Source organism: Streptomyces sp. NPDC001904 (assembly GCF_040297005.1).
Classification (GTDB): Bacteria; Actinomycetota; Actinomycetes; order Streptomycetales; family Streptomycetaceae; genus Streptomyces.
In genome coordinates this window covers 1-114,266 of record NZ_JBEOYI010000014.1, presented here as the reverse complement: position 1 = coordinate 114,266, position 114,266 = coordinate 1, and the positions used below count along the sequence as shown (strand labels likewise).

The 114,266-nt window shown below is 72.6% G+C and carries 100 protein-coding genes, 1 pseudogene and 1 riboswitch (1 of these 102 running past the window's edge); of the genes and pseudogenes, 66 read left to right on the top strand and 35 right to left on the bottom strand.

Annotated features, from left to right (window positions below; translation table 11 throughout):
* The 5 genes from ABT127_RS22825 to ABT127_RS22805 form a co-directional block, all read left to right on the top strand.
* Positions 1-1,026, top strand: the 3' portion of a protein-coding gene (locus ABT127_RS22825; RefSeq protein WP_351453007.1) for a DEAD/DEAH box helicase. 468 nt of this gene lie to the left of the window's left edge; only the last 1,026 of its 1,494 coding nucleotides appear in the window; its start codon lies off the left edge, out of view; the stop codon is at positions 1,024-1,026.
* 46 nt (positions 1,027-1,072) lie between these two features.
* Positions 1,073-1,396: a CBS domain-containing protein gene (locus ABT127_RS22820; protein ID WP_502971761.1), complete on the top strand. Its 324-nt coding sequence runs from the start codon at positions 1,073-1,075 to the stop codon at positions 1,394-1,396.
* 127 nt (positions 1,397-1,523) lie between these two features.
* Positions 1,524-1,829, top strand: coding sequence for an SCO5918 family protein (locus ABT127_RS22815; RefSeq protein ID WP_351453005.1), 306 nt, complete (start codon positions 1,524-1,526; stop codon positions 1,827-1,829).
* Positions 1,830-2,494: 665 nt separating this feature from the next.
* Positions 2,495-2,833: a MerR family transcriptional regulator gene (locus tag ABT127_RS22810; RefSeq protein ID WP_351453002.1), complete on the top strand. Its 339-nt coding sequence runs from the start codon at positions 2,495-2,497 to the stop codon at positions 2,831-2,833.
* 265 nt (positions 2,834-3,098) lie between these two features.
* Entirely contained in the window at positions 3,099-3,551 is a 453-nt protein-coding gene (locus ABT127_RS22805) for a hypothetical protein (RefSeq protein WP_351453000.1), read from the top strand.
* A gap of 32 nt (positions 3,552-3,583) precedes the next feature.
* On the opposite strand, the gene ABT127_RS22800 is transcribed toward ABT127_RS22805, so the two are convergent.
* Together ABT127_RS22800 and ABT127_RS22795 are read right to left on the bottom strand one after the other, a co-directional pair.
* On the bottom strand, positions 3,584-4,522 hold the full coding sequence (locus tag ABT127_RS22800; protein ID WP_351452998.1) for a zinc-binding dehydrogenase: 939 nt from the start codon (positions 4,520-4,522) through the stop codon (positions 3,584-3,586).
* Between the two features lie 32 nt (positions 4,523-4,554).
* Complete coding sequence (locus tag ABT127_RS22795; RefSeq protein WP_351452996.1) at positions 4,555-4,968, bottom strand: nuclear transport factor 2 family protein; 414 nt, start codon at positions 4,966-4,968, stop codon at positions 4,555-4,557.
* A gap of 142 nt (positions 4,969-5,110) precedes the next feature.
* Here ABT127_RS22795 and ABT127_RS22790 point away from each other — a divergent pair, with 142 nt between their 5' ends.
* From ABT127_RS22790 to ABT127_RS22775, 4 genes are all read left to right on the top strand, one after another.
* Entirely contained in the window at positions 5,111-6,019 is a 909-nt protein-coding gene (locus ABT127_RS22790; RefSeq protein ID WP_351452993.1) for a LysR family transcriptional regulator, read from the top strand.
* Between the two features lie 244 nt (positions 6,020-6,263).
* On the top strand, positions 6,264-6,701 hold the full coding sequence (locus ABT127_RS22785) for an STAS domain-containing protein (protein ID WP_351452990.1): 438 nt from the start codon (positions 6,264-6,266) through the stop codon (positions 6,699-6,701).
* A 67-nt stretch (positions 6,702-6,768) separates the two neighbouring features.
* On the top strand, positions 6,769-7,524 hold the full coding sequence (locus tag ABT127_RS22780; RefSeq protein WP_351452987.1) for a GAF and ANTAR domain-containing protein: 756 nt from the start codon (positions 6,769-6,771) through the stop codon (positions 7,522-7,524).
* Positions 7,521-8,270: an ANTAR domain-containing protein gene (locus tag ABT127_RS22775; RefSeq protein ID WP_351452985.1), complete on the top strand. Its 750-nt coding sequence runs from the start codon at positions 7,521-7,523 to the stop codon at positions 8,268-8,270. The genes ABT127_RS22780 and ABT127_RS22775 overlap by 4 nt, the downstream gene beginning before the upstream one ends.
* A gap of 24 nt (positions 8,271-8,294) precedes the next feature.
* Here ABT127_RS22775 and ABT127_RS22770 read toward each other — a convergent pair whose 3' ends face one another.
* From ABT127_RS22770 to ABT127_RS22760, 3 genes are all read right to left on the bottom strand, one after another.
* Positions 8,295-9,368 (bottom strand): fatty acid desaturase family protein, encoded by a 1,074-nt coding sequence (locus ABT127_RS22770; protein ID WP_351452982.1) that lies wholly within the window; start codon positions 9,366-9,368, stop codon positions 8,295-8,297.
* A gap of 37 nt (positions 9,369-9,405) precedes the next feature.
* Positions 9,406-10,491 (bottom strand): ferredoxin reductase, encoded by a 1,086-nt coding sequence (locus ABT127_RS22765; protein ID WP_351452979.1) that lies wholly within the window; start codon positions 10,489-10,491, stop codon positions 9,406-9,408.
* A 398-nt stretch (positions 10,492-10,889) separates the two neighbouring features.
* A complete protein-coding gene (locus ABT127_RS22760; RefSeq protein ID WP_351452976.1) occupies positions 10,890-11,498 on the bottom strand; it encodes a TetR/AcrR family transcriptional regulator in 609 nt (202 codons plus the stop codon).
* Positions 11,499-11,635: 137 nt separating this feature from the next.
* Between ABT127_RS22760 and ABT127_RS22755 the strand changes: the two genes are divergently transcribed.
* The gene (locus ABT127_RS22755; protein WP_351452973.1) at positions 11,636-12,286 is read left to right on the top strand and encodes a CatB-related O-acetyltransferase; all 651 of its coding nucleotides are present in this window, start codon (positions 11,636-11,638) and stop codon (positions 12,284-12,286) included.
* Between the two features lie 29 nt (positions 12,287-12,315).
* Here ABT127_RS22755 and ABT127_RS22750 read toward each other — a convergent pair whose 3' ends face one another.
* Positions 12,316-13,221: a S41 family peptidase gene (locus ABT127_RS22750; protein ID WP_351452970.1), complete on the bottom strand. Its 906-nt coding sequence runs from the start codon at positions 13,219-13,221 to the stop codon at positions 12,316-12,318.
* A 57-nt stretch (positions 13,222-13,278) separates the two neighbouring features.
* Between ABT127_RS22750 and ABT127_RS22745 the strand changes: the two genes are divergently transcribed.
* Positions 13,279-13,821 carry an ArsR/SmtB family transcription factor gene (locus ABT127_RS22745; RefSeq protein ID WP_351452967.1) on the top strand — a complete coding sequence of 181 codons (543 nt, stop codon included), beginning with the start codon at positions 13,279-13,281 and terminating at the stop codon, positions 13,819-13,821.
* Between the two features lie 28 nt (positions 13,822-13,849).
* Here the strand turns inward: ABT127_RS22745 and ABT127_RS22740 are convergent, their stop codons facing one another.
* The 3 genes from ABT127_RS22740 to rpmB form a co-directional block, all read right to left on the bottom strand.
* Positions 13,850-15,025 (bottom strand): barstar family protein, encoded by a 1,176-nt coding sequence (locus ABT127_RS22740; RefSeq protein ID WP_351452964.1) that lies wholly within the window; start codon positions 15,023-15,025, stop codon positions 13,850-13,852.
* A gap of 138 nt (positions 15,026-15,163) precedes the next feature.
* Positions 15,164-15,469, bottom strand: a complete 306-nt coding sequence (rpsN, locus tag ABT127_RS22735) for a 30S ribosomal protein S14 (RefSeq protein WP_351452961.1) — start codon at positions 15,467-15,469, stop codon at positions 15,164-15,166.
* Positions 15,469-15,705 carry a 50S ribosomal protein L28 gene (gene rpmB / locus ABT127_RS22730; RefSeq protein WP_351452959.1) on the bottom strand — a complete coding sequence of 79 codons (237 nt, stop codon included), beginning with the start codon at positions 15,703-15,705 and terminating at the stop codon, positions 15,469-15,471. The genes rpsN and rpmB overlap by 1 nt, the downstream gene beginning before the upstream one ends.
* A gap of 76 nt (positions 15,706-15,781) precedes the next feature.
* On the opposite strand from rpmB, the gene ABT127_RS22725 reads away from it, so the two are divergent.
* Together ABT127_RS22725 and rpsR are read left to right on the top strand one after the other, a co-directional pair.
* Positions 15,782-16,930, top strand: coding sequence for a CobW family GTP-binding protein (locus ABT127_RS22725; protein WP_351453190.1), 1,149 nt, complete (start codon positions 15,782-15,784; stop codon positions 16,928-16,930).
* A 49-nt stretch (positions 16,931-16,979) separates the two neighbouring features.
* The gene (gene rpsR, locus ABT127_RS22720) at positions 16,980-17,261 is read left to right on the top strand and encodes a 30S ribosomal protein S18 (RefSeq protein ID WP_351453187.1); all 282 of its coding nucleotides are present in this window, start codon (positions 16,980-16,982) and stop codon (positions 17,259-17,261) included.
* A 2,232-nt stretch (positions 17,262-19,493) separates the two neighbouring features.
* Here the strand turns inward: rpsR and ABT127_RS22710 are convergent.
* Positions 19,494-19,979, bottom strand: a pseudogene (locus tag ABT127_RS22710) (ATP-binding protein); the annotation flags it as partial.
* Between the two features lie 148 nt (positions 19,980-20,127).
* Here ABT127_RS22710 and ABT127_RS22705 point away from each other — a divergent pair.
* Both ABT127_RS22705 and ABT127_RS22700 read left to right on the top strand, forming a co-directional pair.
* On the top strand, positions 20,128-20,877 hold the full coding sequence (locus ABT127_RS22705; RefSeq protein ID WP_351452956.1) for an ABC transporter ATP-binding protein: 750 nt from the start codon (positions 20,128-20,130) through the stop codon (positions 20,875-20,877).
* On the top strand, positions 20,871-23,330 hold the full coding sequence (locus ABT127_RS22700; protein ID WP_351452954.1) for an ABC transporter permease: 2,460 nt from the start codon (positions 20,871-20,873) through the stop codon (positions 23,328-23,330). Before ABT127_RS22705 ends, ABT127_RS22700 begins: the two co-directional genes overlap by 7 nt.
* Before the next feature lie 15 nt (positions 23,331-23,345).
* On the opposite strand, the gene ABT127_RS22695 is transcribed toward ABT127_RS22700, so the two are convergent.
* Positions 23,346-24,926: a DUF2207 family protein gene (locus tag ABT127_RS22695; RefSeq protein WP_351452951.1), complete on the bottom strand. Its 1,581-nt coding sequence runs from the start codon at positions 24,924-24,926 to the stop codon at positions 23,346-23,348.
* Positions 24,926-25,489 (bottom strand): LemA family protein, encoded by a 564-nt coding sequence (locus tag ABT127_RS22690; protein WP_351452949.1) that lies wholly within the window; start codon positions 25,487-25,489, stop codon positions 24,926-24,928. The genes ABT127_RS22695 and ABT127_RS22690 overlap by 1 nt, the downstream gene beginning before the upstream one ends.
* 139 nt (positions 25,490-25,628) lie before the next feature.
* Between ABT127_RS22690 and ABT127_RS22685 the strand changes: the two genes are divergently transcribed.
* The 5 genes from ABT127_RS22685 to ABT127_RS22665 all read left to right on the top strand — a co-directional run bounded on the left by ABT127_RS22685 (position 25,629) and on the right by ABT127_RS22665 (position 30,015).
* A complete protein-coding gene (locus tag ABT127_RS22685; RefSeq protein WP_351452946.1) occupies positions 25,629-25,985 on the top strand; it encodes a VOC family protein in 357 nt (118 codons plus the stop codon).
* 253 nt (positions 25,986-26,238) lie between these two features.
* Positions 26,239-26,823 carry a TMEM165/GDT1 family protein gene (locus ABT127_RS22680; protein ID WP_351452944.1) on the top strand — a complete coding sequence of 195 codons (585 nt, stop codon included), beginning with the start codon at positions 26,239-26,241 and terminating at the stop codon, positions 26,821-26,823.
* A 122-nt stretch (positions 26,824-26,945) separates the two neighbouring features.
* Positions 26,946-27,554 (top strand): TetR/AcrR family transcriptional regulator, encoded by a 609-nt coding sequence (locus tag ABT127_RS22675; RefSeq protein WP_351452941.1) that lies wholly within the window; start codon positions 26,946-26,948, stop codon positions 27,552-27,554.
* A complete protein-coding gene (locus tag ABT127_RS22670) occupies positions 27,551-29,224 on the top strand; it encodes an FAD-binding dehydrogenase (RefSeq protein ID WP_351452938.1) in 1,674 nt (557 codons plus the stop codon). The genes ABT127_RS22675 and ABT127_RS22670 overlap by 4 nt, the downstream gene beginning before the upstream one ends.
* Positions 29,221-30,015 (top strand): SDR family NAD(P)-dependent oxidoreductase, encoded by a 795-nt coding sequence (locus ABT127_RS22665; RefSeq protein ID WP_351452935.1) that lies wholly within the window; start codon positions 29,221-29,223, stop codon positions 30,013-30,015. Before ABT127_RS22670 ends, ABT127_RS22665 begins: the two co-directional genes overlap by 4 nt.
* A gap of 102 nt (positions 30,016-30,117) precedes the next feature.
* On the opposite strand, the gene ABT127_RS22660 is transcribed toward ABT127_RS22665, so the two are convergent.
* Together ABT127_RS22660 and ABT127_RS22655 are read right to left on the bottom strand one after the other, a co-directional pair.
* Positions 30,118-30,360 carry a hypothetical protein gene (locus tag ABT127_RS22660; RefSeq protein ID WP_351452932.1) on the bottom strand — a complete coding sequence of 81 codons (243 nt, stop codon included), beginning with the start codon at positions 30,358-30,360 and terminating at the stop codon, positions 30,118-30,120.
* Complete coding sequence (locus ABT127_RS22655) at positions 30,350-30,901, bottom strand: RNA polymerase sigma factor (RefSeq protein ID WP_351452929.1); 552 nt, start codon at positions 30,899-30,901, stop codon at positions 30,350-30,352. The genes ABT127_RS22660 and ABT127_RS22655 overlap by 11 nt, the downstream gene beginning before the upstream one ends.
* A gap of 134 nt (positions 30,902-31,035) precedes the next feature.
* On the opposite strand from ABT127_RS22655, the gene ctaD reads away from it, so the two are divergent.
* Positions 31,036-32,664, top strand: a complete 1,629-nt coding sequence (ctaD, locus tag ABT127_RS22650; RefSeq protein ID WP_351452926.1) for an aa3-type cytochrome oxidase subunit I — start codon at positions 31,036-31,038, stop codon at positions 32,662-32,664.
* 23 nt (positions 32,665-32,687) lie between these two features.
* Entirely contained in the window at positions 32,688-32,984 is a 297-nt protein-coding gene (locus tag ABT127_RS22645; protein WP_351452923.1) for a hypothetical protein, read from the top strand.
* A gap of 114 nt (positions 32,985-33,098) precedes the next feature.
* Here ABT127_RS22645 and ABT127_RS22640 read toward each other — a convergent pair whose 3' ends face one another.
* A complete protein-coding gene (locus ABT127_RS22640; RefSeq protein WP_351452920.1) occupies positions 33,099-33,872 on the bottom strand; it encodes an SDR family NAD(P)-dependent oxidoreductase in 774 nt (257 codons plus the stop codon).
* Positions 33,873-33,920: 48 nt separating this feature from the next.
* Positions 33,921-34,589 carry an MOSC domain-containing protein gene (locus ABT127_RS22635; protein ID WP_351452918.1) on the bottom strand — a complete coding sequence of 223 codons (669 nt, stop codon included), beginning with the start codon at positions 34,587-34,589 and terminating at the stop codon, positions 33,921-33,923.
* Between the two features lie 81 nt (positions 34,590-34,670).
* On the opposite strand from ABT127_RS22635, the gene ABT127_RS22630 reads away from it, so the two are divergent.
* Positions 34,671-35,579 carry a LysR family transcriptional regulator gene (locus tag ABT127_RS22630; protein ID WP_351452916.1) on the top strand — a complete coding sequence of 303 codons (909 nt, stop codon included), beginning with the start codon at positions 34,671-34,673 and terminating at the stop codon, positions 35,577-35,579.
* Between the two features lie 70 nt (positions 35,580-35,649).
* Here the strand turns inward: ABT127_RS22630 and ABT127_RS22625 are convergent, their stop codons facing one another.
* Entirely contained in the window at positions 35,650-35,991 is a 342-nt protein-coding gene (locus tag ABT127_RS22625) for a WhiB family transcriptional regulator (RefSeq protein ID WP_351452913.1), read from the bottom strand.
* A 400-nt stretch (positions 35,992-36,391) separates the two neighbouring features.
* Here ABT127_RS22625 and ABT127_RS22620 point away from each other — a divergent pair, with 400 nt between their 5' ends.
* The 4 genes from ABT127_RS22620 to ABT127_RS22605 all read left to right on the top strand — a co-directional run bounded on the left by ABT127_RS22620 (position 36,392) and on the right by ABT127_RS22605 (position 40,836).
* On the top strand, positions 36,392-37,003 hold the full coding sequence (locus ABT127_RS22620) for a response regulator transcription factor (RefSeq protein ID WP_003948568.1): 612 nt from the start codon (positions 36,392-36,394) through the stop codon (positions 37,001-37,003).
* A gap of 372 nt (positions 37,004-37,375) precedes the next feature.
* The gene (locus ABT127_RS22615; RefSeq protein ID WP_351452910.1) at positions 37,376-37,963 is read left to right on the top strand and encodes a sigma-70 family RNA polymerase sigma factor; all 588 of its coding nucleotides are present in this window, start codon (positions 37,376-37,378) and stop codon (positions 37,961-37,963) included.
* 127 nt (positions 37,964-38,090) lie between these two features.
* Positions 38,091-39,593 carry an IMP dehydrogenase gene (guaB, locus tag ABT127_RS22610; protein ID WP_351452909.1) on the top strand — a complete coding sequence of 501 codons (1,503 nt, stop codon included), beginning with the start codon at positions 38,091-38,093 and terminating at the stop codon, positions 39,591-39,593.
* Between the two features lie 118 nt (positions 39,594-39,711).
* Positions 39,712-40,836 carry a GuaB3 family IMP dehydrogenase-related protein gene (locus ABT127_RS22605; RefSeq protein WP_351452906.1) on the top strand — a complete coding sequence of 375 codons (1,125 nt, stop codon included), beginning with the start codon at positions 39,712-39,714 and terminating at the stop codon, positions 40,834-40,836.
* 73 nt (positions 40,837-40,909) lie between these two features.
* On the opposite strand, the gene ABT127_RS22600 is transcribed toward ABT127_RS22605, so the two are convergent.
* On the bottom strand, positions 40,910-41,503 hold the full coding sequence (locus ABT127_RS22600) for a hypothetical protein (protein WP_351452903.1): 594 nt from the start codon (positions 41,501-41,503) through the stop codon (positions 40,910-40,912).
* 61 nt (positions 41,504-41,564) lie between these two features.
* Positions 41,565-42,818 carry a nucleotide sugar dehydrogenase gene (locus tag ABT127_RS22595; protein WP_351452901.1) on the bottom strand — a complete coding sequence of 418 codons (1,254 nt, stop codon included), beginning with the start codon at positions 42,816-42,818 and terminating at the stop codon, positions 41,565-41,567.
* A gap of 300 nt (positions 42,819-43,118) precedes the next feature.
* On the opposite strand from ABT127_RS22595, the gene ABT127_RS22590 reads away from it, so the two are divergent.
* The 9 genes from ABT127_RS22590 (at position 43,119) to ABT127_RS22550 (ending at position 60,140) form a co-directional block, all read left to right on the top strand.
* A complete protein-coding gene (locus ABT127_RS22590) occupies positions 43,119-44,828 on the top strand; it encodes a glycerol-3-phosphate dehydrogenase/oxidase (RefSeq protein WP_351452899.1) in 1,710 nt (569 codons plus the stop codon).
* Between the two features lie 359 nt (positions 44,829-45,187).
* Entirely contained in the window at positions 45,188-47,140 is a 1,953-nt protein-coding gene (locus ABT127_RS22585) for a serine/threonine-protein kinase (protein WP_351452896.1), read from the top strand.
* 164 nt (positions 47,141-47,304) lie between these two features.
* Positions 47,305-49,665: a serine/threonine kinase C-terminal domain-containing protein gene (locus ABT127_RS22580; RefSeq protein ID WP_351452893.1), complete on the top strand. Its 2,361-nt coding sequence runs from the start codon at positions 47,305-47,307 to the stop codon at positions 49,663-49,665.
* 169 nt (positions 49,666-49,834) lie between these two features.
* Entirely contained in the window at positions 49,835-51,478 is a 1,644-nt protein-coding gene (locus ABT127_RS22575; RefSeq protein WP_351452891.1) for a serine/threonine-protein kinase, read from the top strand.
* A gap of 65 nt (positions 51,479-51,543) precedes the next feature.
* Positions 51,544-53,154 carry a serine/threonine-protein kinase gene (locus ABT127_RS22570; RefSeq protein ID WP_351452888.1) on the top strand — a complete coding sequence of 537 codons (1,611 nt, stop codon included), beginning with the start codon at positions 51,544-51,546 and terminating at the stop codon, positions 53,152-53,154.
* Positions 53,155-53,233: 79 nt separating this feature from the next.
* Complete coding sequence (locus tag ABT127_RS22565) at positions 53,234-54,892, top strand: serine/threonine-protein kinase (RefSeq protein WP_351452885.1); 1,659 nt, start codon at positions 53,234-53,236, stop codon at positions 54,890-54,892.
* Between the two features lie 82 nt (positions 54,893-54,974).
* Positions 54,975-56,552, top strand: a complete 1,578-nt coding sequence (locus ABT127_RS22560; RefSeq protein ID WP_502971764.1) for a serine/threonine-protein kinase — start codon at positions 54,975-54,977, stop codon at positions 56,550-56,552.
* A gap of 136 nt (positions 56,553-56,688) precedes the next feature.
* Positions 56,689-58,323: a succinic semialdehyde dehydrogenase gene (locus ABT127_RS22555; protein ID WP_351452879.1), complete on the top strand. Its 1,635-nt coding sequence runs from the start codon at positions 56,689-56,691 to the stop codon at positions 58,321-58,323.
* Positions 58,324-58,352: 29 nt separating this feature from the next.
* A complete protein-coding gene (locus tag ABT127_RS22550) occupies positions 58,353-60,140 on the top strand; it encodes a GMC oxidoreductase (protein WP_351452876.1) in 1,788 nt (595 codons plus the stop codon).
* Positions 60,141-60,222: 82 nt separating this feature from the next.
* On the opposite strand, the gene ABT127_RS22545 is transcribed toward ABT127_RS22550, so the two are convergent.
* Complete coding sequence (locus tag ABT127_RS22545; protein WP_351452873.1) at positions 60,223-61,215, bottom strand: LPXTG cell wall anchor domain-containing protein; 993 nt, start codon at positions 61,213-61,215, stop codon at positions 60,223-60,225.
* 264 nt (positions 61,216-61,479) lie between these two features.
* On the opposite strand from ABT127_RS22545, the gene ABT127_RS22540 reads away from it, so the two are divergent.
* A complete protein-coding gene (locus tag ABT127_RS22540; protein WP_351452871.1) occupies positions 61,480-62,190 on the top strand; it encodes a hypothetical protein in 711 nt (236 codons plus the stop codon).
* Positions 62,191-62,716: 526 nt separating this feature from the next.
* On the opposite strand, the gene ABT127_RS22535 is transcribed toward ABT127_RS22540, so the two are convergent.
* Positions 62,717-62,980 (bottom strand): chorismate mutase, encoded by a 264-nt coding sequence (locus ABT127_RS22535; RefSeq protein WP_351452868.1) that lies wholly within the window; start codon positions 62,978-62,980, stop codon positions 62,717-62,719.
* A 340-nt stretch (positions 62,981-63,320) separates the two neighbouring features.
* Between ABT127_RS22535 and guaA the strand changes: the two genes are divergently transcribed.
* Positions 63,321-64,901, top strand: coding sequence for a glutamine-hydrolyzing GMP synthase (gene guaA / locus ABT127_RS22530; protein WP_351452865.1), 1,581 nt, complete (start codon positions 63,321-63,323; stop codon positions 64,899-64,901).
* Between the two features lie 50 nt (positions 64,902-64,951).
* Here the strand turns inward: guaA and ABT127_RS22525 are convergent, their stop codons facing one another.
* Complete coding sequence (locus ABT127_RS22525; protein WP_351452862.1) at positions 64,952-65,431, bottom strand: pyridoxamine 5'-phosphate oxidase family protein; 480 nt, start codon at positions 65,429-65,431, stop codon at positions 64,952-64,954.
* Between the two features lie 117 nt (positions 65,432-65,548).
* Between ABT127_RS22525 and ABT127_RS22520 the strand changes: the two genes are divergently transcribed.
* Positions 65,549-66,358: a class II aldolase/adducin family protein gene (locus ABT127_RS22520; RefSeq protein WP_351452859.1), complete on the top strand. Its 810-nt coding sequence runs from the start codon at positions 65,549-65,551 to the stop codon at positions 66,356-66,358.
* Between the two features lie 45 nt (positions 66,359-66,403).
* Here the strand turns inward: ABT127_RS22520 and ABT127_RS22515 are convergent, their stop codons facing one another.
* On the bottom strand, positions 66,404-67,282 hold the full coding sequence (locus tag ABT127_RS22515) for a DUF4429 domain-containing protein (RefSeq protein ID WP_351452856.1): 879 nt from the start codon (positions 67,280-67,282) through the stop codon (positions 66,404-66,406).
* A gap of 145 nt (positions 67,283-67,427) precedes the next feature.
* Between ABT127_RS22515 and ABT127_RS22510 the strand changes: the two genes are divergently transcribed.
* The gene (locus ABT127_RS22510) at positions 67,428-68,699 is read left to right on the top strand and encodes a hypothetical protein (RefSeq protein ID WP_351452853.1); all 1,272 of its coding nucleotides are present in this window, start codon (positions 67,428-67,430) and stop codon (positions 68,697-68,699) included.
* A gap of 97 nt (positions 68,700-68,796) precedes the next feature.
* Positions 68,797-69,315, top strand: a complete 519-nt coding sequence (locus tag ABT127_RS22505) for a DoxX family protein (protein WP_351452850.1) — start codon at positions 68,797-68,799, stop codon at positions 69,313-69,315.
* A gap of 100 nt (positions 69,316-69,415) precedes the next feature.
* Here the strand turns inward: ABT127_RS22505 and ABT127_RS22500 are convergent, their stop codons facing one another.
* Together ABT127_RS22500 and ABT127_RS22495 are read right to left on the bottom strand one after the other, a co-directional pair.
* Entirely contained in the window at positions 69,416-69,628 is a 213-nt protein-coding gene (locus tag ABT127_RS22500) for a hypothetical protein (RefSeq protein ID WP_351452847.1), read from the bottom strand.
* The gene (locus tag ABT127_RS22495; RefSeq protein ID WP_351452844.1) at positions 69,618-70,922 is read right to left on the bottom strand and encodes a PspC domain-containing protein; all 1,305 of its coding nucleotides are present in this window, start codon (positions 70,920-70,922) and stop codon (positions 69,618-69,620) included. The genes ABT127_RS22500 and ABT127_RS22495 overlap by 11 nt, the downstream gene beginning before the upstream one ends.
* 164 nt (positions 70,923-71,086) lie before the next feature.
* Here ABT127_RS22495 and ABT127_RS22490 point away from each other — a divergent pair, with 164 nt between their 5' ends.
* From ABT127_RS22490 to ABT127_RS22475, 4 genes are all read left to right on the top strand, one after another.
* Positions 71,087-72,394 (top strand): ATP-binding protein, encoded by a 1,308-nt coding sequence (locus ABT127_RS22490; RefSeq protein ID WP_351452841.1) that lies wholly within the window; start codon positions 71,087-71,089, stop codon positions 72,392-72,394.
* The gene (locus ABT127_RS22485) at positions 72,391-73,083 is read left to right on the top strand and encodes a LuxR C-terminal-related transcriptional regulator (protein WP_351452838.1); all 693 of its coding nucleotides are present in this window, start codon (positions 72,391-72,393) and stop codon (positions 73,081-73,083) included. The genes ABT127_RS22490 and ABT127_RS22485 overlap by 4 nt, the downstream gene beginning before the upstream one ends.
* A 59-nt stretch (positions 73,084-73,142) precedes the next feature.
* The gene (locus ABT127_RS22480) at positions 73,143-73,784 is read left to right on the top strand and encodes a LysE family translocator (protein ID WP_351452835.1); all 642 of its coding nucleotides are present in this window, start codon (positions 73,143-73,145) and stop codon (positions 73,782-73,784) included.
* Positions 73,785-73,883: 99 nt separating this feature from the next.
* Positions 73,884-75,359, top strand: coding sequence for an FG-GAP and VCBS repeat-containing protein (locus ABT127_RS22475; protein WP_351452832.1), 1,476 nt, complete (start codon positions 73,884-73,886; stop codon positions 75,357-75,359).
* Here the strand turns inward: ABT127_RS22475 and ABT127_RS22470 are convergent.
* The gene (locus ABT127_RS22470; RefSeq protein WP_351452829.1) at positions 75,340-76,419 is read right to left on the bottom strand and encodes a serine hydrolase domain-containing protein; all 1,080 of its coding nucleotides are present in this window, start codon (positions 76,417-76,419) and stop codon (positions 75,340-75,342) included. The two genes, ABT127_RS22475 and ABT127_RS22470, sit on opposite strands and share 20 nt — an antisense overlap.
* Positions 76,420-76,671: 252 nt before the next feature.
* Between ABT127_RS22470 and ABT127_RS22465 the strand changes: the two genes are divergently transcribed.
* A complete protein-coding gene (locus ABT127_RS22465) occupies positions 76,672-77,427 on the top strand; it encodes a class I SAM-dependent methyltransferase (protein ID WP_351452827.1) in 756 nt (251 codons plus the stop codon).
* Positions 77,428-77,440: 13 nt separating this feature from the next.
* Here the strand turns inward: ABT127_RS22465 and ABT127_RS22460 are convergent, their stop codons facing one another.
* A complete protein-coding gene (locus tag ABT127_RS22460) occupies positions 77,441-78,496 on the bottom strand; it encodes a C40 family peptidase (protein ID WP_351452825.1) in 1,056 nt (351 codons plus the stop codon).
* A gap of 313 nt (positions 78,497-78,809) precedes the next feature.
* Here ABT127_RS22460 and ABT127_RS22455 point away from each other — a divergent pair, with 313 nt between their 5' ends.
* Positions 78,810-79,163: a hypothetical protein gene (locus ABT127_RS22455; RefSeq protein ID WP_351452823.1), complete on the top strand. Its 354-nt coding sequence runs from the start codon at positions 78,810-78,812 to the stop codon at positions 79,161-79,163.
* Between the two features lie 4 nt (positions 79,164-79,167).
* Here the strand turns inward: ABT127_RS22455 and ABT127_RS22450 are convergent, their stop codons facing one another.
* Positions 79,168-80,361 (bottom strand): C40 family peptidase, encoded by a 1,194-nt coding sequence (locus ABT127_RS22450; protein WP_351452821.1) that lies wholly within the window; start codon positions 80,359-80,361, stop codon positions 79,168-79,170.
* Between the two features lie 8 nt (positions 80,362-80,369).
* Positions 80,370-80,537: riboswitch (cyclic di-AMP (ydaO/yuaA leader) on the bottom strand.
* Between the two features lie 332 nt (positions 80,538-80,869).
* Between ABT127_RS22450 and pcrA the strand changes: the two genes are divergently transcribed.
* A complete protein-coding gene (pcrA, locus tag ABT127_RS22445; RefSeq protein WP_351452818.1) occupies positions 80,870-83,368 on the top strand; it encodes a DNA helicase PcrA in 2,499 nt (832 codons plus the stop codon).
* A gap of 21 nt (positions 83,369-83,389) precedes the next feature.
* Here the strand turns inward: pcrA and ABT127_RS22440 are convergent, their stop codons facing one another.
* Together ABT127_RS22440 and ABT127_RS22435 are read right to left on the bottom strand one after the other, a co-directional pair.
* Positions 83,390-84,919, bottom strand: a complete 1,530-nt coding sequence (locus ABT127_RS22440; protein ID WP_351452816.1) for a M23 family metallopeptidase — start codon at positions 84,917-84,919, stop codon at positions 83,390-83,392.
* A gap of 209 nt (positions 84,920-85,128) precedes the next feature.
* Complete coding sequence (locus ABT127_RS22435) at positions 85,129-86,061, bottom strand: esterase/lipase family protein (protein ID WP_351452813.1); 933 nt, start codon at positions 86,059-86,061, stop codon at positions 85,129-85,131.
* A gap of 395 nt (positions 86,062-86,456) precedes the next feature.
* Here ABT127_RS22435 and icmB point away from each other — a divergent pair, with 395 nt between their 5' ends.
* Complete coding sequence (gene icmB / locus ABT127_RS22430) at positions 86,457-86,873, top strand: coenzyme B12-dependent isobutyryl CoA mutase small subunit (protein ID WP_351452810.1); 417 nt, start codon at positions 86,457-86,459, stop codon at positions 86,871-86,873.
* A 165-nt stretch (positions 86,874-87,038) separates the two neighbouring features.
* Here the strand turns inward: icmB and ABT127_RS22425 are convergent, their stop codons facing one another.
* A complete protein-coding gene (locus tag ABT127_RS22425; protein WP_351452807.1) occupies positions 87,039-88,613 on the bottom strand; it encodes a DUF5691 domain-containing protein in 1,575 nt (524 codons plus the stop codon).
* A gap of 43 nt (positions 88,614-88,656) precedes the next feature.
* Positions 88,657-90,027, bottom strand: coding sequence for an SWIM zinc finger family protein (locus ABT127_RS22420; protein WP_351452804.1), 1,371 nt, complete (start codon positions 90,025-90,027; stop codon positions 88,657-88,659).
* Between the two features lie 210 nt (positions 90,028-90,237).
* Here ABT127_RS22420 and ABT127_RS22415 point away from each other — a divergent pair, with 210 nt between their 5' ends.
* From ABT127_RS22415 to sucD, 7 genes are all read left to right on the top strand, one after another.
* Positions 90,238-91,359: an ATP-binding protein gene (locus ABT127_RS22415; RefSeq protein WP_351452801.1), complete on the top strand. Its 1,122-nt coding sequence runs from the start codon at positions 90,238-90,240 to the stop codon at positions 91,357-91,359.
* Positions 91,356-93,644 carry a DUF5682 family protein gene (locus ABT127_RS22410; RefSeq protein WP_351452798.1) on the top strand — a complete coding sequence of 763 codons (2,289 nt, stop codon included), beginning with the start codon at positions 91,356-91,358 and terminating at the stop codon, positions 93,642-93,644. Before ABT127_RS22415 ends, ABT127_RS22410 begins: the two co-directional genes overlap by 4 nt.
* Before the next feature lie 95 nt (positions 93,645-93,739).
* The gene (locus ABT127_RS22405) at positions 93,740-94,921 is read left to right on the top strand and encodes a vWA domain-containing protein (RefSeq protein WP_351452796.1); all 1,182 of its coding nucleotides are present in this window, start codon (positions 93,740-93,742) and stop codon (positions 94,919-94,921) included.
* Positions 94,922-94,993: 72 nt separating this feature from the next.
* Entirely contained in the window at positions 94,994-95,977 is a 984-nt protein-coding gene (locus tag ABT127_RS22400; RefSeq protein ID WP_351452793.1) for a hypothetical protein, read from the top strand.
* 95 nt (positions 95,978-96,072) lie between these two features.
* A complete protein-coding gene (locus ABT127_RS22395) occupies positions 96,073-97,113 on the top strand; it encodes a hypothetical protein (RefSeq protein ID WP_351452791.1) in 1,041 nt (346 codons plus the stop codon).
* A 648-nt stretch (positions 97,114-97,761) separates the two neighbouring features.
* Positions 97,762-98,940 (top strand): ADP-forming succinate--CoA ligase subunit beta, encoded by a 1,179-nt coding sequence (gene sucC, locus ABT127_RS22390; RefSeq protein WP_351452788.1) that lies wholly within the window; start codon positions 97,762-97,764, stop codon positions 98,938-98,940.
* Between the two features lie 21 nt (positions 98,941-98,961).
* On the top strand, positions 98,962-99,843 hold the full coding sequence (gene sucD, locus ABT127_RS22385; protein WP_351452785.1) for a succinate--CoA ligase subunit alpha: 882 nt from the start codon (positions 98,962-98,964) through the stop codon (positions 99,841-99,843).
* A gap of 63 nt (positions 99,844-99,906) precedes the next feature.
* Here sucD and ABT127_RS22380 read toward each other — a convergent pair whose 3' ends face one another.
* Positions 99,907-101,127, bottom strand: coding sequence for a sigma factor-like helix-turn-helix DNA-binding protein (locus ABT127_RS22380; RefSeq protein WP_351452783.1), 1,221 nt, complete (start codon positions 101,125-101,127; stop codon positions 99,907-99,909).
* Between the two features lie 122 nt (positions 101,128-101,249).
* Between ABT127_RS22380 and ABT127_RS22375 the strand changes: the two genes are divergently transcribed.
* Positions 101,250-102,791 carry a cell division protein PerM gene (locus tag ABT127_RS22375; RefSeq protein ID WP_351453182.1) on the top strand — a complete coding sequence of 514 codons (1,542 nt, stop codon included), beginning with the start codon at positions 101,250-101,252 and terminating at the stop codon, positions 102,789-102,791.
* Between the two features lie 8 nt (positions 102,792-102,799).
* Here ABT127_RS22375 and ABT127_RS22370 read toward each other — a convergent pair whose 3' ends face one another.
* A complete protein-coding gene (locus ABT127_RS22370; protein ID WP_351452780.1) occupies positions 102,800-103,597 on the bottom strand; it encodes a hypothetical protein in 798 nt (265 codons plus the stop codon).
* A gap of 266 nt (positions 103,598-103,863) precedes the next feature.
* Here ABT127_RS22370 and purN point away from each other — a divergent pair, with 266 nt between their 5' ends.
* Positions 103,864-104,484: a phosphoribosylglycinamide formyltransferase gene (gene purN / locus ABT127_RS22365; RefSeq protein ID WP_351452777.1), complete on the top strand. Its 621-nt coding sequence runs from the start codon at positions 103,864-103,866 to the stop codon at positions 104,482-104,484.
* The gene (purH, locus tag ABT127_RS22360; protein ID WP_351452775.1) at positions 104,481-106,043 is read left to right on the top strand and encodes a bifunctional phosphoribosylaminoimidazolecarboxamide formyltransferase/IMP cyclohydrolase; all 1,563 of its coding nucleotides are present in this window, start codon (positions 104,481-104,483) and stop codon (positions 106,041-106,043) included. The genes purN and purH overlap by 4 nt, the downstream gene beginning before the upstream one ends.
* A gap of 100 nt (positions 106,044-106,143) precedes the next feature.
* Here the strand turns inward: purH and ABT127_RS22355 are convergent, their stop codons facing one another.
* A complete protein-coding gene (locus tag ABT127_RS22355; protein WP_351452773.1) occupies positions 106,144-106,785 on the bottom strand; it encodes an RDD family protein in 642 nt (213 codons plus the stop codon).
* 224 nt (positions 106,786-107,009) lie between these two features.
* Here ABT127_RS22355 and ABT127_RS22350 point away from each other — a divergent pair, with 224 nt between their 5' ends.
* From ABT127_RS22350 to ABT127_RS22320, 7 genes are all read left to right on the top strand, one after another.
* Complete coding sequence (locus ABT127_RS22350) at positions 107,010-107,873, top strand: bifunctional methylenetetrahydrofolate dehydrogenase/methenyltetrahydrofolate cyclohydrolase (protein WP_351452771.1); 864 nt, start codon at positions 107,010-107,012, stop codon at positions 107,871-107,873.
* Positions 107,863-108,336, top strand: coding sequence for a DUF3017 domain-containing protein (locus tag ABT127_RS22345; RefSeq protein WP_502971760.1), 474 nt, complete (start codon positions 107,863-107,865; stop codon positions 108,334-108,336). The genes ABT127_RS22350 and ABT127_RS22345 overlap by 11 nt, the downstream gene beginning before the upstream one ends.
* A 319-nt stretch (positions 108,337-108,655) precedes the next feature.
* A complete protein-coding gene (locus ABT127_RS22340; RefSeq protein WP_351452769.1) occupies positions 108,656-109,693 on the top strand; it encodes an XRE family transcriptional regulator in 1,038 nt (345 codons plus the stop codon).
* A 289-nt stretch (positions 109,694-109,982) separates the two neighbouring features.
* The gene (locus ABT127_RS22335; RefSeq protein WP_351452766.1) at positions 109,983-110,975 is read left to right on the top strand and encodes a malate dehydrogenase; all 993 of its coding nucleotides are present in this window, start codon (positions 109,983-109,985) and stop codon (positions 110,973-110,975) included.
* 234 nt (positions 110,976-111,209) lie between these two features.
* Positions 111,210-112,961, top strand: coding sequence for an AbeC-like domain-containing protein (locus tag ABT127_RS22330; protein WP_351452764.1), 1,752 nt, complete (start codon positions 111,210-111,212; stop codon positions 112,959-112,961).
* A complete protein-coding gene (locus tag ABT127_RS22325) occupies positions 112,948-113,310 on the top strand; it encodes a hypothetical protein (protein ID WP_351452762.1) in 363 nt (120 codons plus the stop codon). The genes ABT127_RS22330 and ABT127_RS22325 overlap by 14 nt, the downstream gene beginning before the upstream one ends.
* A complete protein-coding gene (locus ABT127_RS22320) occupies positions 113,307-114,149 on the top strand; it encodes a serine/threonine kinase C-terminal domain-containing protein (protein ID WP_351452760.1) in 843 nt (280 codons plus the stop codon). Before ABT127_RS22325 ends, ABT127_RS22320 begins: the two co-directional genes overlap by 4 nt.
* Positions 114,150-114,266: the final 117 nt, after the last annotated feature.

Here is a 114,266-nt window from a genome sequence, read left to right as displayed (position 1 = left end):
ACCGACGCACTCACCCCGTACGCCCGCTCCGTCAGGCTCCGCCTGGCCACGGTCGTCGGCGGGGTGTCGATCGGCCGGCAGGCGGGCGCGCTGCGCGGAGGAGCCGAGATCGTGGTGGCGACCCCGGGCCGTCTCAAGGACCTCATCGCCCGTGGTGCGTGCCGGCTGGACCAGGTCGGCGTCATCGTGCTGGACGAAGCCGACCAGATGGCGGACATGGGCTTCATGCCACAGGTCACGGCGCTGCTGGACCAGGTGCACCCCGAGGGTCAGCGGATGCTGTTCTCCGCCACGCTGGACCGCAATGTCGACCTCTTGGTGCGCCGCTACCTGACCGACCCCGTCGTCCACTCGGTCGACCCGTCGGCCGACACGGTCACGACGATGGAACACCACGTTCTGCATGTCCAAAGCGCCGACAAGCACACCGCCACCACCGAGATCGCTGCCCGCGACGGCCGCGTGATCATGTTTCTGGACACCAAGCACGCCGTCGACCGGCTGACCCGGGACCTGCTCAACAGCGGCGTACGCGCCGCGGCGCTGCACGGCGGGAAGACACAGCCCCAGCGCACCCGCACGCTGGAGCAGTTCAGGACCGGGCACGTCACGGTGCTGGTCGCCACGAACGTCGCCGCCCGCGGCATCCACGTCGACAACCTCGACCTCGTCGTCAACGTCGACCCGCCGACCGACCACAAGGACTACCTCCACCGCGGCGGCCGCACGGCCCGCGCCGGCGAGTCCGGCAGCGTCGTCACGCTCGTGACGCCGAACCAGCGCCGCGGCGTGGTCCGGCTCATGTCGGACGCCGGGATCCGTCCGCACGTCACCCAGGTCCGCTCCGGCGAGCCGGAACTGCATCGCATCACCGGCGCCCGGACTCCTTCCGGCATTCCGGTCGTCGTCACCGCGCCGGTGGCCGAACGGCCCAAGCGCGGCGCCGCCTCCCGTGGCCGTCGCCGTGCCGCGTCGGCGAACCGGCGTGCGCCCGTTCAGCAGCGCCCAGCCGAGAAGGCGGCCTAGCACCTCCGTGATCAGGAAACCGATCCCTCTCTGCAGGAGACATCTTTTGACGCTCGTTCAGACGCAGCTCCGCCCGACGGACGCCGACGCCCCGCGCACGGCGGGGGTGGATACCCCGAAAGAAGCCGGACCACGGGTCTGGGGCGACATGACGGTCGAGGTGGCACTGTCCGTCATGGCCGGCGCCCGAGTCGGACACCTGCTCGTCTGCGACGAGGACGGCATGCGCACCGGCCTGATCACCCTGGCCCGGCTCACCGCCGTCCGTGACAGCACCGGATACACGGACCGGATCCGCCTGCGTGACATCAGCGGGGGCAGCGGACATTTTCCCTCGCCGCGGAGGACGCCCGAAGCCCAGCGCGGGTAGCGCTGCGACCCGTCCGGCGCACCGCCCGTGTGCGACGCACACGGCAGTGCCCCGGCCGCCCCATGCCCCACCCGCCGAATCAGCTCTCCACGATCGGTCCCCCCTCCCCCGCTCCTTGTGAGGTCCCATGCGCTGTGTCATCGCCCGCTTCCCGTTCGACCTGACCAGGGCCGGTGTGCTCGAGACGATGAAGGGCGTCAAGCCCGAGGCGGTCACCGAAGACTCGGTGACCATCGGGCGGCGGCAGTACCCCGTCAAGCAGGTCGGCCAGTTGATCACCCGCCAGGACCGCCGCGACTTCAGCGCGGGCGAGGTCGTCCGGGCCATGACCCGACTCGGGTTCACCTGCCGAACGATGCCGACGCCCGCGCCCGCGCCCGATCTCAGCCCGCTCCAGCGGGCCTCCGCCATGCTGGGTACCAGCGTGGCCTGAGGAGGCAGGGGCAGTCGCGAGACGACACCAGGACAGCAGCAGTGAGGGCCCGACCGGCACGACCGGTCGGGCCCTCACTGCGTGTCGAACCGTGGTCGTGCCGCTTGTCGCCGCAGCTCGGTCTCCCGAGCCGTCCCTACGCGAGCGACGAGGGTTACCTCATCGATGGACACCCGAAAATCTATCGTCGCTGGAGTAGACATTAGATCTGCACGCAGTTAAGGTTTCTCTTGTAGCCGAGATCGAGCAAGGCCGGGCAGATACGAACTGCCGGGCAGTAGTGCACGTATCACGGTGTGGTGGCGGAGTTTCGAAGCCAGGGCTGTTGCAGACGGCGACGGGACTGGCCACCGGACCGGGTGGCCCGCGGTGATCAGGGGCCGCCACAGCGAGAGAGTGAATGATCCAGAGGGAAGAACGGAGGAATCGATCGCCATCAGGATCGCCCGGGAGCACCACTGAGCCCGGGTACCGCAGGACATCGATAGGCAGGTGGTCTCCGGTCACGCATCCGCGATCCCCGCAACCCCGTCGGCAGTATGGGCGGTCGTGCGGAAACAGAAGGCCGACGCAGCATCGAGGTCGGCAGATGGTGTAGTAGTTCCTTCGGGGCCCTGGTGCCGTACGGCATCAGGGCCCCTCGACGCGTTCCACAGAGAGGTGAAATGACAGCAGACAATTCGCTGGGCCGTCTCGACGACGACGACTACCCCGCCTACACCATGGGCCGAGCCGCCGAGATGATCGGCGCGACTCCCGGCTTCCTGCGCGCCATCGGCGAGGCACGGCTGATCACGCCCCTGCGCTCCGACGGCGGGCACCGCCGCTACTCCCGCTACCAACTGCGGATCGCGGCCCGCGCGCGCGAGCTCGTCGACCAGGGCACCCCGATCGAGGCCGCCTGCCGGATCGTCATCCTCGAGGACCAGCTCGAAGAGGCCCAACGCATCAACGCCGAGTACCGGCGCGCCGCCGAGTCCTCCGATCCGACGACCACGGCCTGAGGCGAGCGCCGGTTCAGCCCGGTGGAACCGGCCCCGCCCTCCACGAGCAGCTGACCGGCCGGCGGACGCCCCCGCCGCCGAGGGCGGCCTCCGCATCCACGGATCCCCACGAGTTGCCACACCCGGAGTGAGTCGTGCCCCGGACCGCCCGGCACCACCGGCGGCGCACGTCCGCGTTCTCCGGCAGTCCGCGGCGCCACCACGCTCTTCGCCCCGGCAGGCAAACCGGTTGAGGAACCCGGGTGGTTCCCGGCGATACTCCGGCGTGAGCAGAATCGCTGAAGTCATCGTGCTGGCGCAGGACGCGGACGAGGTCATGGAGCCGCTGACCCGGGACGACGACACTCGTACCTGGAGGAGCACGTTCTACGAGATGCGGCCCGGCGGAATCTGGGGGTTCGGCTGGGGTGCGGAGTTCCTGAAGTGGGGCGGCAGATCCGGCCTGCTGAAAGACCTGGAGTCCCTGCCGTGGCCCAGGCCGGAGACGGTCCAGGTGCTGATCCACGACGAGGAGGACGACTGCTTCGGCTTGTGGATGATCCACGACGGCAAGCTGGTGGAGATACCTCTTCCTCGGACCCGGCGGGCCTACTGGTGTGAGCCTGATCAGCTCGGGGGTCTGCCCGACCCGGGCATCCTCAGCAGGACCGACATCCGACCCGTCGACTGGCCCGAGGACACCGATGAGGGAGGCCCGCCGCGACCGTCTGCCTGGTGAGAGGAGTCGGGACCACCCCCGGACGACGCCTGTCAGCCGACGGTCAGGACCGCGTTGCCGCGGATTCTGCGGCCGCGCAGGTCGGTGATGACGTCGGCCGTGTGGCTCCAGTCGCGTACGGTGCCGATCTCGGGGTGCAGGCGGCCGGTGCCGACCAGGCGTACCAGGGCGGTCAGGTCCTGGGCGTACGTCGCGTCCGAGGCCGTGTAGTCGAAGTGCGTGATGCGGGCCTGGTCCGGGCCCTTGAAGAAGTCGAAGAAGTCGAGTGTGACGGGCTCGCGGCTCGCCTGCCCGAACCACACCAGCTGTCCGCCCGGCGCCAGTCGGGCCAGCGCCCGGGGCAGGCTGGTGCCGCCGACCGACTCCAGGATCACGTCGTACGGGCCTGTCGCCTCGTCCACCGAGGTGAGGAGCCCGGCCGCCCCGAGCTGCAGCAGCCGCGCGCCGCGTTCGGCGGTGGCGGTGACCGCGGTGAGGTCCGCGCCGGAGGCGGCGGCCAGCTCGGTCAGGTAGTGGCCGACGCCGCCGCTCGCGCCGGTGAGCAGGACGCGGCGGCCTGCCAGCGGGCCCGCGGCGCGCAGCAGTCGCAGTGCGGTGATCCCGGCGAGCGGGAGGGCCGCGGCGGTCACGGCGTCGACGCTGTCGGGCAGTTCGGCCAGGCTCGTGGTGGGTACGGCGACGCGCTCGGCCCAGCCGTACGCGGGGGGATGGGCGACGACGCGGGTGCCCGCGGCGGGGCCGGTGCCGTCGGCCGCCGCCCGTACGACGGTGCCGGCGACGTCCTTGCCGGGGCGCCAGCCCGCCCAGCGGCGGTCGAGGCCGCCGTCGAGCTGGAAGGTCTCGCCGCGGTTGACGGAGTACGCCTCCACGGCGACGACGGTCTCGTCGGCGGCGGGGTCGGGCTCGGCGGCCTCACCGAGCACGACCGGCTTGCCGGCATCGGCGGCGGATCCGGGCAGCATGGCCTTCATGGTTCACAGCTCCTGGTGCAGGGCGTCGGGGCTCAGGCGAAGACGACGGTCCGGGCGTGCAGGGTGTCGAGGTGCTCGCGCACCGCGGTGATCCGGCCGTCCCGGACCGTGAAGACGGCCAGGCAGTGCTGGTCGTAGCGGCCGCCCGCCCGCGCCAGGCCCCGGGTGTTCCACTCGGCGAAAACCTGGTCGCCCTCCGCGATCATCCCGTCGAACGTGAACTCCATCGACTCCGGCACCAGCCGGGCCATCATCGCCGGTACGAACTCGCCGAGGATCTCGTCGGGGCCCGTCCACGTTCCCGACAGCGGCAGATCACCGGCGAGCGTCCAGGCCGCGTCGGGGGCGAAGAAGCCGCGCAGCGCATCCATGTCGCCCTTCACGAGGGTGTCCATGTATTCCTGGACAACTGCCTTGCTGGCCGCGGTGGTTGCGTTCTCGTTCATGGGTGGGGCCCTTCTCGTGGTGTGCTCTTTCCGACGCCTCGAACACTAGGAAGTCACCGCGGGGGAAGGGAAAGACCTGTTCGCACCGGGTCTAGAACAAACGGGCATAGATGCAGGTCAGGGCTGCTGTAGGGTGCCCGGCATGGCAGAGCTCCGTCGTCTTCGCTACTTCCTCGCCGTCGCCGAGGAGCGGAATTTCACCCGGGCCGCCGAGCGGTTGCACATCGCCCAGCCCGCCCTCAGCCGCCAAATACGCCAACTGGAACAGGAATTGGGCGTACGGCTCCTGGAGCGCACCACTCAGTCCGTGGAGCCCACCGAGGCCGGCCGGCTGCTGATGGACCGCGGGGCGGCGCTGTGCGACGAGGCCGACCGGCTGTGGCGCGACGTACGGGGATACGCGGCGGGGGCGAGCGGCAGCCTGTCCCTCGGCTACAGCGCGAGCACCGGCTACGAGACCGCGCCCACCCTGCTCGCCGCCCTGGCCGAGGCGCATCCCGGCATCAAGGCCGGCACCCGTCTGCTGCCCACCGGCGAGATCCTGGCGGGCGTCGCCGACGGCACCCTCGATGCCGGACTGGTCCGCTGCCCGCCGCCGACCCCGCAGCTGGTCCGCACCCTGGTACGGCTGGAACCCCAGGGCGTCCTCATGGCCGAAGGCCATCCCCTCGCCACGGGTGCGGTCGTCGACGTCTCCGCGCTCGCCGGCGAGACCGTGCTCACGCACGCCCGCGGCGACAACCCCGGGCACTACGACGCGATCGCCGGCATCTTCGTCCGCGCCGGGATCTCCCCGCGGCTGCGCGAGCGGCACCTGTCCTTCGACGCCGCCCACATGCCCGTCGCCCAGGGCGACGCGGTCTCCGTCGTCGGCGAGTCGGCCCTGCCCGGCCTGCCCGCGGGCCTGGTGTGGCGACCGCTGTTCCCGGCGGCGGCCATCGAGATCCACCTGCTCACGCGCGGGGACGCCGAACGGCCCACGACCGCACGGCTGTTGCGGGTCGCCGCACGCACCGCCCGCACCCACGGCTGGCTCCGCTCACCGTCCTGATCCGCTCCATCCGGTCCGGGCCCAAGTGGCGGCGGGCGACGGGATCTTACGGTGGTGGCGTCCTTCGCGGAGGTCTTCTCGCAAAGGGCAGGGGTCTTCTCCCCAAGGGCGGGGTACCTTTTCCGGCCGCCGAGTAGGCTCGGAACACGGTCGCCCCGGACCCGGCCCTCTCCGTGTAGTTCACCCCGCGCAACAGAGGCTCTGCGTACGTCATTGCACTGCCCGGCCTGAGGAGTTGGGGCGGATGAATCCGCACCCCGCCGCGTACGACGCTTCCGATCCGCCCACCCGGTCCGCCACCCTGGCGCCCTCCGTCCGCTTCACCGACTGCCGTGTCGTCCGCGCCCGCGGCGAGCTGGATCTGGCCACCGTCCACGTGCTGGAGTCCGCTCTGCGCCGTGCCCGTGCCGCGGCCGGGCGGCCCTGTCTCATCGTGGACCTGAGCCGGGTCACCTTCGCCGACAGCAGCATCCTCGAGCCGCTGTGCGAGGCGTGGGTCGACTGCCGGTCCAGGCACGGCTGGGCCCGGGTCGTCTACACCGACCGGGCGGCCGGGCTCGTCCTGCGGATCAGCGGTCTGGACTTCTGGTTCCCCGCCTACGCCAGTGCCGGGGACGCCTGGCTCGGCAGGCCCGCCCGTCCGGCGCCGGGCCGCCCGGCGCTCCGGGACGAGAAGGCGTAGAGGCACGACGGGGGCGCCGGCCGACGCCCCGCACCGGCCCGTACGGACCCTGCCAGATCGGAGTCAGGTGACCAGCGACGGAATGGCGGAGGTGATGCGATCCCTGCGCTCCGCACACGGCGACGATCGCGCACAGGTCGGCGCCCGGATGCTGGGCGTCGAGGGCGTCGCCGTGTCCGTGTTCCCGCAGCCGGCCGCCTCCGCCCCGGAGCCGTTGTGGTGTTTTCCCGGGCTGAGCCTGCGGTTCGAGGAGCTCCAGTTCACCGTCGGCGAGGGGCCGGGCCCCGACGCGGTGCGCGCGGGCGTACCCGTGCTGGAGCCGGACCTGCGCCGGGTCCGCCACGACCGGTGGCCCGCGCTGCTGCCCGCCGCACAGGAGCTCGGCGTGCACGGAGTGTGCTGTTTCCCGCTCGCCCTCGGCGGGGTGCGGCTCGGCACCCTGACCCTGCTCTGCGACGGCGCGCGCGGACTCAGTGCCCGACAGCTCACGGACACCGACATGCTGGTGGCGGCGCTGAATTCGGTACTGCTCACCGAGCGCGGCCCGCCGCTGCCCGACGGCACGGAGCCCGCGGGCGGCGACGAACCCCTGTGGCCCGTCGAAGGACTGCACCGGGCCGTGGTGCACCAGGCCGCCGGCATGGTCAGCGTCCAGCTGGCATCGACGATGGAGGAGGCCCTGGTACGGCTGCGGGCCTTCGCCTACGGCAGTGACCGGCCGCTCGGAGACGTCGCGGAGGACGTCGTGGCGCGGCGCATGCGCTTCGGCCACGACGAAGACAACGGATACGGGCCGTATTCGCCCGGCAACGGAGAGGGATGATCGGCATGGCCCGGGAACAGCGTCTCGCGGAAGTGTTCGTCGAGATCGCGGACTCGCTCATCGACGACTTCGATGTGCTCGACCTCCTGCAGCGGCTCACCACCCGTTGCGTGGAGCTGCTCGACGTGTCCGCCGCCGGCATCCTGCTGGCCGACGCCCACGGTGAACTCCAGGTGATCGCCGCCTCCGACGAGCACACCCGGCTGCTCGAAGTGTTCGGCCGGCAGCACGATCAGGGCCCCTGCACCGAGTGCTTCCGCACCGGCAGGGCCCGCGTCAACATCGACCTGCTGCGCCACGAAGCGACGGCCGCATGGCCCCGGTTCGCACCGCGTGCCCGTGAGACCGGCTTCGTGACCACGCACGCGATCCCGCTGCGGCTGCGCGACCGGGTGGTGGGCGCCCTGAACCTCTTCCAGACCGTCGCGCACCGTCTGAGCGGGGACGATGCCGTCCTCGCCCAGGCGCTCGCCGACATCGCCACCATCACGATCCTGCAGCAGCGCACGCTGGAACGGTCCCACGTCGAGAACGCCCAGCTGAACGGCGCGCTCACCAGCAGAATCCTGGTCGAGCAGGCCAAGGGCGTACTCGCTGAACGCTGGAACACCTCGGTCGACGACGCGTTCGTGGCGCTGCGCGGGTACGCCCGTACTCATCACCTGCGGCTGACGGACTTCGCCCGGAGCATCGTCGACGGCAGCTTCGACACGTCCTCGATCACCGCCCCCGGGGCGGACGCCTGACCGTCACCACGGCCGCCGCGCGCACTACGGCAGGGCGTGGCGTACGACGCGGGCCCACATCGACGCGTACTGGCGCCACAGCGGTCCGGTGACGTACGGCAGGCCGTGCCGGGCGCAGATCTCCCTTACGTGCGGGGCGAGTTCGGCGTAGCGGTTGCTCGGCAGGTCGGGGAAGAGGTGGTGCTCGATCTGGTGGCTGAGGTTGCCGGTGAGGATGTGCAGCAGCGGGCTGCCCTCGATGTTCGCCGAGCCCTGGATCTGCCGCACGTACCACTCGCCCCGGCTCTCGCCCTCGATCTGCTCCTCCGTGTACGTGAAGGTGTGCACGTCCGCGGGGAAGTGGCCGCAGAAGATGACGGTGTGCGCCCAGACGTTGCGGGCCGCGTTGGCAGTGACGTTGCCGAGCAGGCACGGCAGCGCGCTGGGGCCCGCGAGGAGGGGGAAGAGGAGGTAGTCCTTGGCCGACTGGCGAACCGCCTTGCGCACCAGGCCGGTCACGTCGCCGAGGAAGGACCGCAGGCTCTTGCGGCCGGACGGCACGGCGTCCGCCTCCAGGTCGTAGAGGGCGATTCCCCACTCGAAGACGGGCGCGAGCAGGGCGGTGAGGAGCGGCTGGATCAGGTGGACCGGGCGCCAGGGCTGGTCCTCGGCCATGCGCAGGACGGTGTAGCCGAGGTCGCGGTCGCGGCCGACGACGTTCGTGTACGTGTGGTGCAGGTGGTTGTGGGTGTGTTTCCAGGCGTCGACCGGGGTGACGAAGTCCCACTCCCAGGTGGTCGAGTGGATCGCCGGGTCGCCGAGCCAGTCCCACTGGCCGTGCAGGATGTTGTGGCCCAGCTCCATGTTCTCCAGGGTCTTGCCGAGCGCGAGCAGGGCGGTGCCCGCCACCCAGGCGGGCGGGAAGAGGGAGACGGCAAGGGCGCAGCGGCCGGCCACTTCGCAGCCGCGCTGCACGGCGATCACGGTGTGGATGTAGCGGGCGTCGGCGGGGCCGCGGTCGGCGACGATCCGGGCGCGCAGGCGGTCGAGCTCCCGGCCGAGGTCCTCGGTACGGAGGGCGTCGGGGGCGGGGGTGGGTGCGGGGACGGGCAGGGCCATGAGGGCTCCTCGGAAGAGGGTTGCGTGGTGCCGGGCCTCAGAGATCGAGCACCAGGGGGCCGGCGGCGCCGTTGACACAGGTCTGGATCAACTCGCCCGACGCGTCGCGCAGTTCACCGGAGCGCAGGTCGCGCACCCGGCCCTCGACGAGCGGTACGAGACAGCCGAAGCACAGGCCGCGGCGGCATCCGTACGGCATCGGCACGCCCGCCGCCTCGCCGGCCGCGAGGATCGGCGTGCCCGCGGCGGCTTCGGTCTCGACGCCGCTGCGCGCGAACCGCACCCGGCCGCCGACCGCGCCCTCGCCGGGCGGCCGCACGGGCGTGAGGTGGAACCGTTCAAGGCGCAGCCGGTCCCGCAGGCCCGCGGCGGTCCACTGCCGCTCGGCCGCGTCGAGCAGTCCGTCCGGGCCGCACACCCAGGCGTCCCGTTCCCGCCAGTCCGGGCAGGCTCCGGCGATCCGCTCCGGGGTGAGGCGGCCGTCGTGCCGGGTGTGGCTGATGCGGACCTCCAGCCAGGCCGACCGGGCGTCCAGCGCGGCCAGTTCGTCGCGGAAGAGGCACTCGGCCGGTGTCGGCGCGCTGTGCAGGAGCACGGTGTCCGGGGCGGCGCGGCGGCACCGGGCGAGCGTGCGCAGCATCCCCATGACCGGCGTGATGCCGCTGCCCGCGGTGACGAACAGGATGCGGTCCGGCAGCGGCTCGGGCAGCGTGAACTCGCCCTGCGCGGGCCCGAGTCGGAGCACCGTGCCGGGCGGCGTCCGGTGCACCAGGTGCGGGGATATCCGGCCGTCGGGGCGGGCCTTGACCGTGAGGGTGACGGCGCTGTCGACGGGCGGCGCGGTGATCGAGTACGTACGCCAGTGCCGTACGCCGTCGATCTCCACCCCGACCGGGAGGTACTGCCCGGCGCGGTGGCCCGTCCAGCCCCTGCCGGGACGGATCGTCAGCGTGGCCGCACCGGGTCCCTCCGGCCGAACGGCACTGACTCTGCCCGCGGGGTGCCGCGCCGACCACAGCGGATCGAGCAGGCCGAGGTAGTCGTCCACGGCAAGGGGGCTGGTCAGCCGGTTCATCGCCCACGTCCACGGCAGGGAGGGCGGTGACCGGAACAAGCGGACCATGCGGGCTCCCCCTCGGCGCGGGCCCGGCGCCGTTCGGCGGGCGCCGCGGAACCCGAGCGAAGCACACAACGCGCGGCGCACCACACTGCCGTCGGAGGCTTCCCGCCATGCGGCGCGTGGCGCGTTCGCCACCGGCCCCGCCCGGGTGCGCCGTCGTGGAGGTGGCGCGGAGGCCCGTCGGCGGCAGCAGTCCGCAGAGCACGGGCCGAGGGTGGCCTCCCGGGGGCGACGTGCGGGGCGTACGGGCAGCACGCGCCGGGGCGGCCGGAGTGGACACCGGCCATCGTGAGGGCGTCGCGGCGGTCAAGTCGGTCCGGAAAAGGGTGAGTCCGATTCTCGTCACGGCGATGCGGGCGGCACCTCGGCGAGAGGGAACCGCAGCCCGGCCCCGCCGTCGCTCACAGGGAGAAGGCGCCTGCCTTGGCCGCCGCCACGGCCGCGGTCGCCGAGCGTTCCGGGAGGTGCGGGTCCGCGGCCGTGCGCAGGAGGACCAACCGGTGGTAGAGCGGGGCGGTGGCGGCGATCAGCAGGGCGTGGGCGTCGGTGCGGCCGCAGGGGAGTTCGCCTCGGGCCGCCGCACGCTCGACGAGGATCTCGCACTGGGCGTAGCGGTCCGCCCACAACCGGGTCTGGGCCCGTGCCGCCCGCTCGGAGTGGAACGAGGCGGCCATCAGCGCGACGGCGAACGACGGCTGTACGACGAGGGATTGCTGGATCTCCTCGTTGAGGGCGGTCAGGTCGCCGTGCAGGGAGCCGGTGTCCGGGGGCCGCCAGTCGGCCTCGCCGGCCGCGTCGATGACGTCGACGAGCAGGCCGCCCACGTCGTGCCAGCGCCGGTGGACCGTCGTGCGGTGCACGCCCGCACGCGTCGCGACGCCCTCCACCGTGAGGCCTTCGTGCCCGCGTTCGGCGAGTTCGGCCCGTACCGCGTCGAGGACCTGGGCGCGGACCCGGGCGGTGCGGCCACCGGGGCGGCGGTCCGGTGTCGCGGCAGGGCCGTCCGTCATCGCAGATCCCGCATTCCGCATCCCGTGTCTCGTATCTCGTATCTCATATCTCGTACGCATCCGGGGCGTGCGAGCATCCTAGTCTTAATGCGACAGGTGTAGCAGTAGTGGTCCAGCCGAGAGGAACCGTCATCGCGATGCCGCCCGTTCCCGCCGATCCGACGGTCCTCCACCCGATGCCGGACCAGCCCCGCGTCGTGCTGCTCAAGCCCTTGGTGACGTCCCCGCTGATCGAGGTCGGCGCGTACTCGTACTACGACGACCCGGACGAGCCGACCGCGTTCGAGACGCGCAACGTCCTGTACCACTACGGGCCCGAGAGACTCGTGATCGGGAAGTTCTGCGCGCTGGGCACCGGCACGCGCTTCATCATGAACGGCGCCAACCACCGGATGGACGGCCCCTCCACCTTCCCGTTCCCCACCATGGGCGGCTCCTGGGCCGAGCATTTCGACCTGCTCACGGGCCTGCCGAATCCCGGGGACACGGTGGTGGGCAACGACGTCTGGTTCGGCAACGGCGCGACCGTGATGCCCGGCGTCCGCATCGGTCACGGCGCGATCATCGCCACCGGGGCCGTCGTCACGCGTGATGTCCCCGACTACGGCATCGTCGGCGGCAATCCGGCCCGTCTCCTCCGCAGGCGCTACGAGGACGAGGACATCGCGCGGCTGCTCGCGGTGGCCTGGTGGGACTGGCCCGCCGAGCACATCACGGAGCACGTGCGCACGATCATGTCCGGGTCGATCGCCGAGCTGGAAGCAGCCGCGGCGCGGCGCCCCGCGTAGTGCCGCGCGCCCGCGCCTGCCGGTGCGGGTCAGTCCGCCAGGCGGGCGAGGGCCAGTTCGTGTGCGCGGTCGAGGGCGTCGGCCGCGGCGCAGGCGATGTCCGGCCGGACGCCGGTGCCCTCCCAGTTCGTCCCGGACACGGGGTTGACGGCGCGGCCGACGGGGACGGTGGCCTCCAGGTGGGGGTGCACGGTCCAGCCGTTGCACGGGTGGGCGCCGCCGCGGGTGGGCTCGCCGACGACCACGGCGCGGCCGAGCTGCTGGAGGTCGTACGCCAGTTCCTCGGCGGCGGAGAAGGTGGTCTCGCCGGTCAGCACGTAGAGCGGCTTGCTGCCGCCGAAGCGTGCGCCGGGGACGTGGGGCAGGCTCCAGGACTGCTCGGTGCGCTCGCCCTCGCGCCAGTACATGCTGTTGAGGTGGGTGCGCTCGTCGAGGAGGTAGCTGCAGGCGAAGGCGACCGTGTCCGGGTCGCCGCCCCGGTTGGTGCGGAGGTCCACGATCAGCGCCCGGGCGCGGGAGGCCAGGGTGAGCGCGGCGGTCAGCGGTTCGGCGGCCCACTCCAGCGGAAACAGCATCGGGGCCAGCTCCACCACGGCGACCTGCCCGTCGAGCAGCTCCACCCGGGGCGCACCGCCCAGCGAGGTGTCGAAGTCCCGGCGCATGGCGTCCAGGGTGGCCGCTCCCCGCTTCGGGGGGACCTGGTCGGCGTGGTGCTTCAGTCTCAGGTGCCGGTCGTTGTTGACCGATTGCAGGTCCGCGGTGACCAGCCGGGCGAGTTCCTCGGCGTCGTCCACGTCGTAGGCCCCCTCGGCGAGGCGGCGGCGCAGCAGGGCGGCGAGCTGCTCGGCCACGTCGGGGAAGACGTAGTGCTCGGTCAGCAGCCGGGCCGTCTCGTCGATGACAGGTGCAGGGCGAAGGTTCGTCAAGGTCGTCATGGCAGGGAGTAGAGCACCCCTCTTGCGAAAGCGTCAATAACTTTAGACACTTTAGGTATGAGCGATCAGCCTTCCCACCCGCAGCCTCCCGAGGACGTCCTGGAGATCGGCGCGTCCGCGCAATTCGCCGCGCTCGCCCACCCGTTGCGCCAGCGGCTGCTCTTCGCCCTGGGCCAGCGTCCGGCCACCACCAGCCGGCTGGCGGCGCAGCTCGACGCCAAGAAGGGCAACGTGGCGCACCATCTCAAGGTGCTCCGCGAGGCCGGTCTCGTCCACGTTGCCGAGACCCGTCAGGTACGCGGCGGCACCGAGCAGTACTACCAACGCACGGCCCGCCGCATGGTCGTCGCCGAACCTCAGGCGGCAGGCACCGCGGCGATGTTCGCCGCCGTCGCCCAGGAACTGGACCGCTCCCCCGTCGAGCCCCATCTGACCCTCCGCCACCTGCGCCTCAGCCCCGCGAGGGCCAGGCAACTCGGCGACGCCCTGACCGAGTTGGTCGACGAGGCCGCCGAGGACGCGGACGACGAGCCGGTGCACGGGGTGCTGGTGACGCTCTATCAGCAGTCCGGGCCGACCGGCACCGGCGGTTCCGCCTGACACCGGCGGAACCGCGGGCGGGGCCTCGTCACCGGAGAACCACCGTGACGCCGAAGGCTTCGAGGACCTGAACGATCTCCTCGAAGTAGCTGAGGCCCCTCTCGGGATCCCAGATGTCCTGCGCCAGCGCCCTGCGGGCGACGTCGGCGTGGCGCCAGACCAGGGTGAAGGGGGCCGTCACGCCGAAGCCGCCGTGCAGGCAGTCCCGGAAGGCGTTCCATTCCCGGCCGTAGTAGCCGCCGGGCCCCGCCAGCGCCTCCCCCAGGGCGCAGTGCAGGCCGGGGGCGTCGGTGACGTACGTACCGTCGAGGTGATGGACGCCCCCGGACCGGTCCGGGCCCTGTCCGCTCATGCCGACGGCGGTCAGGTCGAGCCACTGGGACCTGGCCTCGGCGGAGAGCGGGGCCCATCGATTGCGGGTGACCGGGACGCCCCGCCACCAGGTCTCCCAGACATGGCGGGCCGACAGCGGAGGCCGGTCGTCGCCGCCGTCGGCGAGCTCGATGTCGAGGAGGATGCCGCCCAGCACCGAGGGCCGCGCCGTCTCGATGCGCAGGCCCACAGGGTGCCGGTACATCACACGGCCGGTACGGTCCAGAGCCCACAGTCCCGCCCAGGCCCGCTCCCACTTGCGGGGCCGCCGCAGGACGGCGAGCAGCGGTTCGGCGGGCTCGCAGCCGATCAGCGTCAGCGGCGTGGGCGCCGGGGCGTCCCGCGTCGCGAACAGGCCGTCCACGGCCAGGCAGCGGCCGACCGGGACCGTGGGCCCCGTGGGGCCTGCGAACAGTTGGAACCGCGGTGTCGCCGACAGGGTGCGCACCCAGGGTTCCTCTTCCTCGACGCCCGCCCCGACCACGACGTCCACCAAGGCCGGGTCCGCACGGTTCGGCCGCTGCGCGACGACGACGCAGTCCACCAACGACCACCACTGCACCGGCTGTTCCTCGTCCCAGACCTCGACGCACAGGTCACCGAGCAGCGCGCTCGCCGCTCCGTCCGGCACCAGCGCGGCGCGCAGCAAGCCCTCGGGCGCGCATCCCCGCAGGGTCAGAACCTCGCGCGGTGGCGGCACCTTGTCCAGGAACATGCCCTCGACACCCGCGCACCGCCCCCAGAACTCGTCCCGGCCGTCCTCGTCCTCGTGGACCACGAGGTACTTCACCGGGAAGTCCCGCTCCCAAGCGACGTGTTCGTCGACCCGCACCCAGCCCCCGTACCTCCGAACGCTTCTGTCCGCGCACGATACGGCGCTGCCCAGCGGCCACTCCAACGGGTTTTCCCCGCCCCCTCCGGCCCGGCTGCCCCCCCCATCGACCGACCACCGGCCCCCACTGAAGCGCATCTACCAGGACGACTTGGTGACCCCGGGCAGGAAGCCCGCGTGGGCCTGTTCGCGGACCCTTACCCGGGACATCCCGAACTTGCGCAGGTGGCCCCTGGGGCGGCCGTCCACGCTGTCGCGGTTGCGGACGCGGGTGGGGCTCGCGTCGCGGGGCTGGCGGCTCAGTTCGGCCTGGGCCGCGCGGCGTTCGGCGGGCGTCGAGGACGGGCGCCGGACGATCTCCTTCAGCTCGGCGCGGCGGGGTGCGTACCGGGCGACGACGGCCTTGCGGCGCTCGTTCTTGGCGATCTTGCTCTGCTTGGCCATCAGACCTTCCCTCCCCGGGCGCGGATGCGCGCGACGGCCGCTTCCACGCCGATGACGTCGACCGTCTTGATGCCGCGGGCGCTCAACGTCAGCCGCACATGGCGCCCTTCGCCGGGCAGCCAGTAGCGCTTGCGCTGGATGTTCGGGTCGAAGCGGCGGGAGGTGCGCCGGTGGGAGTGGGAGATGGAGTTGCCGAATCCCGGCTCGGCGCCGGTCAGTTGGCAGCGGGCGGACATGGAGTGACCTGCCTCTCGTGCGTCACGGCCTTATTGATAATGGAAACCATTCCCATATAGTAGCCCCATGTCTCGCATGTCTCGTACCGAACTCCTGCCGGTCGTCCTCGTCGGCGGACTGCACGCCGACGCCCGCCGCCATGTCGTCGAGCGTCTGCTGACGGCCGTTCCCGGGAGCGTCGCCCTGCATCACGACCTCGCCACCGCGGCTCAAGGGACCGTGCGCCGCATCGTCCGCGACGCCTCCGGAGTCCTGGCCACCGGCGACGCACCCCTCGTCAACGACTGCGCCTGCTGCGCCCTGCGCGAGGACCTCGTACCGGAGCTCGACCGGCTGGCCGCGGAGGGCACGACCCGGCTCGCGGTCGTCGAGCTGTGGGACTCGGTCGAGCCCAAGGCCATGGCCGAGGTCGTCGCGGCCCACAGCGGGGACGAGCTGCTGCTCACCAACGTGATCACCGCGGTCTCCCCGGCGCTCGTCCTGCCCTACCTCGGCAACGGCGACGACCTCGCCGAGGCCGGACTCGCCGCCGCCGCGACCGACCGGCGCACCGTCGCCGACACCTGGGCCCGCCAGGTGGAGTACGCGCCCGTGCTCGCCCTCGTCGACGACCCGGAGGCGGACGAGCAGGACCACGCCCTGCTCACCCAGCTCCACCCCACCGCCCGCCGGGTCGACGCGGCGTCGGGCGAACTCGCGGCGCTGGCCTTCGCCGGGTTCGACGTGGAGGCGGCCGCCTCGGCCCAGCATCCCGCGTGCGCGCTGCTGCCCCAGGAGGCGGACGAGGCGGGTGTGGCCACGCTGGTCTGGCACCAGACCCGGCCCTTCCACCCCGAACGGCTCTACGAGGCGCTGGAGGACCTCTGCTGCGCCGCCGCGCGCAGCCGGGGCCGGTTCTGGCTCGCCGACCGGACCGACAGCCTGCTCGCCTGGGACTGCGCGGGCGGGGCGCTGTGCGTGGAGAGCGCGGGGCCCTGGCTGGCCGCACTGCCCGACGCGGGCTGGGAGTCGATGCCGCCCGTGCGGCGCGCGGCCGCCGCGATCGACTGGCATCCCGAGCACGGGGACCGCTGCCAGCACCTCGTCTTCACCTCGCCCGGCCTCGACCGCGGCGGCATCGAGCGGCTCCTCGACTCCTGCCTGCTCACCGACTCCGAGTACGCGGCCGGGCCGGAGGGATGGCGCCACCTCCCGGCGTCCTTCGCGCCGTTCCTGGACGCCTGAGGCGCGTCACCCGGTCCCCGCCCCGTCCCTCCCGTAAGGAAGAAGTCCCGTGCCCCGACGCACCACCACGCGCAAGTCCCCGAAGCCCCGCTCCCGTCCGCTCCTCGGCGCCGACGTCACCCGCATCGACTACAAGGACACCGACCTGCTCCGGACGTTCCTCTCCGACCGGGGCAAGATCCGCAGCCGCCGGGTCACCCGGGTCACCGCGCAGCAGCAGCGCCTGATCGCCGCCGCCGTCAAGAACGCCCGCGAGATGGCGCTCCTGCCGTACTCCAGCCGGCCGGGACCGGCGGCCGGTCAGTCCGTCAGGTCGAGTCCCGCCAGCTGAGCCCTGCTGCTCACGTTCAGCTTCGGGAAGGCCCGGTAGAGGTGATAGCTGATCGTCTTGGGGCTCAGGAAGAGCTGGGCCGCGATGTCGCGGTTGGTCATGCCGGTGGCCGCCAGGCGGACGATCTGACGTTCCTGGGGGGGAGAGGCGGGCAAGGGTGTCCGTGGTGCGGGCCGACCGGGGGGCCGTCACGCCGGCCGCTCGCAGTTCCGCCCGGGCACGGTCCGCCCAGGGGGTCGCGCCCAGGCGTTCGAAGGTGTCGAGGGCGGCGGCCAGATGGAGGCGGGCGTCCGTCTTGTGACGTTCCCTGCGCAGGCGCTCGCCGAAGAGGAGGCGGGTTCTCGCCGCCTCCCAGGGGCGGCCGCTCTCGGCGTGGCCGCGGACGGCCCTGGTGAACAGGTCGTGGGCCGTGCCCCAGTCGGGCTCCAGGAGGGCGCGGCAGCGGTGCAGCACCGCATCGGCCCAGGCGAGACCGGACGCGTCGGCCCACTCGGTGAACTCGGCGAGGGGCGCGTCGGCGGGCACCCCCAGCCGGGACGCGGCCTCGACGCGGTCGGGGGCGAAGTAGACGCTCTGGATCTGGCGGCGGACCGGGCCGGCCCGGGTGGCGTCCAGGCGTTCCAGCGCCTCCGGGAAGCGGCCCTGACCGAGGTCGCCGAGGGCCAGCGCCCACTCGGCCCAGGCCAGGCTGTTGGCGATGCCCGTGGCGTCGAAGTGGTCGTGGCAGCGGGCGGCGAGTTCCGCCGAACGGGCCTGGTCACCACGGACCGCCAGGATCCAGGCGAGCATCCCCTGGAGGTAGCCGGCCCGGTTGGGCTGGCCGGTGTCGGCGGCGGCCCGCAGCCCCTCGACCGCCGTCGCCTCCGCGTCCCGGAACCGGCCGAGGTACAGCTCGGACGCGGCGAGCGTCAGATGCGCGAGCGGCAGCCAGCCGAGATCGCCGCGGGCCCGGCAGTCGGCCGCGACGGCGGCGGAGATCTCCCGCCCCGCGTCGAAGTCGCCGACCAGGCCCGCGACGAAGGCCGCGTTGATGAGCAGGGCCGGGGAACCGGAACGGTTGCGGCGGCCGTCGGCCACCAGGGCCCGCAGGGCCGGCAGCGCGGTCGCGGGCCCGTCCTCCAGGAACACGGCCGCCCCCGTCACCGCCGCCACGGCCGGGTCGAGGCCGTCCTCGGGGCGCAGCCGCAGCGTCGCGAGGCGGTCGGCCGCCGCGCGCAGCCGGGCGGTGTCACCGAGCTGCCAGGCGTTGCGCGCCGCGTCCACGAGCATCATGCCCGCCGCCACCCGCGCTTCCCCGGTGTTCCCGGCGGACGCTCCCGTCACGGCGTCCGCCGCGCCGAGCAACAGGTCGTGGGCCGTGCCCGGGTCCCCGTCGTCGAAGGCCGTACGGGCGCGCAGGGCCTGCAGACGGGCGCGGGTGCGCGGGTCGGCCGTGTCGCGGCCGGCGGCTTCGGCCAGGGACTTGGCGCGGGGCGTCAGTCCCGCGTCGGCGGCTGCCTGCGCCGCGGCGGCCAGCCTCATGGCGCGCAGGGCCGGATCGCCGGTCAGCGCGGCGGAGCGTTCCAGCGCGGCGGCGGTGCCCGCGTGGCCGTGCCGCTCCTGGGCCCGTCCGGCGGCCCTCTCCAGGGCGGCCGCCGCCTCCTCGTCGGGGCAGGTCGCGGCGGCGGCCAGGTGCCAGGCCCGCCGGTCCGGCCGGTCCCGCAGTACGCCGGCGAGGGCCCGGTGAGCGGCGAGCCGGGCCTCGTAGGAGTCGGCGCGGAAGACGGCGCCGCGCATCAGCGGGTGGACGAACCGGATGCGTCCGGCGTCGACCCGGATCAGACCGGCCCGCTCGGCCTCGCCCAACGCGCCCGGCGCGGCGCCCAGTTCAGCGGCGGCGCGCAGGATCGCGTCGAGGTCGCCGCCGTCCTCGGCCGCGGCGACGAGCAGGGCCGTACGGGCTCCGGCGGACAGCTCCGCGATGCGGGCGCCGTACGCCTCCTGGATGCGGTGCGGCAACGGCAGCGGCTCCAGGCCGAACGCGTCTCCCGTGCGGGCCAGTTCGAGGAGGGCGAGGGGGTTGCCCGCGCTCTCCGCCATGACGCGGCGGCGCAGCGGCGGGCTCAGCCGCGGTGAGCGGTCCTCGAGGAGTCGGGCGCTGCTGTCGGGGTCGAGGCCGGCCAGGCACAGTTCGGGCAGCCCGGCCGGGTCGAAGCCGGGGCGGGCGCCGAGGACCAGGGCGATGCCCTCGGCCTGGAGGCGGCGCGCGGCGAACAGCAGGGCGCGGGCAGAGGCGTGGTCGAGCCAGTGCGCATCGTCGACCAGGCACAACAGAGGTGCGTCGGAGGCGAGTTCGGACAGCAGGGACAGCACCGCCAGGCCGACCATGAGCTGGTCGTCGGTGCTTCCGGGGCCGGTGCCGAACGCGGCCCTGAGGGCGGCCGCCTGTGGTGCGGGCAGGGAGTCGACGCGGTCGAGCACGGGGTGCAGCAGCAGATGCAGCGAGGCGAACGGGATCTCGGCCTCGGTCTCGATGCCCGTGGTCGTGACGACGGCCGTGCCGTGGGTGCCGCGCGCCCGCTCCTCGGCGTACTCCAGGAGCGCGGTCTTGCCGATACCCGGCTCGCCCCGGACGACGAAGACCCCGCTGCGGCCGGCGGCGGCGCCGACGAGCAGCGCGTCGAGCGCCGCCTGTTCCGCCGCCCGTCCGCGCAGCGCCGAACGTCCCGCAACTGCCATGTGCCCAACCCCCGTTGACCAGCCGTCCGGGGCGATCCTAGTCATCTGTCCGGTACCGGGCCCGGAGCTCGCGCCCGTAGCGTCCCGAGCACGGCACCCCGGGAGGAGACAGCCCCCGGCGGGACGACCAGGACGGACGTGCATCGCGGTGAAACCCCTCGACAGCCTCGACACATCAGTGGTGCTGGAGTCGGTGAGCAGGAGCTATCCGAACGGCGAAGACCCGGTCACCGCGCTCGACGACGTGACGGCCCGCTTCGGCCACGGCACGTTCACCGCCGTGATGGGTCCCTCCGGCTCGGGCAAGTCGACGCTGCTGCAGTGTGCCGCCGGGCTCGAACGGCCCACCTCGGGGCGGGTCGTCGTGGCCGGGCAGGACCTGGCACGGCTGAACGACAGGAGGCTGACGGAGCTGCGGCGGGACCGGATCGGGTTCGTCTTCCAGGCGTTCAATCTGGTGCCGTCGCTGACGGCCGAGCAGAACGTCGCGCTGCCGCTGCGGCTGGCCGGGCGGCGGCCCGACCGCGACGCCGTCCGACGGGGTCTCGCCGCGGTGGGGCTCGCCGACCGGGCGGGGCACCGGCCGGCCCAGCTGTCCGGCGGCCAGCAGCAGCGCGTCGCCGTCGCGCGGGCGCTGGTGACGCGGCCGGCCGTGCTGTTCGCGGACGAGCCGACCGGCGCCCTGGACGCGACCACCGGTCGTGAGGTGCTGCGGCTGCTGCGGACCGTGGTCGACCGGCACGCGCAGACCGTGGTGATGGTCACCCACGATCCGGCCGCGGCGGCCTGCGCCGACCGGGTCCTGTTCCTCGCCGACGGGCGGATCCGCGACGAACTCACCGCCCCGGACCCCGACTCCGTCGTCGCCCGGATGCTGCTGCTGGAGGCGTCGTGCTGACCCTCGCGCTGTCCACACTGCGCACCCGCTGGGTCTCCTTCCTGGGCAGCTTCGCCGCGCTCTTCCTCGGCACAGCGCTGATCGCCGCGATGGGCCAGGTCCTTGCCAGCACCGTCACCACTCCCGACCGGGGCCCGCAGCGGTACGCGGCGGCGCCGGTCGTCGTCGTCCCCGACGGGCGGATCACCGTGCACGGCAGGCAGGGAGCGACCGGGGCGCCGCGCGCCGAGCCGCGCGGGCTGCCCGCGGCACTCGCCGCCCGGCTCCCCGGCGCCGTCGTGGACCGGATCTTCCCCGCCCGCCTCGCCGGCGGCCCGCCCGCCGTCGGCCGGCCCTGGTCGGCCGCCCGCACCGCGGCGCAGCGGATCACCGAGGGCCGCGCCCCGACGGGCGACGGCGAGATCGCGGTGAGTACGTCGGCCCGCGCGGCCGGTACCGGTGCGACGGTCGGCGACCGGGTCGGCGTCGTCACGGCCGACGGCACCGGGCGCTACACGGTGGTGGGGGTCACCACGGCGGGCCCGCAGGGCACGGTGTTCTTCAGCGACGCCCGCGCCGCGACGCTCTCGCCCCGGATCGACGCGCTCGCCCTGTGGGAGCCGGCCGCCCGGGTACGGGCCGCGGTCGGCGACCACGAGACCGGCCCCCGAGTGCTCACCGGCCAGGACAGGGCACTGCCCGACCCGGCCCGCGCCGAGGACGACCGGGCCCGGAACAACGCCGCCACGGTCGTCGGGATCGCGGGCGGGTTCGCCGCGTTCGTCGCCGTGTTCGTCGTGTCGTCCACCTTCGCGTTCGCCGTCTCGCAGCGCCGCCGCGAGTTCGCGCTGCTGCGCACGGTCGGGGCGACCCGGCGGCAGGTGCGGCGGATGGTGCACGCCGAGGCGTGGTTCCTCGCGGTGGCCGCCGCCGCGCCGGGCGCGCTGGCCGGGCCGCTGGCCACCCAGCCCGTTCTGGACCGGCTGATCCGGCTCGGGATGGCGCCCGCGTGGACGGTGCCGAGCGATTCCGTCGTCCCCTCGCTCGTCGCGTTCCCCACCGGTGTCCTGGTCGCGCTGCTCGGAGCGGTGGCCGCGGCGCGGCGGGCCGGGCGCGTGGCCGCGGCGGAGGCCCTGCGCGAGGCAGCCGTCGAGTCGCGGGCGATGACGCCGACGCGCTGGGTGCTGGGTGCGGGGGCGCTCGGCACGGCACTGGTCTGCATGGCGGTGACCGCGGTCGGCGACCCCGCGTCGGCCGCCAGCAACAAGACGGCCATGCCCAACGTCATGCTGCTCGTCGCGGCCGCGGGACTGCTCGCCCCCGTCGCCGTCCGCCCGGTCACCCGGCTGCTCGCGGCGCCGCTGGAACGGCTGCGCGGCGCGACCGGCACCCTGGTGTCCGCGTCCGTGCTGGCCTCGGCCCGGCAGACCGCGATGACGGCGGCGCCGGTACTGGTCACGGTGGGTCTTGCCGCCGCGCTGCTCGGCGGGGCCGCGACGGGCGACGACGCGAAGGCGGCGATGCGCACCGAACCCGTACGGGCGGACTATCTGGTACTGCCCGACGCGGGATCCGGCCTCGACCGCCAACTCGTGCAGCACCTACGAGAGTTGCCCGGCGTGGACGTCACCACCACGACACCGTCCAGCCTGTACACCCTGGAGGGCGACACCGTACTCATCCGGCGTCCGGTCGAGGCCGTCGACCCGAGGACACTCCCCTCGGTGCTCGATGTCCCGCTCTCGGCAGGCTCGTTCGGCGCTCTCGACGCACACGGCGTCGTGGTCTCCCCCACCTGGGGCGTGGGGCTCGGCGACCGGGTGAGGGTGTGGCGGGCCGACGGCAGCAGGGCTTCTCTGACGGTGGTCGGCCTGCTCGGGGTGGGCGCGCCCGCCGACGCCTACGCGACGCGCGCCCACGTTTTCTCCGCGCTGCCGTCGGTCGCCTATGTGAAGCTGCGCGCCGGAGCGTCCCCCGCCGGCGTCGAAGCCGCCCTGCGCAGGGCCACGGACGGGCACAACGCGCACGCCGTGACCCGGGCCGCGTGGGCCGCCGACACCGGCGCGGGCGGACGGTCGGCCAGCCGTGTCGGCCTCCTCGCGGTCCTCGCGATCATCCTCGCGTACACCACGATCGCCCTGGTCAACACGGTGCTGATGGCGGTGGCCGACCGGGCGCCCGAGCGGCGGGCGCTGCGGCTGCTGGGCGCCCGGCGCGGCCAGATCCTGCGGTGCGTCGCGGCGGAGGCGCTGCTGGTCGTGGCGATCGGCGTGGTGCTCGCCTGCGCGACGGCGGCGATCGGCCTGGGCGGCCTGTGGATCGCCCTGGTCCGGATCGCCGGGCCGCTGGGCGTCAGCCTGCCGTGGGCGACGGTCGGCGCGGTGACGGCGGGCTGCGCGGTCGTCGCGGTCCTGGCCTCGGTCGGGGCGGCCCTGCTCACCGACCGCCCCGGCGGCCGGACCGCGCACGGCTGACCCGCGGATGCCGTCCTACGAAGCGGTCCGCCCCGGCGCCGACGCCTCGGCCCAGTCCCCCTCCCACAGGGCGGCCCGGACCAGCTCCGCGGAGCGGATGGTCCGGGTGCCCCGGGAGACGGTCAGGCGGACCTGGGCGCCGGTCGCGATGCCCCGGGAGGCCGCGGGCAGTGCCCAGGCCGTGGTCAGGTCGGTGCCGCCCTCGTCCAGGGCCAGGAAACGCGCCGCCTTCCTGTCCTTGCGCCACTCCACCCGCAGCACCTCACCGGTGATCGTGTGCGGTGCGCGCAGTTCCAGGCAGGCCAGGACCAGCAGATACGCGGCCAGCGCGCCGAAGACCGCGATCGCCGCCCACTCGACGGGGGCCGGGCCCTCCTGGGCCGCGACGTCGTGGAACCAGCCGTGGTCGGCGCTCGCGAAGTTGCCGGGCATCATCGCCAGGAACGCCAGGAACGCCGTCCAGCGCCGGAACTTCCCGGCCACGATGATGCCGAGCAGCGCGCTGCCCACCCAGCCGGCGCTCAGGATCAGACCGGGGCGGCGCAGGGTGCCGTCGCTGTGCGCGTCGGCCGCGAGCGGCCAGTCGGGCTGGCGCAGCACCGCGAAGGCGCACAGGGCCGCCGCGACCAGGCCCGCGGCGGCCGCCAGCTGGAGCAGCCGGCCCTTCGAGGCGCCGAAGCCGGGCAGCAGCCGCGGGTAGCGGATCCGCACCGGGCGCCAGGTGCCGCCGTAGCTGGACCAGACGCGGCGCCGGTCGCCCGCGTCGAAGCCGAGGAGGCGGCCGGCCAGGCTGGTGACGCCGAGCGCGGTCCCGTACGCGAGGTAGCGGTCCCAGACGGTGACGGCGGCCGGGGGCAGCCGGGCGAAGTCCTCGTGCGCGGTCAGCCAGGAACGCAGTCCGGCCCAGTGCCCGGCGCGCTCCAGGCCGCGCGGGGTCGCGCGCTCGCCCAGCGCCTTGGCGAGCAGCCAGAACATCGCGGACGCCGGGAGCACGCCGACGACGAACGCGGCACGGACGCCGTGGTGGCCCATCAGCGCGGCCAGGCCGAACAGGACGCCGGGCACGCAGGCGAGCAGCATCAGCCCGGCGGCCAGCCACGACGCGAACCGGGAGCGGGACAGGCCGCGCAGCCGGGCCTCGGCGACGATGTCCTTGCGCAGTTCCGCGTTGAAGGCGGCGGCGCGCTTGGCGTCGCGGAAGGCGATCGCCCCGATGGGGGCGCCGCCCTCGGTGGTCCGGCTGATCACGCGCTCCAGGACGCGCCGCTCGTAGGGCAGCAGGTCCTGCGCGGCCCGGCCCTCCTCGGTGACGTGCACGGTGCTCGCGACCGGGTCGTCGGCGGGCTGGCGCACCTCGACGAGGCCGCGGGCGGCCAGGTCGAGAAGGGTGGCCCCGGCGGCGTACTCGACGCCCCGCCAGTTGTTGCCGAGGAAGGTGACCACGGCCGGGGACTCCGGGTCGGGCCCGAACTCCTGGGTCGCGGGCGCCGGGGTGACCGTGCCGTTGCGGGTGGCGAGCAGCGCCAGGCCGAAGAGGACGAGCCAGAGCACGATCAGGGCGGCGCCGCCCCAGTAGAGCTGTTCGGTGTGGCTCATCAGAAGCGCACCTGCACGACGTCCTGCGGCGCGCCCGCGGCCTCGAAGTACTCGCGCCGCCCGTGCCCGCCGCCGAAGCCCGACACGACGTTCCCCGGGAAGCTCTCCAGGGCGGTGTGGTAGCTCTGCACGGCGCTGTTGTAGAACTGCCGCGCGTACGCGATCTTGTCCTCCGCGGACCTCAACTCGGCCTGCACGGTGGCGAAGTGGTGGTCCGCCTTCAGCTCGGGATAGCTCTCGCCGAGCGCGAACAGCTTGCCGAGCGTCGCGGTGAGCGTCTCCTCTGCGGCCGCCCGGTCGGTGACGCCGAGGTCGCCGCTGACAGCAGCCCCGCGCGCGGCGGTGACCGCCTCGAAGGTGGACTTCTCGTGCGCGGCGTAACCGCGCGCGCCCTCGACGAGATTCGGGATCAGCTCGTGCCGCCGCTTCAGCTGCACGTCGATCTGCGCCCATGACGCCTGTGTCTGGTTCCGCAGCCGGACGAGCCGGTTGTAGGTCCTGACGACCCACCATCCGACGACCACGACCAGCACCACCACGACAGCACCTGCGATGACACCCATTGGCGTCGCCCCCAAAGCCCCTGAAAGATCCGGCCCCCCTGGCCGATCGTCGAGATCTTAATCGGAAAGCCCGAATGCCAGTTCCTTTTAATGTGGCGCCTCGGCGGGCCGGTCCGGCGGCCGGTCCTACACTCCGCGGATGACCTTGAACTGGGAACAGGTGGTCGTCCACACGGCGGACCCGGCGGCCCTGGGCCGCTGGTGGGCCGAGGCGCTCGGCTGGGTGGTGACGTACACGTCCGACGACGAGTTCGAGATCCGCCCGGAGGCGGACCGGACACCGGGCATCGACTTCGTCCGCGCCGACGAGGTCACCCGGCACCGGGGTCGGCTGCACCTCGACTTCCGGCCCGACGACCAGGCCGCCGAGGTGGCCCGCCTGGAGGCGCTCGGCGCTCGGCGCGTCGACATCGGCCAGGGCGAGCAGGCCTGGGTGGTCCTGGCCGACCCCGAGGGCAACGAGTTCTGTGTGCTCGCCCCGCACGGGCAGGGGTGATCCGGCCCACTGCGGGGCTCCGCGGCCGCATGTACCCTGGTGGGAGCAAGCGAAGGGGAGTAGCCCCGCGAACCGGTCGTCGACACACTGGAACCCCAGGGTTCCCGGTGGCCGGGCCCGCGCCGAGAAGGCCGGGTGGGCGAGACCTTCGACCAGGCAGCATGCCCATGTGCCGCTGCCGGGTCGAGTGGTCCCCCGGTGCGGGTGGGTTCACGGGCCCGGTGATGGCCCGTACAGAGAGAACCGACTTCCGATGCATCTCGATCCCGTGGCGATCGTCACCGCCTTCGGCCTGATCTTCCTGGCCGAGCTCCCGGACAAGACCATGTTCGCCTCACTGGCCATGGGCACCCGGATGAAGCCGATCTACGTGTGGTTCGGCACCTCCGCGGCCTTCGCCGTGCACGTCGCCATCGCGGTCGGCGCCGGTTCGCTGCTGGGCCTGCTGCCCGGCTGGATCGTGAAGCTGGTCTCCGGCCTGATGTTCCTGTTCGGCGCCTTCATGCTGCTGCGCGGCGGGGACGACGAGGACGCGGACGACGAGGCGGGCGCGAAGACCGTCACCGGGTTCTGGCCGGTGTTCGGCACCGCCTTCATGGCCGTGTTCATCGGCGAGTGGGGCGACCTGACCCAGATCACCACCGCCAACCTGGCCGCCACGAACGGCACGTGGTCGACCGCGATCGGCTCGTTCCTCGCGCTGATCTCCGTCTCCGGTCTCGCCCTGATCGCGGGCCGGTTCATCGCCAAGCGGGTGCCGCTGAAGACGGTGCAGCGCGTGGGCGGTGTCTGCATGCTCGGGCTCGCCGTGTGGTCGTTCGTGGAGATCTTCGCCTGACCCTCCGCTGATCCCCGCCCGACCCTTGTGGATACAGGAACGTATCGAATACGTTCCTGTATCCATTTGTGGTTGGAGACCCCTCAGCGGGTCGAACGCTCCGGACGAGGTGACGGATGGCCGTGACCGGCACGGTGACGAAGCGGCGTGCGCGCACGCGGCAGCGGCTGCTGGAAGCCGCCTTCGGCGTCTTCGCCGAGGAGGGCTTCGGCCGCTCCACGGTCGAACAGGTCTGTGAGCGGGCCGGGTTCACACGCGGCGCGTTCTACTCCAACTTCTCGTCCCTGGATGAGCTGTTCCTCGCCTTGTGGGAAGAGCGGTCGGCGCGGATGCTCGACGATGTGCGGGCCGCGCTGGACGGTCTCGACCCGGCCGATCCCGAGGCGGCCGTGCGCGCGGCCGTCGAGGCGACCCCCGTGGACGACGCCTGGTACCGGATCACCGCCGAGTTCACGGCGCACGCCCTGCGCAATCCCGGCCTGCGGCGCGTGATGGCCGCCCGCGAGGAGGCGATCCGGGAGGCCGTGCTGCCGGTGCTCGTGGCCGCCCTGGAGCAGTTGGGGCGCCGGGTCACCGACCGGCGGGCCCTGGGTGACGCGCTGGTCGCCGTGCACGACGGGACCGCCGTGCAGGTGCTGCTGCAGCCCGACGACGGCGCCGTACGGGACCGCAGGCACGCCCTGTTCATGAACGTACTGACCGCCTACAGCACCCCCTTGGAGAGCGCATGAGTGACACCAACGCCGATGTCGCCGACGTCATCGTCGTGGGAGCCGGGCTCGCCGGGCTCGTCGCCACGTACGAACTGACCCGCGCGGGCAGGCGCGTCGTCCTGGTCGACCAGGAGAACGCCGCCAACCTGGGCGGGCAGGCCTTCTGGTCGCTGGGCGGTCTGTTCCTCGTCGACAGCCCCGAGCAGCGGCGGATGGGCATCAAGGACTCCTACGAGCTGGCCCTCGCCGACTGGCTGGGGTCGGCCGGCTTCGACCGGGAGACCGAGGACCGGTGGCCGCGCAAGTGGGCCGAGGCGTACGTGCGGTTCGCGGCCGAGGAGAAGCGGGACTACCTGTACGGGCTCGGCCTGAAGGTCACCCCGAACGTCGGCTGGGCCGAGCGCGGCTCCGGCACCGCGACCGGGCACGGCAACTCCGTGCCCCGCTTCCACCTCACCTGGGGCACGGGCCCCGAGGTCGTCCGCGTCTTCCGCGAGCCGGTCCTGGAGGCGGCCGAGCGCGGCCTCGTCACCTTCAAGTACCGCCACCAGGTGGACGAGTTGATCGTCGAGGACGGGGCGGCCGTCGGCGTACGCGGCTCCCTGCTCGCCCCCTCGGACGAGCCGCGCGGGGTCGCCTCCTCCCGCGAGACCGTCGGCGACTTCGAACTGCGCGCGAAGGCGGTCGTCGTCACCTCCGGCGGCATCGGCGGCAACCACGACCTGGTCCGCAAGAACTGGCCGGCCGACCGGGTCGGCCCGGCGCCCGAGTCGATGGTGACGGGCGTGCCCGCGTACGTCGACGGCCGCATGATCGGGATCACCGAGAGCGCCGGCGCCTCCGTCGTCAACCGCGACCGCATGTGGCACTACACGGAGGGCCTGAAGAACTGGGACCCGATCTGGCCCGGCCACGGCATCCGGATCATTCCGGGCCCGTCGTCGCTGTGGCTGGACGCCACCGGCAAGCGGCTGCCCGCGCCGCTGTTCCCCGGGCACGACACACTCGCCACGCTCCAGCACATCACCGCGACCGGCCACGACCACACGTGGTTCATCCTGACCCGGGCGATCGTCGAGAAGGAGTTCGCGCTCTCCGGCAGCGAGCAGAACCCCGACATCACCGGCAAGGACATGAAGCTGGTGCTCCAGCGGGTGAAGAAGGGGGCACCGGGTCCCGTCCAGGCGTTCCTCGACAAGGGCGAGGACTTCGTCGTCCGCAGGAACCTGAAGGACCTCGTCGCGGGCATGAACGAGCTGACGCCGAAGACCCCCGTCGAGTACGAGCAGGTCGAGCGGGAGATCGTGGCCCGCGACCGCGAGATCGAGAACGGGTACAGCAAGGACCTCCAGCTCATGGCCGTCCGCAACGCCCGCTCCTACCTGCCCGACCGCCTCACCCGCGTCGCCAAGCCCCACCGGCTGCTCGACCCGGCGCAGGGCCCGCTGATCGCCGTACGCCTGCACGTGCTGACCCGCAAGACGCTGGGCGGCCTGGAGACGAACCTCGACTCGCAGGTCGTCCGCGGTGACGGTTCCGTCTTCGAGGGGCTGTACGCGGCCGGGGAGGTCGCCGGGTTCGGCGGCGGCGGCGTGCACGGGTACAACGCGCTCGAAGGCACCTTCCTCGGCGGCTGCATCTTCTCCGGGCGGGCCGCCGGGCGGGCGCTCGCGCGGAGCCTCGCGTGACCAGGACCGCGCTCGTGACGGGCGCCTCGTCGGGGATCGGGGCGGCCGTCGCGGCCGCGCTCGTCGCGCGCGGGTACCGGGTGTACGGCACCAGCCGCGATCCCAAGGCCGTCAACTCCCCTGTCGAGGGCGTCACGTACCTCGCGCTGGACCTCGCCGACGAGGCGAGCATCGAGGCCTGCGCGGCCGCCGCCGGGGAGGTCGACGTCCTCGTCAACAACGCCGGTGAATCGCAGAGCGGCCCCTTCGAGGAGCTGCCGATGGACGCGGTGCGGCGGCTGTTCCAGCTGAACGTGTTCGGGGCCGTGCGGCTCAGTCAGCTGGTGCTGCCCGGGATGCGGGAGCGGGGGCGCGGGCGGGTGGTGATGATCGGTTCGATGCTGGCCAGCTTCCCGCTCGCTTACCGGTCGTCGTACGTCGCGTCGAAGGCCGCCATCAAGGGTTTCGCGCTCGCCGCGCGGCGGGAGTACGCGGCGTACGGGGTCGGCATCACGACCGTCGAGCCCGGGTCGATCGCCACCGGGATCAGCGAGCGGCGCACCCAGTACGTGGCGCAGGACTCGCCGTTCCGCGCCGCCTACGACACCATGCTCGCCGCGCTCAACCGCAATGAGGCGCAAGGGATCTCGGCCGAGAAGGTCGCCGCGAAGGTCGTCTCCGTGGTGGAGTCGGGGCGGCTTCGGCCGTTCTACGCCGTGGGGAGCGGGGCGCCGGTGGTGTTCGCGCTGCGACGGGTGCTGCCGCGGGGGGTTTCGGAGCGGATGGTTGCCCGGAGGCACGGGTTGCGGTGACGCCGTCCTTCGTCCGGGGCGTCCGTCGTGGCTGGTCGCGCAGTTCCCCGCGCCCCTGAAAGGCCTGCGGCCTTCAGGGGCGCGGGGAACTGAGCAGACGGGTCAGCCGGTGCCGGGCAAGCCCGTTGCCGAGGCGTAGGAGAAGCCGAGGACGAGGAGTGCGGCGAGGGCGCAGACGGCGGCCTCGGCGCGGAGCACGAGGGTGCGGCGGGCCCGCCGGCCACGGTGCAGCAGCTGGTTCAGGGCACGTTCGGCGCCGTGGTGCAGCGGGCGCGAATCGGCGTAGCGCGGATCGTCGCCCGGCACGGGATCGGCGGCGCGGAGCAGGGCCAGTTCATCGGTCACGGGCTTGGTCTCCTGCGGTGACGGTCATGTTCATCCGGTCGATCTCGGCGCGCAACCGGCGCCGGGCACGGTGCAGCCGCATCGCGGCGGCGCTGCGGCTGCACTCCAGGGCGACGGCCAGTTCGTCGACGCCCAGCTCCTCCCAGGCGGTCAGGCGCAGCGCCTCCTGGTCGGCGGGGTTGAGCCGGGCCAGCGCCTCGTGGATCCAGGCGCCCGGGTCCTCGGTGTCGGGGCCCGCCACGATCTGCCGGTGGTGGGCGCGTTCGTGGTGCCCGATGCGGTCGAGCAGGCGGCGGCGTCGGCCCAGGCCCCGCACGGTGTTGGCGAGGCAGTTGCGGGCGACGGCGTACAGCCAGGGCAGCGGTGTCTCGGGCGGCAGCTCAGCACGGCGCCGCCACGCTATGGAGAAGACGTCGGCGACGACCTCCTCGACCTCGTGGGCGGCCCCGGGGTCCAGACGGCGCGCGACGAAGCGGCTGACCGCCCAGTAGTGGGCGCGGTAGGCCGCCGCGAAGGCGTCGTCCGTCGTCCTGCCGCTCATGCCTGTGCCCGTGGTGCGTCCGTGCTCATGCCCGGTCTGTGTCCGGCTCCGCCCCGATGTTCACAGGCGCGGTGTGTGATCTTTCGGGCGGGGTGCGCGGTGACGTGCGGGGCGGGCCCGGACACGTACCGGGCATGAGACGTAGGAGAGGGACGAAGGGCTTCACCGCGGTGCGGTGGCTCACCACCACGGACCACAAGACGATCGGCACGCTGTATCTCGTCACGTCGTTCGGGTTCTTCTGCCTGGCGGGGGTGCTCGCGCTGTTCATGCGGGCCGAACTGGCCCGTCCGGGCACGCAGATCCTGTCGAACGAACAGTTCAACCAGGCGTTCACGATGCACGGCACGATCATGCTGCTGATGTTCGCGACGCCGCTGTTCGCCGGGTTCGCGAACTGGATCATGCCGTTGCAGATCGGGGCGCCCGATGTGGCGTTCCCCCGGCTGAACATGTTCGCGTACTGGCTCTACCTGCTGGGGTCGCTGATCGCGGTGGGCGGGTTCCTGACGCCTCAGGGGGCGGCGGACTTCGGGTGGTTCGCGTACGCGCCGCTGTCCGACGCGGTGCACTCGCCAGGGATCGGCGCCGACATGTGGATCATGGGTCTGGCCTTCTCCGGCTTCGGCACGATCCTCGGCTCGGTCAACTTCATCACGACGATCGTGTGCATGCGCGCGCCCGGCATGACGATGTTCCGGCTGCCGATCTTCACCTGGAACGTGCTGCTCACCGGCGTCCTCGTCCTGCTCGCCTTCCCGGTCCTCGCGGCCGCGCTGTTCGCGCTGGAGGCCGACCGGAAGTTCGGGGCGCACGTCTTCGACGCGGCGAACGGCGGCGCGCTGCTCTGGCAGCACCTCTTCTGGTTCTTCGGACACCCGGAGGTGTACATCATCGCCCTGCCGTTCTTCGGGATCATCTCCGAGGTGATCCCGGTGTTCAGCCGCAAACCGATGTTCGGCTACCAGGGGCTGGTGGGCGCCACCATCGCGATCGCGGGGCTGTCGGTGACGGTGTGGGCGCACCACATGTACGTCACGGGCGGGGTGCTGCTCCCCTTCTTCTCCTTCATGACGTTCCTGATCGCCGTGCCGACGGGCGTGAAGTTCTTCAACTGGATCGGCACCATGTGGCAGGGCTCCCTGTCGTTCGAGACGCCGATGCTCTACGCGATCGGGTTCCTGATCACGTTCGCGTTCGGCGGTCTGACCGGGGTGATCCTCGCGGCCCCGCCACTGGACTTCCATGTGGGGGAGACGTACTTCGTCGTCGCCCACTTCCACTACGTGATCTTCGGGACCGTCGTCTTCGCGATGTTCGCCGGATTCCACTTCTGGTGGCCGAAGTTCACGGGGAAGATGCTCGACGAGCGGCTCGGGAAGGTGACGTTCTGGACGCTGTTCGTCGGCTTCCACGGGACGTTCCTGGTGCAGCACTGGCTGGGGACGCGGGGCATGCTGCGGCGGGTGCCGGACTATCTGGCGGTGGAGGGGCTGACCGGGCTCAACACGCTCTCCACGATCTTCTCGTTCGTCCTGGGCATGTCGTTCCTGCCGTTCCTCTACAACGTGTGGCGCACCGCGCAGTACGGGGAGCCGGTCGGCGTCGACGATCCGTGGGGGCACGGGCGTTCGCTGGAGTGGGTGACGTCGTGTCCGCCGCCGCGGCACAACTTCGTCGCCCTGCCGCGGATCCGTTCGGAGTCGCCGGCGTTCGACGCCGCCGCCGACGCCCGGGCCGAGTTGGTGCGGGGTGGGGTGTGATCCGGGAGATCGAGGGGTTCTTGATGGTGGAGGCCGCTCGGGCGGAGGGGCGGGTCGCCGCGCGGCGGTTCACCGAGCGGGTGCCGTGGCTGACGGAGACGCAGGCCGAGGATGTCCAACGGGCCTATGCCGAGGGCTATCTGGAGCTGCGGAGGGAGGTGTGGCGGGATGCCGTGGGTCGGGCCGGGGTGCTGCGGGACGAGTACGAGGAGCGGTATCGGGTGGTGCGGGGGCGGTTGCTGGCCGGGGCGTGGTTCGTCGGGGTCGGGGTCGCCGGGGTGACCGGCATCGTGGTGAAAATCCTGAGCAGCACCGGCTAGGCGCGGCGCCGTCGTGGCCGGTCGCGCAGTTCCCCGCGCCCCTGAAGGCCGCAGGCCTTTCAGGGGCGCGGGGAACTGCGCGAGAAGCCCCACCGGGCCGCAGCCGAACGCGACCTACTGCGGCCCGTACTTGCGCCCGGTCCGCGACGTCACCCCGCCCAGCAAAGAACGCGGAGTCACCTTCACCACACCCATCAGCGCCTTGTACCGCGGATCCGGGATCGACAGCGACTTGCCCCGGGACAGATCGGTCAGCGCCGCCGACACCAGCTTGTCGGCGTCGAGCCACATCCAGTTCGGGATGTTGTCGGTGCCCATGCCGGCCCGCTGATGGAACTCCGTCCGCACGAACCCGGGGCACAACGCCATCAGCCGCACCCCGGTACCGGCCAGATCCTTCGCGGCGCCCTGCGTGAACTGCACGACCCACGCCTTGGAGGCCCCGTAGGTGCCGCGCGGCACGAACGCGGCGACCGACGCCACGTTGACCACCCCGCCGCGCCCGCGCTCCCGCATCGCCGAGGCCGCCGCCGACGTCAGCCGCAGCACCGCCTCGCAGTGCACCTTCAGCATGGTCAGCTCGTCGGCCATGGAGACTTCGAGGTAGCGGCCCTTGTTGCCGAACCCGGCGTTGTTGACGAGCAGGTCGACCGCGTCCTTGCGGTCGCCCAGCCGCTCCTCGACCGCCGTGATGCCCTCGTCCGTGGCGAGGTCGGCGGTGAGCACCTCGGCCTCGATGCCGTGCCGGTCGTGCAGCTCCGTCGCCTGGTCCTGGAGGCGCTCGGTGTCGCGCGCGACGAGGACCAGGTTGTGGCCGTCGGAGGCCAGGCGCCGGGCGAACGCGGCGCCGATGCCCGCGGTGGATCCGGTGATCAGTGCCGTAGTCATGGCTCCAGGTTAGTGACGGCCCGGGGGTGCCGGTGATCACCGGCCGGGTCAGGAGCCGTACTTCGCCACGTACTCCCGCGCCGCCCGCAGCTCCTCCGGGTGCAGCGCCTCACCGGCCGCCAGCACGCTCGGCAGCAGCGACCGCTCCGTGGTCACCGCGCGGAACGCGAGCTGGACCGTCACCTCGTGATCGGGCCGGTGCACGATCTCGATCGGGTCCCCGGCGCGGATCTCGCCCGGCTCGATCACCCGCAGGTACGCGCCCGCCGCCCCCTCCTGCGTGAACCGCTTGACCCAGCCCTTCTCGCCCAGGTGCCCCTGGAACGTCCGGCACGGGATCCGGCTGGACGTCACCTCCAGGACCACCTCGGAGCCGATCCGCCAGCGCTCGCCGATCCGCGCGCCCGTGATGTCGAGGCCCTCGGTCGTCAGGTTCTCGCCGAAGGCGCCGCTGGGGACGGGCCGGCCGAGCGTCCGCTCCCAGGCGTCCAGGTCCTCGCGCGCGTACGCGTACACGGCCTGGTCGTCGCCGCCGTGGTGCCGCTTGTCGCACACCGCGTCCCCGGCGAGGCCGCTGCCGCCGGTGCCCTTCGGACCCGGCGCGGCCACCCGCACGGGCCCCTCGACCGGCCGCTTGTCGATGCCGGTCACGCCCTCGGCCTGGTCGGTGTACTCGACGGCCTTGCGGTGCCCGAGATTGAGAGACAGGAGCTTCATACCGGCCACGCTACGGGACCCCTTACCAAAGCCGCCACGCAATATTCGGCGCATTCCCCAAGTCGGGCTTATGCTTGAGGGGTGATCGAAGCCCGCCACCTCCGCGTCCTGCGCGCCGTCGCCGCCACCGGCTCCTTCTCGGCGGCCGCCCGGGAGCTGGGCTGCACCCAGCCCGCGGTCAGCCAGCAGATGAAGGCCCTGGAGACCTCCACGGGCACCCCGCTGCTGATCCGCACCGGCCGCGAGATGCGCCTGACCCAGGCGGGCGAGGCGCTGGTCCGGCACGCGGCGGGCATCCTCGCCGGGCTCACCGCCGCGGAGGAGGAGGTCGCCGCGATCGCCGGGCTGCGCGCCGGGCGGGTCCGTCTGGTGTCGTTCCCCAGCGGCAGCTCGACGCTGGTGCCGACGGCGCTGGCCGCGCTGCGCGCCGAGCACCCCGGCACCCGGGTCTCGCTGGTCGAGGCCGAGCCGCCGCGCTCGGTGGAGATGCTGCGCGAGGGCGACTGCGACGTCGCGCTCGCCTTCCGGTACGAGGGCGCCCACGCGACGGAGGACTGGGACGACCTCGTCGTGCGCCCGCTGCTCGCCGACCGCCTGGTGGGCCTGGTCCCCGAGGGGCACGCGCTGGCCTCCGCCGGCGAGGTCACCATCGACGCGTTCGCGGACGAGTCGTGGATCGCGGGCTGTCCGCGCTGCCGCCGCCAGTTGGTGGAGGTGTGCCGGAGCGCCGGGTTCGCCCCCCGCATCGACTTCGCGACGGACGACTACCCGGCGGTGATCGGACTCGTCGGCGCCGGGCTCGGCGTCGCCGTCCTGCCCGAACTGGCCATCGAATCCGTTCGGCCCAAGGGTGCACGCACAGTGACGGTCGAGCCGGCCGTGCAGCGCGAGATCGTCGCGCTCACCCTGCCCGATCTGGCCCAGGTGCCGGCCGTCGCCGCGACCCTCGATCACTTGGCGCGGGCCGCCGACAGGGCCGCCACGCGCTGAACGGGAGCATGGGTGCACCCCGTGTGCCCATGCCTGGAGAAACGTTCCTTCAGCGTGTCGTGTCCTGCCGTCAGGTGGACGAAGCGGCCGCCGGGGACTGTGCGCCGCCCGCCGGTGACGCGGTGACGAGCCGGTTGCGGGCCCGCCCCATCAGCTCCTCGCGCTCGTCCTCGGTGAGGCCGCCCCACACGCCGTACGGCTCGCGCACCTGTAGCGCGTGAGCAGCGCACTCCGCACGTACCGGGCACCGCATGCAGACCTCCTTCGCCGAGGTCTCACGGGCGCTGCGGGCCGCGCCGCGCTCCCCCTCGGGGTGGAAGAAGAGCGAGCTGTCGACCCCGCGGCAGGCTGCGAGCAGCTGCCAGTCCCACAGATCTGCGTTCGGTCCGGGAAGGCGGGAGAAATCTGCCATTGGTGTGTCCCCTTGTTGCCGTTGTAGCCGGTGTGACGCGGAACGGTGCCCATGACCGTACATCTACTGTCTAAGGAGATGAAAATATGACTCATTGCGAATCTAGCTACAGACACCAGCAAAAGGGAAGAAATGCCGCTAAATGGGGCATAGGTTGTGGCGAAACCTTGAGGGTGCGCCGCGCTGCTCCCGTTGTGTCCGGCCCCTCACGTAGAGTGCCGAACCAGGCCGTCTGACCCGTAACTCTTTCGAGTGACCATCGTTGAGAGTGCTGAGGCGGTTGAAGGAACAAGCTCTCGGGCATCTGTCCGAATGGCTTGCCGAGTGTCGACCGCACAGGTGACGATTCGTACAAAGCCTGGAGGCTCAAGGTGACGCGCATCAGCTGCGGAGGACGGTCATGACATCCGTCCTCGTCTGCGACGACTCCCCGCTTGCCCGAGAGGCGCTGCGCCGCGCGGTCGCGACCGTGCCCGGCGTCGAGCGCGTGACCACCGCGGCCAATGGGGAGGAAGTCCTCCGCCGCTGGGGCGCCGACCGCTCGGACCTGATTCTGATGGACGTACGCATGCCGGGTCTCGGCGGCGTCGAAACAGTGCGACGGCTGCTTTCGGCCGATCCCGGTGCGCGCATCATCATGCTCACCGTCGCCGAGGACCTGGACGGCGTGGCCCTCGCGGTCGCCGCCGGTGCCCGGGGGTACCTGCACAAGGACGCCTCGCGCGCCGAACTGCGCGCCACGGTCACGCAGGCCCTCGCCGACCCGACCTGGCGGCTCGCCCCGCGCAGACTGCGCTCGGCCGAGATGGGCGCCGCGCCCACCCTCACCGCACGCGAGATCCAGGTGCTCGAAGGCATGAGCCACGGGCGGTCCAACGCGGAGATCGGGCGCGAGCTCTTCCTCTCCGAGGACACCGTGAAGACGCACGCGCGGCGACTGTTCAAGAAGCTCGGCGCGTCCGACCGGGCGCACGCGGTGGCGCTCGGGTTCCGTTGGGGTCTCGTGCGGTAGCGCTCCGCTCCGGGCGCCGGGCGCGGACTACGTTGTGCCACGTGATGTCGTCGGCCGGCCGCAGCTTCGTTGTGGCTGGTCGCGCCCCGCGGCGAAGCCGCTCATGGACGCAGCCCCGCGCCTCTGGCGGGGTACGGCGAGCGATGTCGCTCCTCGTTTCGCGCGCGATGCCGCATCCTTGATGGTGTGGAGTTCCGCGGGGACGACGAATCGGGCGAGCAGGGTCAGCGAGAGGGGAGGGCGCAGGAGATGAGTTCCGGCGCACCTGCCCCGAACGCTTCGGGCGCCTCCGGCGCATCGGTCGATAACGCTTCGGTGCACAACCAGGGACGCGATGCCGCGGACAGCGGCTCGGCAGGGCACCATAGGTCGATGCGCGACGACGAGGGAGCGGCCCAGCAGGGGGTCATCGGCACGCTCGTCGGCCGCGCGGTCGACGGCGACGCGCAGGCGACGCACGACCTCCTCGCGCACGTCCACCCCCTCGCCATCCGGTACTGCCGCACCCGGCTGTCCCGGCTGCCCGGTGACGCCCGGCACTTCGTCGAGGACCTCGCCCAGGAAGTCTGTGTCGCCGTGCTGCTCGCGCTGCCGCGCTACAAGGACACCGGCCGGCCCTTCGAGGCCTTCGTCTTCGCCATCGCCGCCCACAAGGTCGCCGACCTGCAGCGCGCCGCGATGCGCGGCCCCGGCTCGACGGCCGTGCCGTCCGACGAGATGCCGGAGCGGCCCGACGACTCCCTCGGTCCGGAGGAGCGCGCGCTGCTCAGCAGCGACGCCGAATGGGCCAAGAAACTCCTCGCGAACCTCCCGGAGAACCAGCGGGAGCTGCTGCTCCTGCGCATCGCCGTCGGCCTCACCGCCGAGGAGACCGGGCAGATGTTGGGGATGTCACCCGGAGCCGTGCGCGTGGCCCAGCACCGGGCGCTGAGCCGCCTGCGGGCGCTCGCCGAGCAGTAGCACACACTCCGGCCGCGTACGTGGGAACGTACAAAGAAGGCCGATGATCTTGCTCGTGGAATGAGACACGGCCGTAGGCCGTTAGCATGGACACCCGCACCGATCAAGGCCATTTGGAGAAGGTGTCATGACTGCGAACGTCGACGGCGTGCCCGGTAAATTCGCGACTCTCGGGCTTACCTACGACGACGTGCTGCTGCTGCCCGGCGCGTCGGAGGTCCTCCCGAACGCGGTCGACACCTCGTCCCGCATCTCGCGCAACGTCCGGGTGAACATCCCACTGCTCTCCGCGGCGATGGACAAGGTCACCGAGGCCCGCATGGCCATCGCCATGGCCCGCCAGGGCGGCGTCGGCGTGCTGCACCGCAACCTCTCGGTCGAGGACCAGGTCAACCAGGTCGACCTCGTGAAGCGCTCCGAGTCCGGCATGGTCACCGACCCGATCACCGTGCACCCCGACGCGACACTGGCCGAGGCCGACGCGCTGTGCGCCAAGTTCCGCATCTCCGGTGTCCCGGTGACCGACCCGGCGGGCAAGCTGCTCGGCATCGTCACCAACCGCGACATGGCCTTCGAGAACGACCGCAGCCGTCAGGTCCGCGAGGTCATGACGCCGATGCCGCTGGTCACCGGCAAGGTCGGCATCTCCGGCGTCGACGCCATGGAGCTGCTGCGCCGCCACAAGATCGAGAAGCTGCCGCTGGTCGACGACGCCGGTGTGCTCAAGGGCCTCATCACCGTCAAGGACTTCAAGAAGGCCGAGCAGTACCCGAACGCCGCGAAGGACGCCGAGGGCCGGCTGCTCGTCGGCGCCGCCGTGGGCGCGAGCCCCGAGGCGCTGGAGCGGGCGCAGGCGCTGGCCTCCGCCGGTGCCGACTTCCTCATCGTCGACACCTCGCACGGTCACAACAGCAACGCGCTGAGCTGGATGTCGAAGATCAAGTCCGCGGTGGACGTGGACGTGATCGGTGGCAACGTGGCGACGCGCGACGGCGCCCAGGCGCTCATCGACGCCGGTGTCGACGGCGTCAAGGTCGGTGTCGGCCCGGGCTCCATCTGCACCACCCGCGTCGTCGCCGGCATCGGCGTCCCGCAGGTCACCGCGATCTACGAGGCCGCCGTCGCGGCCCGCGCGGCCGGCGTCCCGGTCATCGGCGACGGCGGTCTGCAGTACTCCGGCGACATCGGCAAGGCGCTGGCCGCCGGCGCCGACACCGTGATGCTCGGCTCGCTGCTCGCGGGCTGCGAGGAGTCGCCGGGTGAGCTGATGTTCATCAACGGCAAGCAGTTCAAGTCGTACCGCGGCATGGGCTCGCTGGGCGCCATGCAGTCCCGCGGCCAGGGTCGGTCCTACTCCAAGGACCGCTACTTCCAGGCCGAGGTCGCCTCCGACGACAAGCTCGTGCCCGAGGGCATCGAGGGCCAGGTGCCCTACCGCGGCCCGCTGGCCAACGTGCTGCACCAGCTCGTCGGCGGTCTGCGCCAGACCATGGGCTACGTCGGCGCCGCCACCATCGACGAGATGGAGTCCAAGGGCCGCTTCGTGCGCATCACGTCCGCGGGTCTCAAGGAGAGCCACCCGCACGACATCCAGATGACGGTCGAGGCGCCGAACTACAGCCGTAAGTAGACGCAGGTCACGGCTCCAGGGGCGGTCCCGGGTTCACCGGGGCCGCCCCTGTCGTGCGCGTCAGGGATACTGGACGGGCAGGCCCCAGAGGGACCCAGATGGAAAGGCGCCTCCCACAGTGACTGAGATCGAGATCGGGCGCGGCAAGCGCGGCCGCCGTGCGTACGCGTTCGACGACATCGCCGTCGTGCCGAGCCGGCGTACTCGCGACCCGAAGGAGGTCTCGATCGCCTGGCAGATCGACGCCTACCGCTTCGAGCTGCCGTTCCTGGCAGCGCCCATGGACTCCGTCGTCTCGCCCGCGACCGCGATCCGCATCGGTGAGCTGGGCGGGCTCGGCGTGCTGAACCTCGAGGGTCTGTGGACCCGCTACGAGGACCCGCAGCCGCTGCTCGACGAGATCGCCGAGCTTCAGCCGGAGGCCGCCACGGCGCGTCTCCAGGAGATCTACTCGGCGCCGATCCAGGCCGAGCTGATCAAGCAGCGCATCAAGGAGGTGCGCGACTCCGGGGTCGTCACCGCCGCCGCGCTCTCCCCGCAGCGCACCGCCGAGTTCTCCAAGGCCGTGGTGGACGCGGGCGTGGACATCTTCGTGATCCGCGGCACGACCGTCTCGGCCGAGCACGTCTCCGGCGCCGCCGAGCCGCTGAACCTGAAGCAGTTCATCTACGAGCTGGACGTCCCGGTGATCGTCGGCGGCTGCGCCACGTACACCGCCGCGCTGCACCTGATGCGCACCGGTGCCGCCGGTGTGCTGGTCGGCTTCGGTGGCGGCGCCGCCCACACCACGCGCAACGTGCTGGGCATCCAGGTGCCGATGGCGACCGCCGTCGCCGACGTCGCCGCCGCCCGCCGCGACTACATGGACGAGTCCGGCGGCCGCTACGTGCACGTCATCGCCGACGGCGGCGTGGGCTGGTCCGGCGACCTGCCCAAGGCCATCGCCTGCGGCGCCGACTCCGTGATGATGGGGTCGCCGCTGGCCCGCGCCACGGACGCGCCCGGCCGCGGTCACCACTGGGGCATGGAGGCCGTTCACGAGGACGTGCCGCGCGGCAAGAAGGTCGACCTCGGCACGGTCGGCACGACCGAGGAGATCCTCACCGGCCCCTCGCACATCCCGGACGGGTCGATGAACTTCTTCGGCGCGCTCAAGCGGGCCATGGCGACCACCGGCTACAGCGAGCTCAAGGAGTTCCAGCGGGTCGAGGTCACGGTCGCGGACTCGCAGCACCGCCGCTGACACCGCCGTACGAGCAAAGGGTCGGGCCCCGCCGAGAACGGCGGGGCCCGACCCTTTGCTGTGGCGGTGTCGCCTAGAGCGCGGCCTTCTTGGCGGAGCCGAAGGCGGCGAAGGCGCCGATCGCCATGAAGATGTACTCCTTGACGTCCGCGTTTTCCTTCCACGCGTCGTTGATGACGCCGAAGTGGTCGGTGAGGGCGGTGAAGAAGGAGACGTCCGCGACCTCGCCGAGGTACATCGCGACCCCGGTGATCTGCCCGAGGTACACGGCGGCGAGCGAGATCACCGCGGCGAGGACCGGCAGCACCGCGTTGCGCCCGCCGACCTTGCCGACGACGAGGCCGACGACGAAGCCGACGCCGATGGCCGCGTAGCCGATCTCGTGGTCGGTGGCCTTCATGATGGCGCCGTACGCCCAGGCCAGGATCAGGGCCACGACCACACCGGCGACGATGCCGAGGGCCACGTTGCCGCCACGGGCCGGGGCCGGCTGGGCCGGCGGGAAGCCGCCCGGTCCTGCCTGCTGCTGCGGGAACGGGGTGTACTGCTGCGGCGACTGGCCGGGCTGCGGCTGCTGCGGGTAGCCGTAACCGGGCTGCGGCTGCTCCTGGGCGTACGGGTTGCCGTCCTGCGGCTGGGGCTGAGGTGGCTGTGGCGGCTGGGTCATGCGGTCCCCCCGAAGTGTGAACATGGGCACGAGTGTGCCCAGAGAGGCCGCAGAGTAGCAGTCAGAGGCGGTGTGCCGCCCCTGCCGGGGTCGCGCCTCTTGTGTCCAGGAGCAGTTGGGCCTTCACCGAGAGGCCCTGGAGGTCGTACGTGCGGTGGTGCTGGAGCAGGATCGTCAGGTCGGCGTCGGCCGCGGCCTCGTAGAGGGAGTCCGCGCGCGGGACCGGGCGGTCCAGGACGTTCCAGGACGGGACGAACGGGTCGTGGTAGCTGACGGCGGCGCCGAGCTGCATCAGGCGGGTCGCGATCTCCTCGGCGGGGGCGCCCTGCTGGTCGGCGAGGTCGGGCTTGTAGGTGACGCCGAGGAGGAGCACGCGGGCGCCGCGGGCCGACTTGCCGTGCTCGTTGAGCAGGGTGGCGGCACGCTGGACCACGTAGGACGGCATGTGGTGGTTGACCTGGCGGGCCAGTTCGACCAGGCGCAGCGGGCGGGTGGGCAGGTGGGGCGAGGTCAGGTCCTGGGCGAGCGCGTGGCCGCCGACGCCGGGGCCGGGGCGGAAGGCCTGGAAGCCGAAGGGCTTGGTCTCCGCGCAGCGGATGACGTCCCAGAGGTCGACGCCCAGGTCGTGGCAGAGCACCGCCATCTCGTTGACCAGGGCGATGTTCACGTGCCGGTAGTTGGTCTCCAGGAGGTGGACCGTCTCCGCCTCGCGCAGCCCGCGCGCGCGGACCACCTTGTCGGTGAGGCGGCCGTAGAAGGTGGCCGCCGACTCCGTGCAGGCCGGGGTGTGCCCGCCGATGACCTTGGGGGTGGCGGAGTAGGGGTGGGCGCGCAGGCCCGCGTCGATCCGGCCCGGGGCGTGGGCCAGGTGGAAGTCGCGGCCCGCGCGCAGCCCGGAGCCCTCCTCGAGCAGCGGCAGCAGGACCGTCTCCGTGGTGCCGGGCGGTACCGGCGACTCGAAGATGACCGTGGTGTGCGGGCGCAGATGGGCGGCCAGCGTGCGGGTCGCCTCGATCACCGGGGCGAGGGACGGGCTGCCGTCCGCCCCGGGCGGGGTCGGGGCGCAGACGACCGCGGTGCGGACGCGGGCCAGTTCGGCGGGGTTCGCGGTGGGGCGGAAGCCCGCGGCGAGCATCCGGCGGACGTCGGCGGCGGTCAGGGCCGCGGCGTCGCCGTCGCAGGGGAGCCGGCCGGCGGCCAGGTCGGGGGCGCGGGCGGGGTCGTGGCCGACGGTCGCGATCCTGGCGGCGACGGCGGCCTGGGCGAGCGGCAGGCCGAGGTGGCCGAGGCCGACGACGGCGAGGTCAGCGGGCATGGCGGTGGCCGTCCTTCCCGGGAGGCGGACCGGCGTTAGCCGGAGCGGGACGTGGTCGCAAGCCCTGTGGACAGAACGGGCGAGCGCACAGTCAGACTAGGAGTAAATATGACCGATATGCCTCATTGCGTCGCCGTGAGTCGGGGCATGTCGCCGTCGCCGCCGAAGGTTGTCCACAGGCGGAGGTCTGCTGGTGGCCGGAATCGGGCAGGAGGGTCAGAATCGGGAGCAGGCCCGAAACTCCCGGGACCACGCAGCACCAGCCGGTGAGGCCGGCGCCGACGACAGCGGGAGGCAGCAGTGAAGGCAGCGACACTGGGACCCGAGCAGCGTGCGGAGGCTCTGGCGGCGATGGCCGAGCGGGAGCTGGACATCCTCGTGGTGGGCGCGGGGGTGGTCGGCGCCGGCACCGCCCTCGACGCCGTGACCCGTGGCCTGTCCACCGGGCTCGTCGAGGCCAGGGACTGGGCGTCCGGCACGTCGAGCCGGTCGAGCAAGCTGATCCACGGCGGGCTCAGGTATCTGGAGATGCTGGACTTCGCGCTCGTCCGGGAGGCGCTGAAGGAGCGCGGGCTGCTCCTGGAGCGGCTCGCGCCGCACCTCGTGAAGCCGGTGCCGTTCCTGTACCCGCTCCAGCACAAGGGATGGGAGCGGCTGTACGCCGGATCGGGTGTCGCCCTGTACGACGCGATGTCCATGGCGCGGGGGCACGGACGCGGGCTGCCCATGCACCGCCACCTGACCCGCAAGCACGCGCTGCGGGTGGCACCGGCCCTGAAGAAGGACGCCCTGACCGGGGCGCTGCAGTACTACGACGCACAGATGGACGACGCGCGTTACGTGGCCACACTGGTGCGCACCGCCGCCATGTACGGCGCCCACGTGGCGAACCGGGCCCGCGTCACCGGCTTCCTGCGCGAGGGCGAGCGGGTCGTGGGAGCCCGGGTGCAGGACGTGGACGGGGGCGGCGAGTACGAGATCCGCGCCCGCCAGGTGGTCAACGCGACGGGCGTGTGGACCGACGACACCCAGGCCCTGGTCGGGGAGCGCGGGCAGTTCCACGTCCGGGCGTCGAAGGGCATCCACCTCGTCGTGCCGAAGGACCGGATCAACTCGACGACCGGGCTGATCCTGCGCACCGAGAAGAGCGTGCTGTTCGTCATCCCCTGGGGCCGGCACTGGATCGTGGGCACCACGGACACCGACTGGGACCTGGACAAGGCCCACCCGGCGGCGTCCAGCGCCGACATCGACTATCTGCTGGAGCACGTGAACTCCGTGCTGGGCGTGCCGCTCACGCGCGACGACGTGCAGGGCGTGTACGCGGGACTGCGGCCGCTGCTCGCCGGGGAGTCCGACGCCACCAGCAAGCTGTCCCGGGAGCACACCGTCGCCCACCCCGTGCCGGGGCTCGTCGTCGTCGCGGGCGGCAAGTACACGACGTACCGGGTGATGGCCAAGGACGCGGTCGACGAGGCCGTGCACGCGCTCGACCAGCGGGTCGCCGAGTGCGTCACCGAGGACGTCCCGCTGATCGGTGCCGAGGGCTACCGGGCGCTGTGGAACGCGCGGGCGAGGATCGCCGCGCGGACCGGCCTGCACGTGGTGCGCGTCGAGCACCTGCTCAACCGGTACGGGGCGCTGGCCGAGGAAGTGCTCGACCTGATCGCGAAGGACCCCGGGCTCGGGGCTCCGCTGGGCGGGGCCGACGACTATCTGCGCGCCGAGGTGGTCTACGCCGCCTCGCACGAGGGCGCCCGGCACCTCGACGACGTGCTGACCCGGCGGACCCGGATCTCCATCGAGACCTTCGACCGGGGGACCCGCTCCGCGCGGGAGGCCGCCGAGTTGATGGCGCCGGTGCTCGGCTGGGACAAGGACCAGGTGGAGCGGGAGGTCGAGCACTACGAGAAGCGGGTGCAGGCGGAGCGGGAGTCGCAGTTGCAGCCCGACGACCTGACCGCCGACGCGGCCCGGCTGGGGGCGCCGGACATCGTGCCGCTGTCGTAGCCTCGCGCGCCCCGAGCGACCGCGCCGCGGGGCGCGGTCGCAGGCGCGGTCGTAACGGCCCTGGGTGGATGCCGTGTTGAGCACCCCCGGGGCCTTGCCCTTGTTGATCTGCGAAGGAAGAGTGGCCTGCGGGGCGGGCGGCGAACTGCGGTGAGCCGGTCGGATTCCGGCGCAATGAGGGTGTGGCCGCGGGTATGGCCAGGAGTGTCCGGAGTGCGCGTATGACGGTCCGTCCGGTCCTGCCGCCCTGTGGGCGGGACGGTTCCGAGCAGGTGGTCCGAGGGGTGACCCTGGGCGTCAAGTGGTCCTGGTGTGAGGGACAATGAAGGTTCTGTCAGGGCGGGTTGCAGAGGGGACGCATGTCGGACGCGGAGCGGGCGGGCGAAACCCGTCAGGACAAGAGCACTCGTCGGGACTCTTCCGTGTCGGACGGGGTCGGGACCGGTGCCGAGTCCGCAGCGGGCGCCGAGGCGTCGCGCGGCGCGGAGGGCCGACTGCTCGCCGGGCGCTACCGTCTGGGCGCGGTGCTCGGCCGCGGCGGCATGGGCACGGTGTGGCGTGCCAAGGACGAGACGCTGGGCCGCACGGTCGCGGTCAAGGAGCTGCGCTTCCCGTCGAGCATCGACGACGAGGAGAAGCGCCGTCTCGTCACGCGGACGCTGCGTGAGGCGAAGGCGATCGCCCGGATCCGCAACAACGGCGCGGTGACGGTCTTCGACGTCGTCGACGAGGACGACCGGCCCTGGATCGTGATGGAGCTGGTCGAGGGCAAGTCCCTCGCCGAGGCCGTGCGCGAGGACGGTCTGCTCGAACCGAAGCGGGCGGCCGAGGTCGGTCTCGCCATTCTCGACGTCCTGCGCTCCGCCCACCGCGAGGGCATCCTGCACCGCGACGTGAAGCCGTCGAACGTGCTGATCGCCGAGGACGGCCGGGTCGTGCTCACCGACTTCGGCATCGCCCAGGTCGAGGGCGACCCGTCGATCACGTCGACCGGGATGCTCGTCGGCGCTCCCTCGTACATCTCTCCGGAGCGCGCCCGCGGCCACAAGCCCGGGCCCGCCGCCGACCTGTGGTCCCTCGGCGGCCTGCTCTACGCCTCCGTCGAGGGCGTGCCCCCGTACGACAAGGGGTCGGCGATCGCGACGCTGACCGCCGTGATGACCGAGCCGGTCGACCCGCCGACCAACGCGGGACCGCTGGCGCCGGTCATCTACGGGCTGCTCGCCAAGGACCCCGCGCAGCGGCTCGACGACGCGGGCGCGCGGGCGCTGCTCAACGACGTCATCCACGCGCCGGAGCCGAAGGCCGCGCCCGAGCCGGAGCCGGTCGAGGCGACCAAGGTCGTGCCGCTGCCGCCGCTGCCGCCCGAGGACAAGAAGCGCTCCGCGAAGGCCGGTTCGGCCGCCGCCGGGGTCGCCGCCAAGGGCGAGGAGGCCGCCGAGCGGCTGCGCGGCGCGCTCACCTCGGTGCGCAAGGCCGCCGCCACGGCCGTCGCGGAGCGTTCCGCGGGACCGGCGCCGGGCGCCCCCGCGAAGAAGGCCGCGATCACGGACGTCGTGCCGCGCCGCACGCTGGTGATCGCCGCGGTCGTGGCCGCGCTCGTCGTGGTCGGCACCGTGCTGGCCTTCGCGCTGGGCGGAGGCGACGACCAGGGCGGTAAGGCCGGCGGCGACCGGACCACGCCCTCCGCCGGAGCCACCGCGGGTGACGACAAGAGCGGCAGCGACGGCAAGGACGACAAGAGCGGCAAGGGCGACAAGGACGACAAGGGTGACAAGGACGGCAAGGGCGCCGGTGGCGACCCGAGTTCGTCCGCGTCGCAGGGTGCGGACGCGTCGTCCTCGCCCGGTGACGACTCGTCCGGCAAGGGCTCCGGGTCGGCCGCCACGACCACGTACAAGCACAGCCAGGGCTTCAAAATAGGACTTCCCAAGGGGTGGAAGTACGTCTCCACGAGCGCCGCGGGAGCGCGCTTCACCGGCCCCAAGGGGCAGAAGCTGCTCGTCGGCTGGACCACCACGCCGAAGTCCGACCCGGTCGCTGACTGGCGCGGCCAGGAGCGGTACATGCGCCGCTCGGAGTACCACCGCATACGCATAGCCGCGGTGGACTACCGGGGCTGGAACACGGCCGACTGGGAGTTCACCTACACCGACGGAGGCACCAAGTACCGTTCCGTGGACCGCGGATTCGTGGTGAACGGCTCGCTGGGGTACGGGCTGATGTACACCGCGAAGGACGGCGACTGGGACAGTGCGCTCCGCAAGTCCACCTGGAAGACCTTTACCCAGAGCTTCACCCCCAAGTCCTGAGCCTCGGTCCCGGGCCGCCGCTAAGTCCTGAACCTTCTCCCTCGACGCCGTCCGGCACGTATCGTGAGTGCTTGCGAACCGTACGCAGCCGTATGCGGACGCATCACTGCGGGTAACGGGTCGCAAAGAGAACGGAATTGACCGGGCGGAGCGCGGGAGGCGTCGTGGACGAGTACGCGGGACGGGTGCTCGCCGACCGGTACCGCCTGCCGCTGCCGGCCGCCGACGCCTATGACACGACGCGGTCGTGGGCGTCCCGTGCGTTCGACACCTACAGCGGGCAGGAAGTCCTCGTCCGGCAGGTGCCGTTGCCCGAGGTCGTCGAGGCCGAGGTGCTCGACGCGGACGGGCTGCCGGAAGGGTTCAGGCCCGGGGCGCCGCCGGTCCGCGCGACGGCGGAGCCGTCCGTGTCCCGCGCCATCGAGGCCGCGCAGGCCGCCGCGCAGATACCCGACCACCCGCGGCTCGACCAGGTCTTCGACGTGTTCGCCGAGGGCGGGTCGCTGTGGGTCGTGAGCGAGGTGGTGGCGGCCCGGCCGCTCGCCGCGCTGCTCGCCCAGGGGCCGCTGAGCCCCTACCGCGCCGCCGAGATAGCCGCCGACGTCCTGACCGCCCTGCGGGCGCTGCACGCGCACGGCTGGGTGCACCGGAACATCACGGCACGGACCGTGCTCGTCTGCGAGGACGGGCGGGTGGTCCTCACCGGGCTCGCGGCCGGTGCCGCGGAGGAGGCCCTGTGCGGCTACGACCCGCGCCCCGCCCCGGACCCCGAGACGGCCCCGGAACCGGAGCCCGCGCCGGAGCCCGAGCGTCCCGCGCTGTCCAAGCCGTCCCTGCCCGCCCCCGCACCCGCCCCCGCGATCGAGACCGGTGATTTCCGGGCAGCCCGCGCCGGGGCCATCGCCGCCTACCGGGCCGGTGCCCGGGCCGCCGCGGGACAGCTCACCGGACAGTCCGCCGACAAGCCCGCGGGCCAGGTCGACGACCCCTACGGCGTACGGGACTCCTGGCACGGCGCCACCCGGCGGCCCGCGGCCGAGGACCCGTCGGAGCGGCCCGCCCCGGCCGTGCAGCCCACGCGGTGGAACGAGCTGATACCCGGCGCCGACACCGGCACCGACACCGGTACCGGGGCGGACGCGCCGCCGCCGGACGCCCCGCCCGCGAGCACCCCCGGGAGGGCGGCGCTGACCACGCTGGACGCCGAGCGCGCCCGGCAGGTCCGGATGACCGTCGTCGGGCCCGTCACCGAGCGCTGGGCGCCCGAGCAGGCCTATCCGGTGCAGGAGAGCTGGCAGCTCGCCGCGCCCGTCGGACCCGCGACCGATCTGTGGGCCCTCGGGGCGCTGCTCTTCCGCGCCGTGCAGGGGCACGCCCCCTACCCGGAGGAGTCGACGCCCGAGCTGGTGCAGATGGTGTGCGCCGAGCCCCCCGCCTTCGCGGAGGAGTGCGGGCCGCTGCGGCCCGTCGTGGAGTCGCTGCTGCGTCAGGACCCCACCGAGCGCATCGACTTCGAGGAGCTGGGGGGCTGGCTGCGCTCCCTGGTGCGCTCCGCGCCCGAGCCGGACGCCGGGACGCACGTCGTGCCCGCGCCCGCCTACGACGCGACCCGGCTGCCGATCAAGCGCCGCAGGGGCGAGCTGGTGCGCAGACGGCGCGCGGGGAGGGGCGCGGGCCGGCACAAGCGCGGCCGCGACGAGCGGATGCCCCAGCCCGTCCGGGCGGCCGCACCGCCCCGCGCTCCCAAGGCACCGAAGGCATCCAGGGCGCCCCGGATGCCCGAGCCGCCGCGCGCCGTGCGGGAGTCCGCGCCCCGGCGGCCGAGGTCGCTCGGCAAGCTGCTGGTCACCCTGGTCCTGGTCGGGCTCGTCGGCGCGGTGGCGTACGCCATGGTGTTCATGCCGAAGTCCGGGACGGGCGGCCAGGACGGCACGCGCGAGAACGCCAACTCGGTGGGCGGCGCGCCCCGGCAGACGCCCAGGAGCCAGGAGCCGTCGGCGCCCGCCCCCTCGAAGTCGCCCAAGGGCCACAGCAGTTCCAAGCCGTCCTCCACCCAGCCGCAGTCCGACGTCGCCGCCGGGTTCACCCTGCGCAAGGACCCCGAGGGCTTCGAGGTCGCCGTCGCCAAGGGCTGGCAGCGGGAGGGGAAGAACGGGCGGGGACAGGTCGTCTACGCCCAGGGCGACTTCGAGCTGCTCGTCGTCCCCGGGCGCGACTCCACGGCCACGTACGGCAAGGACCCGATGAAGTACCAGCGGGAGGACGAGCGCGAGCTCCAGCCGTTCCGCGACTCGACCTGGGCCACGTCCAGCGGGATGAAGACCATCGACGTGGGCGGACGGACGATGGCCGAGGGGCAGTTCACCTGGCAGGGCAGCGACGGCCGGCAGGTGTACGTGCGCAATCTCGCCATGGTCGTCGGCGGCAAGTACCACGTCGTGCAGGTACGCGGCCCCGAGGCGGAGCGCGACGAGGTGTCGCGCCTGTACGACCAGGCGTCCTCCACGTACCAGTACGGGGGTTGAGCACCTCCGCGGCACCCCCGCGGGTATCCGGCAGGTACCTCCGGGCAACGGGAGAGTGAACGCGACGCGCGTCACAGTGCTGTTTCCATGAGGCCCCGCCTGTTCCTTGAGTGGCCCCCGCTCCCTAGGGTGGGCTCTGTCAAGACCTTTGCGGGGGAACGTGAATCAGATGCAGGGCCAGCTCCTCGCGGGCCGTTACCGGCTCGGAGAATCGATAGGCCGCGGCGGCATGGGCCGTGTCTGGCGGGCGCACGACGAGGTTCTCCACCGCTCGGTCGCCGTGAAGGAACTGACGGCCGCTCAGTGGGTCTCCGAGGCCGACCGCGCCCCGCTCCTCGCCCGTACGCAGACGGAGGCGCGGGCCGCCGCACGCATCAACCACCCCGCGGTCGTGACCGTCCACGACGTGCTGGAGCACGACGACCGGCCGTGGATCGTCATGGAGCTGGTCGAGGGCCCCTCGCTCGCCGACGCCGTCAAGGAGCACGGGCGGATCGTCCCGACGGAGGCGGCCAGGATCGGCCTGTGGACGCTGCGGGCGCTGCGCGCCGCGCACCGGGCCGGAGTGCTGCACCGCGACGTGAAGCCCGGCAACGTGCTGCTCGCGCGCGACGGCAGCGTCAAACTCACCGACTTCGGCATCGCGCAGGTCGAGGGCGACTCGACCATCACCCGCACCGGCGAGATCGTCGGCTCCGTGGACTATCTGGCGCCGGAGCGGGTCAGCGGCTCCGAGCCCGGCCCCGCCTCCGACCTGTGGGCGCTGGGCGCCACGCTGTACACGGCCGTGGAGGGCCGCTCCCCGTTCCGCCGCACCTCGCCGCTGAGCACCATGCAGGCCGTGATCGAGGACGAGCCCGAGATCCCCGGGCACGCGGGGGAGCTGGGGCCGGTCATCGCGGCGCTGCTGCGCAAGGAGCCGGCGGCACGGCCCGACGCCGACGAGGCCGAGGTGATGCTCGCCGAGGTCGCCGAGGGGCGCCGCAGCGGCGGGGCGCAGGCCTACGTGCCGACCCAGGTGCACCCGGCGTCGGCGCCCACCGCGGCGACGCACGCGCCGGTCCGGCACACCCCCGTACCGCAGCCGCCCGTCCAGCACACCACCACGGTCGCGCACGCCGGGACCCGGCAGCGGCGCTGGCCTCTGTGGGTCGCGGGCGTGGTCGCGGCGCTGCTCGTCGGGGGCGGCGGCGCGTTCGGCGCGCTCTCCTACCTGGACCACCGGGACTCCGACTCGTCGGCCCGGCAGGACCCGGGCGGGGACGGCACCGGCGGCACCGCCAGCACCGCGCCGCAGAGCCCGACGCCCTCGGGATCGGCCTCGCCCTCGGCGAAGCCCGGCACCGGCGGCATCCCGGCGGACTGGAAGCAGGTGGACGACCCCGCCGGGTTCACGCTGACGGTGCCGCCCGATTGGCACCGCCTGGACTCCAGCACCGAGACGCAGATCGACTACGGGCCGGGCGACGGGCAGCGCTTCGTCCGGATCGGCATCGACAAGTCCTCCGAGTGGCCGGACTCGTACCAGCACCAGCGGGACCTGGAGAAGACCCTCCAGAAGTCGCTGCCCGACTACCAGCGGGTGTCGCTGGAGGCCAACACCTACCGGGACCAGAAGGGTTCGCTCTGGGACTTCACCTGGACCGGCGGCTCCAAGGACTCGGCGCCCGGACCGCGCCGGGCCATCGAGGAGACGTACGTGGCGCACGACGGCACCGAGTACGCCCTCTATCTGTCCGCCCCCGCGGGCGCGTGGCCGAGCGCCCGCCAGCAGTTCGAGAACATCCGCAAGGGCTGGCTGCCCGCCGAATAGGGCCGCCGGTGCCCTGACCGGAACCTCCCCCTCAATACGGACACCCGTGCGGCATGATGGGGCGTATGGGGACCGAGGGGGACAACGCCCGTGTGATCGGCGGGCGTTACCGGTTTGAGGTCAGGATCGGCCGCGGTGGGATGGGCGTCGTCTGGCGGGCCACCGACACGCTGCTCGGGCGCCAGGTCGCGGTCAAGGAACTCGATCTCGAACTCGGCACCGGCGAGAGCCTCTCGGAGGACGACGCGCGCGGGCAGCGGGAGCGGATGCTGCGCGAGGCGCGGGCCGTCGCCCAGCTGCGGCACCCGAACATCGTCGTGGTCCACGACGTCGTCCTGCACGACGATCACCCGTACATCGTCATGGAGTTGGTGAACGGCGGCTCGCTCGCCGACCGCCTCGCCCGGCAGGGCCCGGTGGACACCACCGAGGCCGCCAGGATCGGGCTCGCGCTCCTCGGCGCGCTGCGGGCCGCGCACGCCGCCGGGGTGCTGCACCGCGATCTCAAGCCCGCGAACGTGCTGCTGGAGACGGGCACCGGCCGCGTCGTGCTCACCGACTTCGGGATCGCGCAGGTCGCGGGCGCCTCCACGCTCACCGAGACCGGCGGCTTCGTCGGCTCGCCCGAGTACACCGCGCCCGAGCGGATGGCGGGGGAGCGGGCCGGGGCCGGCGCCGACCTGTGGTCGCTCGGCGTGCTGCTCCTCGCCGCGCTGACCGGCGAATCACCGTTCCGGCGCGACTCGCTGGGCGGCGTCCTGCACGCGGTCGTGTACGAGGAGATCCGGCCGCCCGCCGAGGCCGAGCCGCTGCTCCCGGTCATCCAGGGACTGCTCCAGCGCGAACCGGCCCGGCGCCTGGGGCTCGACGAGGCCGAGCGGCTGCTGCGCGCGTACATCGCCACCGGCGCCACCCCGCAGCCCGCCGTGCCCTACGGGGCGGACGCCCCCCGCGCCCTGTACACACCGACCCGGCGGGACGGGCCCCCGGCGGGTGCGCGGCGCGGGCCGTCGAACCGGGTGCTGCTGGTGGCGGCGGCGCTCGTCGCGGCCGTCGCGGGGGCCGCGATCGCGGCCGCCGTGCTCCTGTCCCAGGAAGGGACCGGCGACAACGCGCCACCGGCCACCACGAGTTCGGCGCCCGGGCGGCCGTCCGCGTCGGTCTCGCCCACGCCGACCGTCACCGTCACCCGCCGGGAGACCCGCACCACGACGCCGCGCGCCTCCGCCCCCGCCGGGTACCGCATCGCCCACGACCCCCGCGGGTTCCGGCTCGCCGTGCCGGAGGGCTTCAAGCGGGAGACCGACGGGCCGCGGACCTTCTACATGTCGCCGGGCAGGACCTTCCGGATCGGCATCAAGGTGGCGGAGTCCGAGAGCGGCGGACCGGGTGCCGTGCAGCGGCGGTCGGCCGCCGACGGGCCGAAGAACAACCCCGGTTACCGGTCGGGGAAGGTCACCGACACCACCCACGACGGGCGGGCGGCCGCGCTGTGGGAGTTCACCTGGAACGGGTTCAGCACGGCCGAGGGCGCCCGGCACACCGTCGACCTGTGCTGGGAGCAGGGCGGCCGGATGTACGACGTGTGGGTGTCGGCACCGGTCGGCGAGGCCGGTCAGGGGCGGGCCCACTTCGACGCGGCGGTCGACACGTTCGTACCGGCCGCCGGGGATTGACCCGTGGGTGCGCATCAGCGCGGTCACAACTCCGTGACCCCGGTGGATCCCGGGGCGCCCGCACTGTAGGGATAGGGCCATGAGTGACAACGGGGGAGCACCCTACGGGCCGGGCCGTGCGGACGAGCCCACCAGTTTCGGGCTGCAGCCACCGCGGCCGCAGCCGTCGTACGTCCCGCATCCGGACAACCCGTACGCGCAGCCGACCCAGGTGGTGCCGCCGCAGCAGCAGCCGGACCCGGACCCGGACCCGGGCGCGGGCCGGATCGTCGCGGGCCGCTACCGGCTGCTGAGCAAGCTGGGCAACGGCGGCATGGGCACGGTGTGGCGGGCCAAGGACGAGACGGTGGACCGCGAGGTCGCCGTCAAGGAGCCCCGGCTGCCCGACCACCTGCCCGAGCGGGAGCGGTCCAACGCCTTCGAGCGGATGCGCCGCGAGGCGCGCGCCGCGGCCCGGCTCGACCACCCGGCCGTGGTCAACGTCCACGATGTCGCCGTCGAGGACGGACAGCCGTGGATCGTCATGGAGTTCGTGCAGGGGCGCTCGCTCGGCGAGGCGCTCAAGGAGGGCACGCTCGGCGTGCGCGAGGCGGCGCGGATCGGCCTGGAGGTGCTCGGGGCGCTGGAGGCGGCCCACGCCGCCGGGATCCTGCACCGTGACGTCAAGCCGGACAACGTCATGCTCGGCCGCCACGACCGCGTGATCCTCACCGACTTCGGCATCGCCCAGATCGAGGGCGAGACGAACCTGACCGACACCGGCGGCTTCGTCGGCTCGCCCGAGTTCATCGCGCCCGAGCGGGTGCTGGGCCAGCGCCCGGGCCCCGCCTCCGACCTGTGGTCACTGGGTGTCGTGCTGTACGCGGCGACCGAGGGCGTCTCGCCGTTCCGCCGCAGCAACACCCCGGCCACCCTCCAGTCGGTGCTGAACGCGACACCGGCCGCGCCCGCCTCCGCGCGGGGCCCGCTCGCCGACGCCATCAACGGCCTGCTCCAGAAGGACCCGGCCCACCGTCCGAACGCCGCGCAGGTCCGCGCCCTCCTCGAACGGGCGGCGGAGCCGCCGGCCCCGCCGCCCACCCAGGTCGTGCGGATCGGCTCGGCGCAGGGCGGCATCCGGCTCGGCCGCAAGGCGCTGACCGGGATCGCGGCGGGGGTCGTCGTCCTGGCGGCCGTGGCGTACCTGGTCCTCGCCGACCCGTTCGCGGGACCGCTGCCGGACGGGTGGGAGACGCACGAGGAGAGCACCGTCGCGGCCTCGGTCCCGGCGCCGCCCGACTACGTGCGCCGGGCCGCGGACAACAGCGTCAACAAGAACGACCACTGGGTGACGTACAGCGACCCGAGCTACGCGATCTCCATCACGCTCAGCCTGACCAGGAAGTCCGAGGACACGCTGAACGAGATCGCCAGTTCCGCCGGAGCGCAGGCCAACAAGGACTCCGACGCCATCAACAAGGGCGACAACTCGCGCATGGCGGAGAAGCCCGCACCCAGGAGCACGACGGCTCTGACCTCGTACAAGGACGGCGACGCCGCCGTGAACACCATCACCTACACCGACGGCTCGGACTCCGACGCCCCCAGGCCGAGGGAGGCCAAGGCCTTCTACTACAAGACCGGGGGCGGTGACATGTACCAGCTCTGGATCGACTATCCGTCCAAGGGGGACGTCACCGACCGGGGCCGTGCGGTCGCCGACGCCGCCATCGCCAACCTGGAAGTCGACAAGCCCTGACGTGGACATCAACGGGGGACGAGGAGAGGGCCGCCTGATCGGCGGCCGGTACCGGCTCGCCGAGCGGATCGGCGCCGGAGGCATGGGCACCGTGTGGCGCGCGGTCGACGAACTCGTCGGCCGCGACGTCGCCGTGAAGCAGCCCCGGCTGCCCGGCGATCCGCACGGCGAGGCCCAGCAGCGCGCCTACGCCCGCCTCCAGCGCGAGGCGCGGGCCGCGGCGGGCGTCGACCATCCGTCGGCGGTCACCGTGCACGACGTCGTCGTCGAGGACCAGCTGCCGTGGATCGTCATGGAGCTGGTGCGCGGCGAGTCGCTGCACGAGCTGCTCGCCCGGGGCCCGCTCGATCCGCCCGAGGCGGCGCGGGTCGGACTCGCGGTGCTCGGCGCGCTGCGCGCCGCGCACGCCAAGGGCATCGTGCACCGCGACGTGAAACCGGCGAACGTGCTGCTCGGCCCGCACGGCCGGGTCGTCCTCACGGACTTCGGCATCGCCCGCATCCAGGGCGAGGAGCCGCTCACGGTCAGCGGCGAGTTCGTCGGCTCGCTGGAGTCGATCGCGCCCGAGCGGATGTCGGGCGACGGCGCGGGTCCGGCGAGCGACCTGTGGTCGCTGGGCGTGCTGCTGTACGCGGCCGTGGAGGGCTGGTCCCCGTTCCGCCGGACGACGCTGGAGTCGACGCTCGCCGCGATCCTCTCCTTCGACCCGCCCGAGCCCGAACGGGCCGGTGCGCTCGGCCCGTTGATCGCCCGGCTGCTCGCCAAGGACCCGGCGCGGCGCCCGGACGCGGCCGAGGCGGCCGGGGAACTGACGGCGGCCCTCGACCCGGCGGCGGCCCGACCGGCGCCCTCCGGGGCCAAGCCCGTGTCCAAGGCCGAACCCGGACCGGAACTCAGGCCAGAACCCCAGCCAGAACTCAGGCCAGAACCCAGACCCGAACCCAGACCCGAACCCAGACCCGGGCCCGAGACCGAGCCCGGAACCGCTCGGAGCGCCGCCCCCGCCAAGTCCCGCCGCACCCCCGCCCTGCTGGCGGCCGCGCTGGCCGGTGCGCTGCTGGTCGGTGGCGGCGTCTGGCTCGGCACCTCGCTCGGCGCGGGCCCCGACGGCAGCGGCACCGAGTACAGCGAGGGGTCCGCGGGGCCGCCCGACGAGCCGTCCGGCAAGAAGGCGTCGGCCTCCCCGTCGGCACGCCTCGCGAAGGGCTGGACCGCGCGCAAGGAGCCCGGACTCCACGCGGTGATCCCCGTCCCGGACAAGCTCACCGACGTCTACCACGACCCCTCCGACGACGGGGTCCATTACACCGACCCCAAGAGCGACGTGACGCTGAGCCTGAAGCGCTGGACCACCGGCACCTCCACGGCGTTGGCCTGGGCGACCGGCGTCGGCGACTCCTACGCGGCGCGCGGCGCCACCGACATCAGCAGGACGGTCACCAGGACCACCTTCCAGGGCATGGACGCAGCCCGCCTCGACGTCACGTACCGGAACGCGAACGACGACACCGTCATGCGCGAGCGGCGCCTCTACGTCGTCGGCGAACAGGGCCGCTACGACCTCGGGGTGAGCATGCCGAAGGACGGCGGGGACGCCGAGAAGCAGGGCGGTGACGTCTATACGAAGGCGTGCGCCGGGCTGCTGCTGGAAAAGAGTTGAGAGGTGATCACCGGCGCCGTCAAAGGCCCTGATCAGCAGCTTTGCTGCCAGTGATCGCTGGCGCGGTGTGTGGGCGCGGTGAAGGGCGATTACCGACGGGTACCCAAAGCGTGCGCCGAGGCTTACGCTCCCCTTCATGACGGAGTCGCAGGCCACCCCAGAGCAGACCGAGACGACCGGGACGACCGGGACGAACCCGATCGCCGCCGCCCCCGAGGGCGCGCGCACGGTCACCGACGTGGTCACCCCCGAGCTGATCGCCCAGCTCACCCGTGACGTGGCCGGCTCGGGCCGCACGGCGAACCACACGCCGTTCACCGGGGAGAAGCTCGCCGACCTGCCCGAGTCGACGCCCGATGACGTGGCGGCGGCCTTCGAGCGGGCCCGCGCGGCGCAGGCCGTCTGGGCGAAGACCCCGGTGCGCCGCCGCGCCGCCGTCCTGCTGCGCTTCCACGACCTGGTCCTCGCCCGCCAGGCCGAGGTGCTCGACCTGATCCAGCTGGAGACCGGCAAGGCCCGGCTGCACGCGCACGAAGAGGTGCAGGCCGTCGCGGTGGCCGCCCGGCACTACGGCCGCAAGGCGCCGGCGTACCTGAAGCCGAAGGGGCACACCGGTGCCGTCCCGACGCTCACCAAGGTGACCGAGCTGCGCCAGCCGCGCGGTGTCGTCGGCCAGATCGCCCCCTGGAACTACCCGCTGGAGCTGTCGGTGGGCGACGCGCTCCCCGCCTTCGTCGCGGGCAACGCGGTGGTGATGAAGCCCGACACGGAGACCTGCCTCACCGCGCTGTGGGCCCGCGACCTCCTCATCGAGGCCGGGCTGCCCGCCGAGGTCTTCCAGGTCGTCCTCGGCGAGGGCCCGGTCGTTGGCCCCGAGCTGGTCAAGCACGCCGACTACGTCTCGTTCACCGGCTCCACCCGCACCGGCCGCGAGGTCGCGCAGGGCGCCGCCGCCCGGCTGGTCGGCGTCTCCCTCGAACTCGGCGGCAAGAACGCCATGCTGGTCCTCAAGGACGCCGACGTGGAGAAGGCCGCGGCCGGCGCGGTGCGCGCCTGCTTCAGTTCCGCGGGCCAGCTCTGCATCTCCATCGAGCGGCTGTACGTCCACGAGTCGATCGCCGACGCGTTCGTCTCCCGTTTCGCCGCCCGCACCAAGGCGATGCGGCTCGGCAAGTCCCTCGCCTACGGCGCCGACATGGGCTCGCTGGTCGGCGAGCGCCAGCTGGAGACCGTGTCCCGGCACGTCGAGGAGGCCGTCGCCAAGGGCGCCACCGTCGTCGCGGGCGGTGTCGCGCGGCCGGACATCGGCCCGTACTTCTTCGAGCCGACCATCCTCGACGGCGTCGAGGCGCCGATGGCGGTCTGCGGCGAGGAGACGTTCGGCCCGGTCGTCTCCATCTACCGGTTCAGCGACGAGGACGAGGTCGTCGCACAGGCCAACGCGACCGCGTACGGCCTGAACTCCTCGGTGTGGACGAAGGACGCGAAGCGCGGCCACGAGGTCGCCGCCCGGCTGCGCACCGGCACGGTCAACATCAACGAGGGCTACGCGCCCGCCTACGGTTCCGTGCAGTCGCCGATGGGCGGCATGAAGGACTCCGGGCTCGGCCGCCGGCACGGCTCCGAGGGAATCCTCAAGTACACCGAGGCGCAGACCGTCGCCCACCAGCGCGTGATGCCGATGGCGCCGTCGTTCGGCATGAGCGACGAGAAGTACGCGGCCTTCATGACGCGCAGCCTCGGCCTGATGAAGAAGTTCCGCCTCAAGTAGACCCGTGTCGTTCGAAGGAGAACGTGTACGTGACTGAGGACGCCTACGACTACGACGTGGTGGTCATCGGCTCCGGTTTCGGTGGCTCGGTGTCGGCCCTGCGGCTGACCGAGAAGGGCTATCGGGTCGGAGTGCTCGAGGCGGGGCGCCGGTTCACTCCCGGCACCCTGCCCAAGAACTCCTGGGACATCAAGAACTATCTCTGGGCGCCCAGGCTCGGCATGTACGGCATCCAGCGCATCCACCTGCTCGGCAACGTGATGGTGCTGGCGGGCGCGGGTGTCGGCGGCGGCTCACTGAACTACGCCAACACCCTCTACGTCCCCCCGAAGCCGTTCTTCGAGGACCCCCAGTGGAAGGACATCACCGACTGGGAGGAGGAGCTGAAGCCGTACTACGAACAGGCGCAGCGCATGCTCGGGGTCCGGCTCAACCCGACGATGACCCCGGCCGACGTGCACCTGAAGGCGGCGGCCCAGTCGATGGGCATCGGCGACACCTTCCACATGGCGCCGGTCGGCGTGTTCTTCGGCGACGGCGACGACGCCGACGCCGACGGGAGCGCGCGGGCCGAGCCCGGCCGGCAGGTCGCGGACCCCTACTTCGGCGGCGCGGGCCCGGCCCGCAAGGCGTGCACCGAGTGCGGCGAGTGCATGACGGGCTGCCGCCACGGCGCGAAGAACACCCTGAACGAGAACTACCTGTACCTCGCCGAGAAGGCGGGCGCGGTGGTCCACCCGATGACGACGGTCGTCTCGGTGACCGACGACTCGCAGGGCGGCTACGCCGTCGCGACCCTCCCCACCGACGACAAGAAGAAGGCGAAGGGGCGGCTCTTCAGGGCCCGCAGGGTCGTCGTCGCGGCCGGTACGTACGGCACCCAGACCCTGCTGCACCGGATGAAGGCGAGCGGCCATCTCCCGTACCTGTCGGCGCGGCTGGGCGAGCTGACCCGTACCAACTCGGAGGCGCTGGTCGGCGCGCAGACCACCGACCGCCGCTACCGCAGGAAGCACGGCGCGGACCGGGTCGACTTCACCCGGGGCGTCGCCATCACGTCCTCGATCCACCCGGACGCGGACACGCACATCGAGCCGGTCCGCTACGGCAGGGGCTCGAACGCGATGGGCGGCATGTCGATCCTCCAGGTCCCGTACGCGGAGGGCTCGTCGAGGGTCGCGGGCTGGCTGGCGAACGTGGTCAAGCACCCGACCCAGACGGCCCGCTCGCTCTCCAACCGCCGCTGGTCGGAGAAGACCATCATCGGCCTCGTCATGCAGTCGCTGGACAACTCGCTGACGACGTACCTGAAGCCGGACGGCGTCGGCAAGGGCCTGCTCACCGCGCGGCAGGGGCACGGCGCCCCCAACCCCGCCCAGATCAGGGCGGCTTCCGAGGGCGCGGCCGCGATCGCCGCGGAGATCAACGGCTTCGCGGGGTCGAACGTCGGCGAGCTGATGGGCACCCCGCTGACCGCCCACTTCCTCGGCGGCTGCCCCATCGGCGACAGTGCCGAGACCGGGGTGATCGACCCCTACCACCGGGTCTACGGCCACCCCGGCATCTCGGTGGTGGACGGCGCCGCGGTCTCCGCCAACCTGGGCGTGAACCCGTCGCTGACCATCACGGCGCAGGCCGAGCGCGCGATGTCGTACTGGCCCAACAAGGGCGAGGAGGACCAGCGCCCGGAGTCCGGCGCGGCGTACGTCCGGCTGTCTCCCGTCGAGCCGAAGAGCCCGGCGGTCCCGGCGGACGCGTTCGGCGCGCTGAAGCTGCCGTTCCTGGGGATACCGGCGGTGCCGCCCAAGCAGCCGTAGCGACGCACACGAAAGGACCCGCATTCCCCTCCGAGTGCGGGTCCTTCCTCATGTCGCGATGCCGTGACGCCTCGCGGGCCGCTTACGACTCGTCGCTCACCTTGCGGCGGCGCACCGAGTAGACGACACCGGCGCCGGCCAGGACGGCGACCCCGCCGACGATGCCCACGGTCGGCAGCATCGAGCTGGAGCCGGTGGAGGCGAGCGAGCCGGCCAGCGGGGTGCTGCTGGACTGCGGCGCCGGGGTGTTGCTCGGCCTGGGCTTCGGCTCGGCCGTGGCCGGCGGGACCTTGCCGGGCTCGGACGACGCGGCCAGGATCTCGAAGTTGTACTCCTGGTCCTCGGGCACGCTGTCCGAGCAGACGCCGTCGGCGTCGACGCTGGTGGCGAAGGCGAACGAGGCGCCGAGCCCGGCCGGCGCCTTCGCGTCGACCGCGATGCGCAACTTGACATCGGCGTGGGCGCGCGGGGCCAGCGGACCGCCGTTGCCGAACGACTCGTGCGTGCTGTCGACGCCGGTGTCGACCCCCCGCCAGGCGCTGCCGTCGTACCACTGGACGTGCAGGTACTGGCTCGTCTCGGTGGCGTCCTCGCCGTCGTACGCGTACGAGAAGGCGATCAGGTCGGCGGACCAGGACACGAAGGCCTCGCCGGTGTAGTTCGAGACGCGGTAGGTGAAGCCGTGCCAGCCGGAGCCCGCCACGATCTTCGAGGGCAGGCCGCGCAGCTCGGCGAGGGTGCCGGGGTCGTCCTCGAAGTCGGTGCACTCGTCGACCGGGTTGCTCGGGGTCTCCTTCGGAGTGCCGCTCGGCGTCTTCGGGGGCGCGACCTGGGCCGGGGTGTTGTCGTCGGCGGCGGGCGTCGTCTCCTCGGCGGCCGGTGTGGTCTCTGCGTCCGAAGAGGGTGTCTCCGCGGCCGGCGTCGACTCGGTGCTCGACGGGTCCGGTGTCGTGGCGGTGGTCTCGGTGGTGGTGCCGGGGGCCTCGTCCGCGAAGGCGCCGGGGGCGGAGAGGAGGGCGATCGGCGCGATGGCGGCGGTCGCGGCCGCCGTCACCAGTGCGCGGCGAAGCTTCATGGGGACCTCGATGGTTATGGCCGTTGGTTCGGCATGTGTGACCAGCGATCCCTGTGAATGGTTGTCCCGGATTTCACAGAATCTTTATGAGAGGCGGATCACGGGGTTGTCATGTCTGCGCCGTACAACCTTTTCGGAGATGTCTGATCGTTACTCGAAGCGGGGCTAAAGGGCTGGCAAATATCGCAGGTGGGGGGCTTTGATTGCGGCTCGGTGCAGGTGCTGCGAGCCCGCACCCAGGAACGCTTGAGGTGGGGAAAGAACGTGAAGTCAGAGCTGGGACGGATGCTGGCCGGTGTGTGTGCGGTGGCGGCCCTCGCCACCACGGCGGCGTGCGGTTCGGGTGGGGGTGACGACGCGAAGGGTGACGGCGGCAAGCCGGCGGCCGCGGCGTCGAAGGCGGAGACTGCCGGACTGAAGGCGCTGACCGAGGCGGAGTTGACGCAGGCCGTCCTCACCAAGGGGGACGTCAAGGGGTACCGGGTCGGAAAGACGCCCGACGCCGAGATCCCGGACGTGAGCGTGCCCGCGAAGCCCGCCTCGTGCCAGGCGATCGCCGACATGATGCTGCTCGGCACCGAGCCGGACGCCAAGGCCCGTGTCTCCCGGTCGCTGTCGAACCTGAAGGCGACCGACGCCACGTTGATCCGGGTCGGGCTGCTCGCGCAGCCGGAGGCCGACGCCAAGAAGGTCGTCGCGGACCTGCGTACGCAGAGCGAGAAGTGCGCGTCGTTCGAGCACACCGACTACCAGTACACGAAGGTCGAGCCCCTCAAGGCTCCCGCCGTCGGCGACGAGGCGGTCGCGTACTCGATGACCGCGAAGATCGAGGGCGACGAGATCCCGGCGACGTACACCGTCGTGCGCAGCGGTTCGACGCTGGCGGTCTTCTACGGGGCGAACCTGCTGAGCGCGAAGCAGGCCAAGGTGCCCGAGGGCATGATCGAGGCGCAGGTCGCCAAGCTGGAGCGGTGACCGGAGCGGTGACCAGGAGGAAGTGAGAGTGCGGGGCCCCGCAGGAAAGGTCTGCGGGGCCCCGCACTGTCGGCTCCGACGTCAGGGCAGCGCCGGTGCCGAGGGAGCGGCGCCGGGGGGAGGTGCGCCGCAGGTCTCGGGTGGATCTCTGGGGGGTGTGATGCGGTGTCGATCAGTGGTGCGGGCCGGGCAGGGGACCGACGTGCGGGCGTGGGGAGGTCCTGCGCGTCGTGCTCGGGCTGAGGTCTGTGGGGAAGTGGGAAGGGAGGCCGACCGGCCCCGGGCGTCCCCGGGACCGGCCGTTCTCTTGGGTGACCGGGCTGCTGTCCCCTGCCGTCCGGTCACTGTCACTGAAGCGAGGTCCCACGACGTACGGCATGGCCGTGACGTCTCATCGCTCCAGCGGAGCCACGCGTGGTTCGAGCGGCCCGCCCCTGGCTGGCACGGACATCGGGACCAACGAAGCCCGTGTGCCCGGGGTCACGCGCCGTACGGGTGAGTGCGGAACCGAACTGGGATACGGGTCTCAGATCTTGCCGCGACTCAGCTCCAGCAGGGTCATGGCGAGCGCGGTGCCGGGCCGGCCCAGCGCCTCCCGGTAGCGGCCGAGGATCTCCATCTCGCGGGAGAGGTTCACCCGCCGCCCGCCCGAGGTGATCCGGGCCTCCTGGACGACGGCGGAGACCGCCATCCGTTCCTGGACTAGCCCGATGATCCGGTCGTCCAGCGCGTCGATGCGCTCGCGGGCGCCGGAGATGATCTCGGTGGTGGTGTCGTGGATGGCGGTCATGGTCGGGGCTCCAGTCTCGGTGAGGTCAGTGATGTCCCCGGACCGACAGTCCCCGCAAACGCCAGGCGCCCCGGGCCTTGTCGGCCCGGGGCGCCTGGGAAGTCGCTTGTCAGTGGCTCAAGCAGCACGACCATGGCATCCGGCGGGCCGGCTGCCATAGGTAAAGACGAAGGTCGTCGTGAGCGTGAACATGAGGCCGAGTATAACGCGCCGCAATCAAGCCCCTCCGGCGCTTGAGGAGCGGGGTCCGGGGCGGGAGCCCCGTGGCCTGAGGAACAGCTGACCCGAACCGGTAGAATCACCGGTACCGACCCCCCGTAAAGCCGCCGGAAGGCAACCCGTGTCATCAGCGACCACCGCTGCCGCCGCCCCCGACACCGTCCTGGTCGTCGACTTCGGCGCGCAGTACGCCCAGCTCATCGCCCGCCGCGTCCGTGAGGCCCGGGTCTACAGCGAGATCGTTCCCTCGACCATGCCGGTCGCGGAGATGCTCGCCAAGAACCCGGCGGCGATCATCCTCTCCGGCGGCCCCTCGTCGGTCTACGCGGAGGGCGCCCCGAGCCTGGACCGCGCGCTCTTCGACGCGGGCGTCCCCGTCTTCGGCATGTGCTACGGCTTCCAGCTGATGGCGACGGCCCTCGGCGGCACCGTCGACGACAACGGCGCCCGTGAGTACGGCCGCACCCCGCTCACCGTCTCCAAGACCGACTCGACGCTCTTCGAGGGCACCCCGGCCGAGCAGCCCGTGTGGATGTCGCACGGCGACGCCTGCTCCGCCGCCCCCGAGGGCTTCACCGTCACCGCGTCCACCGACGTCGTCCCGGTCGCCGCCTTCGAGAACGACGAGAAGAAGCTGTACGGGGTCCAGTACCACCCCGAGGTCATGCACTCCACGCACGGCCAGCAGGTCCTGGAGCACTTCCTCTACCGCGGCGCGGGCCTCAAGCCCGACTGGACGACCGGCAACGTGATCGAGGAGCAGGTCGCCGCGATCCGCGCCCAGGTCGGCGACAAGCGCGCCATCTGCGGTCTGTCCGGCGGTGTCGACTCCGCGGTCGCCGCGGCCCTGGTCCAGAAGGCCATCGGCTCCCAGCTGACCTGCGTGTACGTCGACCACGGCCTGATGCGCAAGGGCGAGACCGAGCAGGTCGAGAAGGACTTCGTCGCCGCCACCGGCGCGAACCTGAAGGTCGTCGACGCCAGCGAGCGCTTCCTCAACGCCCTCGCCGGAGTCTCCGACCCGGAGACCAAGCGCAAGATCATCGGCCGCGAGTTCATCCGCGTCTTCGAGCAGGCCCAGCTGGAGATCCTCCAGGAGGACGGCCCCGAGGTCGCCTTCCTCGTGCAGGGCACGCTCTACCCGGACGTCGTCGAGTCCGGCGGCGGCACCGGCACGGCGAACATCAAGTCGCACCACAACGTCGGCGGGCTGCCCGACGACATTGAGTTCGAGCTCGTCGAGCCGCTGCGCCAGCTGTTCAAGGACGAGGTCCGCGCGGTCGGCGCCGAGCTGGGCCTGCCGGACGAGATCGTCCAGCGCCAGCCCTTCCCGGGCCCGGGCCTCGGCATCCGGATCATCGGCGAGGTCACCAAGGACCGGCTCGACCTCCTCCGCGAGGCCGACGCCATCGCCCGCGAGGAGCTGACCGCGGCCGGCCTGGACCGCGAGATCTGGCAGTGCCCGGTGGTCCTGCTCGCGGACGTCCGCTCGGTCGGCGTCCAGGGCGACGGCCGCACCTACGGCCACCCGGTCGTGCTGCGCCCGGTCTCGTCCGAGGACGCCATGACGGCGGACTGGACGCGGATGCCGTACGAGACGCTCGCGAAGATCTCGACCCGCATCACGAACGAGGTCGCGGACGTCAACCGCGTCGTGCTCGACGTGACGTCGAAGCCGCCGGGCACCATCGAGTGGGAGTAGTCCCCACGGTCGTGTGAGCGTGCCGCCCACCTCTCGGTGGGCGGCATTTCTCATGTCCGCTTCATGGTCCGCAGGCCGCCGCCCGGCGTCCACACCTCCACCACCAGATACGTGTCGTCCTGGACGTACGTCCGGGTCACCTCGGTCACCTCGACCCGGAACAGGTGGAACGACGACGGGTCGGGGACCGCCACCTGCCCGGTGTACCGGGAGACCGTCGGCTCGTCCTCGACGAGCAGCGCGCGCCCCGAGATCCGAACGTCACCGCCGCCCATGGTCGTGCCCTCGCCCGGGTTCGCCTGCACCGCGCACCGGGGATCGCGCAGCAGGTCCAGCGCCTTGAGCGACCCAGGCATCATGCCGAGCCACAACTCGCCGTCCAGAAAACGGACTTCGAGGCCCGAGGTGCGTGGCGAGCCGTCCTTGCGCAGGGTCGCGAGGACATGGTGGGTGAAGGCGCCGAAGCGCTCCTCCACGGTCGTGGCGAGATCGGGTTCGGCGGTCGAGAAAGCTGCCCAGTTCGACGTCATGCGCCGAGTCTGCCGCGTATACCCGACATCTTCTGTCGGATATCGGGGGCGACCCGCCGCATTCTCTTCACAGCCCGGCCCTGTCGCCTTCGAGGTCACGGAGGTACCTTCCGCTGCATGTCGACGCAGAACTCCGGGCCCGTGCCCGCCCCCGCCCCGATACCGACGGACCAGCTGCACTTCGCCATGCCGCCGGTGCACACGAGCGCCGCCGACGAACGGCGGCACCGCAAGGAGCGGCTCGCGGGCGCGCTGCGGATCTTCGGGCGGCTCGGTTACGAGGACGGGGTGTCGGGCCACATCACCGCCCGCGACCCGGAGTTCGACGACTGCTACTGGGTCAATCCGTTCGGGGTGCCGCTGCGGCACGTCACCGTCGGCGACCTGGTCCTGGCCAACGGCGAGGGGCAGGTCGTGGAGGGCCGCCACCACGTCAACCAGGCGGCCTTCACCGTGCACGCCGAGGTGCACCGCGCCCGGCCGGAGCTGGTCGCCGTCGCGCACTGCCACTCCACGTACGGGCGGGCCCTGTCCGCACTCGGCGAGCTGATCGAGCCGATCACCCAGGAGGCGTGCGCCTTCTACGAGGATCACGCGCTGCTCGACGAGTACACGGGCGTCTCCGTCGACGCCGGGGAGGGCAAGCGGATCGCTGTCGCGCTCGGCGGCTTCAAGGCGCTGGTGCTGCGCAATCACGGGCTGCTGACCGTCGGGGACTCGGTGGACGCGGCCGCCTGGTGGTTCATCGCGCTGGAACGGTGCTGCGAGGTGCAGCTGGCCGCGCGGGCGGCCGGGCGGCCCGTGCTCATCGATCGCCGCCAGGCCGTGGAGACCCGGGACCGGACGGGCGGTGACCTTGTCGCCTGGATCAATTACCAGAGCCTGTGGCAGGACATCAGCCGCAGTGAGCCGGAACTGTTGGGGTAGTACGTCGGCTGCGCGACCAGCCACGACGGTGGCGCGCGTAAAGACTCAGCGGAAATCCCGGAGCACGACCTGCTTGGTCAGGGCGAACTCGTCGGCCGTCAGCACCCCTTCCCGGTGCAGGTCACCCAGCTCGCGCAGCCGGCGCAGCAGCACGTCATGATCGGCCCGCACCCCACCCGCCACCCCCGGCAGGGCCCCGCGGGGCGCCGAAGGGTGCGGGAGCCGGGCGGTGACCGCCGCCGCGACGAGCGCCGTCAGCAGGTCCTTGCGGGCGTTGCCCCACAGATCGAGGGCGTACGGGTCCTTCTCCGGCGGGAGCCTCGCGTGCGGGACCGTGTCCGTGGCGCTCTTCGTGACGAAGCGCAGGAACCCGTCCTCGTAGCCGGAGTTGGGCAGCCAGTCGACCCCGTCGAGGTCGTCGAGGGCGATGATCCGCGGGCCCGTCGCCCGCTTCACCCGGTCCGAGGTGTCGCTCCAGTCGATGCGGACCCGGCTGCCGTCGAAGGAGACCATGCCGTCGCTGGAGCGGACCGAGACCGGTACGGCGGGACCCGGCACGAGGTACGACTCGGCGGGCCCGTCCGGGAGTTGTTCGAGCAGCAGTGTCTGCCGGATCTCCTCGGCGAGATACTCGGCGACGCCGGACCGGTCGGTGTCGACGGCGAGGCGGTAGGGGTCCGCGGCCTCCGGGAGACGGCCGCCCGTGGCCTGGAGGAGCGGGTCGGCGGCCTCGCGCAGGGTGAGGCGGAGCCGGCCGCGGCGCCGCTCCGGCTCGTAGGAGACCCCCGCGACGGCCGTCAGCGGCACGTCGATCTCGCCGTACGTCTGCCGCAGCAGCGCCACGCTGCGGTGCAGACCCGGGGTGATGCGGACCGTGGTTCCGTCGAAGGCCCAGGTTCCGTCACGCTGGATGATCTCGGCCATACGGAAATTCTCGCAGTGTCGTCAACACTTCGGTCAATGCGGGCGAAAGCCGTTCAGTCTCCAGGGGTGGACCTGCGCGCCGGAGCATGCGCCCGGTACGGCACAATTCCCTCTCATCACAAGGAAGTTGACTGGGGGAACAACGGTGGCGGTGCAGGAAGCGCGGCAGGGGCAGGACTCGCACGGGGGCGGGTGCCGTTGCGGCGACTGTCCGCACGGCGCACGCCAGGGGCACCGCAGGGCGGTCGCCGCGTTCCTGGCCAAGCGGGACGAACTGGCGGCCGGAACCGGACTGCCGCCCGCCGTCGCCCACTCGGCCGGTGCCTCCCGGCAGTGGATCTCCGACGAACTCACCCAGTCCGCGCAGGCCGTGGCCGACCGGAGCCGGGAGGAGGGCGCGGCCTGGCTGGCCGGACTGTGGCCGCGCACCCTGTACGTCGTCTGGGGCGCGGCCGGGCTGCTGCTCCTGGTCCAGCTGCTCACCGCGCTCGGCGCGGGCTGGTCGGCCGCGCGCACGGCCGGACTCGTCGCCGCCGTGCTGGCCGGGGCGCTGCTGACCGGCGCCGCCTACTGGCACCGGGCGCGCGGCGGGGTGCTCGCGCCGCTGATCGGCGAGGACAACCGGCTGTCGACGTCGCGAGCCGTGGCGGGCGCCGTGGTGCTGCTGTCGGTGTACGCGGTGCTGGTGCTCGCCGGTGAACTCGCGGCGGCCTCCGGCCCGGCGCACCGCGACGCGCTCATCGACGGCCTCGATCTCGCCGCCGGGGCGGGCCTGTTGACGGTGCTCGCCGTGGTCTGCGCGGTCGCCGTGCTGGTGCGGCGGGTCGTCGGGCTGCGGGTCACCGGGCAGCGCCTGCAGAAGGTGCGGGCCGCCCGGCCGCGCGCCGCCGACCTGCTCACCGACGACTCGGGGCGCGGCAGCTTCACCGACACGCAGTACGTGGCCGTGTGCGCGGCCGCCGTGATCTGGGCCGGGGCGCGCCTCGCCCGCCGCCCCGACCAGCTGCCCGACCTGCCCTGGGGGCTCGCCGTCCTCGTCGTCGTCTCGGCGGCGACGTATCTGGCCGGAAAGTACGCCGAGGGCGGCCGTCCGGTCATCCTCTCCGTGGTGCGCGCCCGGGAGGCCGGTGACCTCGACGCGCCCATCCGCACCGGCGACGACATCGAGATCCGCGGCGCCGGGTTCGTCCCGCCGGGCGCGGGCGGCGCCGACCAGCTGGCGCGGGTGGCGGTGCGCATCGGGCCGGTCCATGTGCACGTGCCGCTGGTGCCGGTCCCGGGCGGCTTCACCAACCCTGCGGACGCGCTGCTCACCGTGCCGGTTCCGGTGGACGTCGAGCCCGGCAGGGTGGAGGTTCAGGTCATCACCGCGACGGGCGTCGAGACCAACCGCTGCACGATCGACGTCACGGATTGAGCCGTACCGAGCAGTACTGAGCCGAACGCGTCCGTCGTACGTATGGTCGGGTAAAGGCGTGTGGAGCGCCAAGGGCGCGAGAGGCGGCGGAGCGGCGATGGCTCACGGCATGCGGACCGACGCGTACACCGGATATGTCGACAGGGGACGCGGGGACTGGCGGGCGAGCGCGCAGCGGTACGCGCTGGTGCCGCTGCGCCTTTTCCTCGGCATCACGTTCATCTACGCGGCGTACGACAAGCTCAGCGACAGCGCGTTCTTCAAGGCGTCCGGGGCCGGGTCCATCGGGGAGCAGATGCGCGGGGTCCGCGACAGCTCCGCGATTCCGGCGCTCGTCGATCTGGCGCTGAAGTCTCCTTCGGGGTTCGGCTATGCGATCGCCCTCGGCGAGCTGGCCGTCGGGATCGGCACGCTGCTCGGTCTGCTGGCCCGCATCGCGGCCGTGGGCGGTGCGCTGATCTCCCTGAGCCTGTGGCTCACGGTGAGCTGGCAGACGGAGCCGTACTACCTCGGCAACGACCTGGCCTACCTGATGGCGTGGCTGCCGCTGATTCTGGCCGGGGCGGCGGTGTGGTCCGTGGACGCCTGGTGGCGGGGCCGCCGACGCGGTTTGTGACCCGGGGTCACGGCTGGGTGCCCCGCGCCCCTGGACGAGCGCAGCTCGTTCCAGGGGCGCGGGGAACTGCGCGGCCGGCCACGACGGCGCGGCACCGTGGTCACGAGCCGGTCGACCCCCGAGCGCGGCGCCGCCGCACGGCATGGGTGACCGTGCCCACGGCCCCGGCCAGGAACAAGCCCCCGACCACCAGCGGAATCGCCACGAACCACGGAGCGGCCCACGCTCCGCCCGCGTCCCCGAAATACACGACGGCGGTCACCACCAGCACAACCCCGGCCACCAACCGCCCGGGCCCGAATTCATGACGCACGGGAGACCTCCACCTGTCCGACCCCGACCTCGACGTGCAGCTCGACCGTGCCGGAGGCCTCGGCGTCGGCCGGCGGATCGAGCGTCGCGCGCTTCTCGACGCCCGGCTGGACGTCGACGTCGTTCGAGGCGTCCCCGGGCAACTGGACGTCCCCGACCCCCACCTCGGCATGCAACTCCACCGTGGCACCCGCGGGCACGATCACCCGCGCCTGCCCGGCCCCCACCTCGACGTGCACGGAGACCGTCTTCCCCTTGCCCGGGCGCACCCCGGTGAGGTCGAGCGTGCCGACCCCCGACCCCAGCTCGTACTTGGCGGAGAGATCGGAGGCGCTCGCCGGCGTCCAGTCCCGGTGCATCCACCGCGTACTGATGTTGGAGGGCAGCGCGGCGGACGCCGTGAGCAGCCCCGCCGTGACGACGGCCAGCACGATCGAGCCGATGCCGGTGCGCCCGCGGAAGGCGCTCACCGCGATGCCGAGCCCGAAGACGGCCAGCGCGCAGGCGAGCCCGGTCTGCAGGCTGTGGCCGAGCGAACGGTCCTCCCAGGTGACCCCGGCCCCGACGAGCCCGGCGACGAGCGCGCAGAGGAACGTGAGCGCCCCGATCCCGCGCGGCCCGGGCGGCCGCTTGGGCGCCACGGGCCGCCCCCACCCGGCCGGACCGCCCCCGGAGGGCGCCGCGCCGGCGGCCCGCGCCAGGTCCGGCGGCCCCCAGAAGTACCCGGTGCCCCCGACGTGCGTACCGTCCTTGACGATCGGGTCGCGCCACCACGAGGGCGCCGCGCCCACCGGCGGCGCCTGCGCCTCGGGCGGCGCGTCGGCGACGGCCTGGGCGGCGACCGGATCGGCCTCGGCGGTGGTGGTGCGCCGCTGCGACCAGTACCCGGCACCGGCCAGGAGCAGCGCGAGGACGGCGGCGAACGACAGCGCCCCGCCGTTGTTCAGCATCGACAGGAAGACACCGCAGCCGACCAGCGCGGCGACGATGGCCGCGAGCCCGGGGCCGTCGACCCGGCCGGTGAGCAGCTTCCTGAACTCGTTCTCGTCCTCGTCGTCGTAGGCCACGAACAGCCACGCGAAGCCGTAGAAGATCAGGCCGACCCCGCCGGTCACGGCGAGCACGGACAGGCCGATCCGGAAGATCACGGGGTCCATGTCGCAGTGCCGGCCGAGCCCCGCGCACACCCCGCCCAGCGTCTTGTGCCGGCGGTCCCGGCGGAACCGGCGCAGCGGGGCGGGCTCCGGCTCCCCGCCCGGGGCCGCGGCGGCGGCCGGGACATCCTCTTGCGTCATACGTCCATGGTGGCGGGCCGGGGCCGCCGACGGGAGCCGGGACAACCCTGGCCGGACCCTGAGATCGTCCCTGAGGCACCCGCCGCGGCCGGCACGGAGATCAGGGACGTATCCGGGCCCGACCCTGATGACCGGTACCGCCCCGCCGTGTGACGATCAGTGCCATGCCGGAAGCAGCGACCGCCCCCCTCGTGGAAGACCCGCGGCCGCCGCGCAAGCTCTACCGAAGCAGCGACGGACGCTGGCTCGGCGGGGTCGCGCGGGGCCTGGCCGGGCATCTCGGCCTGCCCGTCGTCTGGGTGCGGCTGGTCTTCGTCGGCCTGTTCATGGCCGACGGGCTGGGGGCCCTGCTGTACGCGGCGTTCTGGTTCTTCGTGCCGCTGGGCGTCGGCGGTGTCGGCACCGACCGGCCCCTGACCTCGTCGGTCCTCACCACGGAGGTCTCCGCCGACGGCCGCCGCAGGCTGGTGGCGCGCCGCCCCGACAGGGGGCAGATCCTCGCGCTCGTCCTGATGGTCATCGTCGCGATGATCTTCGTACGGAACGTGCACCTGTCCGGCAACACCAAGGCGTACCTGGTCCCCACCGTCCTGGTCGGCGCGGGCGTCGCCCTGGTCTGGCGCCAGGCGGACAACGCGCGCCGGGCCCGCTGGGCCGAGGTCGGCCGCCGCAGGCGCACCCTGAACCTGGCCCGGGCCGCCGCCGGGGTCGTCCTGGTCGGCGCGGGCGTGACCGGCATCTTCGTCACCCAGGGCTCCACCGAGCACCTCGGCTCGATCCTCCAGGCGGCGCTCGCCGTCCTCGTCGGCATCGCGCTGCTCGCGGGCCCCTATCTGATCCGCATGACGCAGGACCTCTCCGAGGAGCGCCTGATGCGCATCCGCGCGCAGGAGCGGGCCGAGGTCGCCGCCCACGTCCACGACTCGGTGCTGCACACCCTGACCCTGATCCAGCGCAACGCGGACGACGCGGGCGAGGTGCGCCGCCTCGCTCGCGCCCAGGAGCGCGACCTGCGGGCCTGGCTCTACAAGCCGGCCGCCGCCGAGAACCCGCAGGAGCCCGAGACGGTCGCGGAGGCCGTCAAGCGCAATGCGGCGGAGGTCGAGGACAAGCACGGCGTCCCCCTGGAGGTCGTGGTCGTCGGCGACTGCCCGCTCGACGAGGCCCTCACGGCACAGATGCAGGCCGCGAGGGAGGCGATGGTGAACGCCGCCAAGTACGGTGGCGAGGGCGGCGCGGTGCAGGTCTACGCGGAGATCGAGACGACGTCCGAGGGGGTCGAGGTGTTCGTGTCCGTACGCGACCGGGGGCCGGGCTTCGACATGGACGCCGTACCCGCCGACCGCATGGGCGTAAGAGAATCGATCATCGGCCGGATGGAACGCAACGGCGGCACGGCCCGTCTGCGGGCGGTGCCCGACGGCGGCACGGAGGTCGAACTGACCATGAAGAGGGCGGAGAGGACGTCATGACCGACGCAGCGGCGGAGCAGGGCCCCGGACGGCACGTGCGGGTGGTCCTGGTCGACGACCACAGGATGTTCCGTACGGGCGTCCAGGCCGAGATCGGCCGCACCGAGACGACGGGCGTCGAGGTCGTCGGCGAGGCGGCCGACGTCGACCAGGCGGTCACGGTGATCACGGCGACGCGCCCCGAGGTGGTCCTCCTCGACGTCCACCTCCCCGGCGGCGGCGGGGTCGAAGTGCTGCGCCGCAGCGCCCAGTTGATGGCCGACCCCGAGCGTCCTGTGCGCTTCCTCGCCCTGTCCGTGTCGGACGCGGCGGAGGACGTGATCGGCGTGATCCGCGGCGGCGCCCGCGGCTACGTCACCAAGACCATCACCGGCACCGACCTGGTCGACTCGGTCTTCCGCGTCCAGGACGGCGACGCGGTGTTCTCCCCGCGGCTCGCCGGCTTCGTGCTCGACGCCTTCGCCTCCACGGACGCGCCGCCGGTCGACGAGGACCTGGACCGGCTCACCCAGCGCGAGCGCGAGGTGCTGCGCCTGATCGCCCGCGGCTACGCGTACAAGGAGATCGCCAAGCAGCTCTTCATCTCGGTGAAGACGGTGGAGTCGCACGTGTCGGCCGTCCTCAGGAAGCTCCAGCTCTCCAACCGGCACGAGCTGACCCGGTGGGCGACGGCGCGGCGCCTGGTCTGACCACCGGCCCGCTCCTTACCCGGTGGACGGGGCCGACGTCCCTGTGCCCTTATGGCTGCATGATGTCCACCGACCGACTCCTCGCCTTCGCCGCGATGTCCCTCCTCCTCATCGTCATCCCCGGCCCGAGCGTCCTGTTCGTCGTCGGCCGGGCCCTCGCCCAGGGCCGCCGCGCCGCGCTGACCACGGTCGCCGGGAACACGGCCGGGTCGTACGTCCTCGTCGCCGCCGTCGCCCTCGGCGTCGGCGCGGTCGTGGAGCGCTCGATCGCCGTCTTCACCGTGCTGAAGCTGGCGGGCGCCGCCTACCTGATCTACCTGGGCGTGCAGGCGATACGCCAACGCCGTTCCTTGCAGACGGTGTTCGCCGCGGCCGACGGGCAGCCCGCGAAGGGCTCGCGCACCTTCTGGGAGGGGTTCGCGGTCGGCGTCGCGAACCCCAAGACGATCGTCTTCTTCGCGGCGGTCCTGCCCCAGTTCGTGGACCGCGAGGCGGGACACACCGCGCTCCAGATGCTGCTGCTCGGTCTGGTCTTCAACGTCATCGCGGTGACGTCGGACAGCATCTGGGGGCTCGTGGCGGCCACGGCCCGCGACTGGTTCGCCCGCTCACCGCGCCGGCTCGCCGCGGTCGGCGGGCTCGGCGGGCTCGCGATGGTCGGGCTCGGGGTCACGGTCGCGGTGCAGGGCCGCAAGGACTGACGTACGGCGGCCGATCGGGTTCACGCGGCTGTCGCCGCACAACCATCGGCCGTTCATACGCGTCTCGCAGACGACCCACCATCACGTTCAGGAGGAACCGTGTCCATCCGCAGACCCGTTCTGTCGACCGCCATAGCCGCCGCGATGATCGGGTCGCTGGGCGTACCGCTCATCGCCGGGACCGCATCCGCGCAGACCCGCGCCACCACGGTGCGCGAGGACTTCGACGGCGACGGCTACCAGGACGTCGCCGTCGCCGCCCCGCAGGGGAAGGTCGGCGGCCACACCTGGGCCGGGTACATCACCGTCAGCTACGGCTCGGCGCACGGCATCGACCCGGCGCGCACCACGGTCATCAACCAGGACACCGCGGGGGTGCCCGGCGCCTCCGGCGACGACCACAGGTTCGGCTACGCGATGGTCTCCCGCGACCTGGACGGCGACGGCCTGACCGACCTGGCCGCGGTCTCCAGCGAGTACGACGCGACCGCCGGGGTGCGCGGAGCGGTGACGGTCCTGTGGGGCCGCAAGGGCGGCATGACCGGCGAGGGCGCGGCCCGGATCGCCGCCCCGGCGAACACCTCGATCGGCGAGGACCTGACCGCCGGCGACTTCGACGGCGACGGCCACACCGACCTGTTCATGGACCACGGCGACGACTACGACTACCACGCCGTCCTCTACGGCCCCATCGGCCGCGACGGCGTCCCCGCGCGCGAGCAGCAGGTGAAGGTCTACAGCACCGACAACTTCATCGACACCACCACCTCGGGCGACTTCAACGGCGACGGCATCGACGACCTCGCGACCTTCTACGTCTACGAGAACCACGCCGAGGGCGGCAAGCTCTGGCTCGGCACCAAGAACGGCCTCTCCGCCACCTACACGGCCCTGCCCTCCGCGGCCGCCGCCGCGGTCGGCGACTTCGACAAGGACGGCAAGGCCGACCTCGCCACCCGCGTCTGGCCGGGCGAGCTCACCGAGGGCACCGAGACGGACCCCGGCACCGTCAAGATCTTCTACGGCTCGGCGACCGGCCCCAGCAGGACCCGTACGACGACGATCACGCAGAGCACGGCGGGCGTTCCCGGGGCGAGCGAGAAGGGCGACCAGTTCGGCTCGCGCCTGAACGCGGCCGACGTGAACGGCGACGGCTATGCCGACCTGGCCGTCGGCGTCCCCGGCGAGGCGATCGGCTCGAAGAAGCTGGCCGGTGCCGTGGTGCTGCTCAAGGGCGGCAGGAGCGGACTCGGCGGCACCGGAGCGCAGGCGTTCCACCAGGACACGGCCGGCGTGCCGGGTGCCGCGGAGGCCGGTGACGCGTTCGGCGGCGCGGTGCGGCTGCTCGACGTGACGGGCGACGGCAAGGCGGACCTGGTCGCGGGCGCGCCCGGCGAGGACCTGGGCAGCGTCGTCAACGCCGGCGCGGTGTGGCAACTGCGCGGCGCCACGGCCGGGTTGACGGCCACCAACTCGGTGGCGATCAACCCGACGGACATCGGCGCCCCGTCGGCGAAGGCCTGGTTCGGCGCGAACCTGAGCGGCGACAACGGCCTCACCGTGCCGATTCCGTAGCGAACACCGCCTTCACCAGCTTCTGCGTGGCCTCCTGGAACGGGACGGCCAGGGAGAGTCCGGCGTCGTCCACGTAGTTCAGGGCGGCGGTCAGCGTGGTCCGGCCGTCGGGCGTGCTGTACATCAGCGCGCCGTGGCCGGCCGCGCCGCCGTTGTGGGTGATGACGGTGCCGCCGCCCGGCGTCTCCTGGACGAAGACCCCGAGCCCGTACCCGGCCTTGGACTCCGGGGTGCACATCTCCGCGAGCAGCGGGGCGGGCAGGAGGCGGCCGGTCACGAGGGCCCGGATGAAGGTGTGCAGGTCCCGGGTGGTCGAGATCATGTCGCCGCCGGTGGAGATCCAGGACGGGTTCTGCCGGGTGACGTCGACGACCGTCTCCGTGCCGTCCTCCTCGTACCGGTAGTAGGCGTGGGCGTGCGGCTCGGGGACGTCCACCTGACCGGCGCCGGGCACGAACGTGTCCGTGAGGCCGAGCGGTTCCAGGACGCGGCGCCGCATCTCCTCGGCCAGCGGTCGGCCGGTGAGCTTCTCGATCAGCAGCCGCGCCACGACGTAGTTGGTGTTGGCGTAGCTCCAGTCGGCGCCCGGCTCGAAGCGGGCCGGCCTGGCGAGCGAGAACCGCACCAGTTCCTCGGGGGAGTGCTCCGCGAACCGGCCCTCCACCCACTCCTTGCCCTGCCAGGGCATGCCCGGCACGACGGTGCCGTTCTCGTAGTACTCGCCGGTGAAGTTGAAGAGCCCGCTGGTGTGCTGGAGCAGCATCCGTACGGTGATCCGCGGGTCGAACCCGAACTCCGGCAGGACCGGGGCGATGTGGCCGTCGAGGTCGATCAGGCCGTCGGCGACGAGCTGCAGCAGGACGGTCGCGGTGAAGGTCTTGGTGTTGCTGCCGATCCGCACCCGCCCGTCGGCGGACGGGCGCTCGCCGCCGCCCAGCTCGCTCGCTCCGGCGGTGCCGACCCACTCGCCGTCCGCGTCGTTCACCCGCAACTGCACGCCGGTGAAACCGGAGTCGACGATCTCCTGGACGATCTCCCGCAGCTCCGAACGGTTCGACATCACGCACTCCTTCAATCCGGCGACTTGGCGTTTCTGATAGATGAAACGCTACGTTGCGTTCGTGGTTGCCGCAATGATGAATGCGGCTCTGGAGTGCATAACTGCACGTCAATGACGCACAATTGATGCAATGACACTGCGCGATAATGCAACGATCACGCGCCACGCGTTGCAATCGCTTGACGGTGAATGCTCTTGCCCTGCCGGTAAAACCGGATGCGGCCGGCCGGGCGCTGCCCCTACGGTCCTCGGATGGTCACTGGAGACGACGGCTACTTCCCGGAATCCATCGCGGCGGGCTACGACCGGTCCTCCGCCTCCATGTTCACTCCCGAAGCGCTCGACCCCGCGGTCGACCTGCTGGCCGGACTCGCGGGCGAGGGGCCCGCGGTGGAGTTCGGCATCGGCACCGGGCGTGTGGCCCTGCCGCTCGTCGCGCGCGGGGTCGGCGTCCACGGCATCGATCTGTCGCGGGCCATGGTCGGCCGGCTGCGCGCCAAGCCGGGCGGCGACCGGATCCCCGTCACCATCGGGGACTTCGCGACGGCGCGGGCCGACGGGGCGGGCGGGTTCTCGCTCGCCTACCTCGTCTTCAACACCATCAACAATCTGACCAGCCAGGACGCCCAGGTCGACTGCTTCCGCAACGCCGCCGCCCATCTCGCCCCCGGCGGCACCTTCGTCATCGAGGTGGGGGTGCCGGAGCTGCGGCTGCTGCCGTACGGGCAGGAGGCCGTGCCGTTCCAGGCCGGCGACGCCCGGTGGGCGTTCGACCGGTACGACGTGGCCACCCAGGCCATGAGCTCGAACTACTTCACCGTGGACCCCGAGACCGGACAGGGCACGCTCCGGTCCATCCCCTTCAGATACGTGTGGCCGTCCGAACTCGACCTCATGGCACGGATCGCCGGGCTGCGGCTGCGCGAGCGGTGGGAGGGATGGACCCGTGAGCCGTTCACGAGCGAGAGCCGCAAGCACGTGTCCGTGTGGGAGAAGGCCGCCGACTGAGCCGGGACCGGCCTCACGCCACCCGGGCGGCTCCCGCGAAGGGCATCTGGTCGATCGGCGCGATCCGCACCGGGGCGCTCGGGTTCGGGGCGTGGATCATCTCGCCGTTGCCGATGTAGAGGCCGACATGGCTGATGCCGGAGTAGAAGAAGACGAGGTCGCCGGGTTGCAGCTGGGACCGTGACACGCGCTGCCCCGCGTTGATCTGCGCGTAGGTGGTCCGCGGGATGGAGACGCCCGCAGCGCGGTACGCGGCCTGGGTCAGGCCGGAGCAGTCGAAGGCGTTCGGACCGGTCGCGCCCCAGACGTAGGGGCTGCCGAGGGCCTGCCGTGCGTACGCGATGGCCGCCGCCGCGCGGGAGCCGGGCGCGGCGTCGGCCGTCGGATCGGTCCGGCCGGCGCCCGACCGTGAGGCGCGGTCGGCGCCGGACGCGGGATCCTGGGCGGCGGCGCGCTCGGCCGGGGAGAGCCGGTCCAGCAGGTCGCGGGCCTCGCCCAGCTTGTGCGTGACGGTCTTCTTCTGCCGGGCCAGTTCCTTCTGCTTCGTGCGCAGTTCGGAGATCTGGCCGTCGGCCTGGCTGCGCAACTGCTCGACGTCGCGCAGCCGGGCGCGCACCCGGCTGATCGTCGCCGCCTGCCGGGTGCCGACCCGGTCGGTCAGGGACGCCTCGTCGAGATAGCGCTCGGGGGAGGAGGAGAGCAGCAGTTGCAGGGACGGGTCGATGCCGCCGGTGCGGTACTGGGCGGCCGCCGTCGAGCCGAGACGCTGCCGCTCGGAGTTCAGGGCGGCCTCGCGCCGGGCCGCCTCGTCCTGGAGCGACCGCACCTTCTTGCGGGCCCGGTCGGCGTCCTCCTGCGCGCCGTTGTACTGGTCGGTGGCGACCTCCGCCTCCCGGTAGAGCCGGTCGACCTTCGCCCTGACCTGGGCGGGGCTGAGGCCCGGCTCCGCGTGCGCCGTGCCGCCGTCGAAGGCGGTGGCGCCCGCCGCGGAGGCGAGAGCGAGAGTGGCCGCGGTGCGGGCCGTCTGGCCGCTGAGCGAGCGCTGCCTGGGCTTGCGATGCGCCGGCACGAAGCGCCACGTCCTTCCGGGGTCGTACGCCCGCCGTCGTCATACGCCCGGCGACGGCCCGCACAGGGGGAACGGGCCGCCGCCGGACTCTCCTCGGCGGTGGTGTCCGACTGCCGCCCCTGGCCCGGGCGGCGGTGGGGAGCCGGTCACCTGAGCAAGGACGCTAAACCTCGGCGTAACGGGTTGGTGATGGATTGTTCGGAACTGCTCCCTTTGTTGCCGAGCGCGTCAGAGGGTGACAGGTCGGTGACCTGGAGTGCTCGTGGGGGATCGGTGACGAGGCGTCCCATCCGTCCCGTTAGGCTCCGCAACCATGGACGTACTCATCCATCTCTTCGTCGGCCTGCACATCATCGGCATCGCCTCGCTGCTCGGCGGCTTCCTCACGCAGATGTCCGCGATGGGCAAGGGCACGGCCCGCTTCAACAAGGCGATGCTGCACGGCGCCCTGACCATGCTGGTGACCGGTGTCGCGCTGGTCGGCCTCAATCAGGCGGACGACAACACCGTCAACAACATCAAGATCGGCGTGAAGCTGGCGATCCTGATCGTGATCCTCGGCATCGTCTACGTGAAGCGGGACGACGAGGTCGCGGAGAAGGGCCTGTTCGCGACGGTCGGCGCGCTCACCGTCGCGAACATCTTCATCGCGGTCCTGTGGACCTGACGCGTCAGGCCGGGCGCACCACGCTGTGGATCGACGAGGTGCCGTCGTAGTAGATGGACTCCTCGCGCACGTACGCGCCCGGCTTCGGGGCGTGGATCATCATCCCGTCGCCGAGGTAGAGGCCGACGTGGCTGATGTCGTCGTAGAAGAAGACCAGGTCACCGGGTTGGATGTCGGAGAGCGAGACCGTCGTGCCGACCTCCACCTGGTCCCAGGTGGTGCGCGGCAGGGTGATGCCGGCGGCCTTCCACGCGGCCTGGGTCAGCCCCGAGCAGTCGTAGGAGCCGGGGCCCGTGGCGCCCCACACGTACGGCTTGCCCTCCTGGGCCTTGGCGAAGGCGAGCGCCTGGGCGGCCTTGGCGGCGTAGCCGGACGAGGAGCCCGACGAACCCGGGGAGCCTGACTCCGAGCCCGTCGAACCGGAGCCCGCCGCGTCCTCCTGGGCCGCCTTCTCCGCGGCCTCCTTGCGCCTGGCCTCCTCCGCCTCCTTCTGCTGCCGTGCCAGCTCGGCGGCCTTCTCGCGGGCCGCCTCCTCCTTGGCCTTCGCGATCCGCGCGAGCCGCGCCTTCTCCTCGGCGGTCAGCTCGGACAGCAGCCGGCGCGCGTCCGCCAGCTTCGTCTGCACGGCCTGCTTGGAGCTCTGCAGGTCGTCCTGGGAGCCGGCGAGCTGCCGCAGGTTCTCCTGGGCCTCGGTGCGCTTCTTCGCGGTCCTGCGCTGCTCGTCCTGGAAGTCGTCGACGGCCTTCTTCTGCTCGTTCGTCATGCGGCTGAGCAACTGGTCCTGCGCGAAGTAGTCCTCGGGATCGTCGGCGAGGAACATCGTCGCGGTGTTGCTCATCCCGCCCGAGCGGTACTGCTCGGCGGCGAACCGGCCCAGCTCCTGGCGGGCCTTGTTCATCTTCTCGGTGCGCTGCGCGATGTCGTCGAGGAGCCGGTCGACCTGCCGCTTCTTGCCGGCGGTCTGCTCCTTGGCCGCGTTGTACTTCTGCGTGGCGACCTCGGCCTGGCGGTACAGGGCGTCGACCTTCTTCTGGACCTCTTCCAGGCTCGGCCGGTCCGGCTGCGCGGGCGCGGCCTGCGCGGTCTGCGAGAGCAGGGCGACAGAGGTTAGGGCGGCGGTCGTGATGCCGATCGCGGGGGTCGTGCGAAGACCGCCGGCGAGTCGGGAGCGGTTGCGCGGCTTGCGGTGCGACGCCAAGGCTGGCGACTCCTTCCGTCATCCGCCTACCGGGTTAGCTGTCGGGTTCGGGCCTACGGAAGGTTGCCCTACGGTCCGCCGCCCTGTGCTGCCGGGACGTCGAGCCGATTCACCCCAAGGTCGGTGGGTCCCCGGCTCCCTGCCTCACGGCGTACGGAACTCGGCGGGGGCTGCCCGCTCGCCGCGACGACCGCGGACGGGGGGACGGGCTGCCCGCGCAGCACCGTAGCCAACTCGTGTTGCTGCTGTGAAGGTTGATGTTCGATATGCCCGATACATTTTCGTGACCTTGGTGCGGACGGAGGACCGTAGGGGTGCCGGAGACCCCGTTCTTGATCGTTTTATCCGGCTGTGTGCCGGTGTGACGGCACGCGGTGCGGCCGCGTGATCTGCGTCATGGTCCACGGCGCGCGGAACGCGCCGCGCCCGGTCCCCGCCGGGCGGCGGAAGCCCGGAATCGCAAAGGCGGCGGCGGTGTGTCAGTGGGGCGGCCTAGACTCGTACGGCGATGAGCAGCCTCTTTGACGACAGTTTCCTGGCCAGCCTCCAGAGCGGCGCGGAGCAGCCCCCGCCGCCGCCCGAGGACCCCGCGGACGACGGCGCGCCGGAGCCGATTCCGGACGATCTGTTCGGCGGGAAGTTCGACGTGCCCCCGGCCAGGGACGCGTACTACCGGGACGGCGCCCCGCGCCCGGCGGTCGACCCGGAATCCCTCCTGGAGGGGTTGAACGAGAATCAGCGCGCGGCCGTCGTCCACGGCGGCTCGCCCCTGCTCATCGTCGCGGGCGCCGGATCCGGCAAGACCCGCGTCCTGACGCACCGCATCGCGTACCTGCTCGCCGAGCGCGGTGCCCACCCGGGCCAGATCCTCGCGATCACGTTCACGAACAAGGCCGCGGGCGAGATGAAGGAGCGCGTCGAGGCCCTGGTCGGCCCGCGGGCGAACGCGATGTGGGTGTCGACCTTCCACAGCGCGTGCGTGCGCATCCTGCGCCGCGAGAGCAAGAAGCTGGGCTTCACGTCCTCCTTCTCGATCTACGACGCGGCCGACAGCAAGCGCCTCATGGCCCTGGTCTGCCGGGACCTGGACCTGGACCCGAAGAAGTTCCCGCCGAAGTCCTTCAGCGCCAAGATCAGCAACCTGAAGAACGAGCTGATCGACGAGGAGGACTTCGCCGCCACCGCGGCCGACGGCTTCGAGAAGACCCTCGCCCAGGCCTACGCGATGTACCAGTCCCGCCTCCGCGAGGCGAACGCGCTGGACTTCGACGACCTGATCATGACGACGGTCAACCTCCTGCGCGCGTTCCCGGACGTCGCGGAGCACTACCACCGCCGCTTCCGCCACGTCATGGTCGACGAGTACCAGGACACCAACCACGCGCAGTACGCGCTGGTGAAGGAGCTGGTGGGCCCGGCGGACGGCGAGGGCGCCGACCCGGCCGAGCTGTGCGTCGTCGGCGACGCCGACCAGTCGATCTACGCCTTCCGCGGCGCCACGATCCGCAACATCCTCGACTTCGAGGAGGACTATCCGAACGCGACGACGATCATGCTGGAGCAGAACTACCGCTCCACGCAGACGATCCTCTCGGCGGCCAACGCGGTCATCGAGCGCAACGAGTCCCGTCGCCCGAAGAACCTGTGGACGAACGCGGGGGCGGGCGCCCAGATCACCGGCTACGTCGCGGACACCGAGCACGACGAGGCCCAGTTCATCGCCGACGAGATCGACCGCCTCACGGACGCGGGCGACGCCCAGGCCGGCGACGTCGCCGTCTTCTACCGGACGAACGCGCAGTCCCGTGTCTTCGAAGAGGTCTTCATCCGCGTCGGCCTGCCGTACAAGGTCGTCGGCGGTGTCCGCTTCTACGAGCGCAAGGAGGTCAGGGACGTCCTGGCCTATCTGCGGGTGCTCTCCAATCCGGAGGACTCGGTCCCGCTGCGCCGGATCCTGAACGTGCCGAAGCGCGGCATCGGCGACCGCGCCGAGGCGATGATCGACGCGCTGTCGCAGCGCGAGAAGATCTCGTTCCCGCAGGCGCTGCGCCGCGTCGACGAGGCGTACGGCATGGCGGCCCGCTCGACGAACGCGGTGAAGCGGTTCAACACGCTCATGGAGGACCTGCGCACGATCGTCGAGTCGGGCGCGGGCCCGGCGACGGTCCTGGAAGCGGTCCTGGAGCGCACCGGATACCTCGCCGAACTCCAGGCCTCCACCGACCCGCAGGACGAGACCCGCATCGAGAACCTCCAGGAACTCGCCGCCGTGGCGCTGGAGTTCGAGCAGGAGCAGGCACAGGCGTCCTCGGACGGTGAAGGTACCGAGGGTGCCGAGGCCCCGGCCTCCGGCGGGACGCTCTCCGACTTCCTGGAGCGGGTCGCCCTCGTCGCGGACTCCGACCAGATCCCCGACGAGGACGAGGACGGCAGCGGCGTCATCACCCTGATGACCCTGCACACCGCCAAGGGCCTGGAGTTCCCGGTCGTCTTCCTGACGGGCCTGGAGGACGGCGTCTTCCCGCACATGCGCTCGCTCGGCCAGGCCAAGGAGCTGGAGGAGGAGCGCCGGCTCGCCTACGTGGGCATCACGCGCGCCCGGGAGCGGCTGTATCTGACCCGTGCCTCGATGCGCAGCGCCTGGGGCCAGCCCTCGTACAACCCGCCGTCCCGGTTCCTGGAGGAGATCCCGGCCGCGCACCTGGACTGGAAGCGCACCGGCCCCTCGACCCCGGCGGCCTCGACGAAGAGCATGGGCGGCGGCATCGCGGCCTCGCTGTCCTCGTCGCGCTCGCGCTCGTCGACCCCGGCGTTCGCCACGCGCCGGGCGAACGAGAAGCCGGTGGTGTCCCTGGCGGTCGGCGACCGCGTCACGCACGACCAGTTCGGCCTGGGCACGGTGGTCGGGGTCAACGGCTCGGGGTCGAACGCGGAGGCGACGATCGACTTCGGCGACCCGAAGCCGAAGCGGCTGCTGCTGCGGTACGCGCCGGTCGAGAAGCTGTAGCGGGCGCCGGACCCCGCGGGGTTACGTCGGGTCCAGGCCGTGGCTGCGCAGCCACGGCAGCGGGTCGATCGCCGAGCCGCCGCCGGGCCGTACCTCGAAGTGCAGGTGCGGTCCGGTCGAGTTCCCGGAGTTGCCCGACCGCGCGATGACGTCCCCGGCCTTGACCGGGCCGCTCATCACGGTGTGCGCGGAGAGGTGGCAGTACCAGGTCTCGGTGCCGTCCTTGGCGGTCACTATCGCCATGTTCCCGTACGCGCTGTTCCACTGCGTCCGCACGGTGCCGTCCGTCGCGGCCATCACCGGGGTCCCGTAGCTCACGGGGAAGTCGATGCCGGAGTGCACGGACATCCAGTTGATGCCGGCCTGTCCGTAGTAGGCGCTCAGCCCGTGCTGCTTCACCGGCAGCGCGAACTTCGGGCGCGCCGCCTCCTTGCGCGCGGCCTCTTCGGCGGCCTTCTTGCGGTCCGCCTCCTGCTTGGCCTTCAGGTCGATGCGTTCCTGGGTGCGGCTCGCCCGGTCGGCGAAGTCACCGGCGTCCTGGGAGAGATCGGCGAGCTGGGTGTCCAGCTTGTTGTTGGCCGCGGACGGCTTCACCGCGGTCGCGTCGGACGCCGTCATCGCCTGCGTCCCGGTGTCGTCACCGCTTCCGCCGACCCCGACCGAGGCCGCCGCGATCCCGGCGATGCCGACCACGCACACCGACGGTACGGCGACGGTCAGCAGCGCGGAGCGCCGGGCGGGGGTCCGCCGCCTGGACCGGCCGCGGGCCGCTGCGCGTGAGCTGAACTCCCGCTCCTCGGCAGGGTGTTCGGGCTGCTCGGGATGTTCGGCGACCGGTTCGGCGGCGTCGTGCTCGTCCGGCGCCTGATGCGGCGCCGGTTCGTGCACGGCCTCCATCCGGCCGGTGTCCGTGACGGGGCTGTCCGCGGAGTTCCACTGCGTGGCGTCGTACGCGCCCGTGTCGTACGCCGTCGCACCGAAGACCGGCGACTCGAAGGTCTGCGTGTCGTAGGTCTGCGCGGCGAGGTGCTGGGGGTCGAGGACCGGCGCCTGGAAGGCCTGGGTCTCGAAGCTCTGGGCCTCGAAACTCTGGGTCTCGAAGGCCTGGGTCCCGAAGGTCTGGGTCTCGAAACTCTGGGTCTCGAAGGTCTGGGTCCCGAAGGTCTGCGTGCCGTCGTACGGCGTCGTGTCCCACTGCCCGGTGTGCTGCCCGGCCGTGCCGGACTGGGCCGGGATGCCCGGGGCCTGCTCGTACCCGGGGGCGGGCCAGGCACCGGTCGTGTCGTAGCCGCCGGTGTCGTACGAGGACGCGTACGGGTCGGTGTACTGCTGCTGGTGGCCGGGGTCGGCGTACCAGTGACCGGTGTCGTAGGAACCCGTGTCGTAGCCGGGCCCGGTGGCGGTCGCCGTGGCCACGTGCGGGTGGGAACCCGTGTCGTAGGAGCCGTCGCCCGGCAGGTCACCGAAGAGCGGATCGGTGGCGAAGCTGGTCGTGGAGTAACCGTCGTGTGCCGCGTAGTGCGCGGTCCCCGACGGATGACGGTCGTTCACCAACTTCTCTTTCGCCTCGACAACAGGGGCTGCCAGAGCAGTGCGGCGACTGTACCCGGCAGTACGAGGGCGCGACAATCTTCCGCAGGTTTCCCGCCCCGCGGAAACGGGCAATCGCCCGTCTTTCGGTGGACTGTGGGCACAGCTTTGGCGCTGAGTTCGAGAAACGTTCGACCTCAGCGCCGGGTGCGGCGGCCGTCAGGCCCCTGTCAGGCCACCGTCAGACCGCCGACCGAGTCGGCGGCGCGCACTCCTTCCGTCGTGGGCGCGGCGTCGAGGATCTGCCGGACACCGGCCGCGACCGCCGGGTGCACCGGCAGCGCCAGATGTCCGATGCCGGTCACCCGCACGTTCTGGACGAGCAGGTCGGGGTGGTCCACGCAGGCCGTCTCCAGCGGAACCATCAGATGGTCGAGGTCGCTCCAGAAGCTCACGAAACGCGTCCGGCAGCCGGGCGCCGGCTCCTTCAACTCCTCGATCACCGACGAGCCGGGCCGCATCTGCCGCACGATCGGATGCGCGTCCGCGAGCGGCACCACCCGGGTGCCCGCGTGCGGGGTGCCGAGCGTGACGAGGGTGCGGACGTGCGCGTCGCCGCCGAGCCGCTGTACGTAGTAGCGCGCGATGAGGCCGCCCAGGCTGTGCCCGACGATGTCGATCCGCTGCTGCCCGGTGCGCTCGCGCAACTGCGTCACGTGCCGGGCGAGCAGCGTGGCCGCCGCGCGGATGTCGCAGGTCAGCGGCGAGTAGTTGAGCGACTCGACCGGCTGGCCGCCGTGCTGGGCCAGCGCGCGGCGCAGCAGGACGAAGACGGAACGGTTGTCGATGAAGCCGTGCAGCAGCAGCACCGGAGGCTTCGCCGGGGCCGGCAGGCGGGGCGCGACGGCCGTCGCCGTCTCCACCGGTACCGCGGGGTCCAGGAGGTCCTCCGGCGCCGGGTCCGCGTCGTGCGGCGGAACGGGTGGAAGGGCCGGTGGCCTTGGTCGCTCGGGGAGGACGCCCGAGGGGTAGAGGAGCAGATGCCCGGCCAGGATGGCCAGCTCCAGCGCGGTCGCCTTCAGCAGCGCGATCGAGAGACCGGCCAGTCTCGTCGGCAGCAGATGACAGTGCGGGCGAAAGGGCAGCACCCTCGTGACCTTCATCGGTCGACCTCCCGTCGGCGCACGGGGGCCCAGCTGTCCCCCGTGTGCACTCCCTGGAGAGCCGGCCGAGCAGCCGGATGCGCCGCGGGTCGATGTACCGACGCATCGGCCCGGGCGAGTCGGTCCGCACGACGACGGGAACACCGTGCCACCGTGCCGTGCGGCTGACGGCGCGGTGGCGCGGAGATCTCGTAGCGGCTCCCCTCGCGCCCGTCCCGGTGGTGGCCGATGAGCCGTCCAGCGGGGATGCGGCGCGCAGCGAACGTGTCCCACGTGTGATTTCCCCCTCGGTCCGCACCGTGAAACGGGCGGTTGCGGGATGCTGTCGATAACGTTCGTTCACTTCGGTTGTCCACGACGGGGTAGCCGGGGGCAGTCGCTTCAGGGAGGCAGTGATGGGTGTGGCAGCCGGTCCGATCCGCGTGGTCGTCGCGAAGCCTGGGCTCGACGGCCACGATCGCGGGGCCAAGGTGATCGCGCGTGCCCTGCGCGACGCCGGCATGGAGGTCATCTACACGGGTCTGCACCAGACCCCCGAGCAGATCGTGGACACCGCCATCCAGGAGGACGCCGACGCGATCGGCCTCTCCATCCTCTCCGGCGCGCACAACACCCTCTTCGCGCGCGTCATCGAGCTGCTGGCCGAGCGGGACGCCGCCGACATCAAGGTCTTCGGCGGCGGCATCATCCCCGAGGCCGACATCGCGCCGCTGAAGGACAAGGGCGTGGCGGAGATCTTCACACCCGGGGCGACGACGGCGTCCATCGTGGAGTGGGTCAGGGCGAACGTGCGCCAGCCCGCCGAAGCGTAGGCCCTCCGGGGGTTGGGCGGAGGCGGGTTCGTCGTCGGGTGCCGCTCGCGTCGTGGCTGTTCGCGCAGTTCCCCGCGCCCCTGAAGCGAGCTCCGCTCGCCCAGGGGGCGCGGGGAACTGCGCGAGAAGCCCCACCGGGTGGCACCCGACGACGAACCGCCCCCCTCAAGCGGGCGGCACCAGTTCCTCCCGCATGGCCCGGCGCAGCCGCAACGTGCCGGCCAGCCGCTGAAACGCCTCCGCCCAGTACCCACCCGCCCCGGGCGCCGATCCCTCCGGCTCCTCCACGGCGGCCGTCAGCGCGTCCAGACGGTCGACCTCCGAGGGATCGAGACAGCGCTCCGCGAGCCCCATCACCCCGCTGAAGCTCCACGGATAACTCCCCGCGTCGCGCGCGATGTTCAGCGCGTCGACGACGGCCTGCCCGAGCGGTACCGCCCACGGCGTGGCACACACCCCGAGCAGCTGGAACGCCTCGGAGAGCCCGTGCGCCGCGATGAACCCGCCCACCCACTCGGCCCGTTCGTCCCGCGGCAGCGCGGTGAGCAGCTTCGCCCGCTCCGCGAGCGACACCGCGCCGGGCCCCGCCGCCCCGGCCGCCGTCGCGGTGCCGAGCAGCGCCCGCGACCACCCGATGTCACGCTGGCGCACCGCCGCTCTGCACCATGCGGCGTGCAGCTCGCCCTGCCAGTCGTCGGCGACCGGCAGGGCCACGATCTCCTGCGCGCCGCGCCCGCCGAGCCTGTCCGGCCAGCGGTCGAGCGGGGCGGCTTCCACCAACTGGCCCAGCCACCACGACCGCTCGCCCCGCCCCGCCGGCGGCTTGGCGACGACGCCGTCGCGCTCCATCGCCGGGTCGCACTCGTGCGGTGCCTCGATGGTGATCGTCGCCGTCGTCCGGTCGAGCGCCACGCACGACAGGGCCCGCTCCGCCATGCGGCCGGCGAGCGCGGAACCCGGCAGCGCGGACAGCAGCTCGGCCGCCGTCGCCCGCACGTTCTTGCTGCGGTCGCCCAGCGCCTGCTCCAGGAACGGCTCGTCCGCGTCGCCGAGCCCGGTGCGCAGGGAGTCGAGGAACATCAGCCGGTCCTCGGCCCGCTCCGTGCTCCAGGTGCCGGAGAGGAGCGTGCGGGCCGCCTCGGGGTCGTGCGCGCGGACCGCGGAGAGCAGCGCCACCCGCTCCGCGAAAAGCCCCTCCTCCCAGAGCGACCGGACCCGCTCGGTGTCCTCGGGGGCGGGCAGCGCCGCGCTCGCTCCGGGGGTGGCGCGCAGCGCGAACTTCCAGTCCGGGTTGAGCCGGCCGAGCCACAGGGCGCGCGGCCCGGCGAAGGCGAGCGCCTGCGGACGCAGATCGGTGCGGCCGCGCGCGGCGTCGAGCAGCGCGGGCAGCAGCTCGGGCGGTGGCGCGTAGCCCTGGTCGTTGGCGGTGGCCAGCCACTGCGGGAGCAGTTCGAGCAGGTCGGGCGTGGAACCGCGGCGGGTGCTGCCGGTGCCGGGGCGGTCGGTGAGCAGCATCGCGAGCCGTCGGCGCGCGGCCCCGGGCAGGGACGGGCGCGGGTCCTCGGCGGCGGGCTCGGGCGGCGCCGCGGCCGGCGCCGGACGCAGGCCCGCGCGGCGCCGCACGGTCTGGGCGGCGGCCTCGTCGAGCAGCGCGCGCGGGCTGGTGCCCGAACGCCGCTCCGTGCCGAGCAGGGCAGCCGTGACGAGGCTGTCCCAGGTGTCCGTGGCGGTCTGCGTCATGCTGGATCCCTTCTGGTCTGTCGAATCGGTGGCAACGCCCGCATCAGCACAGCGAGATGACCTCACCGGCGGCCCCGGTCCAGGTGGCCAGCGGCCGGAACCCCCGGTGCCCGCACTCGCCGAACACCGTCACCGGCGCCCCGCCGGACACCGCGGCCAGCCGCCACAGCCCGGACGTCGCCGCCGCCTGCGGGGCCAGCGGAAGGGCCGTCTTCCCTTCCGCGTCGGCCAGTTGCCAGCTCCCGCTGTCGGGGTCGCGGGCCGGTATGACGTCCGCGAGGGTCACCGGCCACGACTCCAGCCACGGGTCGGCGGTGAGCGCCTCGCCGTACGCCGCGAGCGCCGCGCCGACCTCGACCCCGGCCGGGCGGACGCCCTTCGGCAGGGCCGCCCCGAACTGCTCGTCCAGCTCCGCCCGCAGCGTCCCGCCGGGGTGCCCCGAGACCGAGGCGTCCAGGGTCAGGCCGGCCGGCAGGGCCAGCGACGGGGCGCGGCCCGCGGCGCCGTAGGAGAGGAGGAGCGCGGTGCGGTGCGTCGCCGTCCCGTACAGCCAGACGCGGCGCGTGGTGAGGTGGCCGTCCGCCGAGTCGTACTGGGCGAGGATCAGCCAGTCGTCCCGCTGCGCGGGCAGCGTGGCCTGCGCGGGCAGGCCGACGCGGGAGCGGACCGTGGCCGCCAGGTCCTCGGGCAGCTCGGCGCGGTGCAGCCAGCCCTGGTCGAGCAGGTGGAGCAGCGCGCACTCCTCAAGCAGCCGCACCGGCCACCCGGGCCCGGAACCCGGTATCGCCCCCAACTCCCGCACCCGAGAGGCGAGTCCGGGGGCCTGTGCGTCGACCATGCGGGCCGCCGTCTCCTCCCACAGTCCGTACCCCGCACGCTCCGCCTGGGCCAGACCGCCGCGCAGCAGGTCGGTCAGGCGCTGCTCCAGCTCGGCGGCGCCCGCGGTGATCCGCTGCGCACGCCGCTCGGCCCTGCGCCGGGCCGCCTCCGGGTCGGCCTGCGCGGTGCCGGAGCCGCCGTCCGGCTCGGTCCGCTTCGCCGCCGCCCGCTCCCTGCGCCCCGCCAGCCACTGCTCCGTCCACTCCGGCGGCGCCTGCCCGTCCGGCACCTGCTGGGCGCCGCCCGACCAGAGCAGCAGCAGTCCCAGCGCGTGCTTGCACGGGAACTTCCGGCTCGGGCAACTGCATTTGTACGCCGGGCCGTTGCCCCTGCCGTCCGCGCCGGTGTCGACGATCGTCTGGTACGGCTTGCTGCCGCTGCCCTTGCACAGTCCCCACACCGCCCCCTCGTCCGAACTCCCGGTCTGCGACCAGGGTCCCGCCGTCCCGAGCTTGCTTCCCGCTTTGCGTGACGCGGCGTCAGGCGCCAGTGCAAGCACCTGGTCCGCCGTCCAGCGCACCCCCTGCTGAGTCATGTCTCCGACGGTAGGTCCCGCCACTGACAATCTCCCCGGAAACCGTTCTGACCTGCGGGGATCGTTCGCGCGACCTCGATTGTCAGTGGCGTGGTGCACCGTGGAACCAACGCGCGGCGAAGGCGGTCGGACCGTCCTGCCGTGCTGGTTCGAGCTGGGCGATTCGAAGTGATGCGACGCGCGTTGGACGCGAGTTGGAGGGGGACAGCCATGACCGTTTCTGTCGAGGAGCAGGCCGGGTCCGACACCGGGGACCAGGCGCTGCGGCCGCACGCCGAGCATGCGTTCGCGCACGAGCTCGCCGCGCTGGCGGCGCAGGACGACCGGCCGCGACCGGCCCGCTGGCGGATGTCGCCGTGGGCCGTCGCCACCTATCTGCTGGGCGGCACGCTGCCGGACGGCACGGTGATCTCACCGAAGTACGTGGGCCCGCGACGCATCGTCGAGGTGGCCGTGACGACCCTGGCGACCGACCGGGCGCTGCTGCTGCTCGGAGTCCCGGGCACCGCGAAGACCTGGGTCTCCGAGCACCTCGCGGCGGCCGTGAGCGGCGACTCGACCCTGCTGGTGCAAGGCACGGCGGGCACCCCGGAGGAGGCCATCCGCTACGGGTGGAACTACGCGCAGCTCCTGGCGCACGGCCCGAGCCGGGACGCCCTGGTGCCCAGCCCGGTCATGCGGGCGATGGCGGAGGGAATGACGGCGCGGGTGGAGGAGCTGACCCGGATCCCCGCCGACGTGCAGGACACGCTGATCACGATCCTGTCCGAGAAGACGCTGCCGATACCGGAGTTGGGCCAGGAGGTGCAGGCCGTCCGCGGCTTCAACCTGATCGCGACGGCCAACGACCGCGACCGCGGCGTCAATGACCTGTCGAGCGCGCTGCGCCGCCGGTTCAACACGGTGGTGCTCCCGCTGCCCGCGAGCGTGGAGGCGGAGGTCGACATCGTCTCCCGCCGGGTCGAACAGGTGGGCCGATCGCTGGAGTTGCCCACCACCCCCGACGGCATGGACGAGATCCGGCGGGTGGTCACCGTCTTCCGCGAGCTGCGCGACGGCGTGACCTCCGACGGCCGTACGAAGATCAAGTCGCCGAGCGGGACCCTGTCGACGGCGGAGGCGATCTCCGTGGTCACCAGCGGTCTGGCCCTGTCCGCCCACTTCGGGGACGGTGTGCTGCGCCCCTCCGACATCGCCGCCGGCATCCTCGGCGCCGTGGTCCGTGACCCGGCCGCGGACCGGGTGGTCTGGCAGGAGTACCTGGAGGCCGTGGTGCGCGAGCGGGACGGGTGGAAGGACTTCTACCGGGCCTGCCGCGAGGTGAGCGCATGACGGGCCCGCTGCTGCTCGGTGTGCGGCACCACGGGCCGGGCTCGGCGCGTGCCGTGCGGCGCGCGCTGGACGAGACGGGTCCGGCGGCCGTCCTCATCGAGGGGCCACCGGAGGCGGACGCCCTGGTGCCGCTCGCCGGCGAGCCGGACATGCGGCCACCGGTCGCCCTCCTCGCCCATGTCGTGGACGAGCCGGGGAAGTCGGCGTTCTGGCCGTTCGCCGAGTTCTCGCCCGAGTGGGTCGCGATCCGCTGGGCCCTGGAGCACAAGGCGCAGGTCCGTTTCATCGACCTCCCGGCGGCGCACAGCCTCGCGCTGCGCGACACGGACGGGGACGAAGAGGTGGGGGAGACCGGGGAGGCCGCCGAACAGAAGGAAGCGGACTCCGTCCGCATCGATCCCCTGGGCGTCCTGGCCGAGACGGCCGGGTACGACGACGCGGAGCGCTGGTGGGAGGACGTCGTCGAGCACCGCGAGGGGGACGCGTTCGCCGCGCTCGGCGAGGCGATGGGCGCGCTGCGGGATTCGTACGGGGACGGCGGGCACAGCCGCGACCTGGTCCGCGAGGCGTACATGAGGCTCCAGATACGGTCCGCGCAGCGCGAGTTCGGATCCGGGGACGAGGTCGCGGTGGTGTGCGGGGCGTGGCACGTGCCCGCGCTGCGCCGGAGGACGACCGTCGCCGCCGACCGGGCGCTGCTCAAGGGCCTGCCGAAGGCAAAGGTCGACATGACGTGGGTGCCGTGGACCCACCGCCGCCTCGCCCGCGCCAGTGGCTACGGCGCGGGCATCGAGTCGCCGGGGTGGTACGGGCATCTGTTCAGCGTTCCCGACCGGCCCGTGGAGCGGTGGCTGACCAAGGTCGCCGGGCTGCTCCGCGCCGAGGACCGCATCGTGTCGTCCGCCCATGTCATCGAGGCCGTCCGGCTCGCCGAGACCCTCGCGGTGATGCGGGGCAGGCCGCTCGCGGGGCTGACCGAGACCATCGACGCCGTGCGGGCCGTGCTCTGCGAGGGGTCCGACGTTCCGCTGGCGCTGATCCACGACCGGCTGGTGGTCGGTGACGACCTCGGCGAGGTGCCGCAGAGCGCGCCCGCGGTGCCGCTGCAGCGCGACCTCACCAAGCAGCAGCGCTCCCTCCGGCTGAAGCCGGCCGCGCTGGAGAAGGAGCTGGACCTCGATCTGCGCGGTGACACCGACGCCGCGCGCAGCCGACTGCTGCACCGGTTGCGGCTGCTCGGCATCGCCTGGGGCGAACCGGCACGCTCCGCGCGCGGCTCCACCGGCACCTTCCGCGAGAGCTGGCGGCTGCGCTGGGAGCCGGAGCTGTCGGTGCGGGTCGCCGAGGCCGGGGTGTGGGGCACGACCGTGCTCGCCGCCGCCACCGCCAAGGCGGAGTCCGACGCCATCGGGGCGTCCGCGCTCGCCGACGTCACCGCGCTCGCCGAGCACTGCCTGCTCGCCGGTCTCGCCGACGCGCTGCCCACCGTCATGCAGGTGCTGGCGGACCGGGCCGCCCTGGACGCCGACGTCGGCCATCTCGCCCAGGCGCTGCCCGCCCTGGTCCGCGCGCTGCGCTACGGCGACGTGCGCGGCACCGACACCGCCGCGCTCGCCGGGGTCGCGGCCGGCCTCGCCGAGCGGGTCTTCGTCGGGCTGCCCCCGGCGTGCGCGGGGCTCGACGCCGACGCCGCCGCCGCACTGCGCGGCCATGTCGACGGGGTGCACGGGGCCGTCGCGCTGCTGGAGGACGCCGGGCTGCGGGACCGTTGGCGGGCGGTGCTGCGCACCCTTGCCGGGCGCGACAGCGTGGCCGGGGTGATCCGTGGCCGGTGCGCGCGGATCCTGCTCGACGAGGGCGAGCTGACCGACGACGACACCGCCCGTCTGATGGGCCTCGCCCTGTCCCCGGGCACGCCTCCCGGGGAGGCCGCCGCCTGGATCGAGGGGTTCGTCGGGGGCGGTTCGGGCGGTGGGCTGCTCCTCGTCCACGACGAGCGGTTGCTGGCGCTGGTGGACGGATGGCTCACCGGGGTGTCGGCCGACGCGTTCACCGACGTGCTGCCGTTGCTGCGGCGCACGTTCTCGGCGTACGAGTCCGGGGTGCGCAGATCGTTGGGGGAGCTGGTTCGGCGCGGGCCGGGCAGTCCGGGGTCGGCGTCCACCGTGGGCGGGCTCCCACCCGGTTTCGCCGCCGACCTCGACCCGGCCCGCGCCGACGCCGTGCTTCCTGTCGTCCGGCTGCTGCTCGGGGTGGGGGCATCTGCCGGGGGTGGTGACGGATGACGGTCCGGCGGACGGCCACGACGCGAGGTGCGGCCGCGGACCCACCCCACCCGGCAGACGAGACGGCGTACCAACGACGAAGCGGAGGCGGCGAGATGACGGAAGAGCGACTGCGGCGCTGGCGGCTGGTGCTGGGCGGCGACAGCGCCGACGGCACCGGCTGCGCACTCGAAGGGAAGGACGCCGCGATGGACGGCGCCCTGTCCGCGCTGTACGGCTCGGGGCAGGGGAAGGACCGCCCCGCCGGCGGCAGCCGCAGCGCGGGGCTCGGCGCCTCGGCCCCGTCCGTCGCCCGCTGGCTCGGAGACATCCGCACCTACTTCCCCTCCTCCGTGGTCCAGGTGATGCAGCGCGACGCCATCGACCGCCTGGGCCTGTCCACGCTGCTCCTCGAACCGGAGATGCTGGAGGCCGTCGACGCGGACGTGCACCTCGTCGGCACGCTCCTCTCCCTGAACAAGGCGATGCCGGAAACCACCAAGGAGACGGCTCGGGCCGTCGTCCGCAAGGTCGTCGACGACCTGGAGAAGAAGCTCGCCACGCGTACCCGCGCCACCCTCACCGGCGCCCTCGACCGCAGCGCCCGCATCAGCCGGCCCCGCCACCACGACATCGACTGGAACCGCACCATCGCGGCCAACCTCAAGCACTACCTGCCCGAGTACCGCACGATCGTGCCCGAGCGCCTCATCGGCTACGGCAGGGCCGCACAGTCGGTGAAGAAGGACGTCATCCTCTGCATCGACCAGTCGGGTTCGATGGCGGCGTCCGTCGTCTACGCCTCGGTCTTCGGCGCCGTGCTGGCCTCCATGCACTCGATCTCGACCCGGCTCGTGGTCTTCGACACGGCCGTCGTCGACCTCACCGACCAGCTCGACGACCCGGTCGACGTGCTGTTCGGCACCCAGCTCGGCGGCGGCACGGACATCAACCGGGCCCTCGCGTACTGCCAGTCGCAGATCACCCGCCCCGCCGAGACGGTCGTCGTGCTCATCTCCGACCTCTACGAAGGCGGCATCCGGGACGAGATGCTGAAGCGGGTCGCGGCGATGAAGGCGTCCGGCGTCCAGTTCGTGACGCTGCTCGCGCTCTCCGACGAAGGCGCGCCCGCCTACGACCGGGAGCACGCGGCGGCCCTCGCCGCCCTCGGCGCCCCGGCGTTCGCCTGCACCCCCGATCTCTTCCCCGACATCATGGCCGCGGCCATCGAGAAGAGGCCCCTGCCGATTCCGGACGCGGCGGCGGATACCGGGGGAGCCATGGCGAACCGGATATGAGTACCCATCGGTAACAAGGGTGCTCACGGGGCTTGCGCGGCCTCCCGCGTCCCGTGCGAGGATCGGCGGACCGTGACTTCTCCCGCCGTCTCCCTCGCTCCCGCCGCGCGCCTGGCGCACGTGGTGGGCGGTCGGCGTGCGCTGCGACTGGCGCTGCTGTTCGGCGGGTTGATCGTCCTCTGTCTGCTGTGCGGCGGCCGGGCCCAGGCGTCCGGCTCGACCGACGGCCTCGTTCCGGCCGCGGGACTCTCCGCGGAGCCGCGTCTGCCGGCGGCGCAGAAGCCCGTAGGACAGTCCGCAGAGAAGCGTGTGGAGCAGTCCGAGAAGCACCTGCGGAAGCCGGTGCGGCAGGCCGCGCAGAAGGTGGCGCAGAAGACCGGGCAGAGGCCCGCGCGGGAGGCCGTGACGAAGGCCGCGCGGACAACCGGGGCCGTGGTGCACCGGGTTCGGGACACGGCGGACACGGTCGACGAGGTCGCCGAGCGCGCCGAAGCCCGTACAACTCGTACGCCCCTCACCGGCACGGTTCGCACTGCGGTCGGAACCACAGTCCGCAGCGCGGTGCGTCATGTGGTCGAGCCGGTCGAGGAGCTGGCCGGTGAGGTCGCGAGGCCGTTGCCCGAGGTGCCGGGTCTGCCCGGTGCCGGGGCCGAGCCGTCGGCCCCGTCCGCCGGTGTCACCGTTCCGGGGCCCGCGCCCGCCGAGCGCGTGGCGTCGCAGCATCCGACGGTGACGACGGCACAGCGGTCCGCAGGCGCCACGGGGTGCGACCCCGTGCGGTTCGACGACGGCTCCGCGACGGGTGCCGGGCAGCCGGCAGCCGGTGTGCGGCACACCGCGGCGCGGCCCGCCGCGCCCTCCGTGCCACCCGGCCCCGACAACGCGCCGGTGGCGAACGCGTCGCTGGGCGACGGCGGTTCGACGCGCCACGGTGATCTGCACGCGGCGGCGTTCGGCAGCCGTGTTCCCGTTCTTCTGACGCCCGGCGCCACCGCGTCCGGTGACGCGTCGCCGGTGCTCGACCGGCTGCGCGAGATCCCTTCGTTCCCCGGCTAGGGCAGCCCTCTCCCCGCTCGTGACCTGCCGCGCGGGGGCGGAACAGGTCTGCCCGACACCCGGAAACCACCGGAACCCGAAGGAATCACGTACGCATGAACAAGAACATCCGCCGTTCCCTCGTCATAGCCGCAGGCGTCTCGGGCGCCTGGGCGCTCGGCTCCGCCGTGGCCAGCGCCGACGAACTGCCCGCCCACTCGCTCTCGGTGCCGGACGTGGCCGCGGACACCGTCCCCGGCGTACAGGACACGGCATCGCACGTGACGCGGAAGGCCGACGACACCGTCACCCACGCCACGTCCACGGCGGAGGCGGCCACCAGGACGACGAAGGCAACCGGCACGGCCAAGACGGTCGAGGCGGCCGAGGCGGCCGAGGCGGCCAAGACGGCCAAGACGGTCCAGCCCGCGACCAAGACCGCGATCAAGCCCGTGACCAAGCCCGTGACCAAGCCTGCGGCCGAGCCCACCGAGGCCGCCCACCGGGCCGCGGGCGAGGTCGACTACCTTTTCGGCCCCCTCTCCGCCTTCGCCCCCGAGCTCCAGCAGCACCCGGAGACGGCCGCGGCCCCCGTCGTCGACGAGACCGCCGAAGCCGTCCTGCCGCCGGTCGCGGCCACGGCCGTGCACGGGGTGCTGCCCGTCGCGGGCCGGGCCGTCGGCGACGTGACGGTGCTCGCGGACAACGCGGTCGTGGGGGACGTCGCACCGTTCGCGACCACGTTGGTCGGGGACGACGTGGCGCCGTTCGCCGACGGCGTCACCGGTGACGTCACCCCGTTCGCGCGGGCGGTCGTCGGTGACGACGTGCGGCCCTTCGCGGGCGGTGTGGTCGGCGCCGTGCAGCCGCTCGTGCGGACGGTCGCCGACCATGTGGAGCCCGTCGTCGGCGGTGTCGCCACCAGCGCGCACGGTCTGACGCGGGGCGTGACCGGCGACGTGACGCCGTTCGCGCACGGAGTCGTCGCCGGAGACGTCGCACCGCTGGCCGCCGGGGTCACCGGACAGGTCGCCCCGTTCGCACAGGACGTCACCGGCACGGTCGCCGCCGACGCGCAGCCCCTCGCGGGCCACGCGGTCACCGGTGTGCACGGCGTCGCGGACTCCGTCGCCCCGAGCTACGTCACCGGTATCTGACAGGCGAAGATCGACAGCGGGATCCTGCGAAATCAGGGCAGAAGATCGAGCAGGAGACCGGACAGGAGATCGGGCCGGAGATCCGGCGGGGTCCCCTGACGATCTCCGTAGACCGACGCCACACAGGACCCGGACGGCCGAAATCCATCGGCCCGGCCGGGTCCGCGACCGGCGTGAAGGCGGGCGTCCCGTGGGGACGGGATGCCCGCCGCGGGCCCACCGCGCACCACCGGGCCCCTTCGGGTGGCCTCACCGTGTGTACCCCCCGCACGGTGAGGCTGCGACGACCGCCCACCGCCCGTCCGCCAGCCATCCGCAGGCCGCCCACCGCCCGCCACCGAGACTCCGCAGGCCGCCCGCGGACCGCTCACCGACCGCCTCCAGCCACCCGGTGACACGACGAACAGCGGTGCGAACAACGCGCTCTGTGACCGGTATCACCGCTCAGGTGTGATCTGCGATTTAGAAGGCATCGCTGAGCGGCGATAACCTGCGAGACGGACATGCCGCGTACTCGGTCACCGTGTACGCCTCCCTAGTGACAGCAAGCGACAGCACTCGTCACGTGTGACAGCGGAGTCACGTTGCCCATCGCGGCACGCCCACGCAGAAATCGAACCGCGAGATCACTGATAGGGACGGACGCGCGTGGACCTGTTCGAGTACCAGGCGAGGGACCTCTTCGCCAAGCACGGTGTACCGGTGCTGGCCGGTGAAGTCATCGACACGCCTGAGGCGGCGCGCGAGGCCACCGAGAAGCTGGGCGGCAAGTCGGTCGTCAAGGCGCAGGTGAAGGTCGGTGGCCGCGGCAAGGCCGGCGGCGTGAAGCTGGCCGCCTCCGCCGACGAGGCCGTCGAGCACGCGACCAACATTCTCGGGATGGACATCAAGGGCCACACGGTCCACAAGGTGATGATCGCCGAGACGGCTCCGGAGATCGTGGAGGAGTACTACGTCTCCTTCCTCCTGGACCGCACCAACCGCACCTTCCTCTCCATCGCGTCCGTCGAGGGCGGCATGGAGATCGAGGAGGTGGCGGCCACCCGTCCGGAGGCCGTCGCCAAGACGCCGATCGACGCCAACGACGGCGTGACCCCCGAGGTCGCCCGCAAGATCGTCGAGGACGCCAAGTTCCCGGCCGAGGTCGCCGACAAGGTCGCCGACATCCTCCAGACGCTGTGGAAGACCTTCGTCGAGGAGGACGCCCTCCTGGTCGAGGTCAACCCGCTGGCCAAGGTCGCCTCCGGTGACGTCCTCGCCCTCGACGGCAAGGTGTCGCTCGACGAGAACGCCGAGTTCCGTCACCCCGACCACGAGGAGCTCCAGGACAAGGCGGCGGCCAACCCGCTCGAGGCCGCTGCCAAGGAGAAGGGCCTCAACTACGTCAAGCTCGACGGCGAGGTCGGCATCATCGGCAACGGCGCCGGCCTGGTCATGTCGACCCTGGACGTCGTCGCGTACGCCGGTGAGAACCACGGCGGCGTGAAGCCGGCCAACTTCCTCGACATCGGCGGTGGCGCCTCCGCCGCCGTCATGGCGAACGGCCTGGAGATCATCCTCGGCGACCCGGACGTCAAGTCCGTGTTCGTCAACGTCTTCGGTGGCATCACCGCCTGTGACGAGGTCGCCAACGGCATCGTCCAGGCGCTGGCGCTCCTGGAGGAGAAGGGCGAGAAGGTCGAGAAGCCCCTCGTCGTCCGCCTCGACGGCAACAACGCCGAGCTGGGTCGCAAGATCCTCTCCGACGCCAACCACCCGCTGGTGCAGCGCGTGGACACCATGGACGGCGCGGCCGACAAGGCCGCCGAGCTCGCGGCTGCGAAGTAAGGGACGAGGGACTAAACAGCCATGGCTATTTTCCTCAACAAGGACTCCAAGGTCATCGTCCAGGGCATGACCGGTGCCACGGGCATGAAGCACACCAAGCTCATGCTCGGTGACGGCACCAACATCGTCGGCGGCGTGAACCCGCGCAAGGCCGGCACGACCGTCGACTTCGACGGCACCGAGGTCCCGGTCTTCGGCACGGTCGCCGAGGCGATCGAGAAGACGGGCGCCAACGTGTCCGTGCTCTTCGTCCCGCCGGCCTTCTCCAAGGCAGCCGTGGTCGAGGCCATCGACGCCGAGATCCCGCTCGCCGTGGTCATCACCGAGGGCATCGCCGTCCACGACTCCGCCGCGTTCTACGCGTACGCGAAGTCCAAGGGCGACAAGACCCGCATCATCGGCCCGAACTGCCCCGGTCTCATCACCCCGGGCCAGTCGAACGCCGGCATCATCCCGGGCGACATCACGAAGCCGGGCCGCATCGGCCTGGTCTCGAAGTCCGGCACGCTGACGTACCAGATGATGTACGAGCTCCGTGACATCGGCTTCTCGTCGGCCGTCGGCATCGGTGGCGACCCGGTCATCGGCACCACGCACATCGACGCCCTGGAGGCGTTCGAGGCGGACCCCGACACCGACCTGATCGTCATGATCGGTGAGATCGGCGGCGACGCCGAGGAGCGTGCGGCCGACTACATCGCCAAGCACGTCACCAAGCCGGTCGTCGGCTACGTCGCGGGCTTCACCGCCCCCGAGGGCAAGACCATGGGTCACGCCGGCGCCATCGTCTCCGGTTCGTCGGGCACCGCCCAGGCGAAGAAGGAGGCCCTGGAGGCCGCCGGCGTCAAGGTCGGCAAGACGCCGACCGAGACCGCCAAGCTGGCCCGCGAACTGCTCAGCTGAGCGGTTCCCGTACGTCGCTGAAGAGGGCCCGCACCCATCCGGTGCGGGCCCTCTTCGCATGCCCTATTCGGCGAAGGGCGCCAGCCGCTCGGGGCCGCCGCTCAGCCGCTTCTTCAGTGCCTCGCGCAGCGCCAGGTCGTGCTCGTCGAGGTGACCGGGGCCGGTCAGCGGCGGCACCCCGCTGATGGGCGCCCCCGGCGCGGGCGTCGGGTTGTAGTGCGTCGGCGCCACCCGCAGCGTCAGCACCGTCATGCCGACGATCAGGGCGGTGACGGCGATCGCGGTCCGGGTCCAGAAGCGGACCCGCTTCTCGCCGGCGCCCCGCACCAGCGTCGAGCCCGGCGCGTCCAGCTTCTCGGCGCCCGCCAGTTCCGTCAGCCGCCGGTGCAGCTGCTCGGGCACGGCGAGGTCGGGCAGCTGTTCGGCGACGGCCTCGCGGGCGTGCAGGATGCGGTTCGCGGCGGCCGGGGTGCTGGCCTCCGTCTCGGCCGCGGTCTCCGGCAGGTCGAGGCCCACGCCGTCGTAGAGCAGCAGCGTGCGCCGGTAGGCGGGCGGCAGGCTCTGGAGCGCGTCCATGAGCTTGCGGTCGTCGGCGTCGGCGGGCGGCGCGTCCGGCTGCCGGTGCGCCGGGCGCAGTCGGTGCCACGGCGACATCGCGTACTCGTAGGCGGCGGCCCGCACCCAGCTCACCGGGTCCGGGTCGACCGCCACCTCGGGCCAGCGCTGCCAGGCCAGCTGGAAGGCCCGCTCGACGGACTCGCGGGCGAGCGTGCGCCGCCCGGTGAGCAGGTAGGCCTGGCGTACGAGGTGCGGGGCGCTGTGCGCGTAGAGGGCGTCGAACGCCTCGGTGGCGCTGCGCGGCCGCTCCGCGCCGGGCCCGTCGCCGGACGCCGGGTCCGAGGGCGCCTCCCGTACGGCGACCGGGGCGGCGGGATCGGCCGGAGCGTCCGGTGAGGACTGGGAGGACTGGGAGGACTGGGAGGACTGGGAGGACTGGGAGGCCCGCGCGGCCCGTGCGTCAGCCTTCGTACGCGCGTCCGCTTCCTTACGCTCGTCGGCTCCGGGCGCCGCCTCGGTCTCCGCCCGCCCCAGCTCCGCGAGCAGCCGGGCGTACGCCTCCCGCTTGCGGCCTCTCGGGGCCGTGCGCCCGGTCTCCCAGGAACGGACGGTCTCGCGGGTCACGCCGATGCGCTCGGCGATCTGAGTCTGTGTCAACGACCTCGCCACGCGAAGCCTGCGGCGCTCGGTGGGCGTCGGCAGTGGTGTCGCAGGGCTCTGCGTCATAGGGAACTCCACACACCCTTTCGCGCGAAAAAGTACATAAGAGTATCTTCAGCGACACATCCACAGTTCGCCTGTTACGCGGTGAAAGCGCGTGTCGTTGGGAGCATGGGCCGGTGACCCAGATGACCGGCCGTGGACTGTCGTTGCCCCTGCTCCTGAACCGGGCGCGGGAACGGGCGCCGGGCCCGGCCGCCGGGGCCCTCGGCGGGGCCGTGGCGGCCGGGCTCGGGCTCGGGGTGTGCGCCGTTCTGGTGATGGTGCTGTGGATCAGCTCGCCGTACCCGGACAGCGGACCCGGCGCCGCGCTGCACACCGCCGCCGCGCTCTGGCTGATCGCGCACGGCGCCGAGATCGTCCGCACGGACACGCTGTCCGGGGCGCCCGCCCCGATGGGTCTCACGCCCCTGCTGCTGCTCGCCCTGCCGGCCTGGCTCGTGCACCGGGCCGCCCGGGACGCCGCGGAGGACACGGAGGGCGCCGAGGGGATCGGTGTCTGGGGCGGCGCCGTGTTCGGATATCTGCTGGTGGGAGCCGCTGCCGCCGCCTACGCAGGGGGCGGCGAGATGCGGCCGTCCTGGGTGAGCTGCGGGGCCCACCTGGCGCTGGTCGCGGCCGTGGCGGCGGGGAGCGGAGTGTGGACCGCGCACGGGCGGCCGCGCGGCCCGCTGCCCGGGGCGCTGCGGCGCTGCGCGGACGTGCTGCCGCGGGTCCTCGTGACGGAGGTGCTGCCGGCCGCCGCGCGGGCGGCGGCCGCGGGGCTGCTGGTGCTCGTCGCGGGCGGCGCGCTGGTGCTGGCCGTGGGCCTGGCGTGGCACGGGGGAGATGTGCGGGAGTCGTTCGTCCGGGTGACGGGGGCGTGGTCGGGGCGGTTCGCGGTGCTGCTGCTCTGCGTCGCGCTGGTGCCGAACGCCGCGCTCTGGGGAGCCGCGTACGCGCTCGGGCCGGGCGTGGTGCTCGGCGCGGGGCAGACGGCGGGGCCGCTGGGCAGCTCCGGCAGCACCCTGCTGCCCGCCTTCCCGCTGCTCGCGGCGGTGCCGCCGGCCGGACCCGGGTCGCCGTTCACCTGGGCGGTGGCGCTGGTGCCGGTGACGGCGGCGGCGACCGTGGCGTGGTTCGTCACCGGCGCGGGCGAGGCGGCCGGGTGGACCCGCGGCCGGATCGCGTACGCGGTGGTGGTGGCGGCCGGACTGTGCGGGGCGGCGATGGCGTGCCTGGCGGTGGCGTCCGGCGGGGCGCTCGGGGTGGCGGCGCTCTCCGCGTTCGGCCCGGTGGGCTGGCTGACCGGGGCGGCCGCGGCGGGCTGGGTCGTCGCGGTGGGGCTGCCGGTGGCGCTGACGGTGCGCTGGTGGCGGGGCCGGGACGCGGTGGTCGGACCCCGGGTGTCGGCCTGGTCGGCCGCCCTGGCGGACCGGCGCCGCCGCCGTGACGACGAGCGGGCGGCTGCCCGGGCCCGGGCAGCCGAGGCGAAGGCCCCCGAGCCCGTACCCGATGCCGGTGGCGGCACCGACGACGCGTTCGAACCGTTCGACTACTACTTCGACGAGTCGTCCCGGGGGGAGCGCTGGGCCTTCCTGCGGGACGCGGCAGCCCCCGCGCCGATTGCGGACCCCCCGGCCGGCCCGCTGCCCGCCGACCCGGGGAACCGGTCCGACCCGGCGCTCTAGTCCTCGCTCTAGTCGGCGCCGAGGAGCGGCCGGAGCTCCTTCGGCAGGAGGTCGTCGCAGGACTTCTGCGCCTGGTTCGTCAGCGCGTCCGAGCGGCACTCGTAGAAGTCGCTGTAGACCATCCGGGCCGTGAACACCGACGCCACGAGGGCCAGCGCGAGGCCGCCCGTGACCAGACCGCTGACCGCGGCCGTCGTCTGCGGGCGCGTGCTGTCGGGCACCGGCGGGGTGGGCTTGTCCGGGTCCGGAGTGCGCGGCTTGGCGCGCAGGGAGCTGATGCCCCAGTACAGGGCGAGCGCGCCGAGCAGCAGCGCCACGTACGGCCAGTTGAACAGGGCGAAGAAGAAGCCCCACATGCCGGACAGCAGGGCATAGCGCGCGCGGCGCTGGGCCGGGTCCGTCGGGTCCCAGCGCATCCCGCCGGGGCCGGGACCGGGGCCCTGCCCCTCGGGTCCGCCCTGGCCGCCTCCCGGACGGGGACGGTCGCCGAAGCGGCCGCCCTGGGAGCGGCCCGGCTGGCGGTCGCTCCACTGGCTGCCCCACGGCGAGCGGTCCCCGCCACCGCCCTCGGGGGCGTCGGAGCCCTCCGGGCGGCGCGGCTGCCACGGACGGTCCGGGGCGTCGTCCGGCGGCGGCGCGAACGGATTGTCGGCCTTGGGGGCGTCCGTCTCCCGGGAAGGGGACTCATCGGGAGGGGATCCCTTCCCGGACGACGGCGTCGGCGTCGGCGACGGCGGCGTGGGTCGGCCTTCGCGCAGCAGGACGGCGCCGGCGGGCAGCGTGTGGCGAAGGCTTCGGTCCGGCATCAGGTGTGCGTCTTCCCCTAGGTCGATGGCCAGGTCTGTTCTCGCTCGCTTGGTTCGTTCTTTACGTCAACGTCCCATGGCCGCTCAGCGTTCCGTGTCGCTGACGCTACCTGTAGCTCCTGCCCCCGTCCCGTGGGGGCCGCCGGGCGTGCCGGTATCGTTGCTGCCGGTCGGCCGCTTCGTAGGGTTCCCCGTATCGGGGACACCGAAGCCTTCGTACGACCGTACAAAGACACGCAGGATGTTCTCCCAGAAAGGGCCCCGCCGTGGCCAAGACCAAGCGCCTCGTCGTGCTGGTCTCCGGATCAGGTACGAATCTGCAGGCACTGCTCGATACCGTCGCGGCGCAGGGAGAGGCGGCCTACGGCGCCGAGATCGTCGCCGTAGGGGCCGACCGCGCGGACATCGCGGGCCTGGAGCGCGCCGAGCGCGCCGGGCTCCCCACCTTCGTCTGCCGGGTCAAGGACCACGCCTCGCGCGAGGACTGGGACCGGGCGCTCGCCGAGGCGACCGCCGCGTACGAGCCGGACCTGGTGGTCTCCGCGGGCTTCATGAAGATCGTGGGCAAGGAGTTCCTCGCCCGCTTCGGCGGCCGGTTCGTGAACACGCACCCGGCCCTGCTGCCCAGTTTTCCCGGTGCGCACGGCGTGCGCGACGCACTCGCGTACGGCGCCAAGGTCACCGGATGCACCGTCCACTTCGTCGACGACGGCGTCGACACCGGCCCGATCATCGCTCAGGGCGTGGTCGAGATCCGTGATGAGGACGACGAGAGCGCTCTGCACGAGCGCATCAAGGAAGTCGAGCGCACGCTGCTCGTCGATGTCGTGGGGCGTCTGGCCCGTAACGGCTTCAGCATTGAGGGACGAAAGGTAGTTATCCCGTGACCGCCGAGAGCAACAAGCGGCCCATCCGCCGGGCGCTGGTCAGCGTCTACGACAAGACCGGTCTGGAGGAGCTGGCGCGCGGGCTCCACGAGGCGGGCGTCGAGCTCGTGTCGACGGGCTCCACCGCCGGGAAGATCGCCTCCGCCGGGGTGCCGGTCACCAAGGTCGAGGAGCTCACCGGGTTCCCGGAGTGCCTCGACGGGCGCGTGAAGACCCTGCACCCCAAGGTGCACGCGGGCATCCTCGCCGACCTGCGTCTGGAGGACCACCAGAAGCAGCTCGCCGACCTCGGGGTGAAGCCGTTCGACCTCGTGATCGTGAACCTGTACCCGTTCAAGGAGACCGTCGCCTCCGGCGCGACCCCCGACGAGTGCGTGGAGCAGATCGACATCGGCGGCCCGTCCATGGTGCGCGCCGCCGCCAAGAACCACCCGTCCGTCGCCGTGGTCGTGAACCCGGCCGCGTACGGGGACGTGCTGAAGGCCGTCGCGGACGGCGGGTTCGACCTGACCGCCCGCAAGCGCCTCGCCGCCGAGGCGTTCCAGCACACCGCCGCGTACGACGTGGCCGTGGCCTCCTGGTTCGCCGCCGACTACGCGGCCGCCGACGACAGCGGTCACCCCGACTTCCTCGGTGCCACCTACGAGCGCAAGAACGTCCTGCGCTACGGCGAGAACCCGCACCAGGGCGCGGCCCTCTACGTCGACGGCACCGGCGGCCTCGCCGAGGCGGAGCAGCTGCACGGCAAGGAGATGTCGTACAACAACTTCACGGACACGGACGCCGCGCGCCGTGCCGCGTACGACCACGAGGACCCCTGCGTCGCGATCATCAAGCACGCCAACCCGTGCGGCATCGCCGTCGCCGCGAACCTGGCGGAGGCGCACCGCAAGGCGCACGCCTGTGACCCGGTCTCCGCGTACGGCGGCGTCATCGCCGTGAACCGGCCGGTCACCAAGGAGATGGCGGAGCAGGTCGCCGACATCTTCACCGAGGTCATCGTCGCGCCCGACTACGAGGACGGCGCCCTCGAAGCCCTCACCAAGAAGAAGAACATCCGCGTGCTGCGCGCCCCGAACGGGCCGACCGCGCGCGTGGAGACCAAGCAGATCGACGGCGGCGCGCTCCTCCAGGCCACCGACCGCCTCCAGGCCGACGGCGACAACCCGGCGACCTGGACGCTGGCGACCGGCGACGCGCTGTCCCAGGGCGAGCTGGACGAGCTGGCGTTCGCCTGGAAGGCGTGCCGGGCCGTGAAGTCCAACGCCATCCTGCTCGCCAAGGACGGTGCCTCGGTCGGCGTCGGCATGGGCCAGGTCAACCGCGTCGACTCCTGCAAGCTCGCCGTCGAGCGGGCCGGTGAGGAGCGGGCGCGCGGCTCGTACGCCGCGTCGGACGCGTTCTTCCCGTTCCCCGACGGGCCGCAGATCCTGATCGACGCCGGCGTGCGGGCGATCGTGCAGCCGGGCGGCTCGATCCGTGACGAGCTGGTCGTCGAGGCCGCCAAGAAGGCGGGCGTGACGATGTACTTCACGGGGACGCGCCACTTCTTCCACTGATCACTGGTCACTGGCCGCTGATCACTGATCCGGAGACGGCATCCGGATACGACGACGGGGTGGGTGCGGGCCGCGAGCCCGCACCCACCCCGTCCGTGCGTCAGCCGCGGATGACCAGCGTGGAGCAGATCTTGTCGGCGAACGTCTGCTTCTTGGCGTCCCACAGCGGCCACAGGTAGCCGATGTAGCAGAAGCCGTCGACGACGTGGCAGAGCTTGCGGCCGAAGGACAGACCGAAGCCCATGGTCTGGCCGTCGAGCTCCTTCAGCGTGCGGATGTTGACGGCCTTCTTGCCGATGGTCTGGCCGGTCTTGCCCTCCTGGTAGATCTGGTAGAGGCCCATGCCGATCGCGTAGAGGGCTGCCACCAGCATCAGGGCGGCCGCGCCGCCGCCGGGGGACTCCCCGGGGTCGAGCGGGGCGAAGGCGAAGAGGAACACCAGCAGGTAGGGAACGCCGATGATGAGTCCGTCGATGAGCGAGGCGCCCACCCGCAGTCCCCAGTGGGCCAGTTGCGGGCCGCCCGGCTGACCGGGAGCGACCCCGTAGCCGCCCTGCTGCGGGTAGCCGCCGTACGGCTGGCCGGGCTGCTGCGGGTAGCCGTACCCCTGCGGGGGCACGCCCTGCGGCGCCTGGGGGTAGCCGTAGCCCGGCTGTCCCTGGGGCTGTCCCTGGGGCTGGCCGTAGGGGTTGCCCTGCTGCGGTTGCTGGCCGTAGGGGTTGTTCGGGTCGCCGTAGCTCATGGCGGAATCCTTCGATGGTGCCGATGGGGACGAGACCGGGGCACCGAAGGAGGGCGAGCGCACGATGCTCGACCGCCCCATGGACGACCGCCCCCCTGCCGCTGCCTGCGGCGCTCTGCGCCGTTCATGGTTCTGGGCCGCACACCGCTCTGTCCAGCGGGGGTGACGACTGTTGTGCAAGTGCAACTTGGGTGAATCACGGCCGCCCTGAAAGAATGGACGGCATGACCGCCCAGATTCTCGATGGCAAGGCCACCGCAGCCGCGATCAAGTCCGATCTGACCGCCCGCGTGGCGGCCCTGAAGGAGAAGGGGGTCACGCCCGGTCTCGGCACCGTCCTGGTCGGCGAGGATCCCGGGAGCCAGAAGTACGTCGCGGGCAAGCACCGCGACTGCGCGCAGGTCGGCATCGCCTCCATCCAGCGCGAACTGCCCGCCACGGCCACGCAGGAGGAGATCGAGGCCGTCGTCCGCGAGCTGAACGAGGACCCGGCCTGCACCGGCTACATCGTCCAGCTGCCGCTCCCCAAGGGCATCGACGAGAACCGCGTTCTCGAACTGATGGACCCCGACAAGGACGCCGACGGCCTGCACCCCATGAACCTGGGGCGCCTGGTGCTCAACGAGCCGGCGCCGCTGCCCTGCACCCCGTTCGGCATCATCACGCTGCTGCGCAAGCACGGCGTCGAGATCAAGGGCGCGGAGGTCGTCGTCGTCGGCCGCGGTGTCACCATCGGCCGCCCCATGCCGCTGCTGCTCACCCGCAAGTCGGAGAACGCCACCGTCACCCAGTGCCACACCGGCACCCGTGACCTCGCCTCCCACCTCCGGCGCGCCGACATCATCGTCGCCGCGGCGGGCGTCCCGCACCTGATCCGTCCGGAGGACGTCAAGGCGGGCGCCGCCGTGCTCGACGTCGGTGTCTCGCGCGACGAGAACGGCAAGATCGTCGGCGATGTCCACCCCGGCGTCGCCGAGGTCGCCGGCTGGATCTCCCCGAACCCGGGCGGCGTCGGCCCGATGACCCGCGCCCAGCTCCTGGTGAACGTGGTGGAGGCAGCCGAACGGAACGCCGACGGTGTCCGCTGAGGCCTCCGGGGGCACGCCGGTGACCGGCCCGGACGAGGCGTCCGGGGAGACGGCGGAGCCGCAGGGCGGCAAGAAGCGCGGGACGCGCCGGTTCCCGCTGTGGACCCGCGACACCGCGCGCCCCGAGGGCGGCGGCCGGGCCGCCCCCGGTGACGCCCCCGCGCCCGCCCGCCAGTGGCCGCTGATCTCCGTCCTCGCGGTGACCGGGCTCGGTCTGCTGCTCACCGCGTTCGACGTGTTCCGGGTCGGCACGATGCTGGTGGGCCTGGCCCTGATCGGCGGGGCCGTGCTGCGCTGGGTGCTGCCCGGCGTCGGCATGCTCGCCGTCCGCTCCCGCTTCACGGACATGCTCACGTACGGGCTGCTCGGCCTGGTCATCGTGCTGCTCGCGATGATGGCGCAGCCCGACCCCTGGCTGCGGATCCCGTTCCTCCAGGACACGCTGCACTTCACCGTGCGGTGACGGACGGGACTCCCGTGGCGGAGTCCCGTCCTCCTTGTGTGCGGATGTCCGGTTGACTTCCGGGATCGCCCGTACCTGACCGGACAACGCACCTACTCTGGGCATTCGGGACCCTCCCGGAGAAGTGTGGGCGTCACGGGTCCGGCGGTGTGCGAGGGGGCACACCCTGGTGTCGAATGGTGTCGAACGCCTCCGTGCGCCCCCGTCCGGGGAACTGACATCCTGGCTACTCACATCCCATTGGGTAGCCAGTGGGGGGCCTACGCGCGGCGCGGCGCGGGTCATTCAGGCACGTAATGGGGGGAATAGGGGGAAGGAAATGCCTCGTTGGAGGGCGCTGCCGGACGAACTCGACCCGCAGGTCAAGGAGTTCGCCGGCCAATTGCGCCGGCTGGTCGACCGCAGCGGGCTGGGGATCGCCGCGCTGGCGGACCGCACCGGGTACAGCAAGACCTCGTGGGAGCGGTATCTGAACGGGCGGCTGCTCGCGCCCAAGGGTGCGATCGTCGCGCTCGCCGAGGTCACCGGCACCAATCCCGTCCACCTGACCACGCTGTGGGAGCTCGCGGAGCGCGCCTGGAGCCGTTCCGAGATGCGCCACGACATGACCATGGAGGCGATACGGATATCCCAGGCGCGCGCCGCGCTGGGGGAGTTCGGATCGCCCGCCGACCCGTCGTCCGGCGCCCGCGCGAAGCACGGCGCGGGCAGGAACGGCCAGGCGACGGCGGACCGGTCCACCGGGGTGGCGGAGCCCGTCGTGGCCCCGGCCTCGTCGGGTGTGCCGCCGCAGGGCCGCGCCCCGGCGCTCGACCGGTTCGGCCCGCCGCCGGTGGTGTCGCCCGAGCCGCCGGACTCCGGCGGGCAGGGCGGCAGACGGCGCCTGTTCATGGTCCTCGCGGGCGGCATCGGCGCCGCCCTCGTCGTCCTCATCGCCTACCTCCTGACCAGCGGGGGCGACGGCAAGGGCGCCGAGGCCGCACCGTCGAAGTCGCCGGCCACCAGCGCCCCGCAGCTGCCCGCGGGCGTGCAGTGCGTGGGTGACGGCTGCACCGGCAAGGACCCCGAGGCCATGGGCTGCGGCGGCGATCTGGCCGACAGCCCGACGAAGGCCGCGGTCGGCACCGCCCATGTCGAGGTCCGCTACAGCAAGACGTGCAAGGCGGCCTGGGCGCGGATCCAGTTCGCGGCCCCCGGCGACAGCGTGACGCTGTCCGTGGGCGCCAAGACGTCGAAGAAGGGCCTGGTCGGCGACGCGGACACGGACGCGTACACCCCGATGATCGCGGTCGGCTCGGCCGCCGAGGCGAAGGCCTGCGGGGCGCTCGCGGCGGGCCAGAAGGGCTGCACTCCGTAGTCCCGGTACGGCCGCGGAAAGGAATACGGACAGGAACAGGCATGGGGTGCGGTCTTCGGGGAAGGCGATCGATACCCCCACGGGATGGCCACACGGTTGGCACCCATGGCGGCCGCCGGCCCCCTCTCTCCCGGGGCGGCGGCCGCCGCCGTGTTCGGTCCGCGGGGCGGCTGTGGGGTGAGCCACACGGACCCGGGGGTCGCGTCCGGCCGAGAGGCGATAGCCTGACGAGCGGATCTCTTGGTATCAAGAGATCGATCAAAAGCCTCGCTGTCATACGGAGAACGCCATGACCCGCACTCCCGTGAACGTCACCGTCACCGGCGCCGCCGGCCAGATCGGCTACGCACTGCTCTTCCGCATCGCCTCCGGCCAGCTGCTCGGCGCGGACGTGCCGGTCAAGCTGCGCCTCCTGGAGATCACCCCGGCGCTCAAGGCCGCCGAGGGCACCGCGATGGAGCTCGACGACTGCGCGTTCCCGCTCCTTCAGGGCATCGACATCACCGACGACCCGAACGTCGCCTTCGACGGCACCAACGTCGGCCTGCTCGTCGGCGCCCGCCCCCGTACCAAGGGCATGGAGCGCGGTGACCTCCTGGAGGCCAACGGCGGCATCTTCAAGCCCCAGGGCAAGGCCATCAACGACCACGCCGCGGACGACGTCAAGATCCTCGTCGTCGGCAACCCGGCGAACACCAACGCCCTCATCGCCCAGGCCGCGGCCCCGGACGTACCGGCCGAGCGCTTCACCGCCATGACGCGCCTCGACCACAACCGCGCGCTGACCCAGCTCGCGAAGAAGACCGGCTCGACCGTCGCCGACATCCAGCGCCTGACGATCTGGGGCAACCACTCGGCCACCCAGTACCCGGACATCTTCCAGGCGTCCGTCGCGGGCAAGCCGGCCATCGAGGCCATCGGCAACGACGAGAAGTGGCTCGCCGACGACTTCATCCCGACCGTCGCCAAGCGCGGTGCCGCGATCATCGAGGCCCGGGGCGCGTCCTCCGCCGCCTCGGCCGCCAACGCCGCCATCGACCACGTGTACACCTGGGTCAACGGCACCGCCGAGGGCGACTGGACCTCCATGGGCATCCCGTCGGACGGCTCCTACGGCGTCCCGGAGGGCCTGATCTCCTCCTTCCCCGTCACCACCAAGGACGGCGCGTACGAGATCGTCCAGGGCCTGGAGATCAACGAGTTCTCGCGTGCGCGCATCGACGCGTCCGTCAAGGAGCTGACCGAGGAGCGCGAGGCCGTCCGCGGTCTCGGCCTCATCTGAGAATCCTCCGGGGGCCCCGGGCCTTCCCTGCTTCGACCGCCCGCGGTCGGGTCGTTCGCGACCCGGCCGCGGGCGGTTCTGCTGTGTGAGCCGGTGCGGCTTCCGCGCAGTTCCCGGCACCCCGAGGGGCGGGCCCGGCACGTCCCGGGGGACTATGCTGCTTCCTTCGTAACTGCCTTACCAGTGACGGCAGTTCGAACAAGCTGCATCGATGGGAACATTCGGGGGAGTGGCGTGAGTACCGCCTATGTACCGCAGCAGTCGGCAGCACCGGACACCGGCGACGGCGGGGTGGGTCCGCTGCCGTCGGCGAAGCCGCCCTACGCCAGTGAGGCCACCCGGCTGCTGTGCGCCGGGACCTATCTCGACCAGGACTACCGCGGCCGGGTCATCGAGCAGCTGCATCTGCACGAGCAGCGCATCGCGGCCCCGTCGCTCGGCTTCGACGCGGCCCGGGTGCTCGCGCACGCGCTGCGCGCCCGCCGTCTCGAAGTGGCGTGGGCCTGGGCCGTGCTCGGCCTGTGGGTGGTGGGCCTGCCGCTGACCGGCTACTGGATCCTCACGTTCCTGCTGCCGTCCGCGCTGCTCGCGCTCGGCGTCTGGGTCCGCGGCCCCGAAGCGCGCCCGCAGGTCTACCGCCGGGTGGCCGCCTGGTACCTGCGCTGGTGGGGCCGGGCCCTGCTGACCGTCCTGCTGATCACCACCGTGGTCATGGCCACCGGCGACGACGACGGCAGCTTCTCCTACGAGGTCCGGTCCGGCCTGCGCCAGAGCCTGCCGGACTTCCTGAGCTGGCTGGTCCCCGAGGGCAGCGGCACCGGCGACGCCCTGCACGGCTGGCTCAGCCTGCTCCTGCTCGCGCTGATCGCCCTGTGCGCGGGCGCCCAGCGCGGCCAGCTCGCCCGCGTGCTCGGCACCGACCTGTCCGAGGCGCGGTTCGCGAACGCCTCCGCCGACCCCGCGGAGAGCACCGAGGGAGCCCGCTTCGCGCGGGTGATGCGGCGGATCAGGACCGAGCAGCACGCGCCGCTGATCATGTACCACGCCGTCCGCCCGTTCTGCGGCGCCGGCGAACCGGTCGACACCTGGACCCTCGCCGTCGAGCTGCGCCCCGACCGGACGAAGAAGCAGCAGCCGCTCAACAACCGGGGCATCCTGGAGAAGATCCGGCCGCTGCTCGAACAGCTGCGGCTGCCCGCCGAGTTCGCGAGCACCACCGTCCGCGACCGGCTGCGCTGGCTGGAGATCGACGAGTGCGTCTTCCTGCCCGCCGAGGGCCTCGCCGGGCGGGAGGACGCCCCCTACCGGCCGGAGGCGTTCGAGGAGCACCGGGAGCGGTCCGTCGAGGAGGGTGCCGAGAAGCGGCGGCACTTCCTGCGGATCCGGGTCGGCGGCTGGGAGGAGGAACTGGTCGTCACCGTCTTCGTCCGGGTCCACACCCAGGGCCGGATGCTGATGCTGGAGATCGCGCCGCACGTCCTCGCCCCGATCCGCGAGCCGTTCCGCAACGCGGACCGCACCGCCCACCAGTTCCGCCACAACAACCCGCTCGGCAAGGCCGCCTGGGCCGTCTCCCGCGTCGCCGGATCCCCCGCGCGTTCCCTCGTCACCGTCGGCCGCTGGATCGGCTACGGCTGGCAGGTGCTCACCGGCGGGCACAGCGGCGCGCTGCCGGACGGCCCCGAGCTGTCGGTGCGCGAGCTGGGCTCGGAGGGGCCCGGCTCGCTGTTCCAGCAGATGGACGTCGAGCGGTACCTCAAGTCGGTCCAGGACCGGATCGCCGGCGGAGTGCGGCAGGCGCTCGCCGAATCCGGTTACCAGACCGGCGAGTTCGTCCAGAAGATCGTGAACATCAGCAGTGGCGGCGTGAACATCGACCGCGTCGAGGACTCCACCTTCGCCGTCGGCAGCCACGCCAGCGCGACGTCGGGCAAGGCCGACGACACCCAGGCCAAGAAGGGATCAGACGATCATGACAGCGAATGACGAGCCCTCGGTCAGCATCGGCGACGTCCACGGCAGCACCTTCGCCATCGGCAGCCACGCCCGTGCGGTGAGCCACACGCACGGCACGCCGCAGCGCGACGAGGCGATGCGCGAACTCCTTGAGGCCGTACGGGAATTGCGCGCCGACCTGACCCGGCTGCGGGACGACGGGCAACTGCGCGTCCTCGACGCCGAACTCGCCGAGACGGAGGGCGAACTCGTCCGCACGGGCAGCGCACCCGCGACCCGCCTCGAGCGGCTGCGCGCTCTGCTCGGCGACTCCCAGGCCGTCGTCTCGCTGCTCGCCTCGGCGGGCACGGTGGCCGGCATGCTGGGGAACCTCAGATGACCGGGCGGCACTGGAACGAGGAGACCCAGCGCTGGGAGGAGGCCGGTTCGGGCCCCGCGACGATGTCGTCGCCGCCCCCGCCGCGGCCGGACTTCGCGCCGCCGCCCACGTCCTGGCCCGAGCCGGAACTGGCGGGGCCGGCCGCCCCGCCGCCGGCCGGCCGGAACCGGCGCTTCGCCCTGGTGATGGTGGGCGCGGCGGTGCTCGGTGCCGCCGTCGCGACGACGGTGGTGCTGGTCGGGCGCGGAGACGATGCCGGGCCGGACCCGAAGCGGACCCGCGCCGCCGCCACGACGTCCGCGCCCGCGAGCGCCGGGCCGACCGGCACCCCCAGCGCCACGTCCCCCACGTCCACGCCGTCGCCGACCGGCGAACTGCCGGCCGACTACCGGGAGGTGACGGACGCGGCGGGCTTCACGCTCGCGGTGCCCGACGGCTGGGAGCGCACCGAGAGCGAGCAGGGCGTGTTCTACACGTCCGCCGACGAGACCTCGCTCATCCAGGTCTTCACCATCGAGGAGCCCGACACCACGCCGCTCGCCTCGCTCCGTACCGCGTCCGAGACCCTCTCGTCGACCAATCCCGGGTACGAGGAGGTCTCGCTGGAGCAGACGGCCGCGCCGGAGGGGGCCTCGGACGCCGTCACCGACGATGCGGCCGAGCTGGTCTACGCGTACGACAGCAAGAAGCTCGACGCCCGGAGGAAGGTCGTCGACTTCTCGTTCACCGCGCGGGACGGGGCGCAGTATGCGGTGCTCGTGGCGGGGCCGGACGACGAGTGGCCCGCCCAGCGCACCCGCCTCACCACGGCACTGTCCCGCTTCAGCCCTGCGTTCTAGCCGGTCGCAAGGGTGCGGCTCTCGTCGTGGCTGGTCGCGCAGTTCCCCGCGCCCCTGGAAGGCCTGCGGCCTCCAGGGGAGGCTGCGCGCAGCGCATGCCTCAGGGGCGCGGGGAAC

Coding starts and splice junctions, on each gene's coding strand:
- ABT127_RS22515 (WP_351452856.1), bottom strand. CDS start 67,282: ATGGCCGAGATCATCCAGCGTGACGGAACCTGGGCCTTCGACGGAACC.
- ABT127_RS22355 (WP_351452773.1), bottom strand. CDS start 106,785: ATGAGCTACGGCGACCCGAACAACCCCTACGGCCAGCAACCGCAGCAG.
- ABT127_RS22760 (WP_351452976.1), bottom strand. CDS start 11,498: ATGACGGACGGCCCTGCCGCGACACCGGACCGCCGCCCCGGTGGCCGC.
- ABT127_RS22505 (WP_351452850.1), top strand. CDS start 68,797: ATGGCTCACGGCATGCGGACCGACGCGTACACCGGATATGTCGACAGG.
- ABT127_RS22765 (WP_351452979.1), bottom strand. CDS start 10,491: ATGGTCCGCTTGTTCCGGTCACCGCCCTCCCTGCCGTGGACGTGGGCG.
- ABT127_RS22620 (WP_003948568.1), top strand. CDS start 36,392: ATGACATCCGTCCTCGTCTGCGACGACTCCCCGCTTGCCCGAGAGGCG.
- ABT127_RS22565 (WP_351452885.1), top strand. CDS start 53,234: ATGAGTGACAACGGGGGAGCACCCTACGGGCCGGGCCGTGCGGACGAG.
- ABT127_RS22560 (WP_502971764.1), top strand. CDS start 54,975: ATGGGCACCGTGTGGCGCGCGGTCGACGAACTCGTCGGCCGCGACGTC.
- guaB (WP_351452909.1), top strand. CDS start 38,091: ATGACTGCGAACGTCGACGGCGTGCCCGGTAAATTCGCGACTCTCGGG.
- ABT127_RS22495 (WP_351452844.1), bottom strand. CDS start 70,922: ATGACGCAAGAGGATGTCCCGGCCGCCGCCGCGGCCCCGGGCGGGGAG.
- ABT127_RS22795 (WP_351452996.1), bottom strand. CDS start 4,968: ATGAACGAGAACGCAACCACCGCGGCCAGCAAGGCAGTTGTCCAGGAA.
- pcrA (WP_351452818.1), top strand. CDS start 80,870: ATGAGCAGCCTCTTTGACGACAGTTTCCTGGCCAGCCTCCAGAGCGGC.
- ABT127_RS22455 (WP_351452823.1), top strand. CDS start 78,810: ATGGACGTACTCATCCATCTCTTCGTCGGCCTGCACATCATCGGCATC.
- ABT127_RS22525 (WP_351452862.1), bottom strand. CDS start 65,431: ATGACGTCGAACTGGGCAGCTTTCTCGACCGCCGAACCCGATCTCGCC.
- ABT127_RS22750 (WP_351452970.1), bottom strand. CDS start 13,221: ATGACGACCTTGACGAACCTTCGCCCTGCACCTGTCATCGACGAGACG.
- ABT127_RS22470 (WP_351452829.1), bottom strand. CDS start 76,419: ATGTCGAACCGTTCGGAGCTGCGGGAGATCGTCCAGGAGATCGTCGAC.
- ABT127_RS22325 (WP_351452762.1), top strand. CDS start 112,948: ATGACAGCGAATGACGAGCCCTCGGTCAGCATCGGCGACGTCCACGGC.
- rpmB (WP_351452959.1), bottom strand. CDS start 15,705: ATGTCCGCCCGCTGCCAACTGACCGGCGCCGAGCCGGGATTCGGCAAC.
- ABT127_RS22490 (WP_351452841.1), top strand. CDS start 71,087: ATGCCGGAAGCAGCGACCGCCCCCCTCGTGGAAGACCCGCGGCCGCCG.
- ABT127_RS22520 (WP_351452859.1), top strand. CDS start 65,549: ATGTCGACGCAGAACTCCGGGCCCGTGCCCGCCCCCGCCCCGATACCG.
- icmB (WP_351452810.1), top strand. CDS start 86,457: ATGGGTGTGGCAGCCGGTCCGATCCGCGTGGTCGTCGCGAAGCCTGGG.
- ABT127_RS22810 (WP_351453002.1), top strand. CDS start 2,495: ATGACAGCAGACAATTCGCTGGGCCGTCTCGACGACGACGACTACCCC.
- ABT127_RS22815 (WP_351453005.1), top strand. CDS start 1,524: ATGCGCTGTGTCATCGCCCGCTTCCCGTTCGACCTGACCAGGGCCGGT.
- ABT127_RS22725 (WP_351453190.1), top strand. CDS start 15,782: ATGTCTCGTACCGAACTCCTGCCGGTCGTCCTCGTCGGCGGACTGCAC.
- rpsN (WP_351452961.1), bottom strand. CDS start 15,469: ATGGCCAAGCAGAGCAAGATCGCCAAGAACGAGCGCCGCAAGGCCGTC.
- ABT127_RS22635 (WP_351452918.1), bottom strand. CDS start 34,589: ATGAAGCTCCTGTCTCTCAATCTCGGGCACCGCAAGGCCGTCGAGTAC.
- ABT127_RS22615 (WP_351452910.1), top strand. CDS start 37,376: ATGCGCGACGACGAGGGAGCGGCCCAGCAGGGGGTCATCGGCACGCTC.
- ABT127_RS22775 (WP_351452985.1), top strand. CDS start 7,521: ATGATCGGCATGGCCCGGGAACAGCGTCTCGCGGAAGTGTTCGTCGAG.
- ABT127_RS22770 (WP_351452982.1), bottom strand. CDS start 9,368: ATGGCCCTGCCCGTCCCCGCACCCACCCCCGCCCCCGACGCCCTCCGT.
- ABT127_RS22380 (WP_351452783.1), bottom strand. CDS start 101,127: ATGACGCAGAGCCCTGCGACACCACTGCCGACGCCCACCGAGCGCCGC.
- ABT127_RS22680 (WP_351452944.1), top strand. CDS start 26,239: ATGCATCTCGATCCCGTGGCGATCGTCACCGCCTTCGGCCTGATCTTC.
- ABT127_RS22555 (WP_351452879.1), top strand. CDS start 56,689: ATGACGGAGTCGCAGGCCACCCCAGAGCAGACCGAGACGACCGGGACG.
- ABT127_RS22575 (WP_351452891.1), top strand. CDS start 49,835: ATGCAGGGCCAGCTCCTCGCGGGCCGTTACCGGCTCGGAGAATCGATA.
- ABT127_RS22425 (WP_351452807.1), bottom strand. CDS start 88,613: ATGACGCAGACCGCCACGGACACCTGGGACAGCCTCGTCACGGCTGCC.
- ABT127_RS22570 (WP_351452888.1), top strand. CDS start 51,544: ATGGGGACCGAGGGGGACAACGCCCGTGTGATCGGCGGGCGTTACCGG.
- ABT127_RS22375 (WP_351453182.1), top strand. CDS start 101,250: ATGACCGGCCGTGGACTGTCGTTGCCCCTGCTCCTGAACCGGGCGCGG.
- ABT127_RS22790 (WP_351452993.1), top strand. CDS start 5,111: ATGGCAGAGCTCCGTCGTCTTCGCTACTTCCTCGCCGTCGCCGAGGAG.
- ABT127_RS22595 (WP_351452901.1), bottom strand. CDS start 42,818: ATGCCCGCTGACCTCGCCGTCGTCGGCCTCGGCCACCTCGGCCTGCCG.
- ABT127_RS22655 (WP_351452929.1), bottom strand. CDS start 30,901: ATGAGCGGCAGGACGACGGACGACGCCTTCGCGGCGGCCTACCGCGCC.
- ABT127_RS22340 (WP_351452769.1), top strand. CDS start 108,656: ATGCCTCGTTGGAGGGCGCTGCCGGACGAACTCGACCCGCAGGTCAAG.
- ABT127_RS22785 (WP_351452990.1), top strand. CDS start 6,264: ATGAATCCGCACCCCGCCGCGTACGACGCTTCCGATCCGCCCACCCGG.
- ABT127_RS22690 (WP_351452949.1), bottom strand. CDS start 25,489: ATGGGTGTCATCGCAGGTGCTGTCGTGGTGGTGCTGGTCGTGGTCGTC.
- ABT127_RS22415 (WP_351452801.1), top strand. CDS start 90,238: ATGACCGTTTCTGTCGAGGAGCAGGCCGGGTCCGACACCGGGGACCAG.
- ABT127_RS22625 (WP_351452913.1), bottom strand. CDS start 35,991: ATGGCAGATTTCTCCCGCCTTCCCGGACCGAACGCAGATCTGTGGGAC.
- ABT127_RS22370 (WP_351452780.1), bottom strand. CDS start 103,597: ATGCCGGACCGAAGCCTTCGCCACACGCTGCCCGCCGGCGCCGTCCTG.
- ABT127_RS22695 (WP_351452951.1), bottom strand. CDS start 24,926: ATGAGCCACACCGAACAGCTCTACTGGGGCGGCGCCGCCCTGATCGTG.
- sucD (WP_351452785.1), top strand. CDS start 98,962: ATGGCTATTTTCCTCAACAAGGACTCCAAGGTCATCGTCCAGGGCATG.
- ABT127_RS22640 (WP_351452920.1), bottom strand. CDS start 33,872: ATGACTACGGCACTGATCACCGGATCCACCGCGGGCATCGGCGCCGCG.
- ABT127_RS22320 (WP_351452760.1), top strand. CDS start 113,307: ATGACCGGGCGGCACTGGAACGAGGAGACCCAGCGCTGGGAGGAGGCC.
- ABT127_RS22535 (WP_351452868.1), bottom strand. CDS start 62,980: ATGACCGCCATCCACGACACCACCACCGAGATCATCTCCGGCGCCCGC.
- ABT127_RS22405 (WP_351452796.1), top strand. CDS start 93,740: ATGACGGAAGAGCGACTGCGGCGCTGGCGGCTGGTGCTGGGCGGCGAC.
- ABT127_RS22465 (WP_351452827.1), top strand. CDS start 76,672: ATGGTCACTGGAGACGACGGCTACTTCCCGGAATCCATCGCGGCGGGC.
- ABT127_RS22545 (WP_351452873.1), bottom strand. CDS start 61,215: ATGAAGCTTCGCCGCGCACTGGTGACGGCGGCCGCGACCGCCGCCATC.
- ABT127_RS22435 (WP_351452813.1), bottom strand. CDS start 86,061: ATGAAGGTCACGAGGGTGCTGCCCTTTCGCCCGCACTGTCATCTGCTG.
- ABT127_RS22420 (WP_351452804.1), bottom strand. CDS start 90,027: ATGACTCAGCAGGGGGTGCGCTGGACGGCGGACCAGGTGCTTGCACTG.
- ABT127_RS22800 (WP_351452998.1), bottom strand. CDS start 4,522: ATGAAGGCCATGCTGCCCGGATCCGCCGCCGATGCCGGCAAGCCGGTC.
- ABT127_RS22685 (WP_351452946.1), top strand. CDS start 25,629: ATGACCTTGAACTGGGAACAGGTGGTCGTCCACACGGCGGACCCGGCG.
- ABT127_RS22670 (WP_351452938.1), top strand. CDS start 27,551: ATGAGTGACACCAACGCCGATGTCGCCGACGTCATCGTCGTGGGAGCC.
- ABT127_RS22645 (WP_351452923.1), top strand. CDS start 32,688: ATGGTGGAGGCCGCTCGGGCGGAGGGGCGGGTCGCCGCGCGGCGGTTC.
- ABT127_RS22335 (WP_351452766.1), top strand. CDS start 109,983: ATGACCCGCACTCCCGTGAACGTCACCGTCACCGGCGCCGCCGGCCAG.
- ABT127_RS22745 (WP_351452967.1), top strand. CDS start 13,279: ATGAGCGATCAGCCTTCCCACCCGCAGCCTCCCGAGGACGTCCTGGAG.
- ABT127_RS22600 (WP_351452903.1), bottom strand. CDS start 41,503: ATGACCCAGCCGCCACAGCCACCTCAGCCCCAGCCGCAGGACGGCAAC.
- ABT127_RS22395 (WP_351452791.1), top strand. CDS start 96,073: ATGAACAAGAACATCCGCCGTTCCCTCGTCATAGCCGCAGGCGTCTCG.
- ABT127_RS22480 (WP_351452835.1), top strand. CDS start 73,143: ATGATGTCCACCGACCGACTCCTCGCCTTCGCCGCGATGTCCCTCCTC.
- ABT127_RS22410 (WP_351452798.1), top strand. CDS start 91,356: ATGACGGGCCCGCTGCTGCTCGGTGTGCGGCACCACGGGCCGGGCTCG.
- ABT127_RS22485 (WP_351452838.1), top strand. CDS start 72,391: ATGACCGACGCAGCGGCGGAGCAGGGCCCCGGACGGCACGTGCGGGTG.
- ctaD (WP_351452926.1), top strand. CDS start 31,036: ATGAGACGTAGGAGAGGGACGAAGGGCTTCACCGCGGTGCGGTGGCTC.
- ABT127_RS22350 (WP_351452771.1), top strand. CDS start 107,010: ATGACCGCCCAGATTCTCGATGGCAAGGCCACCGCAGCCGCGATCAAG.
- ABT127_RS22755 (WP_351452973.1), top strand. CDS start 11,636: ATGCCGCCCGTTCCCGCCGATCCGACGGTCCTCCACCCGATGCCGGAC.
- ABT127_RS22585 (WP_351452896.1), top strand. CDS start 45,188: ATGTCGGACGCGGAGCGGGCGGGCGAAACCCGTCAGGACAAGAGCACT.